Annotated in this window: 105 protein-coding genes and 1 riboswitch (2 of these 106 running past the window's edge); of the genes, 54 read left to right on the top strand and 51 right to left on the bottom strand. The window is 72.0% G+C overall.

The annotated features are described in order from the left end of the window. The 4 genes from HW837_RS50455 to HW837_RS31540 form a co-directional block, all read right to left on the bottom strand. Nucleotides 1-30: the 5' end (the start) of a peptidase inhibitor family I36 protein gene (locus HW837_RS50455; RefSeq protein ID WP_371271434.1), read on the bottom strand. 258 nt of this gene lie to the left of the window's left edge; the window shows 30 of its 288 coding nt (coding positions 1-30); the start codon lies at nt 28-30; the stop codon falls past the left edge of the window. Between the two features lie 157 nt (nt 31-187). After that, nucleotides 188-1,114 carry a 1-phosphofructokinase gene (locus tag HW837_RS31550; RefSeq protein ID WP_193381495.1) on the bottom strand — a complete coding sequence of 309 codons (927 nt, stop codon included), beginning with the start codon at nt 1,112-1,114 and terminating at the stop codon, nt 188-190. A 161-nt stretch (nt 1,115-1,275) separates the two neighbouring features. Next, nucleotides 1,276-2,520: an N-acetylglucosamine-6-phosphate deacetylase gene (gene nagA, locus HW837_RS31545; protein WP_045555998.1), complete on the bottom strand. Its 1,245-nt coding sequence runs from the start codon at nt 2,518-2,520 to the stop codon at nt 1,276-1,278. Then, a complete protein-coding gene (locus tag HW837_RS31540) occupies nt 2,520-3,524 on the bottom strand; it encodes an ROK family protein (protein ID WP_045555999.1) in 1,005 nt (334 codons plus the stop codon). Before HW837_RS31540 ends, nagA begins: the two co-directional genes overlap by 1 nt. A 262-nt stretch (nt 3,525-3,786) precedes the next feature. Here HW837_RS31540 and HW837_RS31535 point away from each other — a divergent pair, with 262 nt between their 5' ends. From HW837_RS31535 to otsB, 3 genes are all read left to right on the top strand, one after another. Beyond that, nucleotides 3,787-5,013 (top strand): ABC transporter substrate-binding protein, encoded by a 1,227-nt coding sequence (locus HW837_RS31535; protein WP_193382464.1) that lies wholly within the window; start codon nt 3,787-3,789, stop codon nt 5,011-5,013. A gap of 291 nt (nt 5,014-5,304) precedes the next feature. Next, the gene (locus HW837_RS31530; RefSeq protein WP_045556000.1) at nt 5,305-5,532 is read left to right on the top strand and encodes a DUF3263 domain-containing protein; all 228 of its coding nucleotides are present in this window, start codon (nt 5,305-5,307) and stop codon (nt 5,530-5,532) included. A gap of 17 nt (nt 5,533-5,549) precedes the next feature. Further along, complete coding sequence (gene otsB, locus HW837_RS31525) at nt 5,550-6,410, top strand: trehalose-phosphatase (RefSeq protein ID WP_093789857.1); 861 nt, start codon at nt 5,550-5,552, stop codon at nt 6,408-6,410. A gap of 96 nt (nt 6,411-6,506) precedes the next feature. Here the strand turns inward: otsB and HW837_RS31520 are convergent, their stop codons facing one another. After that, nucleotides 6,507-7,919, bottom strand: coding sequence for an alpha,alpha-trehalose-phosphate synthase (UDP-forming) (locus HW837_RS31520; RefSeq protein WP_193381497.1), 1,413 nt, complete (start codon nt 7,917-7,919; stop codon nt 6,507-6,509). Nucleotides 7,920-8,233: 314 nt separating this feature from the next. Next, complete coding sequence (locus HW837_RS31515) at nt 8,234-9,178, bottom strand: glucosyl-3-phosphoglycerate synthase (RefSeq protein WP_045556003.1); 945 nt, start codon at nt 9,176-9,178, stop codon at nt 8,234-8,236. A gap of 131 nt (nt 9,179-9,309) precedes the next feature. Then, nucleotides 9,310-9,466, top strand: a riboswitch (SAM riboswitch). 17 nt (nt 9,467-9,483) lie between these two features. Between HW837_RS31515 and thrC the strand changes: the two genes are divergently transcribed. The 7 genes from thrC (at nt 9,484) to HW837_RS31480 (ending at nt 17,750) form a co-directional block, all read left to right on the top strand. Then, the gene (gene thrC, locus HW837_RS31510; RefSeq protein ID WP_045556004.1) at nt 9,484-10,776 is read left to right on the top strand and encodes a threonine synthase; all 1,293 of its coding nucleotides are present in this window, start codon (nt 9,484-9,486) and stop codon (nt 10,774-10,776) included. A gap of 120 nt (nt 10,777-10,896) precedes the next feature. Then, complete coding sequence (locus HW837_RS31505) at nt 10,897-11,172, top strand: ubiquitin-like small modifier protein 1 (protein ID WP_045556005.1); 276 nt, start codon at nt 10,897-10,899, stop codon at nt 11,170-11,172. Nucleotides 11,173-11,634: 462 nt separating this feature from the next. Further along, on the top strand, nt 11,635-11,841 hold the full coding sequence (locus HW837_RS31500) for a cold-shock protein (RefSeq protein ID WP_005486335.1): 207 nt from the start codon (nt 11,635-11,637) through the stop codon (nt 11,839-11,841). Nucleotides 11,842-12,195: 354 nt separating this feature from the next. Beyond that, on the top strand, nt 12,196-13,818 hold the full coding sequence (gene groL / locus HW837_RS31495) for a chaperonin GroEL (RefSeq protein WP_045556006.1): 1,623 nt from the start codon (nt 12,196-12,198) through the stop codon (nt 13,816-13,818). 228 nt (nt 13,819-14,046) lie between these two features. Beyond that, a complete protein-coding gene (locus HW837_RS31490; RefSeq protein ID WP_045556007.1) occupies nt 14,047-15,174 on the top strand; it encodes an NADH:flavin oxidoreductase in 1,128 nt (375 codons plus the stop codon). A gap of 242 nt (nt 15,175-15,416) precedes the next feature. After that, entirely contained in the window at nt 15,417-16,070 is a 654-nt protein-coding gene (locus tag HW837_RS31485; protein ID WP_052682826.1) for a superoxide dismutase family protein, read from the top strand. Between the two features lie 108 nt (nt 16,071-16,178). Continuing rightward, the gene (locus HW837_RS31480; RefSeq protein WP_193381498.1) at nt 16,179-17,750 is read left to right on the top strand and encodes a carboxylesterase/lipase family protein; all 1,572 of its coding nucleotides are present in this window, start codon (nt 16,179-16,181) and stop codon (nt 17,748-17,750) included. Nucleotides 17,751-17,777: 27 nt separating this feature from the next. Here the strand turns inward: HW837_RS31480 and HW837_RS31475 are convergent, their stop codons facing one another. The 5 genes from HW837_RS31475 to HW837_RS31455 form a co-directional block, all read right to left on the bottom strand. Beyond that, a complete protein-coding gene (locus HW837_RS31475) occupies nt 17,778-18,458 on the bottom strand; it encodes a Uma2 family endonuclease (RefSeq protein ID WP_234442435.1) in 681 nt (226 codons plus the stop codon). A 59-nt stretch (nt 18,459-18,517) separates the two neighbouring features. Then, a complete protein-coding gene (locus HW837_RS31470; RefSeq protein WP_045556009.1) occupies nt 18,518-19,366 on the bottom strand; it encodes a hypothetical protein in 849 nt (282 codons plus the stop codon). Nucleotides 19,367-19,673: 307 nt separating this feature from the next. Continuing rightward, nucleotides 19,674-20,219, bottom strand: coding sequence for a DinB family protein (locus HW837_RS31465; protein WP_193381499.1), 546 nt, complete (start codon nt 20,217-20,219; stop codon nt 19,674-19,676). A gap of 48 nt (nt 20,220-20,267) precedes the next feature. After that, nucleotides 20,268-20,483, bottom strand: coding sequence for a DUF397 domain-containing protein (locus HW837_RS31460; protein ID WP_193381500.1), 216 nt, complete (start codon nt 20,481-20,483; stop codon nt 20,268-20,270). Next, the gene (locus HW837_RS31455) at nt 20,467-21,306 is read right to left on the bottom strand and encodes a helix-turn-helix domain-containing protein (RefSeq protein WP_045556012.1); all 840 of its coding nucleotides are present in this window, start codon (nt 21,304-21,306) and stop codon (nt 20,467-20,469) included. Before HW837_RS31455 ends, HW837_RS31460 begins: the two co-directional genes overlap by 17 nt. A gap of 116 nt (nt 21,307-21,422) precedes the next feature. On the opposite strand from HW837_RS31455, the gene HW837_RS31450 reads away from it, so the two are divergent. Then, a complete protein-coding gene (locus HW837_RS31450) occupies nt 21,423-21,662 on the top strand; it encodes a hypothetical protein (RefSeq protein ID WP_177261860.1) in 240 nt (79 codons plus the stop codon). Then, a complete protein-coding gene (locus tag HW837_RS31445) occupies nt 21,659-21,877 on the top strand; it encodes a hypothetical protein (RefSeq protein ID WP_045556013.1) in 219 nt (72 codons plus the stop codon). The genes HW837_RS31450 and HW837_RS31445 overlap by 4 nt, the downstream gene beginning before the upstream one ends. A 27-nt stretch (nt 21,878-21,904) precedes the next feature. Here HW837_RS31445 and HW837_RS31440 read toward each other — a convergent pair whose 3' ends face one another. Beyond that, the gene (locus HW837_RS31440; protein ID WP_045556014.1) at nt 21,905-22,483 is read right to left on the bottom strand and encodes a hypothetical protein; all 579 of its coding nucleotides are present in this window, start codon (nt 22,481-22,483) and stop codon (nt 21,905-21,907) included. Nucleotides 22,484-22,666: 183 nt separating this feature from the next. On the opposite strand from HW837_RS31440, the gene HW837_RS31435 reads away from it, so the two are divergent. Next, entirely contained in the window at nt 22,667-22,891 is a 225-nt protein-coding gene (locus HW837_RS31435) for a type II toxin-antitoxin system VapB family antitoxin (RefSeq protein WP_045556015.1), read from the top strand. After that, nucleotides 22,888-23,304: a PIN domain-containing protein gene (locus HW837_RS31430; RefSeq protein WP_045556016.1), complete on the top strand. Its 417-nt coding sequence runs from the start codon at nt 22,888-22,890 to the stop codon at nt 23,302-23,304. Before HW837_RS31435 ends, HW837_RS31430 begins: the two co-directional genes overlap by 4 nt. A 29-nt stretch (nt 23,305-23,333) precedes the next feature. On the opposite strand, the gene murQ is transcribed toward HW837_RS31430, so the two are convergent. Next, nucleotides 23,334-24,329 (bottom strand): N-acetylmuramic acid 6-phosphate etherase, encoded by a 996-nt coding sequence (gene murQ, locus HW837_RS31425; RefSeq protein WP_045556017.1) that lies wholly within the window; start codon nt 24,327-24,329, stop codon nt 23,334-23,336. A 107-nt stretch (nt 24,330-24,436) separates the two neighbouring features. Next, on the bottom strand, nt 24,437-25,372 hold the full coding sequence (locus tag HW837_RS31420) for a MurR/RpiR family transcriptional regulator (protein WP_045556018.1): 936 nt from the start codon (nt 25,370-25,372) through the stop codon (nt 24,437-24,439). Between the two features lie 55 nt (nt 25,373-25,427). On the opposite strand from HW837_RS31420, the gene HW837_RS31415 reads away from it, so the two are divergent. Both HW837_RS31415 and HW837_RS31410 read left to right on the top strand, forming a co-directional pair. Beyond that, entirely contained in the window at nt 25,428-25,811 is a 384-nt protein-coding gene (locus HW837_RS31415; RefSeq protein ID WP_045556019.1) for a hypothetical protein, read from the top strand. Then, nucleotides 25,808-26,086, top strand: coding sequence for a DUF4031 domain-containing protein (locus HW837_RS31410; RefSeq protein WP_192332299.1), 279 nt, complete (start codon nt 25,808-25,810; stop codon nt 26,084-26,086). The genes HW837_RS31415 and HW837_RS31410 overlap by 4 nt, the downstream gene beginning before the upstream one ends. Before the next feature lie 10 nt (nt 26,087-26,096). On the opposite strand, the gene HW837_RS31405 is transcribed toward HW837_RS31410, so the two are convergent. The 4 genes from HW837_RS31405 to HW837_RS31390 form a co-directional block, all read right to left on the bottom strand. Beyond that, nucleotides 26,097-26,969: a hypothetical protein gene (locus tag HW837_RS31405; protein WP_159040870.1), complete on the bottom strand. Its 873-nt coding sequence runs from the start codon at nt 26,967-26,969 to the stop codon at nt 26,097-26,099. A gap of 168 nt (nt 26,970-27,137) precedes the next feature. Next, entirely contained in the window at nt 27,138-28,247 is a 1,110-nt protein-coding gene (locus HW837_RS31400; RefSeq protein WP_193381513.1) for a GNAT family N-acetyltransferase, read from the bottom strand. Between the two features lie 29 nt (nt 28,248-28,276). Continuing rightward, on the bottom strand, nt 28,277-29,506 hold the full coding sequence (locus HW837_RS31395) for a Cmx/CmrA family chloramphenicol efflux MFS transporter (protein ID WP_193381514.1): 1,230 nt from the start codon (nt 29,504-29,506) through the stop codon (nt 28,277-28,279). Nucleotides 29,507-29,757: 251 nt separating this feature from the next. Beyond that, nucleotides 29,758-30,441: an HD domain-containing protein gene (locus tag HW837_RS31390; protein WP_093789847.1), complete on the bottom strand. Its 684-nt coding sequence runs from the start codon at nt 30,439-30,441 to the stop codon at nt 29,758-29,760. A gap of 57 nt (nt 30,442-30,498) precedes the next feature. Here HW837_RS31390 and HW837_RS31385 point away from each other — a divergent pair, with 57 nt between their 5' ends. Continuing rightward, the gene (locus HW837_RS31385) at nt 30,499-31,176 is read left to right on the top strand and encodes a maleylpyruvate isomerase family mycothiol-dependent enzyme (protein WP_045556024.1); all 678 of its coding nucleotides are present in this window, start codon (nt 30,499-30,501) and stop codon (nt 31,174-31,176) included. Between the two features lie 23 nt (nt 31,177-31,199). Here HW837_RS31385 and HW837_RS31380 read toward each other — a convergent pair whose 3' ends face one another. Beyond that, nucleotides 31,200-32,000 carry an SGNH/GDSL hydrolase family protein gene (locus HW837_RS31380; protein WP_193381501.1) on the bottom strand — a complete coding sequence of 267 codons (801 nt, stop codon included), beginning with the start codon at nt 31,998-32,000 and terminating at the stop codon, nt 31,200-31,202. A gap of 224 nt (nt 32,001-32,224) precedes the next feature. Here HW837_RS31380 and HW837_RS31375 point away from each other — a divergent pair, with 224 nt between their 5' ends. Then, nucleotides 32,225-32,602, top strand: a complete 378-nt coding sequence (locus HW837_RS31375; RefSeq protein ID WP_093789844.1) for a beta/gamma crystallin domain-containing protein — start codon at nt 32,225-32,227, stop codon at nt 32,600-32,602. Here the strand turns inward: HW837_RS31375 and HW837_RS31370 are convergent. Both HW837_RS31370 and HW837_RS31365 read right to left on the bottom strand, forming a co-directional pair. Continuing rightward, the gene (locus HW837_RS31370; protein ID WP_193381502.1) at nt 32,596-32,808 is read right to left on the bottom strand and encodes a DUF397 domain-containing protein; all 213 of its coding nucleotides are present in this window, start codon (nt 32,806-32,808) and stop codon (nt 32,596-32,598) included. The genes HW837_RS31375 and HW837_RS31370 overlap by 7 nt on opposite strands. Continuing rightward, nucleotides 32,768-33,631: a helix-turn-helix domain-containing protein gene (locus HW837_RS31365; RefSeq protein ID WP_060887677.1), complete on the bottom strand. Its 864-nt coding sequence runs from the start codon at nt 33,629-33,631 to the stop codon at nt 32,768-32,770. Before HW837_RS31365 ends, HW837_RS31370 begins: the two co-directional genes overlap by 41 nt. A 170-nt stretch (nt 33,632-33,801) precedes the next feature. Here HW837_RS31365 and HW837_RS31360 point away from each other — a divergent pair, with 170 nt between their 5' ends. Further along, complete coding sequence (locus HW837_RS31360; protein WP_193381503.1) at nt 33,802-34,518, top strand: copper homeostasis protein CutC; 717 nt, start codon at nt 33,802-33,804, stop codon at nt 34,516-34,518. 172 nt (nt 34,519-34,690) lie between these two features. Here HW837_RS31360 and HW837_RS31355 read toward each other — a convergent pair whose 3' ends face one another. Then, nucleotides 34,691-35,476 carry an NPP1 family protein gene (locus HW837_RS31355; protein ID WP_078853311.1) on the bottom strand — a complete coding sequence of 262 codons (786 nt, stop codon included), beginning with the start codon at nt 35,474-35,476 and terminating at the stop codon, nt 34,691-34,693. A gap of 328 nt (nt 35,477-35,804) precedes the next feature. Here HW837_RS31355 and HW837_RS31350 point away from each other — a divergent pair, with 328 nt between their 5' ends. The 3 genes from HW837_RS31350 to HW837_RS31340 all read left to right on the top strand — a co-directional run bounded on the left by HW837_RS31350 (nt 35,805) and on the right by HW837_RS31340 (nt 37,997). Beyond that, on the top strand, nt 35,805-37,061 hold the full coding sequence (locus tag HW837_RS31350) for a trypsin-like serine peptidase (protein WP_045556029.1): 1,257 nt from the start codon (nt 35,805-35,807) through the stop codon (nt 37,059-37,061). Between the two features lie 76 nt (nt 37,062-37,137). Continuing rightward, entirely contained in the window at nt 37,138-37,683 is a 546-nt protein-coding gene (locus HW837_RS31345; RefSeq protein ID WP_193381504.1) for a hypothetical protein, read from the top strand. After that, nucleotides 37,680-37,997, top strand: coding sequence for a CPCC family cysteine-rich protein (locus HW837_RS31340; protein WP_193381505.1), 318 nt, complete (start codon nt 37,680-37,682; stop codon nt 37,995-37,997). The genes HW837_RS31345 and HW837_RS31340 overlap by 4 nt, the downstream gene beginning before the upstream one ends. Here the strand turns inward: HW837_RS31340 and HW837_RS31335 are convergent. Next, on the bottom strand, nt 37,994-40,063 hold the full coding sequence (locus HW837_RS31335; RefSeq protein WP_193381506.1) for a HelD family protein: 2,070 nt from the start codon (nt 40,061-40,063) through the stop codon (nt 37,994-37,996). The two genes, HW837_RS31340 and HW837_RS31335, sit on opposite strands and share 4 nt — an antisense overlap. Nucleotides 40,064-40,355: 292 nt before the next feature. Here HW837_RS31335 and HW837_RS31330 point away from each other — a divergent pair, with 292 nt between their 5' ends. After that, nucleotides 40,356-40,553 carry a hypothetical protein gene (locus HW837_RS31330; protein ID WP_045556031.1) on the top strand — a complete coding sequence of 66 codons (198 nt, stop codon included), beginning with the start codon at nt 40,356-40,358 and terminating at the stop codon, nt 40,551-40,553. Between the two features lie 204 nt (nt 40,554-40,757). On the opposite strand, the gene HW837_RS31325 is transcribed toward HW837_RS31330, so the two are convergent. Further along, nucleotides 40,758-42,401 carry a DNA repair helicase XPB gene (locus tag HW837_RS31325; RefSeq protein WP_045556032.1) on the bottom strand — a complete coding sequence of 548 codons (1,644 nt, stop codon included), beginning with the start codon at nt 42,399-42,401 and terminating at the stop codon, nt 40,758-40,760. Between the two features lie 142 nt (nt 42,402-42,543). Between HW837_RS31325 and istB the strand changes: the two genes are divergently transcribed. After that, the gene (gene istB / locus HW837_RS31320) at nt 42,544-43,986 is read left to right on the top strand and encodes an IS21-like element helper ATPase IstB (RefSeq protein WP_390623580.1); all 1,443 of its coding nucleotides are present in this window, start codon (nt 42,544-42,546) and stop codon (nt 43,984-43,986) included. Here istB and HW837_RS31315 read toward each other — a convergent pair. Together HW837_RS31315 and HW837_RS31310 are read right to left on the bottom strand one after the other, a co-directional pair. Continuing rightward, a complete protein-coding gene (locus tag HW837_RS31315) occupies nt 43,970-44,155 on the bottom strand; it encodes a hypothetical protein (protein ID WP_045556034.1) in 186 nt (61 codons plus the stop codon). The two genes, istB and HW837_RS31315, sit on opposite strands and share 17 nt — an antisense overlap. A 225-nt stretch (nt 44,156-44,380) precedes the next feature. Beyond that, entirely contained in the window at nt 44,381-47,071 is a 2,691-nt protein-coding gene (locus tag HW837_RS31310) for a helicase C-terminal domain-containing protein (RefSeq protein ID WP_045556035.1), read from the bottom strand. A 273-nt stretch (nt 47,072-47,344) separates the two neighbouring features. Here HW837_RS31310 and HW837_RS31305 point away from each other — a divergent pair, with 273 nt between their 5' ends. Further along, nucleotides 47,345-48,451 (top strand): hypothetical protein, encoded by a 1,107-nt coding sequence (locus HW837_RS31305; protein WP_193382463.1) that lies wholly within the window; start codon nt 47,345-47,347, stop codon nt 48,449-48,451. Nucleotides 48,452-48,648: 197 nt separating this feature from the next. Beyond that, nucleotides 48,649-49,272 carry an HAD family hydrolase gene (locus tag HW837_RS31300; protein ID WP_193382462.1) on the top strand — a complete coding sequence of 208 codons (624 nt, stop codon included), beginning with the start codon at nt 48,649-48,651 and terminating at the stop codon, nt 49,270-49,272. Nucleotides 49,273-49,296: 24 nt separating this feature from the next. On the opposite strand, the gene HW837_RS31295 is transcribed toward HW837_RS31300, so the two are convergent. After that, on the bottom strand, nt 49,297-49,548 hold the full coding sequence (locus HW837_RS31295) for a hypothetical protein (protein ID WP_045556038.1): 252 nt from the start codon (nt 49,546-49,548) through the stop codon (nt 49,297-49,299). Nucleotides 49,549-49,773: 225 nt separating this feature from the next. On the opposite strand from HW837_RS31295, the gene HW837_RS49695 reads away from it, so the two are divergent. After that, nucleotides 49,774-50,157 carry a cold-shock protein gene (locus HW837_RS49695; protein ID WP_045556039.1) on the top strand — a complete coding sequence of 128 codons (384 nt, stop codon included), beginning with the start codon at nt 49,774-49,776 and terminating at the stop codon, nt 50,155-50,157. A gap of 21 nt (nt 50,158-50,178) precedes the next feature. On the opposite strand, the gene HW837_RS31285 is transcribed toward HW837_RS49695, so the two are convergent. The 4 genes from HW837_RS31285 to HW837_RS31270 all read right to left on the bottom strand — a co-directional run bounded on the left by HW837_RS31285 (nt 50,179) and on the right by HW837_RS31270 (nt 53,785). Beyond that, nucleotides 50,179-51,042, bottom strand: coding sequence for a 1,4-dihydroxy-6-naphtoate synthase (locus HW837_RS31285; RefSeq protein WP_193382470.1), 864 nt, complete (start codon nt 51,040-51,042; stop codon nt 50,179-50,181). Between the two features lie 49 nt (nt 51,043-51,091). Next, nucleotides 51,092-51,853 carry a futalosine hydrolase gene (locus HW837_RS31280; protein WP_193382461.1) on the bottom strand — a complete coding sequence of 254 codons (762 nt, stop codon included), beginning with the start codon at nt 51,851-51,853 and terminating at the stop codon, nt 51,092-51,094. 16 nt (nt 51,854-51,869) lie between these two features. Continuing rightward, nucleotides 51,870-52,364 (bottom strand): hypothetical protein, encoded by a 495-nt coding sequence (locus HW837_RS31275; protein WP_045556041.1) that lies wholly within the window; start codon nt 52,362-52,364, stop codon nt 51,870-51,872. A 74-nt stretch (nt 52,365-52,438) separates the two neighbouring features. After that, nucleotides 52,439-53,785 carry an MFS transporter gene (locus HW837_RS31270; RefSeq protein ID WP_045556042.1) on the bottom strand — a complete coding sequence of 449 codons (1,347 nt, stop codon included), beginning with the start codon at nt 53,783-53,785 and terminating at the stop codon, nt 52,439-52,441. A gap of 638 nt (nt 53,786-54,423) precedes the next feature. Here HW837_RS31270 and HW837_RS31265 point away from each other — a divergent pair. From HW837_RS31265 to HW837_RS31245, 5 genes are all read left to right on the top strand, one after another. After that, complete coding sequence (locus HW837_RS31265; protein WP_045556043.1) at nt 54,424-55,353, top strand: DUF3027 domain-containing protein; 930 nt, start codon at nt 54,424-54,426, stop codon at nt 55,351-55,353. 349 nt (nt 55,354-55,702) lie between these two features. After that, entirely contained in the window at nt 55,703-58,852 is a 3,150-nt protein-coding gene (locus HW837_RS31260; protein ID WP_045556044.1) for a sacsin N-terminal ATP-binding-like domain-containing protein, read from the top strand. 181 nt (nt 58,853-59,033) lie between these two features. Continuing rightward, nucleotides 59,034-59,822: a DUF5707 domain-containing protein gene (locus HW837_RS31255; protein WP_196789338.1), complete on the top strand. Its 789-nt coding sequence runs from the start codon at nt 59,034-59,036 to the stop codon at nt 59,820-59,822. A 176-nt stretch (nt 59,823-59,998) separates the two neighbouring features. Continuing rightward, nucleotides 59,999-60,922, top strand: a complete 924-nt coding sequence (locus tag HW837_RS31250; protein WP_045556046.1) for a hypothetical protein — start codon at nt 59,999-60,001, stop codon at nt 60,920-60,922. Between the two features lie 188 nt (nt 60,923-61,110). Beyond that, nucleotides 61,111-61,959, top strand: a complete 849-nt coding sequence (locus HW837_RS31245) for a hypothetical protein (protein WP_045556047.1) — start codon at nt 61,111-61,113, stop codon at nt 61,957-61,959. Nucleotides 61,960-62,045: 86 nt separating this feature from the next. Here HW837_RS31245 and HW837_RS31240 read toward each other — a convergent pair whose 3' ends face one another. From HW837_RS31240 to HW837_RS31230, 3 genes are all read right to left on the bottom strand, one after another. Next, nucleotides 62,046-62,600, bottom strand: a complete 555-nt coding sequence (locus HW837_RS31240) for a hypothetical protein (protein ID WP_045556048.1) — start codon at nt 62,598-62,600, stop codon at nt 62,046-62,048. 78 nt (nt 62,601-62,678) lie between these two features. Then, nucleotides 62,679-65,087 carry an HAD-IC family P-type ATPase gene (locus tag HW837_RS31235; protein ID WP_193380407.1) on the bottom strand — a complete coding sequence of 803 codons (2,409 nt, stop codon included), beginning with the start codon at nt 65,085-65,087 and terminating at the stop codon, nt 62,679-62,681. A 164-nt stretch (nt 65,088-65,251) separates the two neighbouring features. Further along, entirely contained in the window at nt 65,252-65,593 is a 342-nt protein-coding gene (locus tag HW837_RS31230) for a DUF2530 domain-containing protein (RefSeq protein WP_193382460.1), read from the bottom strand. A 156-nt stretch (nt 65,594-65,749) separates the two neighbouring features. Here HW837_RS31230 and HW837_RS31225 point away from each other — a divergent pair, with 156 nt between their 5' ends. Continuing rightward, entirely contained in the window at nt 65,750-67,165 is a 1,416-nt protein-coding gene (locus HW837_RS31225) for an NCS2 family permease (protein WP_060884251.1), read from the top strand. Here HW837_RS31225 and HW837_RS31220 read toward each other — a convergent pair. Further along, nucleotides 67,158-67,340, bottom strand: coding sequence for a hypothetical protein (locus HW837_RS31220; RefSeq protein ID WP_045556385.1), 183 nt, complete (start codon nt 67,338-67,340; stop codon nt 67,158-67,160). The genes HW837_RS31225 and HW837_RS31220 overlap by 8 nt on opposite strands. A 165-nt stretch (nt 67,341-67,505) precedes the next feature. Here HW837_RS31220 and HW837_RS31215 point away from each other — a divergent pair, with 165 nt between their 5' ends. The 3 genes from HW837_RS31215 (at nt 67,506) to thpR (ending at nt 70,879) form a co-directional block, all read left to right on the top strand. Continuing rightward, nucleotides 67,506-67,943 carry a MarR family winged helix-turn-helix transcriptional regulator gene (locus HW837_RS31215; protein WP_045556052.1) on the top strand — a complete coding sequence of 146 codons (438 nt, stop codon included), beginning with the start codon at nt 67,506-67,508 and terminating at the stop codon, nt 67,941-67,943. Between the two features lie 831 nt (nt 67,944-68,774). Next, a complete protein-coding gene (locus tag HW837_RS31210; protein ID WP_193382469.1) occupies nt 68,775-70,067 on the top strand; it encodes an MFS transporter in 1,293 nt (430 codons plus the stop codon). Nucleotides 70,068-70,306: 239 nt separating this feature from the next. Beyond that, entirely contained in the window at nt 70,307-70,879 is a 573-nt protein-coding gene (thpR, locus tag HW837_RS31205; protein WP_045556387.1) for an RNA 2',3'-cyclic phosphodiesterase, read from the top strand. A 284-nt stretch (nt 70,880-71,163) separates the two neighbouring features. On the opposite strand, the gene HW837_RS31200 is transcribed toward thpR, so the two are convergent. From HW837_RS31200 to HW837_RS31190, 3 genes are all read right to left on the bottom strand, one after another. Beyond that, nucleotides 71,164-72,156 carry an aldo/keto reductase gene (locus HW837_RS31200; protein WP_045556053.1) on the bottom strand — a complete coding sequence of 331 codons (993 nt, stop codon included), beginning with the start codon at nt 72,154-72,156 and terminating at the stop codon, nt 71,164-71,166. Between the two features lie 88 nt (nt 72,157-72,244). Continuing rightward, nucleotides 72,245-73,576: an MFS transporter gene (locus HW837_RS31195; RefSeq protein WP_045556054.1), complete on the bottom strand. Its 1,332-nt coding sequence runs from the start codon at nt 73,574-73,576 to the stop codon at nt 72,245-72,247. Between the two features lie 95 nt (nt 73,577-73,671). Further along, entirely contained in the window at nt 73,672-74,361 is a 690-nt protein-coding gene (locus HW837_RS31190) for an SGNH/GDSL hydrolase family protein (RefSeq protein WP_045556055.1), read from the bottom strand. Nucleotides 74,362-74,588: 227 nt separating this feature from the next. Here HW837_RS31190 and HW837_RS31185 point away from each other — a divergent pair, with 227 nt between their 5' ends. Beyond that, on the top strand, nt 74,589-75,647 hold the full coding sequence (locus tag HW837_RS31185) for a WD40 repeat domain-containing protein (protein ID WP_237270455.1): 1,059 nt from the start codon (nt 74,589-74,591) through the stop codon (nt 75,645-75,647). Nucleotides 75,648-75,756: 109 nt separating this feature from the next. Here HW837_RS31185 and HW837_RS31180 read toward each other — a convergent pair whose 3' ends face one another. Continuing rightward, on the bottom strand, nt 75,757-76,581 hold the full coding sequence (locus HW837_RS31180) for a TetR/AcrR family transcriptional regulator (RefSeq protein WP_093789832.1): 825 nt from the start codon (nt 76,579-76,581) through the stop codon (nt 75,757-75,759). A gap of 100 nt (nt 76,582-76,681) precedes the next feature. On the opposite strand from HW837_RS31180, the gene HW837_RS31175 reads away from it, so the two are divergent. The 4 genes from HW837_RS31175 to HW837_RS31160 all read left to right on the top strand — a co-directional run bounded on the left by HW837_RS31175 (nt 76,682) and on the right by HW837_RS31160 (nt 82,100). After that, nucleotides 76,682-77,662 carry a daunorubicin resistance protein DrrA family ABC transporter ATP-binding protein gene (locus HW837_RS31175; RefSeq protein ID WP_045556057.1) on the top strand — a complete coding sequence of 327 codons (981 nt, stop codon included), beginning with the start codon at nt 76,682-76,684 and terminating at the stop codon, nt 77,660-77,662. Continuing rightward, nucleotides 77,659-78,525, top strand: a complete 867-nt coding sequence (locus HW837_RS31170; RefSeq protein WP_045556058.1) for an ABC transporter permease — start codon at nt 77,659-77,661, stop codon at nt 78,523-78,525. The genes HW837_RS31175 and HW837_RS31170 overlap by 4 nt, the downstream gene beginning before the upstream one ends. 158 nt (nt 78,526-78,683) lie before the next feature. Beyond that, entirely contained in the window at nt 78,684-80,255 is a 1,572-nt protein-coding gene (locus HW837_RS31165; RefSeq protein ID WP_093789831.1) for a cellulase family glycosylhydrolase, read from the top strand. A gap of 225 nt (nt 80,256-80,480) precedes the next feature. Further along, nucleotides 80,481-82,100, top strand: a complete 1,620-nt coding sequence (locus HW837_RS31160; RefSeq protein ID WP_045556060.1) for an alpha/beta hydrolase — start codon at nt 80,481-80,483, stop codon at nt 82,098-82,100. 87 nt (nt 82,101-82,187) lie between these two features. On the opposite strand, the gene serC is transcribed toward HW837_RS31160, so the two are convergent. From serC to HW837_RS31135, 5 genes are all read right to left on the bottom strand, one after another. Continuing rightward, the gene (gene serC / locus HW837_RS31155; protein WP_045556061.1) at nt 82,188-83,306 is read right to left on the bottom strand and encodes a phosphoserine transaminase; all 1,119 of its coding nucleotides are present in this window, start codon (nt 83,304-83,306) and stop codon (nt 82,188-82,190) included. A 315-nt stretch (nt 83,307-83,621) separates the two neighbouring features. Further along, nucleotides 83,622-84,851 (bottom strand): cytochrome P450, encoded by a 1,230-nt coding sequence (locus HW837_RS31150; protein WP_093789830.1) that lies wholly within the window; start codon nt 84,849-84,851, stop codon nt 83,622-83,624. A 31-nt stretch (nt 84,852-84,882) separates the two neighbouring features. Then, nucleotides 84,883-85,230, bottom strand: a complete 348-nt coding sequence (locus HW837_RS31145; RefSeq protein ID WP_045556063.1) for a DUF742 domain-containing protein — start codon at nt 85,228-85,230, stop codon at nt 84,883-84,885. Then, the gene (locus HW837_RS31140; protein ID WP_045556064.1) at nt 85,227-85,715 is read right to left on the bottom strand and encodes a roadblock/LC7 domain-containing protein; all 489 of its coding nucleotides are present in this window, start codon (nt 85,713-85,715) and stop codon (nt 85,227-85,229) included. The genes HW837_RS31145 and HW837_RS31140 overlap by 4 nt, the downstream gene beginning before the upstream one ends. Continuing rightward, nucleotides 85,712-88,636, bottom strand: a complete 2,925-nt coding sequence (locus HW837_RS31135) for a sensor histidine kinase (RefSeq protein ID WP_237270454.1) — start codon at nt 88,634-88,636, stop codon at nt 85,712-85,714. The genes HW837_RS31140 and HW837_RS31135 overlap by 4 nt, the downstream gene beginning before the upstream one ends. Nucleotides 88,637-88,906: 270 nt before the next feature. Between HW837_RS31135 and HW837_RS31130 the strand changes: the two genes are divergently transcribed. Further along, nucleotides 88,907-92,323, top strand: coding sequence for an FAD-binding and (Fe-S)-binding domain-containing protein (locus HW837_RS31130; protein ID WP_390623581.1), 3,417 nt, complete (start codon nt 88,907-88,909; stop codon nt 92,321-92,323). 46 nt (nt 92,324-92,369) lie between these two features. Here the strand turns inward: HW837_RS31130 and HW837_RS31125 are convergent, their stop codons facing one another. Then, a complete protein-coding gene (locus HW837_RS31125; RefSeq protein WP_045556390.1) occupies nt 92,370-92,738 on the bottom strand; it encodes a DUF952 domain-containing protein in 369 nt (122 codons plus the stop codon). A gap of 261 nt (nt 92,739-92,999) precedes the next feature. Between HW837_RS31125 and HW837_RS31120 the strand changes: the two genes are divergently transcribed. The 3 genes from HW837_RS31120 to HW837_RS31110 all read left to right on the top strand — a co-directional run bounded on the left by HW837_RS31120 (nt 93,000) and on the right by HW837_RS31110 (nt 95,309). Continuing rightward, nucleotides 93,000-94,130, top strand: coding sequence for a pentapeptide repeat-containing protein (locus HW837_RS31120; protein ID WP_237270453.1), 1,131 nt, complete (start codon nt 93,000-93,002; stop codon nt 94,128-94,130). A 44-nt stretch (nt 94,131-94,174) separates the two neighbouring features. Then, a complete protein-coding gene (locus tag HW837_RS31115) occupies nt 94,175-94,714 on the top strand; it encodes a UTRA domain-containing protein (RefSeq protein ID WP_093789828.1) in 540 nt (179 codons plus the stop codon). Between the two features lie 178 nt (nt 94,715-94,892). Beyond that, nucleotides 94,893-95,309, top strand: a complete 417-nt coding sequence (locus HW837_RS31110) for a hypothetical protein (protein ID WP_177261858.1) — start codon at nt 94,893-94,895, stop codon at nt 95,307-95,309. Here HW837_RS31110 and HW837_RS31105 read toward each other — a convergent pair. After that, entirely contained in the window at nt 95,242-96,195 is a 954-nt protein-coding gene (locus HW837_RS31105; RefSeq protein WP_193380402.1) for an EamA family transporter, read from the bottom strand. The two genes, HW837_RS31110 and HW837_RS31105, sit on opposite strands and share 68 nt — an antisense overlap. A gap of 210 nt (nt 96,196-96,405) precedes the next feature. Between HW837_RS31105 and HW837_RS31100 the strand changes: the two genes are divergently transcribed. From HW837_RS31100 to HW837_RS31065, 8 genes are all read left to right on the top strand, one after another. Further along, nucleotides 96,406-97,203 (top strand): TIGR03084 family metal-binding protein, encoded by a 798-nt coding sequence (locus tag HW837_RS31100; protein WP_045556068.1) that lies wholly within the window; start codon nt 96,406-96,408, stop codon nt 97,201-97,203. A gap of 59 nt (nt 97,204-97,262) precedes the next feature. Beyond that, entirely contained in the window at nt 97,263-98,900 is a 1,638-nt protein-coding gene (locus HW837_RS31095; protein WP_237270467.1) for an acyclic terpene utilization AtuA family protein, read from the top strand. 58 nt (nt 98,901-98,958) lie between these two features. Then, nucleotides 98,959-100,557 carry an acyl-CoA carboxylase subunit beta gene (locus HW837_RS31090; RefSeq protein ID WP_193380400.1) on the top strand — a complete coding sequence of 533 codons (1,599 nt, stop codon included), beginning with the start codon at nt 98,959-98,961 and terminating at the stop codon, nt 100,555-100,557. An 8-nt stretch (nt 100,558-100,565) separates the two neighbouring features. Beyond that, nucleotides 100,566-102,416: an acetyl/propionyl/methylcrotonyl-CoA carboxylase subunit alpha gene (locus tag HW837_RS31085; protein WP_193380399.1), complete on the top strand. Its 1,851-nt coding sequence runs from the start codon at nt 100,566-100,568 to the stop codon at nt 102,414-102,416. An 83-nt stretch (nt 102,417-102,499) separates the two neighbouring features. Next, the gene (locus HW837_RS31080; RefSeq protein ID WP_045556072.1) at nt 102,500-103,678 is read left to right on the top strand and encodes an acyl-CoA dehydrogenase family protein; all 1,179 of its coding nucleotides are present in this window, start codon (nt 102,500-102,502) and stop codon (nt 103,676-103,678) included. A gap of 118 nt (nt 103,679-103,796) precedes the next feature. After that, nucleotides 103,797-105,365, top strand: a complete 1,569-nt coding sequence (locus HW837_RS31075) for a 4-coumarate--CoA ligase family protein (RefSeq protein WP_045556073.1) — start codon at nt 103,797-103,799, stop codon at nt 105,363-105,365. Continuing rightward, nucleotides 105,362-106,138, top strand: coding sequence for an enoyl-CoA hydratase family protein (locus tag HW837_RS31070; RefSeq protein WP_045556074.1), 777 nt, complete (start codon nt 105,362-105,364; stop codon nt 106,136-106,138). The genes HW837_RS31075 and HW837_RS31070 overlap by 4 nt, the downstream gene beginning before the upstream one ends. Then, nucleotides 106,126-106,743, top strand: a complete 618-nt coding sequence (locus tag HW837_RS31065; RefSeq protein ID WP_045556075.1) for a TetR/AcrR family transcriptional regulator — start codon at nt 106,126-106,128, stop codon at nt 106,741-106,743. The genes HW837_RS31070 and HW837_RS31065 overlap by 13 nt, the downstream gene beginning before the upstream one ends. A 29-nt stretch (nt 106,744-106,772) precedes the next feature. Here the strand turns inward: HW837_RS31065 and pdxH are convergent, their stop codons facing one another. Continuing rightward, on the bottom strand, nt 106,773-107,402 hold the full coding sequence (gene pdxH / locus HW837_RS31060) for a pyridoxamine 5'-phosphate oxidase (RefSeq protein WP_045556394.1): 630 nt from the start codon (nt 107,400-107,402) through the stop codon (nt 106,773-106,775). A gap of 162 nt (nt 107,403-107,564) precedes the next feature. Here pdxH and HW837_RS31055 point away from each other — a divergent pair, with 162 nt between their 5' ends. Next, nucleotides 107,565-108,668 (top strand): citrate synthase 2, encoded by a 1,104-nt coding sequence (locus HW837_RS31055; protein ID WP_045556076.1) that lies wholly within the window; start codon nt 107,565-107,567, stop codon nt 108,666-108,668. Between the two features lie 16 nt (nt 108,669-108,684). Here HW837_RS31055 and HW837_RS31050 read toward each other — a convergent pair whose 3' ends face one another. The 4 genes from HW837_RS31050 to HW837_RS31035 form a co-directional block, all read right to left on the bottom strand. Then, nucleotides 108,685-109,713 carry an isopenicillin N synthase family dioxygenase gene (locus HW837_RS31050; protein WP_045556077.1) on the bottom strand — a complete coding sequence of 343 codons (1,029 nt, stop codon included), beginning with the start codon at nt 109,711-109,713 and terminating at the stop codon, nt 108,685-108,687. Nucleotides 109,714-110,154: 441 nt separating this feature from the next. Further along, nucleotides 110,155-110,796 (bottom strand): maltokinase N-terminal cap-like domain-containing protein, encoded by a 642-nt coding sequence (locus tag HW837_RS31045; RefSeq protein WP_193380397.1) that lies wholly within the window; start codon nt 110,794-110,796, stop codon nt 110,155-110,157. Nucleotides 110,797-110,866: 70 nt separating this feature from the next. Then, entirely contained in the window at nt 110,867-112,348 is a 1,482-nt protein-coding gene (locus HW837_RS31040; protein ID WP_045556395.1) for a PAS domain-containing protein, read from the bottom strand. Between the two features lie 189 nt (nt 112,349-112,537). Further along, on the bottom strand, nt 112,538-112,875 hold the end of the coding sequence (locus HW837_RS31035) for an SIS domain-containing protein (RefSeq protein WP_193380425.1). The gene runs 424 nt beyond the window's last position; 338 of the gene's 762 nt are visible here — the last part of the coding sequence; its start codon lies off the right edge, out of view; it ends in the stop codon at nt 112,538-112,540.

Genomic DNA, 112,875 nt, shown 5'->3' with positions numbered 1-112,875 from the left:
CTGGGCGGTCGTGAGCGGCAGGATGGCCATCACAGTGGCTCCGACTAGGGCAAGCAGGCGCGGCTTCATCAAAAGCTCTTCTCTTTCTTGATCGAGGTTGGTCGATCAAGATGATTCCGCACGCGTGTTCGAAAAAGCGATAGGGAATTGCGCCACACGACTTGCTTGGATCGCGGGTGGGTAGCCGTTAGGCCGCCGTGACCTCCCCCGTCACCGCCACCTGCCCCACCAGTTCCTCGTACGTCTGACGGTCGAACTCGCCCGCCACCGGGGCCCGTACGGTCGCCGCCGACAGGGCGACGGCGCGGGCCAGGCGGTCGGGCCAGGGGAGGCGGTCGACCAGGCCCGACAGCAGGCCCGCCACCGCCGAGTCGCCCGCCCCGGTCGGGTTGCCGCGCAGCCGGCGCGGCGGGGTCGCGCGCCACTGGCCCTCGGGGGTGTGGGCGAGGAGACCGTCCGGGCCGAGGGAGGCGACGACCGCCTGCGCGCCCCGGCGGCGGGCGTCCCGGGTCGCGCGGGACGGCTCGTGGGAACCGGTGAGTTCGGCCAGTTCGTCGGCGTTCGGCTTCACCAGGTCGGGGCGGGCCGCCACGCCGCGACGCAGCGGCTCACCGCCGGTGTCCAGCAGGACCGGCACGGACAGCGTGCGGGCCGTACGGACCAGACCGGCGTACGCCCCCACCGGAACCCCCGGCGGCAGGCTGCCGCACAGGGCCACCACCGAGGCGGAGCGCAGCAGATCGACGTACGCCTCCTGGAAGGCGGACCACTCGGCGGGTGTGATGAGCGGGCCCGGTTCGTTGAGCTGAGTCGTGTCACCGCTCGCGTCGGCCACGGCGATCGTCCGGCGCGTGGCACCCTCCACCGGCAGCAGCGCGTCCACCACACCCGGGGTGTGCGTGAGCCGGTCCTGCACGGCCCGGCCGGTCGCGCCGCCGACGAAACCGGTGACCGTCACCTCGTGGCCGAGCGCCGCCAGTACCCGGGCCACGTTCAGGCCCTTGCCGCCGGGCCGTTCGGTCACATCGGTCACCCGGTGCGTGGCGTGGGGCCTGAGGTCTCGTACGCGGTAGGTGATGTCGAGAGCGGTGTTCAGTGTGACCGTGAGGATCACCTGGCCTACCCCCTTGGTGCTTGTGAGCGCGCCTGCCGAGTAACAGAGTGCGCTCGTCCGGACGCGATTGCGGAGGCCTGATCATGCCAAAAGAGCGGCGGTCGGCCCAGCCCTCCGGGACAACCACCGCACTCTTCGCTCTCTATCAACAACCGGGCCGATCAGCTCAGTTGGGGATCGACCACCCATTCGCCCTTGCGCAGCACGCCCTTGACGTCGAAGTCCGCGTCGAGGAGGACGAGGTCGGCGTCCTTGCCGGGCTCCAGGGAGCCGACGCGGTCGTAGAGGCCGAGGAGTTTCGCCGGGTTGGCGGACAGGGCGGCGACGGCGTCCTCGACGGGGATGCGGTCGACGGTGACGGACCGTTTGAGGGCGCGGTCCTGGGTGAGGGTCGAGCCCGCGATCGAGCCGCCCTCCACCAGGCGGGCCACACCGTCCACGACCTCGACCGCCAGCGGGCCCAGCGTGTAGAGGCCGTCGCCGAAGCCGGCGGCGTCCATCGCGTCGGTGATGAACGCGACCCGGCCGGCACCCGCGTGACGGAACGCCAGCTGGAGGGCGGCGGGGTGGAGGTGGGTGCCGTCGTTGATCAGCTCGACGGTGATCCGTTCGTCCTCCAGGAGCGCGGCGATCGGGCCGGGGTCGCGGTGGCCGAGCGGCGGCATCGCGTTGAAGAGGTGGGTGGCCACGGTCGCGCCCGCCTCGATGGCCTGAACCGTCTGCTCGTACGTCGCGTCCGTGTGCCCGATGGCCGCGATGACGCCGTGTTCGGCGAGGAGGCGTACGGAGTCCAGGCCGCCGGGGAGTTCGGTGGCGAGGGTGACCATCGCGGCCCGGCCGCGCGCCGCGTCGATCAGCTTGCGGACCTCCGCCGGGTCGGGGTCGCGGAGCAACTCCTCCGAGTGGGCGCCCTTGCGGCAGGGGGAGATGAAGGGGCCCTCGAAGTGGATGCCGGCGATGTCGCCCTGTTCGGCGAGTTCGGACAGGAGGCCGGCGCGGTGGGCGAGGCCGTCCATGTCGCCGGTGACCGTGGAGGCGACGAGGGTGGTGGTGCCGTGGAGGCGGTGGGTGCGGATGCCGGTCAGTACGTCGTCGACGGTGCCTGAGGTGAAGGAGGCTCCGCCGCCGCCGTGGTTGTGCAGGTCGACGAAGCCGGGGACCACCCAGTGGCCGCGGACGTCGATGGTGTGGGCGTTCTCGGGGGAGTGGGCGGTGATCTTGGTGCCGTCGATGGTGAGACGGGCGTTCTCGACGGTGCCGGTGGGGAGGACGACGTTGGCGCCTTCGAGGACGTACGGATGCGCTGGGTTCGGCGACTGCGGGTGGGTGGGGGCTGGTCGCGCAGTTCCCCGCGCCCCTGATGGGGCGTTGCTGTCGGACCCGGTGTCGGAAAAGGCGGGGGCCATCAGGGGGTTACCTCCGAAGGGTCCGTGGGGGTCGTGGGGGGCGTAGGGGTGGTGGGGGTGATCAGGTCCCAGGCCATCAGGCCCGCGCCCAGGCTGCCTGCTGTGTCGCCCAGGGCCGCCGGGACGATCGTGGGGACCTTCTGGAAGGTCACCCGGTGTTCCACGGCGGCGCGCAGCGGGGCGAACAGGGTGTCGCCGGCCTCCGCGAGGCCGCCGCCGATGATGAGGGTGCGCGGGTCGAGGAGGGTGAGGGCGGTGACCAGGCCGTCGGCGAGGGCGTCGACGGCGTGCTGCCAGACGGCGCTCGCGCGCGGGTCGCCCGACTCGACGGCCTTGGCGCAGTCCGCCGCGTCGGCCTCGGGGTCCCCGCAGGCCTCGGCCCAGGCCTGGCTGACGGCCGCCGCGGAGGCGTACCGCTCCAGACAGCCGTACTGGCCGCAGGGGCACGGGATGCCCCCGGGGCGTACGACGATGTGGCCGATCTCGCCCGCGAAGCCGTGGGCGCCCGCCTCCACCCGGCCGTCGACGCCGATCGCGCCGGCGATCCCGGTGCCGAGCGCCACGAAGAGATAGCGGTCCGCGCCCCGGCCCGCGCCGACGCGTCCCTCCGCGAGCCCTCCGGTGCGCACGTCGTGGCCGAGGGCGACCGGGACGCCGCCGAGGCGCTCGGTGAGGAGCGCGCGCAGCGGGACGTCGCGCCAGCCGAGGTTGGCGGCGTAGACGGCGGTGCCCCGCTCGGCGTCGACGATGCCGGGCACGGCGACGCCGGCGGCGACCGCGGGTTCGCCGAAGTGACGTTCACCGTAGGCGCGCAGCTCGGCGGCGAAGTCGAGGATCGACGCGACGACGGCCTCCGGCCCGCGCTCGCGGCCGGTCGCCAGGCGCGCCTGGTGCAGCAGGACCGGGGCGCCGGGGGGTGTGTCCCCGGAGGGCGCGGTGCCGGCCCCGACCAGTGCGGCCTTCATCCCGGTGCCGCCCACATCGAGGGCGATGACATGTCTCACGGAGGACAGTGTGGCCCTTCGACCCGTGAGAGGTCTAGTCCACTCACGTGGTCTAGACCTCTAGGGGGAGAGTGGTGTAGACCTTATGGAGAGTTCGAGAAGTTGAGTGATCAACGGCCTTGGGTGCCGAGCCGGTGACTCAGGCTGGTCCACGCGGGGCAAGTGCGATGTGTTTGGGGCAGTACGAGTGCGACAGCGGCAGAGGCGGACGAAGACCGGCGTCAGGAACAGCGGAACCGCGGCCCTGGCCGTGCTGGGGCTGATGGCGACGCTTGCGGGCTGCGGCGCCTCGGCGGCCGACGGCCCCGGCGTCACCCTGAAGCTGGTCGCCGCCGACTACGGCGACTCCGAGGCCAACAGCTCCCGGAAGTACTGGGACGCGGTCGTGAAGGCGTACGAGAAGAAGACGCCGGGCGTCACGGTCGACGTCACCGTCCACTCCTGGAACGACGTCGACCGCAAGGTCAGGGAGATGGTCGCCGCCGGTGACGCGCCCGACCTGGCGCAGGCCGGCACCTACGCGGACTACGCCTCCGCCGACCGGCTCTACGAGGTGGACGACCTGCTCTCCATCCCCGTCCAGGCCGGTTTCCTGCCCCAGCTCGCCGACGCGGGCAAGGTGCGGCGGGTGGCCTACGGGATGCCGTTCGCCGCGTCCACCCGCGTCCTCTTCTACAACAAGAAGCTCTTCGCCGAGGCGGGCCTCGACGGCGCCCCGCGCAGCTGGAACGAGCTGGCGGCCGACGCCGCGGCCCTCGACGACGCGGGCGTCGAGACCCCGTACGCGCTGCCGCTCGGGCCCGAGGAGGCCCAGGCCGAGACCATGCAGTGGCTGCTCAGCGGCGGGGCGGGATACGTCGACGCCGTCGGCACCTACCGGCTCGACTCCGAGGAGAACGTCCGGACCTTCACCTGGCTCAAGGACGAGCTGGTCGACAAGGGGCTCACCGGGCCGACCACGCCGGCGGAGCTCGACCGGGCCGACGCGTTCGCGGCGTTCGCGCGGGGGGAGGTGGGGATGCTCAACGGGCATCCCAGCCTGATGCGGATGGCCGCCGACAAGGGGGTCGACTACGGGACGGCGGTCATGCCGGGGTACGACGGGCGCAAACACGCGACGATGGGGGTCGCCGACTGGATGATGGCCTTCAAGCAGAACGGCCACGGGGAGGAGATCGGTGACTTCCTCGACTTCGTGTACAGCGACGAGAACGTGCTCGACTTCTCGCGGGAGTACGACCTGCTGCCGGTGACCGCGTCCGCGTCGGAGGAGATGGCGGCGGGCACGGACGACGACGACGCGGACCTCGGGCCGTTCCTCGACGCGCTTCCCGACGCCGCGTTGCCGCCCGTGGGCAAGACGTCCTGGGCGGATGTCAGCGCGGCGGTCAAGGAACGGATCGGGCGGGCGGTGCGGCCGGGGGTGGAGCCGGGGGTTGTGCTGGAGGAGTTGCAGCAGACGGCGAGTGCGGCGGATCGGGAGGATTAGGGCGCGGCCGGGGGCGGGTGCCTGATAGCTCGGGGGTGCGGGTTCGTCGGCGACTGCCGGCCCGGTGGGGCTTCTCGCGCAGTTCCCCGCGCCCCTGAAAAGCAGGGGCTGCGCCCCGTGCTTTTCACCCCGCAGCCCCGCAGCCCCGCTGCCTTTCAGGCCCGCAGGGGCCTGATGTCTTTAGGGGCGCGGGGAACTGCGCGAGCAACCCCATGCACCCGCAGTCGCCGTCGCACCCGTTACTCCCGAGCTACTGGGCGCCCTGTCACACCCTTCCGTTACCGTCGTCGCATGGACGCGCTAGAGGCTCGTGAACAGGCCATCCTCGCTGTGGAGCGGCAGGGGTGGGAGGGGCCGGGGGCCAAGGAGCGGGCCATACGGGAGCGGCTCGGGATCGCGCCCGTGCGGTACTACCAGCTGCTCAACGCCCTGCTCGACGACCCACGCGCCCTCGCCCACGACCCCGTCACCGTCAACCGGCTGCGAAGGGTCAGAGAGGCCCGCCGGGAGGAGAGATGACGGATAGGGTCGACGCCATGGGCAGCCACAAGGACGCAGAGAACCCCCAGGCCACCTTGCCGACACCCGTCACCCCCGCCGGGCGGGCCGCGCTGGAGGCGATCCTCGAACGACCCGGCCGTACGGTGATCGCCCTCGACTTCGACGGCACCCTCGCCCCCATCGTCCCCGACCCCGAACAGGCCCGCGCCCACCCCGACGCGGTCGCCGCCCTCGCCGCGCTCGCCCCCAAGGTCGCCTCCGTCGCCGTGGTGACCGGCCGCCCCGCGAGCGTCGCCGTCCGCCACGGCGGCTTCGCCGGCGTCCCCGGGCTGGAGCACCTCGTGGTCCTCGGCCACTACGGCGCCGAACGCTGGGACGCCGTCACCGGCACCGTCAGCGCCCCCGCCCCGCACCCCGGTGTCGCCGCGGTCCGCGCGGAGCTGCCCGGTGTGCTGGACGGCGTCGGCGCCGGGCAGGGCACCTGGATCGAGGAGAAGGGCCGCGCGGTCGCCGTCCACACGCGTCGCGCCACCGACCCCCAGGCCGCCTTCGAAGCCCTGCGCGCCCCGCTGGCCGACCTCGCCCACCACCACGGCCTCATCGTCGAACCCGGCCGCCTCGTCCTCGAACTCCGCCCCCCGGGCATGGACAAGGGCGTCGCCCTGCGCGACCACCTCACGCGGACCGACGCCGAGTCCGTCCTGTACGCCGGCGACGACCTCGGCGATCTCCCCGCCTTCGCCGCCGTCGAGAAACTCCGCACCGAGGGCACCCCGGGCCTGCTGGTGTGCAGCGGCAGCGCGGAGGTCACGGAACTGTCGGAGAGGGCGGACCTGGTGGTGGACGGCCCGGCAGGCGTCGTAGGCCTCCTCGCGGCCATCGCCGAGCAGGTGTAGGGGCAGAGGGCGCAGCCCCTGCCCCTACAGGGGCGCGGGGAACTGCGCGATCAACCACGACGGACCCGCACTCGCCGACGAACCCGAGCCCCCGAGCTACTGGGTGCCCTCCAACGCCTCCAACTGGTCCAGGAACCACCGCGTGGGCGGCAACGCCGTCGCCGCCCCGGCGAGCCGCTTCGTCCGTTCCGCCCGCTCCGCCACCGGCAGGGACAACGCCTCGTGCAGGGCGGCCGCCGTACCCACGACGTCGTACGGGTTCACCACGAACGAGTCGTCCCGCAGCTCCTCGTACGCCCCGGCCTCCCGCGACAGCACGAGCGCGCACCCCTCGTCGGAGACGACCGGCACCTCCTTCGCGACGAGGTTCATGCCGTCGCGGATGGGGTTCACCAGGGCCACGTCGGCGAGCCGGTACGCCGCCAGCGAGCGGGCGAAGTCGTCCTTGAGGTGGAGGACGACCGGGGTCCAGTCCGGCGTCCCGTACCGCTCGTTGATGTCGTCCGCGACCCGCTGGACCTCGGTCATGTAGTCCCGGTACACCGCCAGGTCCTGCCGTGACGGGTAGGCGAGGGCGATGTGCACGACGCGCTCGCGCCAGGCCGGCCGGTCGTCGAGGAGCTGCCGGAAGGCGTGCAGGCCGCGCACGATGTTCTTGGAGAGTTCCGTGCGGTCGACGCGGACGATCGCACGGCGCGGGGCGCCGTCCGGAGCCGTACCGATCTGCTCCCGCAGCGCGACCATGCGGTCGTCGACGTCCGCCTGGTGGGCGCGGGCCCGCAGGAAGTCCGCGTCGGCGCCCAGGCCGTGCACGCCGATGCGGGTGCCGGACGTGGCATCGGGGCCGAGGACGGCGCGGGCGCACTCGGTGAACGCGTCGGCCCACCGCCGGGTGAGGAACGCGGCCCGGTCGGCGCCGAGGATGCCGTCGAGTACCTTCGCGGCGATGTCGTCGGGCAGCAGCCGGAAGTAGTCGACGGGCGCCCACGGGGTGTGGGAGAAGTGGCCGATCCGCAGGTCGGGGCGGAGTTCGCGGAGCATCCGGGGGACCAGGGTCAGGTGGTAGTCCTGGACGAGCACGGACGCGCCGTCCGCCGCCTCCTGCGCGAGCGCCTCGGCGAAGGCACGGTTGTACGTCTCGTACGACGCCCACTGGCGCCGGAACTCCGCGTCGAAGGACGGCTCCAGCGGGGTCTGGTAGAGCATGTGGTTCACGAACCAGAGCGTGGAGTTGGCGACGCCGTTGTACGCGTCGTGGTGCACGTCGGCGGGGATGTCGAGCATGCGGACGCCGGGCTCGCCGACACCGCGGCGTACGGCCTCGCGGTCGCCGTCGCCGAGGGCGGAGCACACCCAGACGGCGCCCGCCTCCGAGTCGATCGCGGAGAGCCCCGAGACGAGGCCGCCGCCGCCGCGCTTCGCTGTGAGGGCGCCGGATTCGTCCTCGGTGTACGAGATGGGGCCGCGGTTGGAGGCGACGAGGATCCGCGCGCTGTGCGTCGATGCCATACGGCACAACCTAGCCACGGGCTCCGCCGGTCAAACGTGGGGTGCGGCCGTATACAGGAGCGCCTGATGGGGTGGGGGGTGAGTGTTGTGGGGCTACCGCGGGCCCGGTGGGGCTTCTCGCGCAGTTCCCCGCGCCCCTAAAAGCATCAGGCCCCTGCGGGCCTGAAAGACCACGGCCCTGCGGGCCTGAAGGGCGACGGGGCTGCGGGGTGAAAAGCACGGGGCGCAGCCCCTGCTTTTCAGGGGCGCGGGGAACTGCGCGACCAGCCCCCACTCACCCGCACCCGGCGACGAAACAGGCCCCCCCCGCCCCCTCACGCGGCCCGTCGCTCCACGTACTCCCCGATCTGCGCCATCGGCGGCCGTTCCTCCAGGTCCACCGAATACGTGCGCGGCTCGAAACCCTCCCGACCCCGCTCGAACTGCGTCAGCACCGGCCGGATCAGATGCCCCCGCGCCAGCCGCAGCTGAGCCGTGCGGTAGATCGCCGCGGACATACGGCCCAGCGCCGCCCCGTCCTGGTGGCGGTGTTTGCGGACCCCCACGTCGACCTGCGCGAGCGCGTCGAGGCCGACCAGGTGCAGCGCGTCGACCAGCATGCCCAGCTCGACGCCGTACCCCACGGGGAACGGCAGCCGCTCCAGGAGCGAGCGCCGGGCCGCGTACTCGCCGCCGAGCGGCTGGACGAAGCCGGCCAGCTGCGGCCAGTGCATGTTGAGCAGCGGCCGGGCCATGAGTTCCGTCACACGGCCCCCCTGCCCGGCGGCCGAGCCCAGGGGGCGGTCGTACATCGCCTTGACGAGGTCGACACCGGGGTCGGTGAGCAGCGGGCCGACGATCCCGGAGACGAAGTCCGACGAGAACTCCCTGAGGTCCGCGTCGATGAAGCAGACGATGTCGCCGGACGTCACCATCAGCGACCGCCACAGCACCTCACCCTTGCCGGGCACGGCCGGGATGCGGGGCAGGATGGCGTCGCGGTGCACGACCGTCGCCCCGGCCGCCGCCGCGACCTGGGACGTCCGGTCGGTGGAGCCGGAGTCGACGACCACGATCTCGTCCACGAGCGGCACCTGCCGCATCAGGTCGTGGCGGATGATCGCGACGATGTCGCCGACCGTCTCCTCCTCGTTCAGGGCGGGCAGGACGACGCTGACCGTCTGTCCCGTGGCCCGTTTCGCGGCCATGATCCGGTGGAGCGGCCGGTCGGCCATGGACCAGGAGCGGGTGTTCAGCCAGCGCTCGACTTCCTTCAGCACAGTGCGCGGCTCCTCTGCGTTCATCTCGCGGTTCGGACGGCTCTCTCAACTGTCCTGGCCTTCGGTTACAGTCTTGGACAACGCTGGTGACCATCGCATGTCGCTGCTCGTCGGCGTATACAACCAAATACCGCTCATCCAGAGGGGCAGAGGGATACGGCCCGATGAAGCCCCGGCAACCCTCCAGCCGGTCTCGTAGTGATCACTGTCGATCGCGTCGCGAGGCTCCCGGCTAGGGAAGGTGCCAAATCCGTCTCACGGCGAAGTGCGTCGTGAGGAAGATGAGGAGAAAGGGCCTCGCCTCCATGGCTGCGCAGACTGTTGCAAGCACCACCGACTCCACCTCCACAGTAGACCTCGGGCCCGCCTCGGCCCTGAGCTGTCGGGAATGCGGTCACCGCGTACCCCTCGGGCCGGTCTTCGCCTGCGAGGAGTGTTTCGGGCCCCTGGAGATCGCGTACGACTACTCCGCCTACGAGACGGAGGAGCTGCGGAAGACGATCGAGTCCGGGCCCGCGAACATCTGGCGTTACGCGCCCCTGCTGCCTGTTCCGGCTGACGTCGCCGACAAGCCGAACATCAACCCCGGCTGGACCCAGCTCGTCAAGGCCGACAACCTGGCCGCCGCGCTCGGTGTCGACGCCGGCAAGCTGTTCATCAAGGACGACTCCGGCAACCCGACGCACTCCTTCAAGGACCGTGTCGTCGCCCAGGCCCTGGAAGCGGCCCGCGCCTTCGGCTTCACCACCCTCTCCTGCTCCTCCACGGGCAACCTGGCCGGTGCCGTCGGCGCCGCCGCCGCCCGCGCCGGCTTCCGGTCCTGTGTGTTCATCCCGCACGACCTGGAGCAGGGCAAGGTCGTCATGGCCGCGGTCTACGGCGGCGAGCTCGTCGGCATCGAGGGCAACTACGACGACGTGAACCGCTTCTGCTCCGAGCTGATCGGCGACCCGGCCGGCGAGGGCTGGGGCTTCGTCAACGTCAACCTGCGGCCGTACTACGCCGAGGGCTCCAAGACGCTCGCGTACGAGATCTGCGAGCAGCTCGGCTGGCGGCTCCCCGACCAGCTGGTCGTGCCGATCGCCTCCGGGTCGCAGCTCACGAAGATCGACAAGGGGCTCCAGGAGCTGATCAAGCTCGGGCTCGTCGAGGACAAGCCGTACAAGATCTTCGGCGCGCAGGCCGAGGGGTGCTCGCCGGTGTCGGTGGCCTTCAAGGCCGGACACGACGTGGTGCGCCCGCAGAAGCCGAACACCATCGCCAAGTCGCTCGCGATCGGCAACCCGGCGGACGGGCCGTACGTGCTGGACATCGCGCGGCGGACCGGCGGTGCCGTGGAGGACGTGACGGACGAGCAGGTCGTCGACGCGATCAAGCTGCTGGCGCGGACCGAGGGGATCTTCGCGGAGACCGCCGGTGGGGTGACCGTGGGCGTGACGAAGAAGCTGATCGAGGACGGCCTCCTCGACCCGACGCTGACCACGGTCGTGCTCAACACGGGCGATGGTCTGAAGACGTTGGACGCGGTGGCCGGTACCGGGCTGACCGCGACCATTCGGCCCAGCCTTGATTCATTCCGAGAGGCCGGGCTTGTGTAAGGCCTGGTAGTCGTTCGTCTGCGGGTCTGTGGGGCTTCTCGCGCCCACGCGGCGGCAGCCGCATGTCGAGTACAGCCCCGCGCCCCTAGCTCTGCTGCACGCATCCGGAGGTCACAAGTCATGAGCGTCAACGTCCGCATCCCCACCATCCTTCGCACCTACACCGGTGGGCAGGCCGAGGTCCAGGCCGAGGGGGCGACTCTCGGCGAGGTCATCGCCGATCTGGAGAAGAACCACAACGGGATCGCCGCCCGGGTTCTGGACGACCAGGGCAAGCTGCGGCGGTTCGTGAATGTGTACGTGAATGACGACGATGTCCGGTTCGAGCAGGGGCTGGAGACGGCCACGCCGGACGGCGCGGGTGTGTCGATCATTCCCGCCGTCGCCGGTGGCTGACCGACGCTCCGTACCCGCTGGTAGTAACCGTCGGTAACTTTGATTACCGAGAGTTCATCGAATTGCCCCCACCGTGAGAGAAGCGGAGGGGGCAATTCTCTATGGTTGAGCACTGTAGAGTTGGGGAACCCGGTCCGATCACCGTAGTGATTCCTTGCCGGGCGCATATGTGATCGAGCCGCACGCCCTATATGAAGTAGCCAAAGTGTGCAGGCCATTTGCGCAATTCGTTCCTTTTGTGGGGCCCGACTTGCCCTGAATTCGGGTGAATTGTTCGTACATTCCCGACCGGTCGTGTCCAGAATTCTCGTCCGATTGACCTGTTGCAGAGGGCAGTTGGACAGATACATTCGGCCGCGGTCGACGCGTTCCGGCGCACACCCCCAACCGTTGGGGGGTGAGGTCTGACCCGGATCCGCGAAGTGTGGATCTGTGCAAGGGCCAGTAATAGGGGAGTTAGGCATGGCTCAGGGCACCGTCAAGTGGTTCAACGCGGAGAAGGGGTACGGCTTCATCGCGGTCGACGGTGGTGCGGATGTTTTCGTCCACTACAGCGCGATCCAGATGGACGGTTACCGCACCCTGGAAGAGGGCCAGCGGGTCGAGTTCGAGATCTCGCAGGGTCAGAAGGGGCCGCAGGCGGACATGGTCCGACTGGCGGCCGGCTGAAGTAACGCGCCGGGTTCAACGCAGCGACGTTCTTCGTTCTTCATAGGAGGGCTCGCACCCCGCACCGGGGTGCGAGCCCTCTCGTGTGCCCGGCCGTGCCCGGCCCGGGGGCGCCGCCGACGGGGCGCGCGGGGGTGCGTTCACCTGCGGATCATCGAGAGCCGCTTGCACTCGACCATGCCGAGTGCTAATCATTGGCGTTAGCACTCTGAAGGTGAGAGTGACAACGAAGGACCGGGTCGGTGAGGCCCGCAGGCCAGGTGGGGCAAGGAACCACGAGGCAGGCGAGCCGTCCGTCGCGGGCGCGGGCGCGGTCCGAAGGAATCACCCCCAGTCCTGGAGGGACCACTTCACATGGCCAAGATCATCGCGTTCGACGAGGAGGCGCGGCGCGGCCTCGAGCGCGGCATGAACCAGCTCGCGGACGCCGTCAAGGTGACGCTCGGCCCCAAGGGCCGGAACGTCGTCCTCGAGAAGAAGTGGGGCGCCCCCACGATCACCAACGATGGTGTCTCCATCGCCAAGGAGATCGAGCTCGAGGACCCGTACGAGAAGATCGGCGCCGAGCTGGTCAAGGAAGTCGCCAAGAAGACGGACGACGTCGCCGGTGACGGTACGACCACCGCGACCGTTCTCGCCCAGGCCCTGGTCAGGGAAGGCCTGCGCAACGTAGCCGCCGGCGCCAACCCGATGGCCCTCAAGCGCGGCATCGAGAAGGCCGTCGAGGCCGTCTCCGGTGCGCTGCTCGACCAGGCCAAGGAGGTCGAGACCAAGGAGCAGATCGCCTCCACGGCCTCCATCTCCGCCGCCGACACCCAGATCGGCGAGCTCATCGCCGAGGCCATGGACAAGGTCGGCAAGGAAGGCGTCATCACCGTCGAGGAGTCGCAGACCTTCGGTCTGGAGCTTGAGCTCACCGAGGGCATGCGCTTCGACAAGGGCTACATCTCGGCGTACTTCGCGACCGACATGGAGCGCATGGAGGCGGTCCTGGAGGACCCCTACATCCTCATCGCCAACTCCAAGGTCACCAACGTCAAGGACCTGCTCCCGCTCCTGGAGAAGGTCATGCAGGGCGGCAAGCCGCTGCTGATCATCGCCGAGGACGTCGAGGGCGAGGCCCTGTCGACCCTGGTCGTCAACAAGATCCGTGGCACCTTCAAGTCCGTCGCCGTCAAGGCCCCGGGCTTCGGTGACCGCCGCAAGGCCATGCTCGGCGACATCGCCATCCTCACGGGCGGCGAGGTCATCTCCGAGGAGGTCGGCCTCAAGCTGGAGAACGCGACCCTGGACCTCCTGGGCCGCGCCCGCAAGGTCGTCATCACCAAGGACGAGACGACGATCGTCGACGGCGCCGGTGACACCGACCAGGTCCAGGGCCGGGTCAACCAGATCCGCGCCGAGATCGAGAACAGCGACTCGGACTACGACCGCGAGAAGCTCCAGGAGCGCCTGGCGAAGCTCGCGGGCGGCGTGGCCGTCATCAAGGCCGGCGCCGCGACCGAGGTCGAGCTCAAGGAGCGCAAGCACCGCATCGAGGACGCCGTTCGCAACGCGAAGGCGGCCGTCGAGGAGGGCATCGTCGCCGGTGGTGGCGTGGCCCTGCTCCAGGCTTCCACGGTCTTCGAGAAGCTGGACCTGGAGGGTGACGAGGCGACCGGCGCCAACGCCGTGAAGCTCGCCCTGGAGGCCCCGCTCAAGCAGATCGCCGTCAACGGCGGCCTCGAGGGTGGTGTCATCGTCGAGAAGGTGCGCAACCTGCCCGTCGGCCACGGTCTGAACGCCGCGACCGGTGAGTACGTCGACATGATCGCCGAAGGCATCATCGACCCGGCGAAGGTGACCCGCTCTGCCCTGCAGAACGCCGCCTCCATCGCCGCGCTCTTCCTCACCACCGAGGCCGTCATCGCCGACAAGCCGGAGAAGGCCTCCGCGCCGGCCGGCGGCGGCATGCCGGGCGGTGACATGGACTTCTGATCGACCCCGGGCCCGGCCCGTTCGGGCCCGGTCGATCACCGTCCTTCAGTACCGAGGGCGGCACCCCCTGGACGCGGGGGGTGCCGCCCTCGGGCGTGTCCGGGGTCACAGCGGACGGGGGTGCGGGGGCGGAATTCCGGGGCGGGAGAGGTGGTTGTGCGGGAGGCGCCGCTATATGCGTGCGCATGGAATGCATCCGCTCTCGTCTCCCCGTCAAGGAGCCCCCACGTGACCACCGCCTCCACCGCCTCCTCCCGTGCCGCCGAGATCCTGTCCCGGCCCGTGACGATCAATGGGCTGACCGTGCCGAACCGGATCGTGATGGCGCCGATGACGCGGACGTTCTCGCCCGGTGGGGTGCCCGGGGCGGACGTGGCCTCGTACTACGGGCGCCGGGCCGCCGCGGGCGTCGGGCTGATCGTGACCGAGGGGACGTACGTCGGGCACGAGACGGCGGGGGACTCCGACCGGGTGCCCCGGTTCGCCGGGGAGGAGCAGCTCGCGGGGTGGGCGAAGGTCGCGGAGGCCGTGCACGCCGGGGGCGGCACCATCGTGCCGCAGCTGTGGCACATCGGGACCGTCCGGCAGCAGGGCAAGCTCTTCCCGGAGGCGCCCGTGTTCGGCCCGTCCGGGCTGCGGCTCGACGGCACCCCGGCCGAGGGCGGCCGGGCCATGACCCAGGCCGACATCGACGAGGTCATCGCGGCCTTCGCCAAGTCCGCCGCCGAGGCCGAGCGCATCGGCATGGACGGCGTCGAGATCCACGGTGCCCACGGCTATCTCGTCGACCAGTTCCTCTGGGAGGGCACGAACCGTCGTACGGACGCCTACGGCGGTGACCTCGTCGCCCGTACGAAGTTCGCGGCGGAGATCGTGGCGGCCGTACGGGACTCGGTGTCGGCCGACTTCCCCGTCATCTTCCGGTACTCGCAGTGGAAGCAGGAAGCGTACGACGCGCGCCTCGCCGAGACGCCCGAGGAGCTGGAGGCGGTGCTGAGCCCGCTGGTCGCGGCCGGTGTCGACGCCTTCCACGCGTCCACGCGCCGTTACTGGCAGGCGGAGTTCGAGGGCTCCGAGCTGAACCTCGCGGGCTGGACGAAGAAGCTCACCGGCAAGCCCACCATCACGGTCGGCTCGGTCGGCCTGGACGGGGAGTTCCTCGCCGCGTTCGCCGGCGAGAACGCGTCGACGAAGGCGATCGACGATCTGCTGGACGGGCTGGAGGCCGAGGAGTTCGACCTCGTCGCCGTGGGCCGTGCGCTGCTCCAGGACCCCCAGTGGGCGGCGAAGGTGCTCGACGGCCGCTTCGGGGAGCTGAAGGCGTTCGAGCCGTCGGCGCTGGGTTCGCTCAGCTGAGTCGCCGCCACGGGAGTCGCCGCCACGGGAGTCACCGGCACGCCGGGGGCCACGCCGGGGATCTTTCGCCAAGTCTCCCCAGTACCCGGCGGTAGTGAGCCAATTCCGCCATAAGTGTCGTTGTAGTGTCGTGGCACAGCGCCGTCGGCGCCCCAACTCCGTTGATAACACCGGTAGTTGGGGCGCCGATGTGCTGATCATCCCATGATGGTCCCCTTCCCCCACGAATCGGACGAGATCCCATGGCACGACACAAGCTCACCCTCAAGCACAAGCGGTTCATCGCGGCCGGTGCCGCCGTCGCGGCGATCGCCGGCGGCCTCGGCGTCGCCGCGAACGCGGGCGCCAGCGAGACGGTCGAGAAGACGACGGCCGAGAAGACGACGGTCGAGAAGAAGGCGCCGGTGGCGAAGGTCGTCGTGAAGACGGTGTTCGCCCCGGCGGCTACCGCCGACGTGGCGCCCGCCGTCACCTACGACACCGCGCTGGTGCCGGTCGCGGGCCGGGTGCAGGTCAAGGAGGAGCTGCGGCGCGACGGCGGTACGCGGATCGAGCTGCGGCTGCGGGACCTCGCCGCGAACCGTGCCTACGGCGCGCACGTCCACACCAAGCCGTGCGGCGAACTGCCCGCCGACGCCGGGCCGCACTACCAGGACGAGCTGGACCCGAAGCAGCCGTCCGTCGACCCCGCGTACGCCAACCCCGAGAACGAGGTGTGGCTGGACGTGCGGACGAACGAGGACGGCTCGGCGCGCTCGATCGCCGCCGTCGACTGGCGCTTCCGGGACGGCGGAGCCCGTTCGGTGGTCCTGCACACGGCGGCCACCTCCACCCACGCGGGCCACGCGGGCACGGCCGGAGCACGACTCGCCTGCGTGAACGTGCCCTTCGAGTAGGAGTCCGCCGGGGAACTCACGGGTGCGGACGTCAGTTGGTTGATCTAGGCAAGCTTGTGGTCCGAGTGAGCCGGGGCAACCGCTTCCGCACCCGTGAGGAGTCGACGCATGACGTCAGCCGATGGACTTGTCGTACACACCGTGGCCGGAGCCGTGCGCGGGCGGGAGGAGGGCGGGCTCACCGTCTTCCGGGGTATCCCGTTCGCCGAACCGCCGGTGGGGGAGGCCCGGTTCGGCGCGCCCCGGCCCGCGTCGGCCTGGGAGGGGACCCGGGAGGCGTACGCCTTCGGTCCGCCGCCCCCGCAGGAGTCGGGCTTCCAGGGCCGTACGGGGACGCTGGACGTGCCCACGGGCGCGGCGGGCGACGACTGGCTGACCGTCAACGTGTGGACACCGGAGGCGGATCCGGCCGCACGTCGACCGGTGATGGTGTGGATCTACGGGGGTGCCTACAAGCTCGGCCACTCCGGCAGCCCCGGTTACGACGCGCGGCACCTCGCGCGCGCCGGCGACCTGGTCGTCGTCACCTTCAACTACCGCGTCGGCATCGAGGGCTTCACGAGCATCGCCGGGGCGCCCGCGAACCGGGGTCTGCTGGACCAGGTCGCCGCGCTGGAGTGGGTGCGGGACAACATCACGGCGTTCGGCGGGGACCCCGGGCAGGTCACGGTCTTCGGGGAGTCGGCGGGCGCGGGGTCCGTCGCCTCCCTGCTGGCCATGCCGCGTGCCCGGGGTCTGTTCCGGCGGGCCGTCGCGCAGAGCGTGCCCGGCCCCTTCTTCTCCGACGAACTCGCCCGGGACATCGCGGCCGAGATAGCCGAGGAGGCGGGCCTGCCGCCGACGGCCGCCGCCCTGTCCACCGTCGACCCGCGTCAACTCACCTCGGCCGGTGAGGCGTTGGGGGCACGGATGACGAAGTACGAGGACCGGTGGGGCCAGGCGGCGCCCACCGTCACGCCCTTCTCGCCGGTCGTCGACGGCGAGATACTGCCGTGCACGCCCTGGGAGGCGCTGGCGGCGGGCGCGGCCCGGGACGTGGAGCTGATGGTCGGGCACAACCGGGACGAGTATCAGCTGTTCCTCGTCCTCGCCGGTCAGCTCGACCAGATCGGCGAGGACCGGGCGGACTGGGCGCTGCGCACGTTCGCGCCGGGCCCGGACGGCGCGCGCGCCTATCGCGCGGCCTACCCGCACGCCACGCCGAGCGAGCTCTACGTCCGGGTGCAGACGGACTGGCTGTTCAGCATGCCCACCCTCCGGCTGGCCGAGGCGCAGATCGCCGGTGGCGGCCGGGCGCACGTCTACGAGCTGACCTGGCCGGCCCCCGGCTACGGGGGCGTGCTCGGCGCGTGCCACGGCCTGGACATCCCGTTGCTCTTCGGCACGTACGAGGCGGACCTCGGCCAGTTGCTGTTCGCGGGCAGCGGGGTCCCGCCGGAGGCCAGGGCGCTGACCGACCGTTTCCAGACGTCATGGACGGCGTTCGCGCGGACGGGGGAGCCGGGCTGGCCGGCGTACGAGGTCCCGGGTGCCGGTCGGGGCGGGGACGGCGGGGACGGCGGGAGCGGCGGTCGGCTGACGCAGGTGCTGGATGTGGAGCCGGAGGTGAGGCCGTACCCGGAGGAGGTCTCGCGACGGCTGTGGGAGGGACACGAGTTCACGGCGCTGCCGCTGCTGTGATGAGCGTGCGGGGTCGGGGTGCGGCGGTCAGTCGGCGTAGTCCTTGAGCTTCTCGGTGTCGAGCGTGATGCTCACGGGCGCCGGGATCTCGACGGTCACGCCCCACGCGTGGGTCTCGGTCTGCCGGTACCGGCCGTCCTTCGGCTCGCTGAACACGGTGACGGTGTTGTGGTCGCGATCGATGAGGAGGTAGATCGGGATGCCGGCCGCCGCGTAGCCGAGGGGCTTGTCGACGCGGTCGCGTCGGTCGGTGTCGCGGTCGTGGGAGGTGATTTCGACGGCCATGAGGGCGCCGTCGGGGCTGGACCACTCGCCGTCTCCCCGGAAGTGATCCACCGGCACGAGGGTCCCGTCGGTGCGTGCACGACCCTTGCGATATGCCTCCGCCTTCACTCCGGATTCGGGCACCAGATCCAGGTCGGGACGGTGTTGCATGCACTGGCGCAGCAGCCACATGAAGATGGAGCGGTGGTTGCCGTCCGGCATGGCCTTGACCTCTACTTCTCCGTTGATGTACTCAAGCCGCACGGTTTCGGGAGCCACGGCGGCCAGCTCCTCGAACTCGTCGACGTCGAGCGGGCCGTGCCGGACGCACAGCCTCCCGCCGAGGAACTCCAGCCGGTTCCGCAGCTCCCTGGGGGCCCTGCGGACGAGTTCCTCGAAGTCCTCGACGGACATCTGCGGGTGCTCAGCGGTGTCAGGGGTCATGGTGTTTCCTCCTTCCTCCCATCGTGCCCCGGCGTGGTGTCGTCGGACCGTAGGGACGGTCATACGGGTGTCCCTTCTCGTGGCTGCTGTGACATCGCCGCACGGATCTGGGCCGCGTGGGTGTGGACCGCGGCGGCGGACAGGGGCGCCTTGGGGTGGGCGGGGGCGCGTTCGCCTCGGCACGCGCCGCAGACGCCGCCCGTCAAGGCTTCCGGGCGGCCTGGGGCGCGGCAGTGGGCGCATTCCAGCATGCGGAGGGGAGGGGGTGCGGGTGCCGGTTCGGGGGTCGGTACCGGCTCTGGGGGGAGTTTGTCGCGTAGGCGGGTGCGGATGAGGGCGGCCGGGCTGTGGACGGGGGTGGGGAGGCCGCTGGTGAGGGCCCGGCGTACGGACTCGTCGGTGGCGCCGCGCTCGAACCACGGGGTGAGGAGCGGGGCCAGGGCCGCGCAGTCGGCCTGGGAGAGGGACAGGGCCGGCGCCGTACGGCCGAGGGCGGCGAGGAGGATGTGGGCGCGGGAGCGGGTGGAGGAGCGGGTGGGGCGGGCTCGGTCCGGTTCCTCTTCCGGTACGTCACCCCGCGTGAACCTCGCCCACCAGGTGTCGTCGCGCGCGGTACGGGAGAACCACGTTCGGGTGATCCACTGCGCCGTACCCGACTTGGTCGTCAGGTGTTCGCGGCCCCGGCGCAAGTGACCCGCCTCCTGGATCCTGTTGAGGGCCGTGCGCAGGGCGCATTGGCCGTACGGCAACTCCTTGGCCAGCGTCTTCACGCTGATGTCGGCGCCGTCGGGGAGGCGGTCGATGTACGCGGCGATCGCTGCTTCGCGGGGCGGGAGGGCGGCGAAGTCGTGGGCCGAGCGGCGGTGTTGGCCGGGGGTGGCGCGCTTGCCGTAGCCCGGGGAGGCCATGGGATGGGGGCGCGGAGGGTGCGGGTCCGCGTGCGCGGGCAGAGGGGCAGCACTAGAGTTGGCAGCAGCCATGGGGATCGAACTCTCAGCTCTCGATCTCGCAGGTCAAGCCCCCGCAGGGTGTTGGTAGCACCTGGCGGGGGCTGTTTCGTCTGCGGGCACCGTATCAGCACCGTCACGGTGCGTGGCAACTCGATCGCGTGCCGTCAACTTGCCGGGTGGGAGGGTGGGTTGAGGCCCATTCCCGTTCCGAAAAAGAGCGCTCGGGGCTGGTGGCTTGAGCTTCGGGGCCGGGTCCCGCCGGGCGTCAGCCCATGCTCTTCGCGCCGTCCAGGGACTCCCGGATGATGTCCGCGTGACCGGCGTGCTGCGCGGTCTCGGCGGCGATGTGTAGCAGCACCCTGCGGGCCGACCAGCTCGCCTCCCCCTCGAACCACGGGGCCTTCGGCAGCGGGTGCGACACGTTCAGGTCGGGCAGCGTGGCCACGAGTTCGTCGGTCCGGTCGGCCACCTCGGCGTACTCCGCGAGCACGTCGGTCAGCGTGTCGCCGGGCAGCATGCGGAACTCGTCGGCGCGCTTGGCCCAGTCGGCCTCGGTCATGGCGGTGAAGTCGGGCATCGCCGAGGTGCCTTCGACGATGAACCCTGCCCAGATCCGTTCCACCGACGTGACGTGTTTGATCAGGCCGCCGAGACAGAGTTCGCTGGCCGTGGTGCGCTGTCCGGCCTGCTCGTCGGTGAGGTCGCGGGTGGTGAAGCGGAGGAAGTGGCGCTGCTTGGCGAGGCTTTCCAGCAGGTCGGCGCGCTCGCCGGTGGGCAGGGTGGGGGCGGGGGTGTTCGTCGTGGTGTTCATGGCTTCACAGTAGGAGCCATGTAGGTCAGATCCTGACCTCTTGGCGGGTCAGTCGCGCTTCAGATTCTCGATGAAGAGGGACCAACTCGCCGCCCGGAACACGAGCTTCGGGCCGAGGGGGGTCTTGGAGTCCCGCACGGGGATGAGGGGGGAGGGGGAGGGGTGGGCGAGGTGGACTTCGAGGCAGTTGCCGCCGCCGCCTTCGCTGTAGCTCGACTTGTGCCATATGGCGGCGCCCAGCTCGGGGTCAGAGATGTTCCTCATGGGCATAATCCTGCGCCAATGCTTCGACCATGGCCAGGGACTTCTCAGGCGGGAGCGCGGAGGCCGCGAGGAGTTCGAAGGTGAGCTTGAGCTGGGCGACGAGGGCGGGGTCGTCCTCCAGGCGTCCGACGCGGGGACCCTCGAAGTAGACCAGGGACGGGGCGTCGTCGAAGTCCATCAGCTTCAGCGAACCGCCCATAGCCGTGTGGGCGCCCGCGCTGAACGGCAGCACCTGCACGATGACTCGGTTCCTGCGGGCCAGGTCGGCGACGTGGGTGAGGGCTTCCGCCATCACGGCCCGGCCGCCGGTCTCGCGGCGCAGTCCAGCTTCGTCAAGAACCACCCACAGCATCGGTTTTGTTGGATCATCGAGTAGGCGGGCGCGGGCAATCCGGCCGTCCACCCACTCGTCGATGGTCTCCTCCGGTGCCGTAGGGGCGAAGCCGCGGTTCACGGCCCGTGCGTATGCGGGCGTTTGGATCAGGCCGGGAATCAGGGTCGGGGCGTACTCCCTGATCGCAGTGGCCTCCGCCTCCGCCTCCGCAGCTGCTGCGAAGTGCTCGGGATAGCGGGACTTGGCCATGGCCAGGCAGTTGCGCGAGAAGAAGTCGTCCGTGTCGAGCGCGACATCGATCAGGCGGGCGATCTCGGGCTGCATACGCCGTACCGCCGCCTCCAACTGCCCCACGAACGAGCCGCTCACGAACAACCGCAGGCCCAGCTCCTCCTGGCTGAGCCCCGCCCGTTCCCGCGCGTGGCGCAGTTCCGCTCCCAGCATTGCTCGGGGTGACGACGACGGGTCCAGATCCTTCGGTCCGGGCATGGCCCCAGCTCCCTGTCCAGCAGTTCCCCTGTTGGGGGGTCGTATCTGGTCAGGCTAGATGGCGATCGGACACGCTGTGTGTCGAATCGGGAACCCAGCGTGGAGGAACGGGCGACGTGAAGAACAGAGCGGTCAGCGGACGGCGGCGGCGGCGCAACTCCGCGTTCTCGACGGAGGACGCCGTGGAGCAGCTCGACCAGGCGTTGCGCGGGGTCGGGATCATCCTGCCGTCCCTGCGCGTCGATCCGGTCACCGGTGCCAGTGAACTGCCCTATCCGCTGGTGGAGTTGGGGCGCTGCAACCTCCAGGTCGCCGCCAAGCTCGCCGGCGTGCTGCGCAAGGCGGCCGAGACGTGACCGCCCCGCAGGGCTCGCGGTCGTACGCCGTGGACGTACGGGACGGGCGGCTCGGTGAGGTGATGGGGCGCGAGGGCGGTTATGTGCAGTTGCGGCCGGTCGGGGGCGGGCGGGAGTGGGACTGTCCGCCGGGGTCGCTGCGCGAGGCCACGCCGGGGGAGGTGCTGCGGGCCCGGGTGCGGCGGGTCAACGCGGAGGGGCGGCTGCCGTGCTGAGCGTGGCTCCCGGGTGACCGAGGTCGCTCACATGTTCCCCAGCGGTTCGATGTCCACGCGGACCGGCTCGCCCCAGATGCGGGTCACGTCGTAGTCGGTGAACTCCTGGACCAGGCGGTAGGCGAGGGCGGGGCGGGGGCCGCGGCGCTGGGCGGCGAGGTACAGCTCGGCCTCGCGGCGGTCGCGGCGGGGGGTGCCGCAGAGCTGCCAGACCTGGCCGTTCCACGCTTCCGGGAGCCAGCGCTGCTGGGGCTCGGGGCGGTCGTCCCGTACGCCGTAGCGGGAGGGGGCCGGGGTGGTGGGGCCGGTGGGGCGGGGCTGGCCGTAGCTGTCGTTCAGCTGGGTGCGGCGGGCGGCGCGACGGCGGGTCTCGCAGAGCAGGCAGCGGTCGGGGGCCTCCTCGTCCACCGGGCCGCTGGGGTGCTCGGCGCAGCGGGTGGTGGGGGCGGCCCTCGTAACCGTCTCGTCCAGCAGCTCCAGGGCTCGCTTGAGGTCGGCCTTGACCTCGTGGAGGCGGGCGTCGGGGGTCTCGGCGGTCAGTGCCTCACCGTGCTCCCCGAGGACCCGCAGGGCACGGCCGAGGGCGGTGAGCTGGGCGTGGTTCATGGTGGTGGTCTCACCCCGGGTGGTGTGCGCGCGGACGGTCTGCTGACTTCTGACCTATGCAGGGTGCCATGCGGCACCGACAACCCCCCGATCCCCCTGGCGGCTCGGCCGTCCCGGCCGCTGAGGTCTATGTACACTCGATGAGCGGGTGGATGGGAAACATGTACATGGATGGAGGGTGGCATGTCTCTGACGCACATCGACATCGACGACGAGGCGCTGGAGACCGCGAAGCGTCTGGGTGGGCACCGGACGAAGACGGCCGCGGTCGCGAAGGCGCTGGAGGAGTACAACCTGCGGCTGCTGCGTGCCACCGCCCATGACAAGTACTTCGAGCTCGCCCAGGAGTGGGACATCGAGGGCGCGGAGGCCGCGCACCGCGCGGACAAGGAGGCCCACCGCACGTGAGCGGTTACCTGCTGGACTCGTCCGCCCTGTGGCGCCTGCTCCGGGATCGGCAGCTGCACGAGGCCTGGCGCCCGATCGTCATGGACGGCGACATCCGGTCGTGCTACCCGCAGCGGGCGGAGTTCCTCCGGTCGGCGCGCGGCCTCAAGGAGTACGAGGCCTACAGCGCGATGTTCGCGGAGCTCTACGACGACATCTCCGTCCCGAAGAACGCGCACCACTGGATCGGCGGTCTCCAGCTGAGGGCCGCCGAACGAGGGGAGCACCAGGCGCTGTCCGCGGTCGATCTCCAGATCTGTGCCACCGCCGCTCACCACGGTCTGGTCGTCCTGCACGACGACAGGGACTTCGTGACAGCTGCTCGCCTCGCGGTCGAACTGCGGCAGCTCAACGTGCACCAGGGGCCGCTGTAGGGCTGCGCCGAGAGCGTCTCAGCGGTGTCTCAGCGTGACATCGCCACCGCCAGGGCTGCCCTGAGGTGGCCCTCGTTCTCTGTCAGGAGGCGGGTGGCCGTGGGCGCGTCGACGCCGCTCAGGATGGTGAGGATGGCGTTCTTGACCTGGCCGTTCGACGCGGTGAGGGCTTTTTCGATCTCGTCGTCCGGCGCGCCGGTGGCGAGGGCGACGATGCGGTGGGAGCGGGCGCGGAGCTTGTCGTTGGTGGCCCGGACGTCGACCATCAGGTTTCCGTAGGTCTTGCCCAGGCGGATCATGGTGATCGTCGAGAACATGTTGAGGACGAGCTTCTGGGCCGTGCCCGCCTTGAGGCGGGTGGAGCCGGTGACCAGCTCGGGCCCGACGACGATCTCGATGCCGTGGTCGGCCGCCGCGGCGAGGGCGCTGGCCGCGTTGCAGGACAGGCCGACGGTGAGCGCGCCGGCCGCGCGGGCGTGCTCCACGGCGCCCACCGCGTACGGGGTGCGGCCCGAGGCCGAGACGCCGACCACCGTGTCGTCGGGCGTCAGGGCGAGGGCGTCGAGGTCGGTGCGGGCCAGGTCCGCCGAGTCCTCCGCGCCCTCGATGGAGGTGACCATGGCGTCCCGGCCGCCCGCGATCAGGCCCACGACCTGCGTCGGGGCCGTGTTGAACGTGGGCGGGCACTCGGACGCGTCCAGCACGCCCAGGCGGCCCGCCGTCCCCGCGCCCGCGTAGATCAGCCGGCCGCCGCGGCCCATCCGCTCCGCGATCGCGTCGATCGCCGCCGCGATCAGCGGCAGCTGCGCGGCCACGGCCGTCGGCACCGCCGCGTCCTCGGTGTTCATCAGCTTCGCGATGTCGAGCGTCGGAAGCTGATCGATGTCGGCGAGCTCCGGCCGGAACGCCTCGGTCGTCAACGACTCCAACTCGGCACGGACGGCGAGGTGGTTGGGGAGGGAGGAGGGGGCGGGAAGGCCGGTGGGGCCGGGAAGGGCGGAGGTCTCCCGGGAGGTGGGGGGCATGGCGACTCATTCCGTGCGGTGGAGCGACTGTGCCTTCGGGGTGGACGCCTTCGTGGTCCGGGTGCACGCCTTGGTGAGGGGTGCGGAGCCCGTGGGCGTCGGCCCCGCTACCGCGAGGGGCCCCCGATCCGGTGCCGGTGGGCCAGCGCCTCGTACGACGCCGACAGCGCCGGCGCGGCCGACTCGTACGTCCGTTGCGCCACGCCGACGAACAGGCAGTCCACGACCAGCAGTTGACTCGTCCGGGACGACATCGCCGCCGGCCGCAGCTCGCTCTCCCGTGCCGTGGACGTCGTCAGGACGTGGTCGGCGTACTGGGAGACCGGACCGTCCGGGCGGCCGGTGATCGCGACCGTCGTGGCCCCGTGGTCGAAGGCGACCCGCAGCGGTTCGATCACGTCACCCGTGGAGCCGGAGTGGGTGATCGCCACGGCCACGTCCTTCGCGCGGAGCTGCACCGCGTTGGTGACGGCGAGGTGCGGATCGCTGTGCGCCTGGGCTATCAGCCCTATGCGGAGCAGTTTCTGTGTGAGGTCCTGGGCGACCAGCCCGGACGCCCCCACCCCGTACACATCGATGCGCCGGGCCCCGGCGAGAGCTCCGACCGCCGCGTCGAGCTGGCCCATGTCGAGTCCGGCCGCCGTGTCCGCGAGGGTCTGCTGCTCGTCGTACGCGAGCTTGGCCACCACGTCGGGCAGCGGGTCGTCCACCGCGATGTCGGCCGTGACCGAGGGCGCGCGGCCCGACTGCTGGTGGGCGGCGAGACCGGCGAGGGCGAGGCGCAGGTCGCGGTAGCCGGGGTAGCCGAGGATGCGGGCGGTGCGGACCACCGTCGCCTCGCTGGTGCCGGTGAGTTCGGCGAGGCCGGTGACCGTGAGCGCCGCGCACGCGGCCGGGTCGTTCGCCACGGCCTCCGCGACGCGCTGCATGGAGCGGGTCATGGAGGGCGCCAGCGTCCGCACCTTCGCCGCGAGGGCGGCGGGGGCGGGCGGCGCGGCCGTGGTGGACGCCGGTGAGAAAATTTCCTTCACGTCATCGCTCACATCTTGAAAGATATTTTCTGCCGGGGTGGATGGTCAAGGGCCGCACAATGGACGCATGAGTACCGGCAGTGACCCCGTGAGCACCCTCGAACAGACGCTGCACGCCGCCCGCGCCCTCGTCCTCGCCGATCTGGTGTCCGGGCAGGTCGCCGAGGCGGACATCGTCTCGATGGTCGAGGAGTCCGTCGCACAGCGCCGCTGGTGGGTCGAGCAGTGGCCGGACGGCGCGGAGTACGTCGCCGGGCTCGTCGCCCAGGACGTCCAGGACGCCCTGCTCGAACGGTACGGCCGCTGGCCCCTGTGCCCGGTCTGCGACGACGGCGACCCGCACGCGCTCGACGTGGAGCCGGAGCTCGGGCCCGATCCGCAGTGGGTGTGCCACAAGGCGGGGGTACGGGTCGCGGCGCTGGGCGCGCTGGGCGGGGCGGCGTCCTCGTGACCCTCTACATCGACCCGCCCACCTGGCCGGGGCACGGGCGGATGTGGTCCCACCTCGTGAGCGACGTGTCCTTCGACGAGCTGCACGCCTTCGCCCGGGAGGCGGGCATCCCCGAGCGCGCCTTCGAGCGCGACCACTACGACATCCCGTCACACCGGTACGCGGAGGTCGTGCGGGCGGGCGCCGTGGAGGTGGGCTCGAAGGAGCTGCTGCGCAGGCTGACGGCAGCGGGGCTGCGCCGGCCGAAGCGGCGGGGGACGCCGGCTTCGCCCTGAGGAGTGCGCGTCAGTCGACGAAGACCGGCTCCAGCCCCTGCCACCAGGTGATCAGGGTCCTCGGGTCGCCTCCCATCACCTGGAAGACGGCGTTCCGGTCGTAGTAGGTGCAGACGATCACGTACTGGGTGCCGTTCGGCGTGTAGCAGGACATGTCGCCGGTGGGATCACCGGATTCCGACTCGTACCAGGAGCCGCGCACGTTCCACATCTGTGAGCAGTCGCCCTCCTGGAGGGTGCCGCCGTAGGCCAGGTAGACCTCCTGCTGTTTGCTCCGGGACGGGTACACGGCGACGCTCGCCTTCGTCGTGACCTCGCCCATGGTGACGCTCTCCGTGGTCACCGTGCAGGTCACGGCGGCGTCGGAGCCCGGCGCGATCTCGCTCACACAGCTCTCGCGCGTCCACTGGCTGTCGTTGAGCGAGTCGCGCAGATCGCGCTCGGCGGTGGTGAGGCCGTCGTCGCCGCCGCTCCCGCCGCTGCTGTCGTCGTCGCCCCCGCTGCTGTCGTCGCCGCCGCTGTCGGCGCCGGTGTCCGTGCCGCCGGAGTCCGTCCCGCTCGTGTCCGTGCCGCCGGCGGTCGCGCCCGCCGTGCCGCCGGAGTCGGTGCCTTCCGTGTCGCCGCCCGCCGAACCGCCGTCCGTCCCGCTCGTCCCGCTCGTCCCGCCGTCCGTACCGCCCGTCGTCGTGGTGCTGCCGGAGGTCGTGCCGCCGTTCGTATCGCCGCCGCCCCTGTCCGACGTCGTCGCCGTCACCACGAAGCCGATCACCGTGAGCACGCTGCTGACGACCAGGCTGATCATGGCGATACGGACGCTCCGGCGGCCGTGATCGCCGTCCGGGCCCGGCACCGGAGGCCCCGGCGGCGGTGTGGGCTGACTCATCGCGATCCCCCGATCCCCCGACGCGCGCCCCCGACGCGCGCGAGCGCGCACGACGCTTTCGCGCCGCGATGACGGCATTCGCGCCGCCGTGACCGAATTATCGGGACTGTGACAGGGCCCCGGACAGGGGAAACGGCAAGAAACCGGAGCGGTTGGGCCCGGCGTACGTCAGGCGCGCAGACGGAGTTCGTACGCGAACTGCGCCCCGTCCTCCCCGTCACCCCAGTCGTCGCTCACCTTGTCGAATCCGGCGCGCGAAACCACGTTCTGCGAAGGGGTGTTGGCCTTCTCGACGACCGCGAACAGCGACCGTACGTCCCCCTGTTCCCGGCTCCGCCCCCGCGCCCAGGCGGTCAGCGCGCCCACCGCCTCGGTCATGTAACCGCGCCCGCGCGCCCCCTCCACCAGGTCGTACCCGATCTCGACGCGGCCCTCCTCGTCCGGCGCCCCGTGGTAGCCGAGCGCGCCGACGGCCAGCCCGTCCTCCTTGCGCACGAGCACGAACATGCCCCACTCCGGCCGGTGCACCCCCGCCTCGTACGCCTGGAACACCAGGCCCGCGCCGGTCCGGGTCCCGTCGACCGGGCCGCCCACGATCCAGTTGAAGCCGCCGGTGCCGCCCTCGGCGAGATCGGCCGCGGCGGCCGGGTGCACGCCCTGGAGGACGAGCCGCTCGGCGTCGATGTGCAGCGGGTTGCTCCACTTCCACTCCGTGACGGGCGCCCGGCCCGGCAGATCGCCCCGGCCGGTGGCCCACAGCAGCGTCGCCCAGGGGTCGTCACCGGGCCTGACGTGCGGGAAGAGGCGGGCGAGCACGGTCTCCGGCAGTCCGAGCCCGGCGGGCGGCACGGCCGCGGACACCGGGAGCCCGAGGCCCTCGATGATGTCGTGCGTGTGCAGCAGCACCTCGGCGACGCCCATCGCCGCGAAGCCCTCGCGGTCGGCGGCGCGGAACGGGTACGGGTGGAAGGCGCGGACCGAACGTGGGGTGGTCCGGACGACGGCGGTGAGCATCGTGCCGGTCGTCCGGATCACCTCCAGCAGGTCGGCGTTGTTCTCGCACTCCGTCATGTCGATCTCGAACGGTGCCCAGCGGGTCGTCGGCCGCCCCGCCAACTGCCCCGCGTACGCGATCAGGTCGGACGCGATGTGCTCGGCGGTCCCCCAACAGTTCCAGTCCAGCCGCCCGGCCTTGACGCCCTTCCAGTCCCGGTCTGCCACCGCCCCCAGCACCGCCAGGCTGTGTTCGACGGCTTCCCGCACCTGTTCCCCACCCATGTGTCGCATGGCGGCGAGGATAGGCGGGCTCAGGCCTTCGTACGTACCGGATTTACGGCGCCCCCGCCCGCGCCGGCGCTGTCACTGCTCCCGGCCACCCGGCGTGAGGCCCGCGTACGCCGGTGCAGGCGGAGCGAGACGGCGGTCGTGCCGATGGCGGCCGCGGTGATGGCGCCGCCCGCCCAGGCCGTGGCGGCGAAGCCCTGGCCCGCGTCGATGACGACCCCGCCGATCCAGGGGCCACCGGTGTTGCCGAGGTTGAACGCGGCGGTCGTGGTGGCACCGGCCAGGGTCGGGGCGGCGCCGGCGACGTTGAAGAGGCGGGCGTTGAGCGCCGGGGCGGTGTAGAAGGCGGACACCCCGAGGAGGAAGGAGAGGAGCACCGCGGCGGCGGCGTACTGGGCGAGCAGCGCCAGGGCGACGAGCAGGACCGTGGAGGCGGCGGTCCCGCTGAGCAGCACCCCGAAGAGGTGCGCGTCCGCGAACCGGCCCCCGACCGCCGTGCCGATCAGCGCCCCGATCCCGAACAGCGCGAGCACCGTCGGCACCCAGCCTGCGTCCAGGCCGGAGACCTCCGTGAGCAGCGGCGCGAGATAGCTGAACGCGCAGAAGACGCCACCGGCGGCGAGCGCCACGACGGCGATGGAGAGCCAGACCTGTCCGTCCCGGTAGATCCGGGCCTCCTGGGCGAGCCGGGGCCGCTCGTCGGGCAGCGGGATGGCCGGGACGAGCGTGACGACGCCGACCAGCGCGATCGCCGAGGCCACCGCCACCGCCCAGAACGCCGACCGCCAGCCGAAGTGCTCCCCGAGGAACGCGCCCGCCGGTACGCCCAGCACGTTCGCGATCGACAAGCCGCCGATCATGATGGCCAGGGCGCGGGCACGGGCGTTGACAGGCACCATGGCGACGGCCACGGCCGCCCCAACCGCCCAGAACCCCGCGCAGGCGAGTGCGCTCACGATCCGGGAGGCGAAGAGGACGGCGTAGGTGGGGGCGAGGGCGCCGGCGATCTGGCCGAGGCCGAAGACCGTGATCAGGGCGACGAGGGTCGTGCGGCGCGGCAGCCGCAGGGTCGCCACGGCCAGCAGGGGCGCCCCGACGACCATCCCGATCGCGAACGCCGAGATCAGCAGTCCCGCCCGGGGAATGGACACGTCCATGTCCTCGGCGATGGGCGGCAACAGCCCCGAGAGCATGAACTCGCTGGTCCCGAGCGCGAAGACGGCGAGACCGAGGACGTAGACGGACAGGGGTATGCGGAATCGGGCGGCGGGGTCAGGAGCGGCGGCGGAAGAGGGCATATCCATGGGCAACCGACGGCCTCGGGACCGCATTCCCCCACGTGCCGGCCGTCCCACCGACCGAGACGGCCGAGGTGGTGAGGCGTTACGGGCCCCCGCCGCCCCTACCCATCCCCAGGGGCTGCGCCCCTTCGACCCCCAGACGTCCGCCCGGTGGGGCTTCTCGCGCAGTTCCCCGCGCCCCTGAAGGGGCGACGGCGTGGTCGTCAGTCGTCCGCTTCCGGTCGCCCTGTCTGCTCTGTCAGGGCCGCCAGCTCCGCCCGCAGGTTCTCCCGGGCCCGGTCCTCCCACTCCCGCTGTCCGTACGGCGTCCTGAACAGCCTTGGCAGGTCGAGGAGTTGACGCAGCACCGCCGCGCGGCCCGTGCGGAACGCGTCGTCCGGGACGAAGCCGTACTCCTCCCGTACGGCGGCGGCGTACGCGGCGTACGCCTCCGGCGGTGACGCGAGGATCGCGAGGTCCGCGTCGCACAGCACCTGCCCGTTCGGGTCGTCGTCGGCCGGATCGTGCGTGACGGTGAGCCGCACCAGCCGAGCCACCTCCGCCGTCCGCTCCTCCGGCACCCCCGCCTCCCGCAGCGCCCGCTCCGCGAGCCGTGCCGACCGCTCCTCGTTCTCCGACCGCTCCGGCAGATACACCGCGTCGTGGAACCAGGCGGCCAGCCGGACGAGGTCCGGGTCCGCCGCGTGGTCCTCCAGCACCTCGATACGGTCCAGCACCGCCGTGAGGTGGTCGAGGGTGTGGTACTTCCGCTGCGGCTCGGCCCACCGCGCGATCAGGGCGTCGGCGTACGGGAGAGGCGCGGGATCGCAGGCCCCGTCCCGCGCCGACAGCAGCGCGGGCAGCCAGCGGTGGCGGAGGGTTTCCCTGGAGGACTGGGAGTCGGGCATGCACGCATTGTGCCGTGGTCGTGCACGCGGACTCCCTCTCCCCCTAGCGTGGGTCGCATGACGACTGTGGCTGATACGCACGATGTACGGGACCCCGAGCTCCCCGCGCGGCTGCTGGCCGGGGAGCGGGACGCGCTGGTACCGCTGTTGCGGGCGCGGCCGGAGGGGGACTTCGGGGCGGCGACCTGCTGTCCCGGGTGGAGTGTGCGGGACGTGCTGGCGCACTGTTCCGCAGTGTTGTCGCGGGTGGTCGAGGGCCGCTTGGAGAAGGGCGTCTTCAGCCCGGAGTCGAACGACCGGGACATCGCCGAGCGGCACGAGTGGCCCGTCGCGCGGATCGTGGACGAGCTGGAGCGGGGCATGACCGACGCGGGCCCGGTCATCGCCGACGCCGGTGGCGTCCTGGACGGCGTCGCCTTCGGCGAGTGGGTGCACGCCGGTGACGTACGCGAGGCGTGGAGTCTGCCGGGTGCGTACGAAGGTCCCCAACTGGGCCTGGCAGTCGAGCTGTTGACCCACCTCACCCGGGCGCACGGCACCCGCCCGCTGCACGCCGACCTCGACGACACCGACACGCCCGTGCTGCTCGGCGCCCCGAGCGGCGACGCCCCGCCCGCCCGCTACATCGGCGACGCCCCCACCCTCGTACGCCTCTACTCGGGCCGCCGACCGCCCGCCGGGACGTCGTACGAACTGGCCGGCGCGACCGAGGCCGAGCTCATCCTCTATCCCTGAGCCCGGCCACGGTCACCGGCCGGTCAGCCCCAGAGGGACTTGAACTTGGCCGCGTAGCCCTTGTCCTGGCCCGCCGCGTTCGGGTGGAAGGTCGCGGCCGATTCGCTGAGGTTCAGTCCGTGGATCCACGGGTCCGTGCCGCACGCCCCGTGGCCGGTGAACTGCCCCCGCATGTCGACGAAGTGGACACCCGCGTCGACCGCCGCCTTCCGCCCACCCTCCGCGAGCGCGTCGGCCAGGCCGTTCATCCCGGCGCGCTTCTTGGCGCTCAGCTCGATCGGGGAGCACGCACCGGTCGTGGACAGCGCCTGCGGGTAGCCGAAGACGAGGACCAGGGCCTTCGGCGACCGGGCCTTGATGTCCTTGTAGAGGCTGGTCAGTTCACCCACCAGCTGGCCCTTGGCGTACGCGGACATCCACCCGGTGGCGAGGGCGCAGGCGTTCTCGTCGTCGGTGAGACAGGTCTGCACGACCGTCGAGAACTGGGCGTCGTTCCCGCCCACGGTCAGGGTGACCAGGTTGGTGTTCGCGCTCAGCGCGGACAGTTGCTCCGCCCGCACGTCCGCGATGGTCGCGCCGCTGCACGTGGCGTCCTTCAGCGCGTACTTCGGGTTGGCCGCCGCCCACAGATGGGGGTAGTTCAGCGTGCTCCGCTTGCAGTCGCCGCTCGCCGGGTCGTACGAGCCCGCGCCGACACCGGACGCGTACGAGTCGCCGAGCGCGACGTACTCGGCGGCCCCCGCCGCCTGGGCCGGGGCTCCGGCCGCGACCAGTCCCGCGAACGTCATCAGACTGGCGGCGACAGCCGCTGTGATTTTGCGCATGACTTCCCTCTGCGTCGATTTCTGAAGCGTTAAGCCGGAATCGATCGCAGAGCGTACAGCCGGAAATGGGCGCCGCAATTCACTGTGCACGGGAGGGCAACTTCCTCTGCCCTCAAGGGCATTCGTGCGACGAGTTTGCCGTCGCCGAGCAACCTGACGGGTCTTCCGTCCCTCTCACTCGCCGAATACCCGTCAGTCAGTCGTGAGAGTCAGAGGGGTCCTGGATGAACCGTTCGCTCGCGCGTCGCGCGCTCCGCTTCGCCGGCGTCACCGGCGCGGCACTGGCGGCCACCGTCGCCACCGCCCTGCCCGCTCACGCCATCAACCGCGTGGACTGCGGGGACAGGAGCGACTTCCTCTACTTCGAGGTCAACGGCCTGAACCCCTGCTTCGCCAACGCGGGCACCATCGATGTCGCCATCTACGGCGTGGGCTGGATGAACACCGGCAACAACGAGGTGAGCTTCAAGTACCGCACGGTTCAGGGCGGCCCTCAGTGGGACTCGGGCCGCCTCCCGAAGTGGTACGCCTTCCACCTCGGCCTCGCCTCCGGTTCCCCCAGCGGCACGGTCCACAAGATCGAGCAGATCACCATTTACTGAGCCACGCGAATTTCCCGAGCCGCCGCCACGAAACACGACCAGGCGGCGGCTTGGAATACGACGACATTGCCGGTGGGGTTTTTACTGTCGCGGACGGGGACGAGGCCGGGGAGGGCGTCGGCGACTTCCAGGCATTCGTCTCCGGCGCCATCGCTGTAGCTGCTCTTACGCCAGGTCGCGGTCCTCAGATCGGGTGCGGTCCGCATCCTTGTACTCCTTGGCCGCCTGCTCGATCAGAGCGAGGGACGCGTCAGGCGACAACGCCGCGGCCCCCAACAAATCGTAGGTCAGCGCAGAGCGGGCGAATACAGCTGGATCGTCCAACAAGCGTCCGGATTCGGACCCTTGGCAGTACACCATCGGCGGAGCGTCGTTGAAGGTCATCAGCTTGAAGATGCCGGCGTTCCCTGCGTGCACTCCCGCGCTGATGGGCAGCACCTGGACGATGATCCGGTTGCTTCGGATCATGCTCGTGATGTGGAGCAGCTGCTCGGCCATCACCGCTGGGCTGCCCGCCTGACGTCGTACGATCAGCTCGTCGAGGATCGCCCAGTACAGGGGCGGTGTTGGGCTGTCGAAGATGTGGGCTCGGGCCTTCCGGAACGCGATTCGCTCCTCGACGACCTCTTCCGAGACGAGCGGGTCGTACGCGCGGATCACGGCTCGGTTGTACGACGGGGTCTGAATGAGGCCAGGCACGGAGGACGGCGCCCAGTCCTTGATCGTGCAGGCGATGCCCTCCAGCTCCACCACATCCGCGAAGTGGGCCCGGTAGGGCGACAGCCGCGCCGCCTCCAGGTTCCGCACGAAGAACCCGTCCGTCTTCAGGATCTCGTCCACCGACTTCGCGTACTCCAGTCGCATTCGTCGGACGCCCGCTTCCAGCTGGCCCACGAACGAACCGCTGACGAACATCGCCGCCCCCAGCTCCTCCTGGGACATTCCCGCCCGCTCCCGCCGATGTCGCAGCTCCGCGCCGTACATCGCCCGGGTCGACTCGGACGGGTCGAGAGTCTTCGGCTTCGGCATGAACAACTCCCTCTCGCACAGCCGGTCTTGTTGAACGGCGCCCCATTGAGGGTAGATGCGGACGGTGGTCGGACGCGTGCTGAACGTGACGATCGCATCCAACAGTGCCGGTTGTTGGTAAATTGGACTAGACCTGTTGTCGTCACGCCAAGCCCGACGGAAGGGGCCCCATGACCACGCGCGCGCTTCTGGAGGTGATCGCCCTCGACGCCGAGGACGCCGTCGCCGCCCAGGCCGGAGGTGCCGACCGGCTGGAGCTGGTGGCGGACATGGCGGCCGACGGGCTCAGCCCGACGGTCGCGACGTTCGTCGAGGTGCAGGCGGCCGTCGACATCCCCGTACGGGTCATGCTGCGGCTCGCGGACGGGTTCGCGGCGGGGCGGGTGGACGCGCTGGTGCGGATCGCGTGCGACATGCGGGCCGCCGGGGCGGAGGAGTTCGTGCTGGGGTTCCTCGGGGAGGACGGTGGGCCGGACCTGGACGCCGTGGAGCGGGTGGTCGCCGAGCTGGACGGGCGGCCGTGGACGTTCCACCGGGCGATCGACCGTGCCGCCGACCGGGACGCCCTGCGCAAGCAGCTCGCGGACCTGCCGGGGCTGGACACGTATCTGACGGCGGGGTCGGCGCGGGGCGTGGACGACGGCCTGCCGGTCCTGCTGGCGGAGGCCGTGAGACGCGGGGACCCCGGCTACACGCAACGCCTCATGATCGGCGGCGGCCTCCGCCTCAGCCACCTCTCCCGGCTGCGCGCCGCCCGGATCGACGCCTTCCACATCGGTGGCGCGGCCCGTCCCGGGGGCTGGGCCGCGCCGGTCGAGGCCGAGGCCGTACGCGCCTGGCGTACGGCCCTGGACGTGCGCATCGGCCGGGCTACCGCTTCGCGCTGAGCGGGGGCGCGTTGTCGGGTGCGGGTGTGTGGGGCTCCTGGATGAAACGCACGGGGCGCAGCCCCTGCTTTTCAGGGGCTGCGCCCGGAACTGCGCGAGAAGCCCCACCGGACCCGCACCCGACTACGCACCCCGAGGCCGCCCCACCCCCCGGCCAAGCCCCCGGCAGGGGTCACGCGTTGGGGTCGAAGGTGATCCCCGCCGGCATGGCCTTGGTGAGGTTCGAGGCGAAACTGCCGTCCTTCAGGCCGAAGTTGGCGCTGCCGAAGTCGTAGGAGACGAGGATGTCGCGGATGCCGGCGGGGTAGCCGTTCCAGCCGACGAGCGGCGGGTACTGCCAGGTGCCCTCGTGGTTCTCCGGCGGCTCGTCGCCCGAGCCCGCGAGGCGGAAGCAGTGCGTCCGGATGCCGTCCTTGTGGTAGACGATCTTCGGGTGGGTGCCGTCCCAGCGGACCGCGGACGCGGCGTGCACGGAGAAGCCGCCGTGGGCGGAGGTCGACACGTACTGGGCGGTGCCGTTCTGCACCCAGACCACGACGTGCTCCCAGTCGTGCCGGTGGCCGCCGATGCTGCTGCCCGCGACCGCCTGGTCCTTCTCGAAGTAGAGGTCGTACATGATCGCGCACCAGCCGTTGTTGCACTTGTAGCGCGAGTAGCCGTTGGTGTTGTCCAGGTCGGACTGGTCGCGGCAGTCGCCCCTCAGTGAACCGGTCGGCTTCAGGCCGCCGTTGACCGTGCCGGTCGGGCCGATCGCCGGTGTCGAGTAACAGCCGTCCGTGTCGTAGTCGTACGCCGGCTGCCAAGTCGTCTCCAGCGCCTCGGCGTTGGCGGGCAGCGCGGCGGGCGGAGCCGCGAACGCGCTGCCGGCGACGCCGACCACCAGGGTGACGGTGGCGCCGAGTACCACGGCGGATCTGCGGAAACGACGCGAAGTGCGCGTGCGTGAACCTGTCTTCACTGCGACCTCCTGAGCCTGCCGCGAGGGATGGCGAGCGCCATGGCATGCGCAGGTCAGATTGGCGCTACTCGCGGGTAATGCACAAGAGGCCGGAGGTGTCGGAGTGATGACGAATCAATCATTGTGAAGAACCTGTGCGTTGGGCCCGGCCTCGTCCGATGGATGCGGACCCGCCACATCACAGGTAGATATCCGCCACGTAGTTGTTGTGTGCGAAGTCGCCGTGAAGGGCCTCCCGGCGATCATCAGGCGCTCGCGCGCGTGCATAGTGGTCTCCGCCCCAGCCAAGCGGGGGCATGACAAGTTTCATCACACGGGGACGGGCTCCATGCCATTCATACGCCGCCGCGGCCTCACGGCCGCTGCCGCCGTGATCGCCGCGGTCATGGTCACAACCACCGCCTGCAGCAAGACCGAGGAGAGCGGGGCCAAGGCCTCCGACTCCACGACCGCCCAGGCGGACGCGGGCGACAACATCGACACCGGCGAGAACGAGGGCGGCGGTGACACGACCATCGGCGGCTTCAAGCTCCCCGAGGGCGTGCCGACCGAACTGTCCGGTGACGCACTGAAGCAGTGGAAGGACGGTGGCTGGCAGGACTTCAGCGGCGACTGGGCCTCCAAGGCGGAGGACTTCGCCAACCCGTACATCGAGAACTTCTGGACGCCGGAGCGCATCGCCGAGGCCAAGGAGAACCTGCCCGACCTGCCGGCGGTCGCCGAGGCCGGCAACACCGCCACCGGGTCGAGCAAGACCACGCAGGTCTGGCTGCCCGACGGCAAGGTCAAGAAGCAGCAGGCCAGCCGAGTCAAGGCGACCTACCACAAGTACGCGCCCCCGGTCGGCAAGCTCTTCTTCACCACGCCCCAGGGGTCCAGCGTCTGCTCCGCCGCGGTCGTGAAGGACCCGGCGCACCCGGGCAAGTCCAACCTCGTGTGGACCGCCGGACACTGCGTGCACGCGGGCAAGGGCGGCGGCTGGTACCGCAACATCGCCTTCGTCCCGTCCTTCAACAACACGGGCAAGCTGAACATCAGCCAGGCGTCGGCCAACTACCGCGCGAGCAACGTCTCCCCGTACGGCATCGCCTGGGCCGACTGGGCCACCACCTCCGGCACCTGGATCAAGGGCGGCGCCGCGAGCCAGGGCACCGTGGCCGCCGCGTACGACTACGCGGTGCTGCACGTGAAGCCGGAGAAGGGCGCCAAGTCCCTTGAGGAGCGCATCGGTTCGGCGCTGCCGGTGTGGTTCAACGCCCCCGCCGCCAACAAGGTCAAGAACATGAAGGTGCGCGGCTACCCGGCCGAGGCCCCGTACGACGGCTCCAAGATGTACCACTGCCAGGGCGCCACCAAGCGCTTCGTCCTCGGCTACAGCTACCCGAGCGACTACCCGGCCCAGTACATGGTCGGCTGCACCATGAACGGCGGCGCCTCCGGCGGCCCCTGGTTCATGTCCTACAAGGGCCGCACCTACCTGGTCTCCAACAACTCCCTCAGCGACCGCTCCACGTTCATCACCGGGCCACGCCTCGGCAAGAACGCGAAGCAGGTCTACCTGGCGACCAGCAACAAGTTCAAGTAGCCCCACCCCAAGCCTGACCGGCCCCCGGCGACCTCGGTCGCCGGGGGCCCTCGCGTGTCCTCGTACCTTTGGCGTCATGAACGCGTCGAACACATCCGAGTGGTGGGAACGGCTGCCCGCCGGCATCCGTGAACAGGTCGACGGCTACGTCCTCCAGGACGCCGGCTTCCAGGCGATCCGCGTCGTCTTCACCGCCGGCCGGGCCCACGGCCTGGGGCTCGTCGAGGCCCAGCAGGTCGTCAACGACCGCTACCTCCACCACAAAGACCGCGTGGCCCGCACCCCCGACAGCCCCCTCGACCCGGACTCCCTGGCCGCCCTCGCCGCCGGCTGCCCCGGCCGCGTCACCGCGATCGAGGCGGTCTGGGACGGCGACACGTTCCACGACTGGTTCGTGGAGCTGCTGGCCCTCACCGCCGACCCGGCGGGCGAACACCGGTTGGCCACCCTCTACCGGGCGACGGCCGAGCGGTACCTCGGGGAGGAGAAGGACCGGGTCATGGGCCACCCGTCGGCCGTGGCCGCCGGCCGCTGCGGCCGAGCCCTGGCCGCCCGTCTCTCGGTCCCCTTCCGCTTCGCCTCCCCGCACACCCCGGACGACCGGGCCAGGTGGGTGGGTTGACGGGCGCGGAGCGCGGGCCAGGCCCATTCCCGTGCCCCTGCTGCTTCCAGCCCACCCTGGAGGAGCGTGCCAACTTCGAGATCTGCCCGGAGTGCGGCTGGGAGGACGACGGGCAGGACGACACCGACGCTCATGTCGTCCGGGGCGGCCCCAACGGCTCGCTGAGCCTGACCCAGGCTCGGGCGGAATACGCGGAGGCGCTGACCGAGGACCAGCACGACGAGTCCATGACGCGCGACGGCGCGGGAATATGGCTGGTGGAGGCACGACGTCAGCTGGGTGCCCTGCCCGGTGACCTGGAGGGCCTGCTCTAGGCCAACTGCGGCGGCAGCGGGGCCGCGTGGGTGACGATCAGGCCTGACACCGCTCGGGTGAGGGTCACGTACAGGCGGCGCAGGCCGGTCCGTTCGTCGGGCTCCCCGGCGACGACGGCCTGCGGTTCGTCCAGTACCACGTAGTCGTACTCGAGGCCCTTGGCGAGTGAGGCCGGGACCAGGGTGAGGCGGGTCTCGTGCGTCGTCTCCTCACCCGGGGCCAGATAGGCGATGCCCGCCGCCGTCAGCGCCTCGGCGAGCGCGGGGACACGGGGGTCGGCGACGATGAGGCCGACCGACCCCTCGTTGCCGAGCAACTCCTCGCAGGCCGCGACCACGTCGAGGTCGCCGGCGCTCGGCCGTACGTCGAAGAAGCCCGGGTTCTCCCGGACCGACGCCACCGGCGTCAGGCCGGGCGCGATGTGCGGCAGCAGCCGGGAGGCGTACGTGATCACGTCGGTCGGGACGCGGAAACCGGCCGTCAGCTCCTCCACATGGGCCTCCGCCTTGCCCAGATGGGCCAGCGCCTCCTCCCAACTCCGCGTCGCCCAGGGCGTCGTGCCCTGCGCCAGGTCACCGAGGACCGTCGCCGAGCCGGTGGTGCAGCGGCGGCCCACCGCCCGGTACTGCATCGGGGAGAGGTCCTGCGCCTCGTCGAGGACCACATGCCCCAGTGAATGCGTCCGCTGCACCAGGTCCGTGGCCTCGTCGACCAGCACCGCGTCGGCGGCCGACCACTTCACCGACTTCACGCTCCGCGCCGGCTTCGCCCACAGGATGGTCTTCCGCTCCTCCTCGCTCAGGATCCCGTCCGCGTGCTCGGCCAGGAAGTCCGCGTCGGAGAGCAGACGCATGACGAGCTTCGCGGGGTCGACGGGCGGCCAGACCGCCTTGACGGCCGCCTTCACGGCCGTGTTGCGCGCCACCGCGTCCTGCACCCGGTCGTCGGGCGCCTCACCGGACCGCTCCATCTGCACCAGCACGGCGTGCGCGATCCGCTGCGGCAGGGCGTCCCGCGCGGCCCCGTAGCGGATGTCCCGGTCCAGCAACTCCCGCACGATCTCTTCGAGTTCGTACGCCGGCACCCGCCAGCGACGCGAACCCCGGACGACCACCACCGGCTCGGTGGGCAGCGTGACGTGCGCGCGTACGGCCCGCCGCAGCACCTCGGCCATGCGGGCGTCGCCCTTGACGACGGCCGCCGCCGCGTCGTCCGTGCCCCGCACCTCGACATGTGCGACGAGGTCGTCGACCGTCGCCTGCCTGACCTCCAGCTCGCCCAGCGCGGGCAGCACCTGCTCGATGTAGTGCAGGAAGGAGCGGTTCGGCCCGATCACGAGGGTGCCGGTGCGGGACAGGCGCTCGCGGTGGGCGTAGAGGAGGTAGGCGACCCGGTGCAGGCCGACGGCGGTCTTCCCGGTGCCGGGACCGCCCTGCACACAGAGGCTGCCGGAGAGGTCCGAGCGGACGATCTCGTCCTGCTCCGGCTGGATCGTCGCCACGATGTCCCGCATCGGGCCGACACGCGGACGCTCGATCTCCTGCTGGAGCAGCTTGCTGGTGGCCGCCGCCTCGGCGGGGTCGGACAGGTGCTCGTCCTCGTACGCGGTGAGGTCGCCGCCGGTGTACCCGAAGCGGCGCCGCAGGCCGACGTCCAGGGGGTCGGTCTTCGACGCCCGGTAGAACGGCTGCGAGACGGGGGCACGCCAGTCGATGACCATCGGATCGCCGTCCGCGTCGTGCACATGCCGGCGCCCGATGTAGAACCTCTCCCCCTCCGCGCCCTCCGCCCGGTCCGCGCCCGGGGCGTGCAGATAGTCGAGGCGGCCGAAGAAGAGCGGGGTGTGGCTGAGGTCCGCGAGGGCCTTGATCCGCTCCTCGATCTGGCGGGACAACACCTCCGCGTTCACCCAGTTCGCGGTGACGTCCTTGATGTCCAGCGCCTCCACGTCCTCCCGCATGGCCCGCAGCGCGGCACGGGAGGCGGCGAGATGGGAGCGCTCGCGGGAGAGGGGGTCGGTGGGGGCGGCGGGCGCGGCGGGGTCGGCGGTGGGCTGCGCGGACAAGGGGGTGCCTCCGGGGGCCTGCGGGAGCTGGGGTACGCCTGACGGCGGTGACCGGCCGGTTTCCGTCCGGGCGGCGGCGCTCCACGGACGGGAGGCGGGCAAGAGCGGAGAGTGTAGGTGAGGGGAGGGGGCGGAGGCCAACGGATTTTTTTCGGCGATGCCCGCCGTACCCCTAGGGGGTTCGTACGTCGCCGGTATTACGGGAGGGCTGGACCTGAGAGGGAGCCGGGGGCACAGCGCATTCACTCCGGAGACCGACGCGTTCCCCAGGCGGGCGTTCCACCATGGAGACATGAGTGCAGCGACCTTCATCCCAGCCTCGGCCTCCGGCCGACCCGGTCCGCCGCCCGGCGCGACCGGCCTCGACGACCACCACAACCGTCACCGAATCGCCGATGCCCTGCGCGCCGTCAAGGTCTTCGCGAGCGCCGCCTTCAACGTCGTCGTCCTCGGCGAGTACGCGGAGGAAGCGGGCGTACGCCGCCGGTGATCCCCCGGGTCCCCGCGCGTGACCCGCTGATCACCCCTGCTCCGACGCCTCAACCGCCCTGCACCGCCCGCCCCCAGGGCCCGACGACGTGGTTCCCGCTGCCCGCACTCAAGGCGGCCTCCGTCCTCGGCGCCCCTGCCTGGACCGGTGACCGGCAGCGGTCACCAGTCACCGGTCACCAGTCACCGGTCACCGGCCCCGCCCTCAGCCCTCCGACAGGAGTTCGTCCGCGTCCATGATCCGGTAGGCGTAGCCCTGTTCGGCGAGGAAGCGCTGGCGGTGGGCGGCGAAGTCCTGGTCGATGGTGTCGCGGGCGACCACGGAGTAGAAGTGGGCCTGGTGGCCGTCGGCCTTGGGGCGCAGGACACGGCCGAGGCGCTGGGCCTCCTCCTGACGGGAGCCGAAGGTGCCGGAGACCTGGATGGCGACCGTGGCCTCCGGCAGGTCGATGGAGAAGTTCGCGACCTTCGACACCACCAGGACGTTGATCTCGCCCTGCCGGAACGCGTCGAAGAGCTTCTCGCGCTGCGCGTTGCTGGTCTCGCCCTTGATCACCGGCGCGTCCAGGTGGGCGCCCAACTCGTCGAGCTGGTCGATGTACTGGCCGATGACGAGGATCTGCTGACCCGCGAAACGGCGGACGATCGCCTCGGCCACCTTCCGCTTGGTCGCGGTGGTGGAACAGAAGCGGTACTTCTCCTCCTGCTCGGCGGTGGCGTAGGCGAGCCGCTCGGAGTCGGTCAGGTTCACCCGGACCTCGACGCAGTCGGCGGGCGCGATGTAGCCCTGCGCCTCGATCTCCTTCCAGGGCGCGTCGAACCGCTTGGGCCCGATCAGCGAGAACACGTCCGACTCGCGCCCGTCCTCCCGGACGAGCGTGGCCGTCAGCCCCAGCCGGCGGCGGGCCTGGAGGTCGGCGGTGAACTTGAAGACGGGCGCGGGCAGCAGGTGCACCTCGTCGTAGACGATGAGGCCCCAGTCACGGGAGTCGAACAGCTCCAGGTGCGGGTAGACGCCCTTCCGCCGGGTCGTCAGCACCTGGTAGGTGGCGATGGTGACCGGCCGGATCTCCTTCCGGGTCCCGCTGTACTCCCCGATCTCCTCCTCGGTCAGCGAGGTCCGCTTCACCAGCTCGTGCTTCCACTGCCGCGCGGAGACGGTGTTGGTGACGAGGATGAGGGTCGTCGACTTGGCCTGGGCCATGGAGCCGGCGCCGACCAGTGTCTTCCCGGCCCCGCAGGGGAGGACGACGACACCGCTGCCGCCGTGCCAGAAGTTCTCCACGGCCTGCTTCTGGTAGGGCCGCAGCGCCCAGCCGTCCTCGGCGAGGTCGATCGGGTGCGCCTCGCCGTCCACGTACCCGGCGAGGTCCTCGGCGGGCCAGCCCAGCTTCAGCAGCGTCTGCTTGATCTGCCCGCGCTCGGAGGGGTGCACGGCGACGGTGTCGGGGTCGATGCGGGCCCCGACGAGCGGGGCGACCTTCTTCGACCGCAGGATCTCCTCCAGCACCGGCCGGTCGGTGGTGGTCAGGACGAGACCGTGCGTCGGGTGCTTGGAGAGGGTGAGGCGGCCGTAGCGGTCCATCGTCTCGGCGACGTCCACCAGCAGCGCGTGCGGCACCGGGTAGCGGCTGTACTGCACCAGCGCGTCCACGACCTGCTCGGCGTCGTGCCCGGCGGCCCGCGCGTTCCACAGCCCGAGCGGCGTCACCCGGTAGGTGTGGATGTGCTCCGGCGCCCGCTCCAGCTCGGCGAAGGGCGCGATGGCCCGACGGCACTCGTCCGCCTGCTCGTGGTCGACTTCCAGGAGCAGTGTCTTGTCGGACTGGACGATGAGGGGACCGTTCACGCGCGACACCTTTCGATTCGGCCAAACGTCCAGTGTGCCTGATCGTTCCCCCTGACAGGCCTCCAGTCCTATTGGATGTCTATTCATTCCGATGAGTGGCTGGAATTCAGATTTGCGGCAACGGTTCCGAAGAATGCGAACCGTGCACCCACCCACCCCGGCCGACGGCGCCGACCCGGTCACCCCGTCCGTCTCCCCGCAGGGCACCACGCTCGGCTACGCCCTGTTCGCTACGCGCTGGCTCCAGGCGCCGCTGTACTTCGGTCTGGTGGCGGCACAGGGGGTGTACGTCTACAAGTTCTTCAACGAGCTGTGGACGTTAATCGTCCGGTGCGTGAGCGGCAGCGCCACCGAGACCTATGTGATGCTCGCGGTGCTCAAACTGGTCGACGTCGTCATGATCGCCAATCTGCTGATCATGACGATCGTCGGGGGCTATGAGACCTTCGTCTCCCGCATCGGTCTCCAGGGCCACCGCGACCAGCCCGAATGGCTCTCGCACGTCAACTCCAACGTACTGAAGGTCAAGCTCGCCACCGCCATCGTGGGCATCTCCTCCGTGCATCTGCTCCAGATGTTCGTGGACGTCCACCACACCTCCCACCACGCGCTGCTGTGGGGCACGGTGATCCACATGGCCTTCATCGCCTCGGCGGTGCTGCTGGCGTACATGTCGGGGCCGATGCTGCGCGAGGACAAGGGCCACGGCTCCCACCACGGCCCGTCCCCCGCCCCGAAGCCGCCGCAGGGCACGCGCGGGCCGGACCGGCCGACGGACCACGGCGAGCCGACGCCGGCCCCCGCGACGCTCCGGCCGCCGCCGCTGCCGATCCCGGCCCAGGCCACGTCGTACGAGAACCACGAGCGGCTCGACGGCCGCGAGAGGCGGGAGACCCGCTTCACCCGGGGCGGGACACGGCTGGTGCCGTACGAGGCCCGGCGGGCGCCGCACATGACCGCGACCGGAGTCGTCGGCGGAGTCGGAGCCGGGGCCGACACGGCAGCCGGGGCCGGGGGCGAGGCGCGGGTGCGGGCGGCCGGGTTCCCGGCGCGGAAGCTGCTGGAGGAGTTCGACGAGGGGCACCCGCGCGCGTTCGACCGCCGGCTGCTGGCCCGGCTGACCACGCTGGACTTCGTCGGCACCGGGCGGAACGTGGTGTTCGTCGGCGCCCCCGGCACCGGCAAGACGCATCTGGCGATCGGGCTCGGCGTACGGGCCTGCCAGGCCGGACACCGGGTGCTCTTCGCGACGGCGTCGGAGTGGGCCGCACGGCTGGCCGGGGCACGGGACGAGGGCAGGCTCGCCGAGGAACTGTCCGCGCTCGACGCCTGCCCCCTGCTGATCGTCGACGAGGTCGGCTACCTCCCCTTCGACACGGACGCCGCCCGGCTCCTCTTCCGGCTGATCGCGCACCGCTACGAGCGGGCCTCGCTGATCGTGACCAGCGACCGCCCGCTCGACCGCTGGGAGGAGATCTTCGGCGGGGTCGCCCCGGCGATGACCGACCGTCTCGCGCACCACGCCGAGACCGTCCACCTCGAAGGCGACAGCTACCGCCTGCGCAGGGCTACTTCAACAGGCTGACGTTCTGGATCAGGGGGCCCTCCACGCCGATGCCCTCGCCCACGAGGGTGCCGAGTTCGGGGAGGGGCAGGGGCGGGTTCGCGGCGGCCGGGGTGGCGAGGGCGCTCACCAGGACGACGGCGACGGTGGCGACGGCGGCTGCGGAGAGCAGTGCGGAGAGAGGGCGCATGCGTACGGGGAGCCTTTCGAGCGCAGGGGTCGATCTCGATCGGACACAGGGTGGCTGCCCCGCGTCAGGGGAGTCGATGCGCCGGAGGGCCCGCGCTCGCCCGTGCGGGGGAAAACGGGGCGTGGCCTGCATGAAAGCCGACATACGCCCGAACGGGTGATCTCCGGGAGGCGGCTTGATCTCCGGGAGGCGGTTTGATCAACGGCGTCGCCCGGACCCGGTGGGTCAGGTCGAGTCGTCCGCCAGTTCCGCGACGCCCGTGATCCGGTGGAGCGGGAAGGTGCGGACCTCGTCCGCCGTGTGGTCGTACGCCGTCACGAAGCCGCCCTCGACGCGGACCGGGGCGATGACCCGCTGGCTCGCGGAGCCCTCGGCGTTGACGTAGCCGATCCAGAGGGCCTCGCCGGTGAGGACGGCGGCCTGCATCGTCGCCAGGGTCTCGGCGGAGCCGGTACGGGGCAGCGCACCCGGCGCGGCGGCCGGACCGCCGGACGGCCGGCGGGGCGTGGTGGAGGCGAGGTCACCGGCGCGGATGGCGCGGATCGCGGCGCCCAGCAGGGTGTCGTCCGGGGCCGGGGGACCGTCCGGGACCGGCTCCGGGGCCGTACGGGGCGGGGTGCGGCGGGCGTGCGCCCGGGTGATCAGCACATCGCCCTCCGCCGACTCGGCAGCCGGCGCGTACCCCATCGCCCGCAGCCCGTCGAGGAGCGCCGCCGGGTCGGTCTGCGCGGCGAGGACGGTCGGCGCGAGTCTCCGCAGCCCGAGCCCCTGCGAGCGCTTGTCGGCGAGGATCTCGCTGAGCATCGCGTCGTCGTCGCAGCGGACGTACGCCGACGCCGCGCCGATCCGTAGATGACCATGGCGCCGGGCCACGTCGTCGATCAGATACGCGAGCGGCTGCGGGACCGGCGTACGGGAGTGCGCGGTCAGGAAGTCGTGCAGGTCGGAGGCGCTGCGGCCCGCGTCGAGGGCCCGGCGTACGGACCCCGGCGTGAACCGGTACACCGTCGCGCCACCCTTCGACTCCACGTCCGCCAGCACCCCCAGCATGTCCGCCAGCGGACGCTTCAGCGGGCCGGGCGCGACGGCCGTCAGGTCCGCCTGGAGCAGGACGTGGTCCAGCGGCTCGGGAAGCAGCGGCGCGAGCAGCCGGGCGGCCCGGGCCGCCGCCGCGGCCCGCTCGGCGACGGCGTCGGGGGCGGGGGCGGACGCGGGAGGGTGCGGCAGGGGCACGTGGTGGGCCGGCAGCTTGTCGCCAGGGGTCTCCGGCAGTTCGGCCGGGGCGTGGGCCCCGTCGGGGAGCCCGAGGAGCGCGCGGCCGTGCGAGGACAGCGCGCCGCGCCCGGTGATCCCGAGCGACTCCGCCTCGGACAGGGTCCACCGGGCGATCCGGGCCCGCAGATCCTCGCCCTGCCGCGACCGGGCGGCCGGTTGCTGGGACGCCGGGGAGGCCGGCGCTGCTTGCGATGCCTGGGACTGCGGGGGCTGTTGCGCCGGCGAGGACTGCGCCGGGGCCTGGTGGGGGTGCTGGCCGCCGCGCGTGGGGCGCTCCCAGTGGAGGCGGGCCAGGACGGAGTCGGGGGTGGCCGAGGTGCCCTCGGGGAGCGCGGCGAGCAGGGCGAGGACCCGGTGGCGCACCTCGGGCGCGGCCGACCGGTCCAGCCCCGGGCCGAGCGCCGACAGCGTACGGTCCTTGGCGTCCCGCTCCCCGATCACGCCCGGCGTACGGGTCGCCGTCAGCCAGGCCGTGGCGAGCCGTGTCCAGCGGTCGGCGGGGGGCAGCTCCAGCCACTCGTCGTACGCGGGTGTCGCGGCGTACCGCTCGTCGGCCTCGCCGTCGGAGGCCAACAGCCCGGCGGCGTAGGCGAGTTCGACCCAGAAGGCGGCGACCGGCTCGGGCAGGTCGAGGGCCACCGCCGTCCGTTTCAGGTCCCGCACGCTGAGCCCGCCGGCGCGCAGGACACCGGGACCGCCCTCGTCCCAGTCCTTCAGCAGCTCCTCCACGGTCGCCAGCGCGGTGTACGCCTGCCCGGCCGCCGTCGCGTCCACCACCTGTGGACGGTGCGTGCCCGACGCCTCGACGGGCGGCGGCACCGGCTGGACGTCCCGGTGCGCCCGGCCCGACCGCAGATGCAGGGCGACCTCGCGGGGGATGACGACGGTGCCGGGGGCGGTCGGCAGGAGCAGCCCCCGGTCCAGCAGCCAGCGCAGATGCGGCGCAGGGTTGGCGGTCACCTGGCCGTACGGCGGCCCCCACACCAGCCGGGTCAGGACGTCGAGGGACTCCGCGGGCGCGGTGGCGAGGAGCGCGGCCATCCGGCGGCGGTCGGTGAAGAGCGCCGCGAGGGAGGTGACCGCCGAGACCGAGTCATGGGTGCTCGCCAGGCCGACCGCCGCCACGATCTCCTGGACCCGCCCCGGCGACATGCCCGCCGTGGCCTCCGCGACGGTCGGGCCGAGGCCGGTGGGGGAGGGGTGCTGCGGCGAGGGCGCGAGCAGCTCACGGGCCGTGCGGACCAGACGCAGCCGGTGCTCGGGGCCCCACACGAGGGCCTGGTCGCGCAGGGCGCCGAGGGCGTGGGGCAGCGCGGCGGTGACGGCGGGGTCCGCGTCGTCACCGGCCAGCAGGGAGGCCAGTTCGTCGTACGACGCCGGGTCCGCCGCCACGGCCAGGGCCTGGGCGGTCTGGAGAGCGAACCGGTCCAGCCGCTCCAGGGCCCGGACGACCGACGCGCGGGTACCGGCGCGGGTCGCCAGCTGGGTCAGGTCGGTGGGCACGGGCGTGATGAGGTCCGGACGCGCCCGGAGCAGCACGGCGAGCGAGCGGTCGTCCCGCCCGCGCAGGGCTTCCGCCAGCGAACGGGGGGCGCCACCGGCGGGCGCCGCCTCCGTGGGGAACTGCTCCTCGGTGCTCATCCGGCCAACGGTAGCGGCTGCGTCGGGCGGGGGCGCCTCTTGGCTTGGGGTGCCGCACGGCTGGGGGCGCCTGATGGCTCGGGGCGCATGTTTCGTCGGCGGGTGCGGGTCGGTGGGGGTTGCTCGCGCCCGCGCGGCGGAGCCGCATATCGACACAGCCCCGCGCCCCTGACGAGCAGGGGCTGCGCCCCTTGCTTGTCTGCGGGCCCGAGGGCCCTCCCCGGAAGCGATACCGTCGGGAGGAAGTACGCGCGCCAACCCCGGAGGGGCTTCGTGGGGATTGAGAGCGACCAGGTCGTCTACGAGTATCTGAGCCGGGTCGGTGACCTGGCCCAGCAGCGGCAGTTGCCGTCGTCGACGCGGATGCGGCTGGTGTCGGGGCTGCGGGACGAGATCGACCGGCGGCGGGCGAAGGCGCCGGTCGACAGCCCGGCCGCCGTGCGCCGCATCATCGCCCGCCTGGGTACGCCGGACGAGATCGTCGAGGCGGCGGGCGCGCCCGGTGACGTACCGGAACCGCCGGCCGCCGCCGTGCCCGTGCAGCGGGTGACCGGCGGGGACGCGGCCGACCAGGACACCGGGGACACCGGGGAGCGGACCAAGGGGCTGTCCAGGGGGCTGCGGCGGGTCGTGCCGCGACCGCGTTCCTCCGATGCCGTGCCACCGCCGGTGGCCGGGGGCGCCGCTCCACCGCATCTCGCTCCGCTGCACGAGCTGGGGGAGGGGGACGCCCAGCCCGACTGGTGGCGGGTCGGTGGGGGCGGGGGGCCCGGCGGCGACATCGGGTTCGGACTCGGTGACTCCGTACCGGGGTTCGTCGGAGGCGTGGAGATCCCCGAGCTGCTGAAGCCGCCTCCGGTGAAGGCGGACGCGGACGAGGCCGGGGTGCGGGCGAAGGGCGGGGAGCGCGGGGCGGTCGTCGAGAAGGGGGCGGCGGCTTCGGCGGCTTCGGCGGCTTCGGCGGGTGAGGCGGAGGAGGGGGCCGCGGTTCGGGCCCCGGCTCGGCGGCGGGTGCCGTTGCCCCGGTTGCGTTCCGCGGGTGCGGGGTGGAGCAATCCGCTGCTGTTGCTGGCGGCCGTGCTGTTGGTCGCGGGGGCGGTGATGGGGAGTCTGGTGCCGCTGGGGCTGGGGTGGTTGATCGCCTACCTCTCGCGGAGGCTGACGCCCTCGGAGTCGAAGTGGGCGGTGATGGGGGTTCCCGGTGTCGTGGCCGCCGGGGGTGTGGTGTGGCTGTGGGGACGCGGTGACGGGCGCTGGGGGGATCCGATCGCCCAGGGGCAGATGAGCGGGGCGTTGGCGGAGACGTGGCCGTGGGTGCTGCGGGTCGCGGCCGTGTCGTCCGCGCTCTATCTGTTCTGGCGGTCGCAGCGGCCTCGGTGAGGTTTCGTGGGCGGGTGCGGGTGGGTGGGGGTTGCTCGCGCAGTTCCCCGCGCCCCTGAAAGCCCAGGCCCTGCGGGCCTGAAAAGCAGGGGGCGCAGCCCCTGCTTTTCAGGGGCGCGGGGAACTGCGCGAGAAGCCCCACCGGACCCGCACCCAACCACGCACCCCACCCCACCCCACCCCACCCCGCCCCCACAATGGACCGCATGAGTTCTCGCATGCTGACCGTCGGGTTCGATCTCGATATGACGTTGATCGACTCGCGGCCGGGGATCCACGCCTGTTACGTGGCGCTGGCCGCGCGGACGGGGGCGTACATAGACGCCGATCTCGCGATCACCCGGCTGGGACCACCCCTCGCGGACGAGCTGGCGCACTGGTTCCCGGCCGCCGAGATCCCGGCCATGGCCGACCTCTACCGGGCGATGTACCCGTCGATCGCGATCGCCGCGACCCCCGCGATGCCCGGCGCGCCGGAGGCGATCGCGGCGGTCCGGGCCGCCGAGGGCCGGGCGATCGTGGTCACCGCCAAGTACGAGCCGAACGCGAAGCTGCACCTGGAGCACCTCGGCATCGAGCCCGACGTGCTGGTCGGCGACCTGTGGGCGGAGGCCAAGGCGGACGCGCTGCGGGAGTACGGCGCGAGCGTGTACGTCGGCGACCACACCGGCGACGTACGGGGCGCGCGCACGGCCGAGGCGTACTCGGTCGCCGTCGCCACCGGCCCCTGCGACGAGCGCGAGCTGCGCGAGGCGGGCGCCGACGTCGTCCTCGCGGACCTCACGGCCTTCCCCGCGTGGCTCGCCGCGCACCGAGGCTAGAAACGTGCCCTGCGGGGCCCTTCGCTAGAAGCGCGCCTCGCGGGCCTTTCGGCGCCCCGCCGCGACGGACTGGAGGACTCCCGCGCCGGCGATGAGGAATCCGACCCCCATGAGCATGCTCAGAACGAACATGTAGGTGGGGAACGGCGTCGTTCCGAGGAGGAGCGGGGCCACGGTGACGAGTGTGGCCACGGCGCCGATGATGAAGACGATGCCGCCGACACGGATCAGTCGGTCACCGGGTTCGGCGGAATTCGGTTGGGTTTTGTCACGCACCCGACCAGGGTAGTTCCCAGCGCGAGGGAACAGTCGGCCGACGTCTTGTCACCCGCCCCCGGACCAATAGGCTGGGGACCGGCGGGTCCGACGACCCGCTGTAGTGCTGTCCAGAGCAGTTTGCGCACACCGAGAACACGTTCAGAACACACTCGAAGCACACTCAGAACACCTTCGAACACCTTTCAGACGCAGTTTCCGACGAGTACGAGGACGAGGACAGACGTGCCTACCGGCAAGGTCAAATGGTTCAACAGTGAGAAGGGCTTCGGCTTTCTCTCCCGCGACGACGGCGGTGACGTCTTCGTCCACTCCTCCGTACTGCCCGCCGGTGTCGACACCTTGAAGCCGGGCCAGAAGGTCGAGTTCGGCGTCGTCGCCGGTCAGCGCGGTGACCAGGCGCTTTCCGTGACGATCCTGGAGCCCGCGCCCTCGGTCGCCGCCGCCCAGCGCAAGAAGCCCGACGAGCTGGCCTCGATCGTGCAGGACCTGACCACACTGCTGGAGAACATCACGCCGATGCTGGAGCGGGGCCGCTATCCCGACCGTGCCGCCGGCAAGAAGATCGCGGGTCTGCTGCGCGCCGTGGCCGACCAGTTGGACGTGTGATCCCGCGGACTCCCGTCCCTCTCAAGGGAATTCGAGCGCGCCTGGGCCGAGGGGCGGCAGCAGTCCCTCGGCCGCAGCGCGGGTGAGCAGCCCCCTGACCGCCGCATAGCCGTCCTCGCCGAGGTCGGCGGTGAACTCGTTGACGTACAGCCCGATGTGCTGGTCGGCGACGGCCGGATCCATCTCCTGGGAGTGTGCCAGGACGTACGGGCGGGAGGCCTCGGGGTCGTCCCAGGCCGCGCGGACGGAGGCCCGGATCGTGTCCGCGAGCGTCGTCAGGGTCTGACGCCCCAGTGAGCGCTTCGCGATGATCGCGCCGAGCGGGATCGGCAGCCCCGTCGTGTCCTCCCAGTGTTCGCCCATGTCGGCGAGCTTGTGGAGGCCGTAGTTCTGGTACGTGAAGCGGGCCTCGTGGATGACGAGTCCGGCGTCGACCTTCCCGTCCCGCACGGCCGGCATGATCTCGTGGAACGGCATCACCACGATCCCGCCGACCCCGCCGGGCAGGGTGTCCGCCGCCCAGAGACGGAAGAGCAGATAGGCGGTCGAGCGCTCGCTCGGCACGGCCACCGTACGGCCGGTGAGGTCCGCGCCCGGCTCCCGCGTCAGCACCAGCGGACCGCAGCCCCGCCCGAGCGCCCCGCCGCACGGCAGCAGCGCGTACTCGTCGAGGACGTACGGCAGGACGGCGTACGACACCTTCAGTACGTCGAGGTCGCCGCGTTCGGCCATCCCGTTGGTGATGTCGATGTCCGCGAACGTCACGTCGAGCGCGGGCGCGCCCGGGATCCGGCCGTGCGCCCAGGCGTCGAAGACGAAGGTGTCGTTGGGACAGGGGGAGTACGCCATCCGCAGCGCGCCGCCGGCCGCCTCGGGGGCGCTCATGGCCGGGTCGGGGGCGCTCGCGGCGCTCGTGTCAGGGCTCATGCTCGTATCAGGGCTCATATGGGTCCCAACTCTCCAGTACGGGCGTCAGCTTCCCGAAGGCCGTGGTGAGCGCGGTCAGGGCGTCGCCGACCCGCCAGGCGGCGCGGTCGCGCGGGCCCACGGGGTTGGAGACGGCCCGCAGTTCCAGGACGGGCGTGGTGTGCGCGGCGGCGGCCTCGGCGACCCCGAAGCCCTCCATCGCCTCGGCCAGCGCGTGGGGGTGGCGGGCGCGCAGGGTGGCCGCGCGTTCGGCGCTGCCGGTGACCGTGGAGACGGTGAGCACGGTGCCGGTACGGGCGCCGGTGGCGGTCGCGGCGGCGCGTACGAGGTCCCGCGGGGGGCGGTGGGTGACGGTACCGAAGCCCAGGTCGGTGACCGGGAGGAAGCCGTCCGGTGTCTCGGCGCCGAGATCGGCGGCGGTGATCTCGTCGGCGAGGACGAGCGAGCCGAGCGGGGCATCGGGCAGGAACCCGCCCGCGATCCCGGCGGAGACGACCAGCCCGTACGGCCTGCCCTCCAGCACGGCGGCGGTCAGCGCGCCGGCGGTGGAGGCGGCGGCGAGCGCGGGGCCCACCCCGGCGGCGAGGAGGTCGTACTCCGGGCCGGTGGCGAGGGTGCCCTCGGTCGGGGGCGTGTCCGGTCCGTGGGCCGTGACGCGGTGGCGGTGCAGGGTGCCGGCCGGGAGGCGGGTCTCGGTCGCCGGGCCCGGAAGCGCTCGTGCCACCGCGTCCCGTTCGGCCGGGACGGCGGTGGCTACGAGGATGCGCATGGGTGTCGGCGGTGGATCAGGCGTCCGGGTTCTCCAGCTTGAAGTTCCACACGCCCTCGATCTTGGAGCCCTCGGCGTTCTGCTGGACGACGCTGATGGTCAGCGACTTCGGGGCGGTCTGCCCGGGCTGGGTCGCGAAGAGGCCGGGGTTGGGGAACGCCTTGTACGTCTTGTCGAACGTCTCGTTGACGACCGGCCGCCCGTCGATCCACAGGGTCCAACCCGCGTCCGCGACCTCCGGGTCGACGCCGATGCGAAGGGTCTCGTCATCGGGCAGCTCGACGGACTTGGAGGGCTTCTCCTGCGCGCACTCCACGGCCTGCTCGGCGGTGAGGGTCCGGTAGCACGCGGCCTCGGAGCTGATCGAGTCGGTACCGATCGTGACGGTGGCCATCGGCGTCGGCTCGTCGCAGGCCGACAGGACGAGAAGTCCGGCGGAGACAGCGCCGAGAGTGGCTGCGGCGCGACGGCTGTGTCGACGAGCGGCTCCGCCGCGGGGCTGGAAGGTCATGGGCGAAGGCTATCTGGCCCGTCCAGGCGTGCCCCTACGTGGGGTACGGCGTGCCGGATCGGCCGGGCGCACGGTCAGGCGATCCGGGCGCGGGGCGCACCGCCGTGCCGGGCGGAGGAAAGCAGTCCGCGGACCGTGGTGAGCCAGCCGGCGGCGACGATCGCGGCGGCCACGGCCATCCCCAGGGTGCCGTTGAGCGGCAGGGCGATACCGATGGCGCCGCCGACCACCCAGGCCATCTGGAGCAGGGTCTCGGAGCGGGCGAAGGCGGAGGTCCGCACGAGTTCGGGGACGTCCCGCTGGATCAGGGCGTCCAGCGACAGCTTGGACAGGGCCTGCGAGAACCCGGCGACGGCGGCGAGCGCGGCGATGAAGAACGTGCCGAAGAACAGCGCCGCCATGATCGCCACGGCGAGTTCCACGGCGACGACGGTCACGATGATCCGCTCCGGCGAGCGCTGCTTCACCCAGGCGCCGACGGCGGTGCCCAGCGCGTTTCCGGTGCCGGCGGCGACGGCCACCATGCCCAGCGACAGGGCCGCGCTCTGCCCGTGCAGCGGGTGGATGCGCAGCAGGAACGCCAGGTAGAAGATCAGGAAGCCGGAGAGGCCGCGCAGGGCGGCGTTGGCGCCGAGCGCGTGGGTGACCGCCGGGCCGACCGTCCGCAGGCCCGGCCGTTTGAGGGTGCTGCTGCGGTGCGGGCCGTGCAGATGCTCGGCGTCCGCCGCGAGCAGGGCCCGGTCCTCGCCCTTCGCCGAGTCGACCTTCGCGGGCAGCGTGAAGGAGAGGAACGTACCCGCCACGAAGATCAGGAAGGCGCCGTAGAGCGGCCAGCGGGGGCCGAGGGCCTGGAGTCCGGCGCCGATGGGCGCGGCGACGCCGGTGGCGAGCAGACCGCAGAGGGTGACCCGGGAGTTGGCCTTCACCAGGGAGAACCGGGGTGGCAGGAGGCGGGGGACGACCGCGCTTCTGACGACGCCGTACGCCTTGGACGCGACGAGGACGCCCAGGGCGGCGGGGTACATCTCGATCCGGCCGGTCTCGACGGCGCCGACCAGGATCAGGGCGAGGAACGCCCTGGTCAGCATGGCGCCGGCCATGGCGGCGCGGCGGCCGTGCGGGAGACGGTCCAGGAGGGGGCCGACGACGGGGGCGAGGAGGGCGAAGGGGGCGAGGGTGATGGCGAGGTAGAGCGCGACGCGGCCGCGGGCCTCGTCGGTGGGGACGGAGAAGAAGACGGTGGAGGCGAGGGAGACGGTGATCATCACGTCGCCGGCGCCGTTCACTCCGTGGAGTTCGATGAGTTTGCCGAGGCCGGACTCGCCGGCGCCGTGGGCGTGGGTGGCCTTGCGGATGCCTCGGGCGGGGCCGGTGAACGGGAGGTGCAGGGCGCGGCCCACCGAGCGGACCACGCCGGTCATCCGACCCGATCCGCGCGCTCCGCTCCGCTCGGCGCCGGTCACCTCGTCATAGTGCCCCGAGATGGCGGGGCGTAGTGCGGTTACCGCTCGTATGGCCGTGGGAGGTGTCGGGGGCGCGTCGGGGGTGGGGGTGCCTGGTTCGTCGGCGGGTGCGGGTGCGTGGGGCTTCTCGCGCAGTTCCCCGCGCCCCTGAAAAGCCGGGGCTGCGCCCCGTGCTTTTCGACCCGCCCCCCTCGCCTTTCGGGCCTGCCGGGGCCGTGGTCTTTCAGGCCCGCAGGGCCTGGATCTTTTAGGGGCGCGGGGAACTGCGCGAGACGCCCCACCGGGCCCGCAGACGCCCGACAACCCGCGCCCCCGAGCTCATAGGCACCCCGTTCAAGCCAACCCCGGCCCAACCCCAGCGGAGCGGAACCGTACGTCGGTGTGGGCGTGGAGCCCGGGAGAAGGTAGCGTGCATAGCGCGCCTGCGGCGGTTGTTCTCGGCCGCGCGCCTCTCGTTCATCCCGCAGAATGGATGACATAGGTGCGCCCGAGTGCGATCGGGCGCGGACGTCGACGCGGCCCCCTGGTCCGCTCCGTCCGCACCCCCCGCCGAGGGAGGCGCACTCGTGAGACGGCGTAGGAGAGAAGCGATACCTGTGAGCGCAGCGACAACGCGAAGCCGCACCCCCGACCGCCTGTGCGCCGAGGCCGTCGACCTCGCCCGCTCCGCAGCCGAGGAGGCCGCCGCCCCCGGTGTGGTGGGCGAACACGCGGGCCTCGTCTCCGAGGGCGACCGGGTCGTGACGCACTTCTTCGAGTGCAAGGAGATGGGCTACCGCGGCTGGCGCTGGGCCGTCACCGTCGCCCGCGCCTCCCGCGCGAAGTTCGTGACGCTGGACGAGGTCGTGCTGCTGCCCGGCCCGGACGCGCTGCTCGCGCCGGAGTGGGTGCCGTGGAGCGAGCGGCTGCGGCCCGGCGACATGGGCCCCGGCGACCTGCTGCCGACCGATGCCGAGGATCTCCGGCTGGAGCCCGGGTACTCCGGCGAGGACGAGCCGCTGCCCAACTCGCCGGTCTCGCACGACATGGCCGAGCTGGTGGAGGCGGAGGACGCCGAGGTCACCGGCGGGGTGCCGGCGAATCTGCCGCTCGCGCCGAGCCGTGGGTCGATCGCCGCGGTCGCCGAGGAGCTGGGGATGCGCCGGGCGCGCGTCCTGTCCCGGTACGGGCTGCACACGGCGGCGGACCGGTGGGAGGAGGGCTTCGGGGCCAAGACCGCGATGGCCCAGGCCGCGCCCGCCTCGTGTGTGAGCTGTGGATTCCTCGTGCCGATCGGGGGGTCGCTCGGGCAGGCCTTCGGCGTGTGCGCGAACGAGTTCGCGCCGGCGGACGGGCGGATGGTGTCCCTGACGTACGGGTGCGGGGGGCACTCGGAGGCGGCGGTCATGCCGAAGCCGCCGCGGCCGGCTCCGCCGCGGCTCGACGAGACGCGGGTGGATCCCTTCCCGCTGCGGCCGGCGCCGGATTCCGGGTCGGTGCCGGTGTCCGAGGAGGCCGAGTCCGAGGCGGATCTGGGGCATTCGTAGGGTCGCCGGTTCAGTGATTGGGTTCGCCTGAGAGCTCGGGGGTGCGGGTTCGTCGGCGGGTGCGGCTCCGGTGGGGCTTCTCGCGCAGTTCCCCGCGCCCCTAAAAGCATCAGGCCCCCGCGGGCCTGGAAGCGCGGGCCCCGCGGGCCTGAAAGCTCACGGTTCTGCGGGCCTGAAAAGTACGGGGCGCAGCCCCTGCTTTGCAGGGGCGCGGGGAACTGCGCGCGCAACCACGAACCACCCGCACCCTCGGACATACCAGCTACCCCCCACCCCCCTGGACACACGGCCAAGCCGGCGCAGCGACCCGGTACCTTCGTGGTCACCAGGCGACAGGGAGAAGTGAACCGTGAGCAAGTTCGTGCGGCCGGCAGCCGAGGGTGCGGACCCGTTCGGGACGGCGCGACTGCGGCGGGGCGTGCTGGACGCCTGGGCGACCAGTCCCGCCCGGTTCCGCGAGGACGCCAACGCCGAGGAGGACCTCGTCCTCGGCGGGTACCGGGACCGCCTCGTCGTGGAACTGGCGCAGAACGCCGCAGACGCGGCGGCCAGGGCGAAGGTCCCCGGGCGGCTGCGGCTGACCCTCCGGGACGGTGTCCTCGCCGCCGCCAACACGGGCGCCCCGTTGGACGCGGGTGGTGTGGAGTCGCTGTCCACGCTCCGCGCGTCCGCGAAGCGCGACACCCCGGCCGGCGGCCACGAGGGCGCGGTGGGCCGGTTCGGTGTCGGCTTCGCCGCTGTCCTCGCCGTCACCGACGAGCCCGCCGTCGTCGGGCGGCACGGCGGTATCCGCTTCTCGCTCGCCGAGGCCCGGCTGCTCGCCGCCGACACCGCCCGGCACAGCCCGGGACTGGGCGACGAGATCCGCCGCCGGGACGGTCATGTGCCGCTGCTGCGGCTGCCGTTCGCGGCCGAGGGGTCCGCTCCGGAGTCGTACGACACCGTCGTGATCCTGCCGCTGCGCGACACCGCCGCCGCCGATCTCGCCGAGCGGCTGCTGCACGCCGTCGACGACGCCCTGCTGCTGGCCCTGCCCGGCCTCGACGAGGTCGTCATCGAGGTCGGCGCCGACGAGGCGCGGACGCTGCGACGGCGCGTGGAGGGGGCGTACGTCGTCGTGGAGGACTCGCGGGACGGGGTCACGCGCTGGCGCACCGTCGCCGAGCACGGGGCGATCGAGGCCACGCTGCTCGCCGACCGGCCCGTCGAGGAGCGGCTGCGGCCGCACTGGTCCGTCACCTGGGCGGTGCCGACCGCTCCCGACGGCGCGCCGGTCCGCCCGCGCACCAGCCCCGTCGTGCACGCGCCCACCCCCAGCGACGAGGCCCTCGGGGTCCCCGCGCTGCTCATCGCCTCCTTCCCGCTCGACACGACCCGGCGGCACGCCGCGCCCGGGCCGCTCACCGACTTCCTCGTGCAGCGCGCGGCGGACGCGTACGCCGCGCTCCTCGCCGCCTGGGAGCCGGTGGGCGAGGGCGTCATCGACCTCGTGCCCGGCCCGCTGGGCAAGGGCGAGCTGGACGGGGCGCTGCGGCAGGCGATCCTGGAGCGGCTGCCGCGGACCGCGTTCCTGCCGCGTGCCGTGATGCCCGAACCCGACGACGAGCTGGACGAGTTGTCCGCCGCGCTGCGTCCGCGTGACGCCGAGGTCGTGGAGGGGGCCGGCGCGGAGACCGTCGAGGTGCTCGCGGACGTCCTGCCCAGCCTGCTGCCCGCCGGGCTCGAACGGCGCGCGGAGTTGCGGACGCTGGGTGTCGCGCGCCTGCCGCTGGGGGACGCGATCGACCGGCTCGCGGGGCTGGAGAAGGCCCCCGACTGGTGGCGGCGGCTGTACGACAGCCTCGCCGGGGTCGATCCGGACCGGCTGTCCGGTCTGCCGGTGCCGCTGGCGGACGGACGGACCACCATCGGGCCCCGGCAGATCCTCCTGCCGTCCCCCGACGGCCCGCAGGCGGCGCGTCCCGACACCCTCGCCCGTCTCGGGCTGAAGGTGGCGCACCCGGACGCCGCGCATCCGCTCCTGGAGAAGCTGGGCGCGCTGCCGGCGACCCCGCGTGCCGTGCTCACCACCCCGCAGGTACGGGCCGCCGTGGCCGCCTCCCTGGACGACGACGGCGGGGTCTGGGACGAGGAGGACGGCCGGCCGGACGCCGACGAGCTGGCCGACCTCGTCCTCGCCCTGGTCCGTGACGCGGGTCTGGAACCCGGCGACGAACCCTGGCTCGGTGCCCTCGCCCTGACCGACGAGGACGGCGAGCCGGCCCCCGCCGGTGAGCTGGTCCTGCCCGGCAGCCCGTTCGCCCAGGTCATGCGCGAGGACGAACTCGCCTTCGTCGACGCCGAACTGGCCGAGCGCTGGGGCGAACAGCCCTTGGCGGCCTGTGGAGTTCTGGCGAACTTCGCCCTGGTCCGTGCCACCGACGTCGTCCTCGACCCCGACGAACTGGAGCCGCGCGACGGGGACTTCGCCGAGCCCGACGACGCCGGGCTGCTGGACGCGGTGGACGTGTGGGCGGAGGACATCCTCGACCGGTTCCCGGACAGTCCGGTGCCGCCGGTCGCGACGGAGCTCGTGGCCGTGCGGGACCTGGACCTCGTCGACGAGGACCGCTGGCCGGAGGCGCTCGCGCTGCTGGCCCGCCCGCCGCTGCGCGACGCGCTGGTGCAGCCGGTGCGCATCCTGCTCCCGGACGGAACGCACGAGACCGTCCGCCCCTACACCGCCTGGTGGCTGCGCGGTAACCCCGTCCTCGACGGCCGTCGCCCGGCGGGCCTGCTCGCGGCCGGCGGCGACCCGCTGCTGCGCGGTCTGTACGACGAGGCCGACGCCACCGGCTTCGACGACGAGCAGGTCCTGCGGGCGCTGGGCGTGCGCACCTCGGTGGCCGCGCTGCTGGACGAGCCGGGCGGCGCCGCCGAGCTGCTGGACCGCCTGGCCGACCCGGACCTGCCGGTGACCGCCGCGCAACTGCACGGCCTGTACGGCGCGTTGGCCGACCTCGACCCCGAACAGGTCACCCTGCCGGACGAGTTGCGCGCGGTGGTGGACGGTGAGGTGACCGTCGTGGACGCGGCCGACACCATGGTCGTCGACTCGCCCGACCTGCTGCCCTTCACCTCCGGTGTGCCGCTGCTTCCCGTACGGCCGTCGCGGGCCGCCGAGTTGGCCGAGCTGTTCCAGGTGCGGCGGCTGAGTGAGTCGGTGACCGGGGAGGTCGACTCGGAGGGCACGGAACACGAGGTGCCCGACTCCGTGCGCGTCCTGCTCGGACCGGCCACCCCCGCGTCGTACGTCGAGCACGAGGAACTCGTCGTCGACGGCGTGGAGTTGGACTGGCGCCGCACCCGGGACGGCGTGCTGCACGCCGCCACGCTGGAGGGTGTCGCGGCCGGCCTTGCCTGGGCGGCGGGCCAGTGGCCCCGCCGCTTCGAGGTGGCCGCGCTGCTCGAAGACCCGTCCAGGACCGAGGAGTTGGCCCGGGACCGCTGGTTCGACTGACCAAACCTCCGCGATGTGATCTGCGCAACATTCGCAAAGGTTGTTCACAACTCGTACAACCATTCCCAGGGGCCCCGAGTCTGGTCTGGTGAGCCACCCGGCTCTCCAGACACTCGGGCCCCGCGTGCAAGCACTTCGTGCGTCATCATCGCCGCGGGTCCCCTTCAACGTGGGGAACACATTGCACAAGCGTGCCATCGTGGGTGCCGTCACCGGCGCCCTGGCCCTGACCGCCTTCGTCGCCCCGGCCGCGCAGGCCGCTCCGACCGCCGGGGACACGAAGATCTCCAACGTCGTGGTCAACGGCGGTAAGCCGGTCGTCGTCGGCGTCGGCAAGAAGACCTTCTCGGTCTCCTTCAACGCCTCGGACAACTCGGGCATCAGCCTGAAGGACGTCACCGTGGTCCTGTACCACGGCGCGAGCCTGGACACGGCGGACAGCGGTGCCGTCGCCAACGGCAACGACGAGAGCCTCGCCACCTGCAAGAAGGTCAACGCGACCACGGCCTCCTGCAAGGCGAGCTTCACCGTCGAGACGCAGGCGAACCTGATCAACTCCGTGGCCGGCACCTGGAAGGTCTGGGCGCTCGCCGCGGCCAAGGACTTCGACTACGTCGAGAAGGACCCGGCCAAGACCTTCAAGATCCAGCGCCAGACCAAGCTCGCCGGCGCGAACGCCTCTCCGGAGCCGGTCAAGAAGGGCGCGACCATCACGGTCACCAGCAGCCTGACCCGCGCGAACTGGGACACCGAGAAGTTCCCGGCGTACGGCGGTCAGGCCGCGAAGCTGCAGTTCAAGAAGGCGGGCACGTCCGCGTACAAGGACGTCAAGACGGTCAAGTCGTCCTCCACGGGCGCCCTGAAGACCACCGTCAAGGCGACCGCCGACGGCTCCTACCGCTACGTCTTCGCGGGCAGCTCCGGCACGGCGGCCGTGACGTCGGCCGGCGACGCCATCGACGTGAAGTAAGCGACGAGCCCCTGGCTCACCCTCCCGCCCGGCAGTGGTCCGCGGCGGGAGACAGGGGACGCGCCGGACCCACCGGCGCGTCCCCTGCCGCACAGACCACGCGGGTCGACAGAACCGCCATCGCCGGGGCCCGTACGACGATCATCGTCGGGCCCCACCTTCCACCGGGGGAACACATGCGTGTCCGAACCACCGCGGTCGCCGTTTCCGGCGTTCTCGCGCTCTCCGCCTTCGCCGCCCCGACCGTGTACGCCGCGGACGACTCGTCGAACGGCATCGCCACCTCGCCGCAGTGGGCGGCGGTCACCGCCGGCGCCGGGCCGTCCGCGTTCGGCGCGGCCACCACCGCCGACGCGACGGCGGGCCCCGACGTCTCCTTCTCCGGCATGAAGGTGAACGGCGGCAAGCCGATCGTCGTCGGCGCCAGCAAGAAGCGCTCGGTGTCGGTCACCTACAAGCTCACGCACGCCGCGGACGTGGACATCGCCGACGGGGACTTCGCCAACGGGCCTTTCCTCTACCTCAAGTCGGTGCCCGCCTCGGTGGAAGACACACTGAACAACCCGGTGCTCTTCGGCGACGAGGCGGCGTCCTGCACGGCCACGTCCGCGACCACCGCCGACTGCAAGGCGCTCATCGACATCAGGCCGGCCGACGGTGAACTCGTCAACACGTACGCCAAGACCTGGAAGGCCGGCGGCCTGGCCATCCAGTTCGACGAGAACTCCGCGGACATGGGCGAGACCTGGCAGGGCGGCCTCGGCACCGTCAAGCTGCAGCGCGAGGCGCGGCTCACCGGCGCCAACGCGGCCCCCGAGCCTGTCAAGAAGGGCAAGACCCTCACGGTCACCAGCAAGCTGACCCGCGCCAACTGGGAGACCAACAAGTTCCCGGCGTACGGCGGTCAGGCCGTGAAGCTCCAGTTCAAGAAGAAGGGCACGTCCGTCTACAAGGACGTCAAGACGGTCAAGTCGTCCTCCACGGGCGCCCTGAAGACCACCGTCAAGGCGACCGTCGACGGCACGTACCGCTATGTCTTCGCGGGCACCTCGACCACGGCGGCCGTGACGTCGGCGGCCGACGCCGTCGATGTGAAGTAGGCCGCGGGCGGCGGTAGGACGTGTGGGCGCCGGCCCCGGGGTTGCCCCGGGGCCGGCGCTCTTTGCGTAAGGCCGGAGTCGGACTTTCGTAAGAAGTGGACGAAGAGTCCCGTATGTGGTGGGAACGCATGTTCAGATCAGGCGGGCCGACTGGCCCCACGATCAACTCTTCTCCACTTGGGGAACACATGCGCACAAAAGCCACTGTGGCCGCCGTTGTCGGCGCCCTGGCCTGTTCCGCCCTCGGGATGCCCGCCGCACAGGCGGCCGACGCGGCAGCGACGAGCGGTACGCCGTACACGCTGAACGTCAGCTTCTCGAACTTCAAGATCGCCAAGTCTGTCAAGGTCGGCGTCGGCGGCACCGTCAGCACCCCGGTGTCGTTCACGCTGACGCACGGGTCGGACGTCAAGGTCACCGCCGGGGACTTCTTCGCCGAACCCTTCCTCTACCACGGCACCTTCGGCGACGACAGCACCCCGCAGCTCTTCGGCGACGACTTCGCCACCTGCAAGGTCACCACCACGACCACCGAGAGCTGTACGGGCACCATCGAGATCCGGCCGGGCGAGGGCGACCTGCTCAACTCGCAGGCCGGGACCTGGAAGGCGGGCGCCGACGCCATCGCCTTCAACGGCCAGGACCCCACCGGCGGCCAGATCGACTACGGCAAGGTCGGCTACAAGGAGCAGGGCGGGCTGGCCTCCACCCTCGTCCAGCGCCTCGCGAAGCTGACCGTGAACGCCGGGCCGGAGCCCGTCACCAAGGGCCGGACCGTCACCGCGACCGGCAAGCTCACCCGCGCCGACTGGCAGAGCCACACCTACAAGGCCTTCGCCAAGCAGCCGGTGAAGCTCCAGTTCCGCAAGGCGGGCACCAGCACGTACACCACGGTCAAGACGGTCTACTCGGACGCCTACGGCAATGTGAAGGCCACCGGCACCGCCACGTACGACGGTTACTGGCGCTTCAGCTACGCCGGCGTCACCACGACGGCCCCGGTCAACGCGACGGGCGACTACGTCGACGTGAAGTAGTACGGGAGGCGTGGCTCTGGTGAGGGGTGTCGTGGTCGGTCGTCGGCCCCGGCACCCTCACCGCCGTGGCACCCCTCGCCGCACGGTCAGAGCGCCGGGAAGAGCAGGGCGAAGAACAGGCACAGCAGGACGGCCCAGAAGAGCGCGGCCGCCAGCGACACGAGCAGGGAACTGCGCCACCTCAGCACCAGGAACGGGAAGAGCACCAGCGCCGCCCAGTGGCCGGCCACGTCGATGGAGATCCGGGCCGCGTCGCCGAGGGTGCCCGCGCGGCCGGTGGCGATGTGGCGCAGCAGCCGCTGCGAGGCGAAGCCGTACAGGCCGAAGACGACCGGGAAGAACCACAGCGGGGTGATCGAGACCAGCTCGGACTCGGAGAACTCGTCGAACATGACCAGGTAGACGAGCCCGGCGGCGAGGAGACCCCCGATCAGCGTGGTCACGTAGAGGGCGGTCAGCGCGGGCGGCTCGGCGGTGCCGGCCGGGACGGGCACCGGCGAGGCGTAGGGGACGTCGGGCGAGGGCACCCGGGTCACCCGGTGACAGTGGGGGCAGCGGACGTCCTGCCCGACGCGATCGGCCGGGGCCGCGATCAGATGCCCGCACGGGGCGTGGAACTCCACCGGCTGATCCGGGTTCATGTGGCGCGTCTCCCCTTCGCGACGAGGTCGGTCAGAGGCGAGGACGCCGGGCGGCCGGGTCCGGTTTCCCGTCTGGCCCTACGCGGGGAAGCGCCGGTCCACCCACCGCCACAGGAACTCCAGGACGGCCCCGGCCCCGGCCGCGACGGCGACCGCCGTCCACGGCATCGTCGTGCCGACCAGGCGCAGCGCGAAGAAGTCCTGGAGCCAGGGGACGACGAGGACCAGCAGGAAGGAGGCGCCCATCGCGGCGACCAGGCCGAGGCGCCACCAGGTGTAGGGGCGGGCGATGATGGCCAGCACCCACATGGAGATCAGGAAGAGCGTGAGGGTGGCGGCGCTGGTCTCCGCCTCCAGCGCGCCGTCGCCCGTGTAGTGGTGGCGGGCGAGCAGATAGGTGGCGAAGGTCGCCACGGCGGCCAGGACGCCGCCCGGGATGGCGTAGCGCATCACCCGGCGGACGAAGTGGGGTTTCGCCCGTTCCTTGTTGGGGGCGAGGGCGAGGAAGAAGGCCGGGACGCCGATCGTCAGGGTGGAGAGCAGCGTCAGATGGCGGGGGAGGAAGGGGTACTCCACCTGCCAGCAGACGACCAGGACGGCGAGCAGCACCGAGTAGACCGTCTTGACCAGGAAGAGCGTCGCCACGCGGGTGATGTTGCCGATCACCCGGCGGCCCTCCGCGACCACCGACGGCAGTGTCGCGAAGCTGTTGTTCAGGAGGACGATCTGGGCCACCGCCTTCGTCGCCTCCGACCCCGAGCCCATCGCCACCCCGATGTCGGCGTCCTTGAGCGCCAGGACGTCGTTCACCCCGTCGCCGGTCATCGCGACCGTGTGGCCGTGCGACTGGAGCGCGCCGACCATGTCCCGCTTCTGCTGGGGGGTCACCCGGCCGAAGACGGTGCCCGAGTCGAGGGCCGTCGCCATCTCCGCGTGCTCGGCGGGCAGCCGGCGGGCGTCGACCACCTCGCCGGCCAGGCCGAGCTTTCCGGCGACCGCGCCGACTGACACCGCGTTGTCGCCGGAGATGACCTTCGCCCGGACGTCCTGCTCCTCGAAGTAGCGCAGGGTGTCGGCGGCGTCCGGGCGCAGCCGCTGTTCGAGGACGACGAGGGCGGTGGGGTGCGCGCCGGTCGCGACGTCGGGGTCGTCCAGTTCCCTGGTCACCCGGGCCAGCAGCAGGACCCGTAGCCCGTCCTCGTTCAGCCGTTCGGTCTCGGTGAGGGCCGGGTCGTCGTCGGGGAGCAGGACGTCGGGGGCGCCCAGCAGCCAGGTGCTGGACGCGCCGTCGCTCTCGCCGAAGGCCGCGCCGCTGTACTTGCGGGCCGAGGAAAAGGGCAGCGCCTGGGTGCAGCGCCAGTCGTCGCCGTCCGGGCAGGCGTCGATGATCGCCTGGAGCGAGGCGTTCGGCCGGGGGTCCGATCCGCCGAGGGCGCCCAGCACGCGGCGTACGTACGCCTCGTCCGCGCCGCCCAGGGGGCGCAGTTCGGTGACGTCCATGCCGCCCTCGGTGAGCGTGCCCGTCTTGTCCAGGCAGACGGTGTCGACGCGGGCGAGGCCCTCGATGGCCGGCAGTTCCTGCACCAGGCACTGCTTGCGGCCGAGACGGATCACGCCGATGGCGAAGGCGACGGAGGTGAGGAGGACGAGGCCCTCGGGGACCATCGGGACGATGCCGCCGACCGTGCGGGCGACGGAGTCCTTGAAGTCGTTCTCCTTCACGATCAGCTGGCTGATGATCAGACCGATCGCGGTCGGGACCATCATCCAGGTGACGTACTTGAGGATGGTGGAGATGCCGGAGCGCAGTTCGGAGTGGACGAGGGTGAAGCGGCTCGCCTCCTCCGCCAGCTGGGCCGCGTAGGCCTCCCGGCCGACCTTGGTCGCGGTGAACGCGCCGCCGCCCGCGACCACGAAACTGCCCGACATCACCTGGTCGCCGGGTTGTTTGACGACCGGGTCGGCCTCACCGGTGAGCAGTGACTCGTCGATCTCCAGGCCGTCGGTCTCGGCGCACTCCCCGTCGACGACGATCTTGTCGCCGGGCCCGATCTCGATCAGGTCCCCGAGGACGATCTCGGAGGTGCCGACCGGCGCGGCGACGCCGTCCCGCCGGACCGTCGGCCTCGCCTCGCCGATCACCGCGAGGGAGTCGAGGGTCTTCTTCGCCCGCCACTCCTGGACGATGCCGATGCCCGTGTTGGCCAGGATGACGAAGCCGAAGAGGCTGTCCTGGATGGGTGCGACGAAGAGCATGATCACCCAGAGGACGCCGATGATCGCGTTGAACCGGGTGAAGACGTTCGCCCGGACGATGTCCACCGTGGAGCGGCTGCTCCGTACGGGTACGTCGTTCACCTCGCCGCGGGCCACCCGCTCGGCCACCTCGGCGGCCGTCAGACCGCGCGCCCGCCTCGTGTCCGCAGGGGCCGGGGCGGTGGTGGGGTGCACAGGATCGAGGTCGGTGCCCGCGTCGATGTGCGTCATGCATTCGACGTTACGTGCGGATTTGGGGGTTCACCCACCGAGTGCGCGAAAGATCCGACCTGGGGAGGACGGGGAGGGGCGTGGTGTGGTGCCGTGGTCGTACGGGAGCGTCCGGCCTGCCGGACGACCGGGTGGGGGGCGGCTGTTCGGCGAGTGGAGGGCGTCTACTCGGCGGGTGCCGTGCCGGCGGCTTCGGTGTCCTCCCCGGTGGCCGCGCCGTCCTTGGCGGCCGCGTTCTCCTTGGCGGCCGCGTCCCGCTTGATGGCCGCGTCCCGCTTGATGGCCGCGTCCCGCTTGCGCACGAACCAGATGCCGTAGAGGCCGAGCCCGCCGCCCGCGAGGCAGGTCCAGATCCACCAGGTGCGCCCGTGGTCCTCGAACCAGCCGTAGAACGGGAGCTGGACGACGAAGAGAACGAACCACAGGATCGTGCCGCCGGTGATGGTCGCGACCACGGGCCCCTCCAGGGGCTCCGGCGCCTCGTGCTTGGGGGTCCACTTCGCCATGGGCACAGCTTACGAGGCGCGCGGGTCTACGCGCGGAGATGGCATTCGCCGGAATGTATGTTCATACTGAAACGGTTTCTGGCTGGCCACTTCTGTTCGTAGAAAACTCCAACAACGCCCCGGGCCCCGGGTGGTCTGTTGGGGATGAGGTCTCGCATGTCCCCGCAGGGCACCCTTGCCACCCTCGACCGCCATTTCCGGATCACGGAGCGCGGCAGCACGCTGTCGCGCGAGATCCGGGGCGGGTTCGCCACCTTCTTCGCGATGGCGTACATCATCGTGCTCAACCCGATCATCCTGAGCAGCGCGAAGGACATGTACGGGCACCAGCTGGACTACGGCCAGCTGGTCACCGCCACCGCGGTCACCGCCGCCTTCACCACTCTTCTCATGGGTGTCATCGGCAATGTGCCGATCGCGCTGGCGGCGGGGCTCGGTGTGAACACGGTCGTCGCCCTCCAGCTCGCGCCGCGCATGTCGTGGCCGGACGCGATGGGCATGGTGGTGCTGGCCGGTTTCGTCGTGATGCTGCTGGTCGCGACGGGACTGCGGGAACGCGTCATGAACGCCGTGCCACTGGGCCTGCGCAAGGGCATCTCCATCGGCATCGGCCTGTTCATCATGCTGATCGGGCTGGTCGACGCCGGCTTCGTCACCCGGATCCCGGACGCCGCGCACACGACCGTGCCGCTCCAGCTCGGCGCGGACGGGCATCTCAACGGCTGGCCGGTGCTCGTCTTCGTCCTCGGCGCGCTGCTGACGCTCGCGCTGATCGTGCGCAAGGTGCCGGGCGCGATCCTCATCTCGATCGTCGCGATGACGCTGCTCGCGGTGGTCGTCGAGGCCGTCGCCAAGCTGCCGGCCGGGTCCTGGGGTCTGACCACCCCGAAGTGGCCCGGCAACCCGGTCGCGACCCCCGACTTCGGGCTGCTCGGCGAGGTCAGTCTCTTCGGCGGCTTCGGCAAGGTGGGCCTGCTGACGGGCGTCCTCTTCGTCTTCACGGTGCTGCTGTCGTGCTTCTTCGACGCGATGGGCACGATCATGGGCGTCGGCGACGAGGCCAAGCTGACCGACGCGGACGGTCAGCTGCCGGGCATCAACAAGGTGCTCTTCGTCGACGGCATCGCCGTCGCGGCCGGTGGTGCCAGCTCCTCGTCCGCCACGACCTGCTTCGTGGAGTCCACGGCGGGTGTGGGCGAGGGGGCGCGCACCGGGTTCGCGAACGTGGTGACCGGCGCGCTGTTCGCGGTCGCGCTGTTCCTCACCCCGGTCGCCACGATGGTCCCCTCCCAGGCGGCCACTCCGGCGCTGCTCGCGGTCGGGTTCCTGATCCTCGCGAACTCCGTCCGCGAGATCGACTGGGCCGACTACACGATCGCGGTCCCGGCCTTCGTGACGATGGTGATGATGCCGTTCACCTACTCGATCACCAACGGCATCGGGATGGGCGTTATCACCTTCGTCGTGCTGCGCCTGGCCGCGGGGCGGGGTCGCGGGGTGCCGGTCGCGATGTACGTGGTGTCGGCGGTCTTCCTCTTCTACTACCTGATGCCGGCGCTGGGGCTCACGTGACCCCGTAGAACTTCTCCGTCTCGTCGACGGCGGTCTGGAACCGCTCGTCGAAGTCGTCCCGGATGAGCGTCCCGATCACGTAGTCCTGGACGCTCATTCCCCTTTTCGCCGCGTGGGTCCGGAGCCGGTCGAGCAGCTCCCCGTCTATCCGCAGGCTGAGCACAGTGGTCCCCATGTGTACGAGGGTCAGGCGCACTCTGGCCTGTCGTGTCATGTTCTGCGTACTAGTCACTCAAATGAGTGATCCAAGGGGCTGGACCGGCATGAGTGGCGGGGCTCACGGGCACGGCTGTGGCGTTCCGGTGGTCTTTAGGGAGGGTAATGAGTTAGGCTAAAGAACATGCCTGACCTGAACCATGGCGACGACGAGGCCGCTGTGAACGCCCTCCGTTCCGCCGTGATGCGCCTGTCCCGTCGGCTCAAGCATCAGCGGGTCGACGAGTCGCTGAGCCCGACCGAGATGTCGGTGCTCGGCACGCTCGCCCGCTGCGGTACGGCCACCCCCGGTGAGCTGGCCCGCAAGGAGCATGTGCAGCCGCCGTCGATGACCCGCATCGTCGCCCTGCTGGAGAGCAAGGGGCTGGTGAAGCTGGAGCCGCATCCGGAGGACCGGCGGCAGAAGGTGGTCACCCAGACCGAGCGGGCCGAGGCGATGTTGGAGGAGAGCCGGCGCAAGCGCAACGCGTTCCTCACGTCGCTGGTGGAGGGCCTCGACGAGGAGGAGTGGGCCGCGCTGCGGACCGCCGCGCCGGTGCTGGAGAAGCTCGCGCACCTCTGACCCGGGGCCCGGCCGCCGGGTGCGCCGCCGCCGTGGCGGCACGCCGGTCCGGCCGCCGGTGCGCCCCGGCATACAGCCTGTGCGCCGCCAGGGGGCGGGCATGGGTCGACCCGAAAACCAGCAGACAGAACAGGAGCGGTGAGGCTCACGCAACCCCAGGACGTACACGCGTTTCGCGCAAGGAGGCGAACCCCTTTGAGTACGGGCCCCGGAACACCTTCCGTCCCCGCACCCCCGCCCACCCACGAGCCCCCGCCCACCCCCACCGCCCCCAAGGCCCCACCGGATACCGCCGGCCCCCAGCACAGGAGCGAGCCGGCTCCGCCGGACATGGCCGGCCGAGAGACCGAGGTGTCGGCTTGCCTGCCGGTCACCACCGGCAGCCTGGACATGAGCGTCGCGGCGCTGAAGGTGGGCGTCGGCCGACCCGACGAGGGGGCGGCCGACCTGCCGGTCGGCGGCGGCCGAGCGGCCGAGGGGGCGACGGCCCGGTCGGACACCGACGGTCGGGCGCGTGTGCGGGAGCCCGGCGGTTCCGCGGCGGACACTCGCGAGCCGGGCGGTTCTTCCGCACCAGCACCGGCACCCGTACCGGCACCCGTCGCGTCCGGCGCTCCTGCCGCGGACGCTCCCGAGCACATCGGCGGCTCGGCGGCCGTTCCCGGGCCTCGTGGTTCTGGGGCGCAGGACCCCGCGGTCGGCGGTGCTCCGGTACAAGAGCCCGCGTCCGGTGGTTCTCCGGAGCGGATCCCCGCTTCCAGCGACGCTTCGGCGCAGGTGGCTGGACCCGGTGGGGCGGCGGCCGTGGGGGACGGTGGGGCCCGGGTCTCCATGTTCCGGTCGTTGCGGGTGCGGAACTACCGGCTGTTCTTCGTCGGGCAGGTCGTGTCGAACATCGGCACCTGGATGCAGCGGATCGCCCAGGACTGGCTGGTGCTGAGCCTGACCGGGTCGTCCACGGCCGTCGGTGTGACCATGGCGCTCCAGTTCCTGCCGATGCTGCTGTTCGGGCTCTACGGCGGTGTGCTCGTCGACCGGTTCCCCAAGCGGCGCCTGCTGTTCGTGACGCAGACGTCGATGGCGGTGACGGGCCTGGCGCTCGCCGCGCTGACGATCTCGGACCAGGTGCAGGTGTGGCACGTGTACGTGGCCGCCTTCGCCGTGGGCATGGCCACGGTCGTCGACAACCCGGCCCGGCAGTCGTTCGTCTCCGAGATGGTCGGCCCGGACCAGCTGCAGAACGCGGTCAGCCTCAATTCGGCGAACTTCCAGTCGGCCCGTCTCGTCGGCCCCGCCGTCGCCGGTGTGCTGATCACCACCGTCGGCACGGGCTGGGCCTTCCTCTACAACGGCCTCTCCTTCGTCGCCCCCATCGTCGGCCTGCTGCTGATGCGGACCCGCGAGCTGCACCCCGTCCGCACCGCCCCCCGCGCCAAGGGCCAGCTCCGCGAGGGCCTGCGCTATGTGGCCGGGCGCCCCGAGCTGCTGTGGCCCATCGTGCTCGTCGGCTTCATCGGCACCTTCGGCTTCAACTTCCCCGTCTGGCTCTCGGCCTACGCGGACGACGTGTTCCACGCGGACGCCGGCTCGTACAGCCTCTTCAACACGCTGATGGCGGTCGGCTCCGTCGCCGGCGCCCTGCTCGCGGCCCGCCGCGGCACCGCCCGGCTGCACGTCCTGATCGGCGGCGCGCTCGCCTTCGGCCTGCTGGAGATCGTGGCGGCGCTGGCCCCCGCGTACTGGATCTTCGCCCTGCTGATGGTGCCGATAGGGATGTTCGGCCTGACGGTGAACGTCACCGCCAACACGGCGATCCAGATGAACACCGACCCCGCGATGCGCGGCCGGGTCATGGCCCTCTACATGATGGTCTTCCTGGGCGGTACGCCGCTGGGCGCGCCGATCGCCGGCTGGGTCACCGACGCGTACGGCCCCCGGCTCGGCTTCGTCGCCGGCGGTGTCGTCGCCACGGTCGCCACGGTCGTCGTGGGTCTGGTCCTGCTCAGGGCCGGTGGGATGCGGCTGTCGGTGCGGTGGCACCACGGGCATCCCCGGCTCGGCTTCGTCCCCCGGCCGCGAGCCGCCGCGGACCAGGCGGATGTCGCCGTGACGCGGGCGGCCTAGGGCCCTTCTGATGGATCTCCGCGGCGTCGCGGCGTTCGGCACGCACGCTCGCCGCACGCCGCGAAGGGCCAGGTGGCTCCGCCACAAGACCCTCCACGCCGCACGCCGAGCGCACGCTCCCCCACTCTCGGCTCCGCTCGAGCGGGAGGGACCCCCACGACGCCGCTCCTTCTCCCACGGAGATCCATCAGAAGGGCCCTAGGGCTGGAAGGGTGGCGGCCATGAGTACGACGAGTACCGTGCGGCTTTTCGCCGCGGTGTTGCCGCCCCCTGAGGTCGTCGAGGAACTCGGCCTGGTGGTCGGGGAGTTGAAGCGGCTGGCCGACGCGGACCGGTTGCGGTGGACCGCGCCGCCCGGCTGGCACTTCACGCTCGCCTTCTACGGGGAGGTCGAGGAGGACGTCGTACCGGAGCTGTCGCGGCGGCTGGAGCGGGCCGCGGGCCGGAGCGAGCCGTTCCGGCTGGCGGTGCGCGGCGGCGGGCGGTTCGGGCGCGGGCGGGCCCTGTGGGCGGGAGCCGAGGGGGACGTCCGCGCGCTGCGGATGCTGGCCGACCGGGCGGAGGCGGCGGGGCGGAAGGCCGGGGTGCCGATGGGGGAGCACCGCCGGTACACGCCCCATCTGACGGTGGCCCGCAGCCGGGCGGACATCGACGTACGGCCGCACGTCGCCGTGCTCGACGCCTTCGCGGGGAGTTCGTGGACGGTGTCCGACCTGGCGTTGGTGCGCAGCCGTCTGCCGGCCTCCGGGGTGGCGGGCGAGCAGCCGCGGTACGAGGCGGTGGCGCGGTGGGGGCTCGGGGCGGCCGGATGACCGTTCGGGCCGCCGGTTAGGCTCGGGGTGTGGACCCGAAGACCCGTAACCGGATCATGGCCGGTGTGCTCGTGCTGATGTTCGCGGTGGTGGCTGTCGCGGCGGCGCTCGGCAGGTGACCGTCGCGTCCCGGCGTGCGTGCGCGTCCGGGAGCCGTCGCGGAGCCGTCCGAAGCCCTCCGGGAGCCGTCGGGGAACCGCCGACCGGGCCGGCGTGCGGCACGGTGGAGCTGGTCGCGCGGTTCCCCGTGCCCCTGGTGCTCAGTGCTCAGGGGCGGCCGGCGGTCACCAGGCGAAGGCCTCCGGGGACGGGCCCGGACCCGGGAAGATCTCGTCCAGGGCGGTCAGGAGCTCCTCGCTCAGGGTCAGCTCGGACGCGCGGATCGCGGAGTCGAGCTGCTGGGCCGTACGGGGGCCGACGATCGGGCCGGTGACCCCGGGGCGGGTGAGGAGCCAGGCGAGGGCGGCCTCGCCCGGTTCGACGCCGTGCTTGTCGAGCAGGTCCTCGTACGCCTGGATCTGGGCGCGTACGGCGCTGTCGGCGAGGGCGTCGGCGGCCCGGCCGGAGGAGCGGCGACCGCCCTCGGCCTCCTTCCTGATCACGCCGCCGAGCAGCCCGCCGTGCAGCGGTGACCAGGGGATGACGCCGAGGCCGTACTCCTGCGCGGCCGGGATGACCTCCATCTCGGCGCGGCGCTCGGCGAGGTTGTAGAGGCACTGCTCGCTGACGAGGCCGATGGTGCCGCCGTGTCGGGCGGCGATCTCGTTGGCCTGGGCGATCTTGTAGCCGGGGAAGTTGGACGAGCCGGCGTACAGGATCTTGCCCTGCCGCACGAGTACGTCGACGGCCTGCCAGATCTCCTCGAAGGGCGTGGCGCGGTCGATGTGGTGGAACTGGTAGACGTCGATGTAGTCGGTCCGCAGCCGCTTCAGACTGGCGTCGACCGCCCGCCGGATGTTCAGCGCGGAGAGCTTGTCGTGGTTGGGCCAGGAGTCGGCCGAGGCCGCCATGTTGCCGTACACCTTGGTCGCGAGGACGACCTTGTCGCGGCGGTCGCCGCCCTGCGCGAACCAGTTCCCGATGATGCTCTCGGTACGGCCCTTGTTCTCGCCCCAGCCGTAGACGTTCGCCGTGTCGAAGAAGTTGATGCCCGCGTCCAGCGCCGCGTCCATGATCGCGTGGCTGTCGGCTTCGTCCGTCTGCGGACCGAAGTTCATCGTGCCGAGGACCAGTCGGCTGACCTTGAGGCCTGTGCGTCCGAGCTGTGTGTACTTCATGACTGTCCAGCCAAAACGGTGGAGTGCGCTCTAGGCAAGCGGGAGAGATGCCGACGCGCACGCTTGTCGCCCGACGGGCTCCGCGGTGTCAGCGGGGATCCGGGGCGCGAGGGCTCTCGGTCGCGGCGCTCCGTGAGGCGGGGGCGTCCGCGCGAGGCGTGCGGAGGAGCAACGGGGTCGTCAGGAGGAGCAGGCCCGCCGCGGCGATCGCGGTGCGGGGGGTGGTGGCGGCCGCGAGGAGGCCCCACAGGGCCGTCAGGGCGGCGATGGTGAGCTTGCCGGTGACGGACCAGGCGGTGAGGGTGCGGGCGACGCGGTCCGCCGGGGTCCGGGTGAGGCGCTCGGCGGCCAGCACGGGGTTGAAGACCGCGATGCAGGTGATCAGTCCGAACTCGACGACCATGACGAGCGCGAGGCCGGCCGGGCCCGCGCCGATGAACGCCAGCCCCAGCGGCCAGCACACCCGCAGCGTGCCGGCGACCCGGATCACCTTGTCCTGGCCGTGCCGGGCGACCAGACGGCGCGAGAGGCGCGAGCCGATCAGGCCGCCGACGCACGGGACGGCGAAGGCGAGGCCGTACTGCCAGGGCGCGAAGCCGAGTTGACCCACCATGAGGATCACCAGCAGCGGCGCCGGGGCCATGATCAGGGCGTTGACCAGGACGGAGTTGAGGAAGAGGGGGCGCAGGGACCGGTCGCGGAGGATGTACCGCCAGCCGTCGAGGAGATCCCCCGCGCGGAGGCGGGGTGTGATGCCCGTGGTCGGCGTCGGGGCCGGCGTCGTGGTCGGCTTCGTGACGGGGTCCGGTTGCGTCGAGCGGGTCGGACGGGTCGGGTGTGGCTCCTTGTCGCCGATCGCTCGGATGCCGATGGCCGAGAGGACGTAGCTGCCGGCGTCGACCAGCACGGTGACGACCGGGCCGAAGAGGCCCATCGCGGCGCCGCCGAGGGGCGGGCCGAGCATGGTCGTGGTCCAGGTCGTGGCCTCGAAGCGGCCGTTGGCGTCCACGAGGTGCTCCTGGGGGACCAGGAACTTCAGATACGCGCCGCTCGCCGCGGTGAAGGTGATGTCGGCCACCGCGACGACCATGGAGACCAGGAGGAGTTGGGGGAAGGTGAGCAGGTCGAGGGCGTAGGCGACGGGTACGGACAGCAGGGTCGCGCAGCGGACCAGGTCCATCGTGATCATCACCGGACGCTTGCGGCGGAACTCCACCCAGGGGCCGAGCGGTACGGCCACGGCCGCGCCCACCGCGAGCCCGGTGGCCGCCAGCGCCGAGACCTCCGTGGGGCCGACGTGCAGGACCAGCACCGCGATCAGGGGGAGCGCGTCGAACGACAGCCGGGTCCCGAACGCGCTGACCGTGTACGCCGCCCACAGCCACCGGAACTCCCGCGCCAGCCCCTCGCCCCGCGTCATCCGCCCCGCCCCGCATCCCTCGCCGCCGCGTCCGACCGGGACATCCAAGCGAGCGCGGGGCGACGGATCAAGCGGGGGTGCCGGAGTACGACGGCTCAGGAGTACGGCAGTTCGTACGGTCCTCCCAGGTCCCATGCCTCGTGCATCGCGTTCGTGAAGGTCGCCGCGATCTTGTGTTCGCCGGAGGCGTTGGGGTGGGTGCCGTCGTAGGTGTCCCGGTGGATGTCGTACGACGGGGGCGGGGACGCCAGCAGGAGGGGTGAGCGGGGTTCGTCGAGGTCGGCGGCCGTCTTGGCGAGGAGTTCGTTGAAGCGGGCGACCTCGGCGGCGAACGGGGCGTCGGACTCGGCGCGGACGTTCGGGGTGACCGGCAGGAGGACCATGCGGATGTGCGGGGCTGCCTCGCGGGCGGCCTCGACGAAGCGGCGGGTGTTCTCGGCGGTCTGCTCGGCGTTGGTGTAGAAGCCCAGGTCGATGAGGCCGAGGGAGACGAGGAGGACGTCGGCCCGGTGGGTGCGGACCGCGTCGGCGATCAGCGGGGCCATGTGGAGCCAGCCCTCGCCCCAGCCCGCGAGGTGGGCGCGGGGGAAACGCGGGTCGGTGTCGGCGTACTCGTACGACGTCGGGGCGTCCGTCGCCTTGTCGTAGAGCGTCTCGCGCGGCCCGACGATCCCGAAGGGGCCGTCGTACGTCGCGCGCAGGTGCTGCCAGAAGCGGTAGCGCCATGTGTGTTCGCCGGCGCTGCCGATCGTCATGGAGTCGCCTACGGGCATGAACCTGAGCATCCGCTCATCATGAACGATGGCTACCGACGGGTACGACCTCTGGCGAAGAACAACCCTGTGAACCCCGCCACGTGGCCCCTGGAGGATCAAGGGGCGCAGCCCCGGCTCCTCCAGGGGCGCGGGGAACTGCGCGAGAAGCCCCACCGGGCCCGCACCCGACAACGCACCCGTCCCCCCACGACGCTCCCCCACCCCACCCAGCGGAGCGAGATGGCAGGCTTGGCCCCATGCGCCGTCGCCCCCTCAACCGCCCGCACCCCCTCCGCCGGGTCCGCCCGTTCCGCCGGTTCCTCGCGGCCCGCACCGGTCTCGCGGGTCTCGCCGCGCTCCTGCTCGCCGCCCTCCCGGCCGCGCCCGCGGTCGCCGACGACGACGGGTTCACGATGCAGGACTCGCGGATCACCGAGTCGAGCGGTCTCGCCGCGTCCCGGCAGCACCCGGGGGTCTACTGGACCCACAACGACAGCGACGACGGGGCGTTCCTCTACGCCGTCGACAGCAGGACGGGCAAGACGGTCGCCACGGTCACGATGACGGGCGTCGGCACCCCGAGGGACGTCGAGGCGATCTCGATGGGCCCCGGCGACAAGCTCTACGTCGGTGACATCGGTGACAACCTCGGCGGCACCTGGGCGTATGTGTGGATCTACGAGCTGCCGGAGCCGAAGGAGCTGAAGGACCAGACGCTCAAGGCCACGCAGTACGTCGTGAAGTACGAGGACGGGGCGCGGGACGCGGAGGCGCTGATGGTGCATCCGAAGACCGGGCGGGTCTACATCGCCGACAAGAACGAGGCGGGCGGATCGCTGTACGAGGGCCCGGCGGAGCTGTCGTCCTCCGGCACCAATGTGTTCAAGAAGGTCGCGTCCGTCCCCGATCTGGAGGTCACGGACGGCGCGTTCTCGCCGGACGGCAAGCAGCTCGCCCTGCGCGCGTACTTCGGCGGCATCCTCTACGACTGGAACGGCGGCAAGATCAAGAAGGTCGAGCGGCTGAGCGTGCCCCTGCAACGGCAGGGGGAGTCGGTGACCTTCCGTACCGACGGCTCGAAGATCATGTACGGCAGTGAGGGGTCCGGCAGCTCGGTCGTCGCGCGGGACGTGCCCGGCGGCGGCTCCGGGAGCGACGGCTCCGGCTCGTCCTCCTCCGACGGGGGCGGTTCCGGCACGACCACCGCCGACGGCGAGGGCGACGGCTCGACCCTGAAGGTCGGCGCGCTCGCCGTGGCCGGCGCGGTCGCCGTCGTATGGGGCTTCCGCCGCCTGCTCCGCCGCCCGTCGTCCTGAGCGACGACCATCGGCGGCCGTGACGTTCGTATCCGCCCGCCGCCCGCCGCCCGCCGGCCGCCGCCTCCTGTCCTCTATCCGCGCAACGCTGCCCGCCCGTCGCCCGTCGCTAGTCGCGAGCCTGCGTCGCCGCCTCCTCGCGTCGCCGCGTGACGAACGCCTCCAGCCCGTCCAGGAGGCGCTGTAGCCCGAACTCGAAGTGGTCGAAGTCCGAGGAGAAGGTGTCCTCGGAGAGGCCCGCGAGGACGGGGTAGCGGCCGGAGAGCATCAGCTCTTCGAGGACGGGTGCCTGGGCCTGCCAGAACTCCGCGTCGGTGAGGCCGGTGCGGTGTTCCGCCTCCTGCGCGTACAGCTGGGTGCGGGCGGCGCCGACGACATAGCCGTCCACGGCGGCGATCGCGGAGACCAGTTCGGGGTCGGTCAGCCCCGTGGAATTGATGCGGGCGAGCACCTTCTCCATGCCGTCCAGCGCGCTCGGCCCGAGGACCGGGCGGGACTGGTTGACCTGGAGCAGCCAGGGATGGCGGCGGTACAGGGCCAGGGTGGCGCGGCCCATGGCCTCCAGGGCCGAGCGCCAGCTGCCGTCGCCGAGGTCGGCGGGGTTCTCCGAAGGCCGCTGGACGCGGTCGAGCATCAGGTCGAGCAGTTCGCCCTTGCCGGGGAGGTAGCGGTACAGGGACATGGTCCCGGTGCCGAGTTCGGTGGCGACCCGGCGCATGGAGAGGGCGTGCAGCCCCTCCGTGTCGGCGACCCGCACGGCCGCCTCCACGATCCGGTCCAGCGTGAGCCCCGGCTTGGGGCCGCGGCTGGGGCGCGGGCCGGTGTCCCAGAGCAGTTGCTGGGTGCGGACGATGTCGCCGCTGCCGCTGGTCTCCGTACCGCCCGCGGTGCTGCCGGCCGCACCGCCCGCCGTACCGCTCTTGCCCCTTGTCATGCGCCCGAGTTTAGGTCCTCGCGAAAAAACTGGGTACGTCGTACGCGAAATCGGGTACGGTGTACCCAGTTCTTGACGGAAGTCTGTTGAGGGGGACTCGATGAGTGACGGATACGCGGTCCGGGCCGAGGGCCTGGAGAAGCGGTACGGGGAGAAACGCGCGCTGGACGGCTTCGACCTCACCGTCCGTGAGGGCACGGTGCACGGCCTGCTCGGCCCGAACGGCGCGGGCAAGACCACCGCCGTGCGCATCCTCTCCACGCTGCTGCGCCTGGACGGCGGCCGGGCGACGGTGGCCGGCCTCGACGTGGCGCGCGACCCGCGCGAGGTGCGGGCCCGGATCGGCCTGACGGGTCAGTACGCCGCCGTGGACGAGGTGCTGACCGGCCGTCAGAACCTGGAGATGTTCGGCCGGCTGTTCCACCTCGGCGGGAAGCGGGCGAAGCTGCGCGCGGTCGAGCTGCTCGACCGGTTCGACCTCACCGACGCCGCCGACAAGGGCGTCGGCAAGTACAGCGGCGGCATGCGGCGCCGGCTCGACCTCGCCGCGTCGATGATCCTCGCCCCGGCCGTCCTCTTCCTCGACGAGCCGACGACCGGCCTCGACCCGCGCAGCCGGGGCGAAGTCTGGGAATCCGTAAGGGCGTTGGTGGCGAGCGGTACGACCGTGCTGCTCACCACGCAGTATCTGGAGGAGGCCGACCGCCTCGCCTCGCGCATCACCGTCATCGACCAGGGCCGGGCCATCGCGGACGACACCCCGGACGGGCTGAAGAGCACGGTCGGCGGCGACCGCATCGAGGTCGTCGTCGCCGAGCGCGCCGACATCCCGCGCGCGGTGAAGGTCGTCGCCCGGGTCTCGGACGGTGAACCGGAGTCGGACGAGACGGAGTTGCGGGTCCACGCGCGCGTGACCGACCGTGTCGCGGCCCTCACCGAGGTGGCCCGCACCCTCCAGGACGAGGGCGTACGGGTCGAGGACATCGGCCTGCGCAGGCCCAGCCTGGACGACGTGTTCCTGCGCCTGACCGGCCACCGCACGGAGAAGACCGACGAGAAGGCCGAGGGGGCCGCCGCATGACCACCGTCGACCCGAACGCCGTCGCCGCCAGGAGCGTCGCCACGAGCGCCGTCGACCTGGACGTGTCGAGCGGGCACGGCCGTACGTACTGGGTGCTGGCCGACGTCTGGAACATCGTCCGCCGCGGCCTCACCCACTACCGGCGCCAACCGGTCAACATCGCCTGGCAGTTGGGCTTCCCGATCCTCTCCGTCCTCCTCTACGGCTATGTCTTCGGCAGCGCCATGCAGGTGCCCGGCGGCGGGGACTACCGGGACTTCCTGATGCCGGGGATGTTCGTCATGACGATGGCCTTCGGGTTCATCAACACGGCGACCCTCGTGGTCTACGACTCCACCAAGGGCGTCATCGACCGGTTCCGCTCCATGCCGATGACGCCGTCGGCGGTGGTCGCGGGGCGCGGTGTCACCGATCTCCTCGTCGCCTGTGCCGAGTTGGCCATCATGATGCTGACGGCTCTCGCGATGGGCTGGCGTCCGGACGCGGGCCTCGGCTTCCTGGCCGCGTTCGGCCTGCTGCTCTGGCTGCGCTTCGCGCTCATCTGGATCGGCGTCTGGCTGGGGCTGCTGGTGCCCAACCCGGAGGCGGCGGGCGGTCTCTTCGCGGTCGCCTTCCCGCTGACCATGATCTCCAGCATCTTCGTCGCCCCGCAGCTCATGCCGGACTGGCTGGGCTGGATCGCCGCCTGGAACCCGATCTCCTCCACGGCAGCCGCGACCCGCGACCTGTTCGGCACACCGGTCGGCGGCGGTGACTCCTGGATCGAGGAGAACGCGCTGCTGATGGCCGGGGTGTGGCCGGTGGTGCTGACGCTGGTCTTCCTGCCGCTGGCGGTGCGGAGGTTCCAGAAGCTGAGCCGGTGAGCCGGTGAGCCGGTGAGCACGCTCAGGGGCGTCCGGTGTATCAGGTGACGCCGGACGCCTTGACGTGTTCATGCGATCTGTCTTCCATGGGAGGTGCGGGGAGTGGGAGCGCTCCCACTCTGTTCCGGCCCCGCGCCTCCCGAGGAGGAAGCAGCGCTATGTTCCGCAGCTTACGGAGAACCCTGGGCGCCCTGTGCGCGGCCGCCGCCGTGCTCACGCTGCCCCTGGCCGGCGGCGCGCACGCGGCGGCCGGTGTGACTGGTGCGGCCGAGAAGGCCGCCGTGGCCGAGGCCGGTGCCGGTTACTGGCGCACCAGCGGCCGGCAGATCCTGGACGCGAACGGTCAGTCCGTCCGTATCGCCGGTGTCAACTGGTTCGGCTTCGAGACCGCCAACCACGTCACCCACGGCCTCTGGTCCCGCGACTACAAGAGCATGATCGACCAGATGAAGTCGCTGGGCTACAACACCATCCGGATGCCCTACAGCGACGACATCCTCAAGCCCGGCACCCTGCCCGACAGCATCAACCACTCCGACGGCAAGAACGCCGATCTCCAGGGCCTGACCTCGCTCCAGGTGCTGGACAAGATCGTCGCGTACGCCGGTCAGAGCGGCCTGAAGATCATCCTCGACCGGCACCGCCCGGACGCGGCGGGCCAGTCGGCCCTCTGGTACACCTCGGCCGTCCCCGAGACGACGTGGATCACCAACCTCAAGGCGCTGGCCACCCGTTACAAGGGCAACCCGACCGTCGTCGGCATCGACCTGCACAACGAGCCCCACGATCCCGCCTGCTGGGGCTGCGGCGACACGGCCAGGGACTGGCGGCTGGCCGCCCAGCGCGCCGGGAACGCGGTCCTGTCCGTCAACCCCGAACTGCTGATCCTCGTCGAGGGCGTCCAGTCGTTCAACGGAGTCTCGGGCTGGTGGGGCGGCAATCTGATGGGCGTGGCCCAGTACCCCGTCCAGCTGGACGTGCCCAACCGGGTGGTGTACTCGGCCCACGACTACGCCACGAGCGTCGCCCAGCAGAGCTGGTTCAGCGATCCGTCCTTCCCGGCCAACATGCCGGGCGTCTGGGACAGGTACTGGGGCTACATCTTCAAGCAGAACATCGCGCCGGTGTGGCTCGGTGAGTTCGGCACGACCCTCCAGTCCACCGTCGACCAGCGCTGGCTGGCGGCGCTGGTGACCTATCTGCGCTCGACCTCCGCCAACGGCGCGGACTCCTTCCACTGGACCTTCTGGTCCTGGAACCCCAACTCCGGTGACACCGGCGGCATCCTGAAGGACGACTGGCAGACCGTGGACACGGTCAAGGACGGCTACCTGGCGAGCATCAAGGCCCCCGGCTTCCCGCCCGGCGGGGGCACCGGTCCCGGCGACCCGGAGGATCCCGGTGACCCCGGTGACCCGGGCGGCGGGACGCCCGCCTGCACCGCCGCCTACACCGTCAGCAGCGACTGGGGCAGTGGCTTCAACGCCGAGGTGAAGGTCACCAACACCTCCGCGACCGCGATCGGTTCCTGGAAGGTGACCTGGACCTGGCCCGGCTCCCAGCGGGTGACGAACATGTGGAACGCCTCCCACACCCAGAGCGGGGCGACGGTCACGGCGACCAACGCGGCCCACAACGGGGCGCTCGCGGCGGGCGCTTCGGCGAGCTTCGGCTTCGGGGGCGCGCCCGGGGGCGGAGGTGTGCCGAGCGTGAGCTGCGCGGCGGCCTGAGAGGGGTGTGCCGGGAGCGCGTCCTGAGGCTCCCCGTGCTGTGAGGGGCGTGTCCAGGATGGGGGTAACTGCCCCTTTCTGTGAAGCAGTTGAGAGTAAGCAATGACTCAATTCGGTCAAGTCTTGGTCGAATGAGTTCTTGCGGGGTGTGGTCTTCGGGAACCATGCCGCACGGGCCGCGTACCCGCGGCCCGTGAACCCCCCTCACCGTTGCGAGAGAACTCCATGAGAAGAAGCGCAGCCGTGCTGTGCGGCGCCGGTGTCGTCCTGGCCGGGACGCTCAGCGCCGTGCCCGCCAACGCGAGCGGGTCGCCCGCCGCGAACACCGTCCAGGCCGCCGCGGCGAAGGTCGCCTGGAAGAAGTGCGCCACGGACAACTACCCGACGCTGCAGTGCGCGTCGGTGAAGGTGCCGCTCGACTACGCGAAGCCGAGCGGGAAGAAGATCACGCTGGCGCTGTCCCGCGTGCCGCACACCTCGAAGACGTACCAGGGCCCGCTCCTGGTCAACCCGGGCGGCCCCGGCGGCAGCGGTCTGACGCTGGCCGGATTCGTCGCCTCCTCGCTGCCGAAGAAGGTCGCGTCCCAGTACGACGTCATCGGCTTCGACCCGCGTGGTGTGGGCGCCAGCAAGCCCGCCCTCAACTGCAAGCCCGGGTACTTCAACCCGGTGCGCCCGGACTCCGTGCCCAGCACGGCCGCGATAGAGAAGGCGAACATCGAGCGCGCCCGGTCCTTCGCCAAGGCCTGCGGCACGAAGCACAAGGACGTTCTGCCGTACATCAACACGGTCAGCGCCGTGAAGGACCTGGACTCGATCCGCAAGGCCCTCGGCGCCAAGAAGATCAACTACTTCGGCTACTCGTACGGCACCTACCTCGGCGCGGTCTACGCGAAGCTCTACCCCGAGCGTGTACGCCGCCTGGTGCTCGACTCGATCGTCGACCCGACCGGCGTCTGGTACGAGGACAACCTCGACCAGGACTACGCCTTCGACAAGCGCCACAAGGCGTTCATGAAGTGGGTCGCCAAGTACAACTCCACGTACAAGCTCGGCACCGACCCGAAGAAGGTCGAGGCCAAGTGGTACGCCATGCGGGCCGAGCTGGCCAAGAAGCCGGTCGGCGGCAAGGTGAAGGTGGGCGCCTCCGAGCTGGAGGACACCTTCCTCCCCGGCGGCTACTACAACGGCTACTGGCCCTTCCTCGCCGAGGCGTTCGCGGCCTACGTGGGCGACAAGAACGGTGACCCGCTGGTCGAGGCGTACCAGAACTTCGCCGCCGTCGACTCCTCCGGCGACAACGGCTACAGCGTCTACACCTCGGTGCAGTGCCGTGACGCGTCCTGGCCGCGCGACTGGAAGAAGTGGCAGAAGGACAACTGGGCCGTCTACAAGAAGGCGCCCTTCATGACCTGGAACAACGCCTGGTACAACGCGCCGTGCGCGTTCTGGCCGACCAAGTCGCTGAAGCCGGTGAACGTCGCCAACAGCAAGCTCCCGGCGACGCTGCTCTTCCAGGCCACGGACGACGCGGCCACCCCGTACCAGGGCGGTGTCACCGTCCACAAGCTGCTCAAGAACTCCAGCCTGGTCGTCGAGCAGGGCGGCGGCAACCACGGCATCACGCTGAGCGGCAACAGCTGCCTCGACAAGTACCTGGCCACCTACCTCACCAACGGCAAGGTGCCGCACGGCAAGGGCAAGGTCGACGCCACCTGCAAGAAGCTGGCCGACCCGAAGCCCGCGGCCCCGCAGGAGGCTTCCGCCCAGTCGACGCTGAGCACGCAGGGGCCGGCCGCGACCGGCGGTGAGACCCTGCACGACATCCTCGGCTACCGCGGCTGAGCGTCACCGTCACGCTGAAGAACGCGAAGGGCGCCCGGCAGCACGTGCTGCCGGGCGCCCTTCGGTGTCATACGGGAGTGATCGTGGTCAGAGCTTCTCGATCACGTAGTCGACGCACTTGGTGAGGGCCTCGACGTCCGCCGGGTCGATCGCCGGGAACATGGCGACACGGAGCTGGTTGCGGCCGAGCTTGCGGTAGGGCTCGGTGTCGACGATGCCGTTGGCGCGCAGGACCTTGGCGACGGCGGCGGCGTCGATCTCGTCAGAGAAGTCGATCGTGCCGATGACCTGGGAGCGCTTGGCCGCGTCCGTGACGAACGGGCTCGCGTACTTGCTCTCCTCCGCCCAGGTGTACAGCCGGGTCGAGGAGTCCTTCGTCCGGGCCGTCGACCAGCTCAGACCGCCCTGGCCGTTGATCCACTCCAGCTGCTGGTTCAGCAGGAAGAGGGTGGCGAGCGCCGGGGTGTTGTACGTCTGGTTCTTGCGGGAGTTGTCGATCGCCGTCGGCAGGCTGAAGAACTCCGGGACGTGCCGGCCGGAGGCGTGGATCCGCTCGGCGCGCTCGATGGCGGCCGGGGAGAAGACGCCGATCCAGAGGCCGCCGTCGGAGGCGAAGGACTTCTGCGGGGCGAAGTAGTAGACGTCGGTCTCGGTGATGTCGACGGGCAGGCCGCCGGCGCCGGACGTGGCGTCGACCAGGACGAGGGCGCCCTCGTCGGCGCCGGACACGCGCTTGATGGGGGCGGCGACACCGGTCGAGGTCTCGTTGTGGGTGAAGGCGTAGACGTCGACGCCCGCCTCGGCCTGCGGCTCGGGGTGCGTGCCGGGGTCGGAGGAGACGACCGTCGGCTCGGCGAGCCAGGGGGCGAGCTTCGCGGCCTTGGCGAACTTCGAGCTGAACTCGCCGAAGGTCAGGTGCTGGCTCTTGTTCTCGATCAGGCCGTGCGTCGCGACGTCCCAGAACGCGGTGGAGCCGCCGTTGCCGAGGACGACCTCGTAGCCCTCGGGGAGGGAGAACAGCTCGCTGATGCCCGCGCGGACCTGGCCGACCAGGTTCTTCACCGGGGCCTGGCGGTGGGAGGTGCCGAGCAGAGAGGTACCGGTCGCGGCCAGGGCGTCCAGCGCCTCCGTCCGCACCTTGGAGGGGCCCGCGCCGAAACGTCCGTCGGCGGGCTTGATGTCAGCGGGGATCTGGATATCAGCCACGACCGCGAGCCTATCCGCTCCGCGAAACGGGGGCGAAACGTCGTCCGTCGGATGAGACGGGGCCGGGGTGCCTAGTAGCTCGGGGGTGCGGGTTTCGTCGGCGGGTGCGGGTGGGTGGGGGCTTCTCGCGCAGTTCCCCGCGCCCCTGAGGGCCTACGGCCCTTTCGGGCCGAAAAAAGCCGGGGCGCAGCCCCGCTTTTTTCAGGGGCGCGGGGAACTGCGCGACCAGCCCCCACCGGACGGACGCTGGGGGTCAAAGGGGCGCAGCCCCTGGGATGGGACGGGTAGGGGCGGCGGGGGCGAGAAACGCCGCGCTCAACCCCCACGCACCGGCCCCGGTGAGAACCGCACCGGCAGCTCCACCAACCCTCGTAGCCACGGCGACGCCCGACGCGTCAGCGAGGCCGCCGGTACCGCCAGGTCCAGGTCCGGGAGGCGGTCCAGCAGCACCTCGATACCCGTCCGCGCGATGACCTCCGCGGTCTCCTGCGCCGGGAACGGACACCGGTGCTCCCCGTGCCCGAACGAGAAGTGCGCGTTGTTGCCACCGGTCAGGGCGGAGCCGTCCGTGCGTACCCGCGGATCCGAGTTCGCCCCCTGAAGACCCAGCAGCACCAGGTCACCCGCACGGAGGACGCGGCCGCCGAGACGCGTGTCCCGGGTGGCCCAGCGCCCGGCCGCGTTCTGGATCGGCGCGTCCTCCCACAGCACCTCGTTCATGGCCTCGGCCACACTGCTGCGCCCACCGAACAGCGACGCCGCGAACCGCTCGTCCGTCAGCATCAGCCGCAGCGAGTTGCCGATCCAGTCCGCCGTCGGCTGGTGCCCCACCGCCAGCATCACCATCACATCGTGCGTGACCTCCTCCACCGTCACCTCGTACGCCCGCGCGTTCGCCAGCAGCCGCGACACCACGTCGTCCCCGGGCCGCTGCCGACGCTCCGCCACCAGCCGCCCCATCGCCGACCGCAGATACCCCTCGGCCGCCACCGCCCGGCCCTGCCCGTCGAGGATGTCGTTCAGCGCCGCCACCAGCCCCGGCCCGTGCTCCTCGCGGAAGCCGAACAGGAACGCCAGCACCCGCGCGGGCAGCGGCGCCGCGAACTGCCCCACCAGATCCGCCGCGCCCACCCCGCACACCACGTCGATCAACTCATCGGCGAACCGCTCGACATGACCGCGCAGCTCCAGCGGGTCGACCGCCTCCCACGCCTCCTCGATCAGCGCGGCGCGCTGCCGATGCCGCTCGCCGACCGTGCCGAGGACCGACGGCTGCTCCCGGCTGATCACGGGCAGCAGCGGCCAGTCGGCCGGGATGTTCGGCCACTGGTTCCACAGCTCGGAGTCCCGGCTGAACAGCTCGGGATCGCTCGTCACCTGGTGCAGCTCGCGGTAGCCGAGCACCAGCCACGCCGGTACGCCCCCGTCCAGCAGCACGGGCACGACCTCCCCGTGCTTCCACCGCAACTCCCGGTACAGGGAGGCGGGTTCACCCTGGAACCGCGCGCCGAAGAGCGGTACGGGTACGGGCACGGCATCGGGCACGGCACCGGATACGGAGTGGCCGTCGCCGTTCTCAGAGGTTGCGAAGTCCAACTAACACCTGCTCCAGAATGTCCATGTCGACCAGCGTGGCCCGGTTCGGATGCCGGGCGCTGACCCGGCCGGCCGCGAGGAGGTCGGTGAGCAGCACCTTGGTGATGCTCACCGGCAGCCGCAGTTCGGCGGCGATCTCCACCACCGCCGTCGGCCGTTCCGTCAGCCGCAGGATCGTCACGTGCTCCGACTGCATGCCCGGCACCGGCTGGCTCTCCGCGACCACCAGGGTCACCAGGTCGAGCGGTGCTCCGGGCGCGGACCGGATCCGTCCCCCGGTGAGCGTGTACAGCCGGTCGGGCAGGTCGTCCCTGCCGGGCCGGCTCATGACGTACGGGGCGCCAGAGCCGTGGCCGTGGCCACGGTCGTCGTCGTACCCGTGGTGCCACCGGCGGCCGTACCCGTCGGGTGGCGGGGCCGCGCGCTCAGGTGCTCGCCCAGCTGTTCGACCAGCTCGCTCATGTTGTGCCCGACGAGCCCGGCGTCCGCCTCCTCCTCCGTCACCACGGCCAGATGCGCGCCCTCGCCCGCCTCCACGATGAACAGGACCCCGCCGTAGAACTCCGCCATCGCCGACCGCACGCCCCCGCTGCCGTCGCCGAACTGGATGGACGCCCCGTGGGACAGCGACTGGATGCCGGCGGCGATCGCGGCCAGCTGGTCGGCCTGGTCGACGGAGAGCTCGGGCGTACGGCACAGTTTCAGGCCGTCCCGGGAGAGGACGAGCGCGTGCCGGGCGCCCGGAGTGCGTTCCAGCAACCCCTCCATGAGCCAGGTGAGCCTGTCGTCGGCGGTGGAGCCGGTGCCGGTCATGGGGTGTGGTCGCCTTCCGGGTGGGGGTGCGTGCGGGGGGCTGGGGCCGGTGCCGAGGCCCGGGGCGGCTCGCCGCCCGGACCGGGGGCCGGCCGATCCGCGGACGGCTCGGACCGCGCGTACGGGGGGTACGGGGCGTACGGGTTGTACGGGGCGCGGGCCTGGTCCCGGTCGGTGGCCTGATCCGGGTCTGGATCTGGATCAGGATTTGATTCAAGATCCGGATCAGTCGTCGGGGCCGCGTACGGGGCTGGATTCGCGTACGGGGACGGGGGCGGGGCCGAGTCCGGGTACGACGCTCGGAGCGCGTACGGGGATGAGTCCAGGCCAGGGGGGAAGCCCGACGCCGAGCCCGCGTTCGGCTCCGTGTCCGTGTCCGCGTCCGCGTTCGTGCCGAGGTCCGAGTCCGGGTTCGTGTCCGGGACCGCGTAGGCGGAGAACGGGGCCGGGCCCGCGGTGGGGGCGGTGTGCTCGTCCGGGGCGGGGCGGGTGTCCCGTACGGGCTCCCAGGCCGGCTCGCGTACCGGGTCGAGTTCCCACTTCGCCTCTCCCGCGGGGTCCGGTGCCCACGGCAGTTCCGCGGCGGCCTCCGCCTCCCACACCGCCTGCTTCGCCGCCTCCGGCTGCCACGCGAGTCCGCGCGCGGGCTCGGGCTCCCATTCCGTCTCCGGCAGGGGCCCGGGTGCCCAGCCGGTCTCCTGGACGGGCTCGGGTTCCGGTCCGGGTTCCCACGCGGCTCCCCCTACGGCCCCCCACTGCGGCTCCCGTACGGGCTCCAGCTCGGCCTGCCCTACGGTCTCGGCGGGCGGGGCGGCCTCCCGTACGGGTTCCAGGGCGGCCTCCGGTGCGGGAGGTCCGGCAGGGGGCACGTACCGGTCGACGGAGGCGGCCGGGTTCGGGTGCTGGTCCACGGCGGAGGCCGGGTCCGACGGTGTCGAGGGGACCGGCGTCGCCGTCGAGCCTTCGTCGCCCGTGGCCGTGCCCTGGACGAATGCCTGGTCCAGTCCGCCCGTGCCCCGCACCGCGCGCCGGAAGCTGCTGAAGCGGACCGCGCCGGTGCCGGCGTCCGCGGCGGGCCGGGAGGCGCGCTCCGGACGGGACGCGGTGTCGGCGGCCTGCGCCCTGGTGCGGGCCTCCGCGTCCGCGAGGGACTGGCCGCGCCGGCGCCTGGGGAGGGCGTCGGAAGGGGCGGTGCCGGTGGTGTCGTCGCCGGCCTCGCCGGGGGTGGCAGGGGAGCCGGACCCGGTGTCGGAGTGCGCCCCGGGCTCGGAGGCGTACGCGCCGGCGGACCCGGAGTCGAACGCCGGCCTGCCCGAGCCGAATTCCGAGCCGAATTCCGAGCCGAATTCCGAGCTGAACGACGAGGTGAACGGGGAGGTGTACGGGGCGCCGTACCCCGGAGAGCCCATCGGTGCGTTGCCCGTTGCGTTGCCCGTTGCGTTGCCCGGCGTGTCCGTCGGTGGAGCCGGAGGGGTGCGCCGGTAGCCGGACAGGGAGTCGATCAGCGCGTCGGCCACGGGGTCGGCGACCGGCGGGGCGGGGCGCTCCGGCGGGAACTCGTGCATGGGCGTCGGCTCGGCGTCCAGGTCGTGCGGGGCGCGCACGCCCGCGTACGGCGGCGGGACGGGCGTGGACCCCGCGCCGGACCCCCACGTGGGCGAGGCAGGCGCGGGCGAGGCGGTCGTGTGAGACGTGGTGGGGGACGCCGTCGTGTGAGACGTGGTGGGGGACGCCGTCGTGGGGATCGTGCTGGCCAGGACGTCCTGCGGGATGAGCATCAGGACGCCCGTACCGCCGCGCGCGGACGGCCGGAAGGAGATCTTCAGCCCGTGCTTGCGGGCGAGGCGGCCGACGACGGCGAGTCCGAGACGCGTGCCGGACAGACTCGCGAGGTCGGCCGTCTCGCCCGACACGGCGCGTTCGGCGCGACGGAGCTGGATGTCGCTCATGACCAGCCCCGAGTCCTCGACGGAGACGATCGCGCCGGCCGGGACCTCCTCGACGTACACATGGACCTCGGCGGTCGGCGGCGAGAAGTTGGCCGCGTTGTCGAGGAGTTCGGCGAGCGCGTGCATGACGCCCTCGGCGGCGTGGCCGGCGACGGCGGCCTCGCTGGAGGAGTGCAGCCGCACCCGGCGGTAGGCGCCGATCCGGCCCATCGCGCCCCGCAGGATCGACTCCATGGGGATCGGCCGTGCCCAGCGGCGGCCCGAGCGAGCGCCCGCGAGGACGGCGACGGAGTCGGCGAGCCGGCCCGCCTGGGCGGTGCGGTGGTCGAGGTGGAGGAGGTCGGCGAGGACGTCCTCGTCGGCGTGACGTTCCTCCATGGCCCGCAGATCGGCGAGGGTGCCGGTGGCGAGGGCCTGCATCCGGCCGGCCACGTTGGCGGTCACGGCGAGGAGCGCGGTGCGGTCGGTCTCGGCCCGTTCGGCGCGTTCGGCGAGCAGGGACCGCTCCTGGGCGGTCTCCCGCGCCGCACGGTCGCGTTCGTCGGACAGCCGTTCGCGCTCGCGCTCGGCCTCCGTGGTCAGCCGTGCCCGTTCCCGGGCGAACTCGGCCGCGATCCGCGCCCGTTCCTGGACGAACTCCTCGGTCAGCCGGCCGCGTTCCTGGGTGTGCTCCTCGGCCGTCCTGGCCCGTTCCTGGAGCAGCAGACCGGTTTCCCGGGAGACCGCGGTCAGCCGCTCGCGCAGCAGCCGCACCGACACGCGCGCGTGCACGGCGACCGCGACGGTCAGTGTCAGCAGCAGCGCGGCCACGCCCGCGCCGGCCGCGAGGGGGATGCGTACGTCCGGCGGCGCCGGCGCGACGACCGCGCCGACGGCGGTCGCGGAGAGCACGGCGGTCACCAGGGGTAGCGGAAGGACTGAGCGCGGTGCGGGGCGTTCGCCCGGCGGGCGAGGGGGGCTGGGCGCGGTCATCGGCTGGTGTCCTCGGTCGGTTCTGGACTCGGTAACGCAGTCGGTTCCTGGAGGCGGTAACTCGGTCGGTCCCTGAACGAGAAGCGACGTCTGGTGCTCAATTGGGCGTCACTATATGGGAGTTCGTGACGGTGGTTGGCCGGTTTCGGGTTAGCTCCGCGGAATCCGGCCAACGTGCCCGGTGAGCGGCGCGCCGCCTGTCCACGGAGCGGACGATCACCTGGGGGTCGTACGCCGTCACTGTCAGTGGTCGGGTGCATCCTGGAACGCATGACGGACTTCGGGGGTACGGCGGGCCGTGCGACGGGCCGTGGTGCCGCGCCCGCGCGGGGCACGGCGGGGGACGCGGACACGGGTGAGGCGGCCGCGCGCGAGGCGGACACGGCGGGGACGCGGCGCGCGCTGTCGGCCGCGCTGCGGGCGGCGGGCGTACGCGGCCAGGCCGCGTTCGACGCGACCGCACGCGCGCTGACGACGATGGACGCGTCCAACTACCGCCGGGTGCCGCTGGGCGTGGTCGCGCCCCGGGACGCGGACGACGTCGCGGCCGTCCTGTCCGTGTGCCGCGAGCACGGCGTCCCGGTCGTCGCACGCGGCGGCGGCACGTCGATCGCCGGGCAGGCCACGGGCACCGGCGTCGTCCTGGACTTCACCCGCCATCTGAACCGGCTGGTCTCCCTCGACCCCGAGGCGCGCACGGCGGTCGTCCAGCCCGGCCTGGTCCTGGACCGCCTCCAGGAGGCCGCCGCCCCGCACGGCCTGCGCTTCGGCCCCGACCCCTCCACCCACAGCCGCTGCACCCTCGGCGGCATGATCGGCAACAACTCGTGCGGCTCGCACTCGGTCGCCTGGGGCACCACGGCCGACAGCGTGCGCGAGCTGTCGGTGATCGGGGCACGCGGCGACGCACGGCGCCTGGCCCAGGGCTGGTCCGGCGCCCCGGACGGCCTCCGCCCGCTGGTGGAGCGGGAGTTGGCCCGCCTGCGCACCGGCTTCCCCGACCTCCCCCGCCGGATCTCCGGGTACGCCCTCGACGCCCTCCTCCCGGAGAACGGCGCGGACGTCGCCCGCTCCTTCTGCGGCTCCGAGGGCACGCTCGGTGTGCTCACGGAAGCGGTCGTACGGCTCGTCGAGGCCCCCCGCGCGCGTGCCCTCGCCGTCCTGGCGTACGCCGACGAGAGCGCGGCGGCCGAGGCCGCCCCCGGCCTGCTGCCGCTTGGCCCGCTCACGGTGGAGGGCATGGCGGCGGACCTCGTCCCACCGGGGGCGACCGGCCTCCCGGCGGGCGGGGCCTGGCTGTTCGTGGAGACGGGCGGCGACACCCCCGCCGAGGCACGGGCCCGCGCCGACGCCCTGGTCCGCGCGGCCGACGCCGCCGACGCCCTCGTGGTCACGGACCCCGCCGCGCAGCGCGCCCTCTGGCGCATCCGCGAGGACGCCAGCGGTACGGCCACCCGCATGCCCGACGGCACCGAGGCCTGGCCCGGCTGGGAGGACTGCGCCGTGCCACCGGCCCGACTCGGCGCGTACCTGCGGGACTTCCGGGGCCTGCTGCGCGCCCACGACCTGCGCGGCACGCCCTACGGCCACTTCGGCGACGGCTGCATCCACGTCCGTATCGACTTCGACCTCCTGACCCCGCCCGGCATCGCCCGCTTCCGCCGCTTCTCCGAGGAACTGGCCGCACTGGTCACCTCCCACGGCGGCTCCCTCTCCGGCGAACACGGCGACGGCCAGGCCCGCGCCGAACTCCTGCCGACGATGTACGGCACCGAGATGGTCCGGCTGTTCGAGCAGGTCAAGGGCGTCTGGGACCCCGACGACCTCCTGAACCCCGGCATGCTCGTCCGCCCCGCCCCCCTGGACACCAACCTCCGCTTCGCGGTCCTCCCCCGCACACCCGTGCCGGTGGAGTTCGCCTACCCGGACGACGGCGGCGACTTCTCCGCGGCGGTACGACGCTGTGTGGGCGTCGCGAAGTGCCGTACGACCGAGGTGAGTCCGGCCTCCGGAGCCGTCATGTGCCCCTCCTTCCGCGCCACCGGGGAGGAGGAGCACTCCACCCGGGGCCGCGCCCGCCTGCTGCACGAGATGCTGGCCGGGGAGGTGATCACCGACGGCTGGCGCTCGCCCGAGGTGCGCGACGCCCTCGACCTCTGCCTCTCCTGCAAGGGCTGCCGCTCCGACTGCCCGGTCGGCGTCGACATGGCCACGTACAAGGCGGAGTTCCTCCACCACCACTACGCGGGGCGCCGCCGCCCGGCCGCCCACTACGCGATGGGGTGGCTGCCGCTGTGGCTCCGCCTGGTCGCCCGTACGCGCACGGCCGGCCTCGTCGGCCTCCTCGCCGGGGTGCGCCCCCTGGCCGCGCTCGCGAAGCGGCTGGGCGGGATCGCGGCGGAGAGGGAGCTGCCCCGGCCGGCGAAGGTGCCGTTCGTGCGGTGGTACCGGCGGATGCTCAGGGAGGGGGCGGGGGCGGACGAGGTGGTTGCGGCGGGGGCCGCGCAGCCGCCGGGGGAGGAGCCGGTCGTCGAGGGTCCCTTCGGTGGTCCGGGTGCCCGGGGGCGGCGGACGTGGGGTCCGAGGCGCCGAGCCCTCGGCCCGGAGGAACTGGCGGACGTGCTCGCCGAGTTGGGCGCCGACGTGGACTTCGAGCCCGCCGACGACATCGAGGAGGACGGCTGCTCCGAGGGCGCCGAGGGCCTCGACGGCGGCGGGGGCGGTGCCGGTGGCGAGCCGGCGACGACGGTGTTGCTGTGGACGGACACGTTCACGGAGTACCTCTCGCCGTCCGTGGGGCGGGCGGCGCTGAAGGTGCTGGAGGCGGCCGGCCTGCGGGTGATCGTGCCGCCCACGCTGCGGGCGCGCCGCAGGCCCCCCTGGGCGCGGAGGGCGCGGAGGGCGGAGGCGGGCGGGGAGGCCGCCCTCACCGGTCCGCGACTCGCCCGCACCCTGTTCCCGCTGCGGCAGGGCCGGGTCTGCTGCGGACTGACGTACATCTCGACGGGCCAGCTCGACCGGGCCCGCGCGGTCCTGCGCCGCACGCTCGACCTGCTCGCAGTGTTCCTGAACCCCCCTGTTCCCCAGTGGATGTGGGACCAGGACCCGGACCAGGAGCAGGACTTCGCCCCCCGCCCCCTCCCCGTCGTCGTCCTCGAACCGAGCTGCGCGGCGACACTCCGCTCCGACCTCCCCGAACTCCTCCCCGACGACCCCCGGGCCCACCGACTCGCCGCCTCCGTCGTCACGTTCGCGGAGGCGCTGGAACGGCACGCCCCGCACTGGACGCCACCCGCCATCGACCGCCCGGTCGTCGGCCAGACCCACTGCCACCAGCACGCGGTCCTGGGCGACGCCCCCGACCGCCGCCTCCGCGCGGCCGCCGGCCTCACCGGCACCCTCAGCGGCGGCTGCTGCGGCCTCGCCGGCAACTTCGGCTTCGAGAAGGACCACTACGACGTCTCCGTGGCCTGCGCCGAGGAGCAACTCCTCCCGGCGGTACGGGACGCGGCCGACGACGCGCTCGTCCTGGCGGACGGCTTCTCCTGCCGCACCCAGCTGGAGCACCTCGCGGGGAGACGGGGGCTGCATCTGGCGGAGGTGCTGGCGGAAGGCCTGGCAGCGGCAGAGGAGCGGGCCGAGGATCGGGTGGAGCAGCGCAAGGAGGGCGGCGACCGGGACCGGTGAACCGGCGCCCGGCGGTCGGTGGCGTAGGGGCTCCTAGCCCGCGCCCCTAGGAGCCATGGTGCTCCGCCAGCCCCACCGCGCGGCCGTCCTCGTCCCACCGGATCTCCAGGATCCGTACGACGGCCTCACGGTCGAGGGGCCCGAACACATGGGGGAACAGCACCTCCCCGCCGACACCCGGCGGCGGGGCGGGCGCGGCGGCCTCGAACTCCACCCGGGCGCTCAGCCGTTCCTCGTCGAGGACGAGCACGTGCAACGGCTCCGGCGCGACCCGGTAGAAGGCGTTCACGACGGCCAGCGTGGTCGCCTCGTCCGGCGAACAGTGCACGAAACCGTCCTCCGGCAGCGACGCGGGGGCGTACGGCTGATCGGGTCGGGCGTTCCAGACGGCCAGGGATACGACGTGGTAGATCACGGGCCGGTTATACAGCAGCATCCGCCCCGCCCCACGCCCGCCCGCTCGCCCGCCACGCCCGCCCGCTCGCCCGCCACGCCCGCCCGCCCGCTCGCCCGCTCGCCCGCTCGCCCGCCCCGAGCCCGCCCGCTCGCCCGCCCCCATCGACCACCGACCTTGATCGATTCAGCGGCCCTCGCCTAAGCTCCCGTGCCCATGGAGTTCGGGGGGACGCACGGTCGGCGGCCTTGGCGGGACCGACTGGCCGGGAGAGGACGGAGGTTGGGCGTCGCCGTCACCGGCGTGGCGGGCCTTGTCGCCGTGGGCGCGGTGCTCGTCCTCCTGCCGGGCGCGATCGTCGACCACGATCTCGCCGGCGCGAGCGTGGACGCGCGGGACAGGCTCAAGGCCGTGAGCGACGTCCGTACGACGCTGCTCCAGGCCGTCGGCGGCCTGGTCGTCCTCTTCGGCGCGTACGCCACCTGGCGCCAGCTCCGGGTGAGCCAGGACGGTCTGCGCGCCACGCAGGAAGGTCACGTCACCGACCGGTTCAGCCGGGCGGTCGACCAGCTCGGCAGCGACAAGGTGGACGTACGCATCGGCGGACTGCACGCGCTGTGGCGGATCGCGGAGCATTCGGCGCGGGACCGCGAGGCGATCCTCTCCATCCTGGCGGCCTATCTGCGGACACATCTGCCGTGGCCGCCGCCCACCGGCCCGGACGACCCGGCCGCCCTGGTCGCTCCGGCGGTCCCGTCGGCGGAGACGCCGATCAATGACGTCGCGCCCCTGGAGGTAAGGGCGGCCGACGCCCAGGTGGCGCTGACCGGACTCGGCGTATTGCTGCTGCATCCCCGGGAGCAGTCCTGGCTCAACCTGAGCGTCACCGATCTGCGGCGGGCCGACTGCGACGGGCTGTGGCTCACCGAGGTCAACCTCGACCGGTCCTGCATGGAAGCGGCGGGTCTTTACCACGCCAACCTGACCCAGGCCTCCCTCGTCTCCACCAACCTGCGGCACGCCGACCTCACGACCGCCGTCCTGCGCCGGACCCGTCTCGCCCTCGCCGACCTGCGGGGCGCGCGTCTGGTCGCGACGGATCTGCGGGACGCCGACTTCACCGAGGCCGACCTGCGCGAGGCGAACCTCCGCAAGGCCGACGCCTCCGGCGCCGTCCTGCACCGCGCCGACCTCCGCCTGGCCGATCTGCGCGGCAGCGACCTGAGCACCGCCGACCTCACCGGGGCCCGCCTCACCGGAGCCCTCGCCAGCTCCCGGACCCGCTGGCCCGCCGGCTTCGACCCCGCCGGCGCCGGTCTCGTCCTCACCGAGGACCCGGGGCCCGAGCCTCCGCCCCTCCTCCAGCCTCCGGGCATCACGACCGAGCATCCGCCGCTGCGCTCGATGCGGTGACCCGGCAGCCGACGTACGGTCGGTCGTGGAGATGGGGAGGCAGCGTGCGCGCCAACAGCTGGGTCAGTACCTCGATGCCGTATCTGACGCCGAGGGAGAACGGGCGGGGCGACGCCTGGGCCGAGGAGGCCGCGGCGCGGGGGCGCCGGGGCACGCAGCGGATCCTGTACGCCGGTGAGGCGGCGGCGCCCGCCGAGGTCGCGGCGCTGCTGGGGTCGGCCGAGGGCGAGCCGGTCGTCGTACGCCGCCGGCTGATCCTCCTCGACGACCGGCCGACCGAACTGACCGACACCTTCTACCCCGTGGACATCGCCCGCGGCACCCCGCTCGCCGGCACCGCCAAGATCCCCGGCGGAGCGGTGACACTGCTCGCACGGCTGGGCCATGTCGGCGCCCGCGCCCGCGAGGACGTCACGGCCGACACCCCGGACGACGACGAGCGCGAGACCCTGCGCACGGCACCCGGAGAACCGGTGCTGCGCCTGACCAGAGTCACCCTCGACCGCGACGACCGCCCCCTCCAGGTCGACCGCATGGTGATGCCGGCGTTGCGTCAACGCCTGCGCTACGAGATCGAGATCTAGGTCGAGATCGAGGTCGAGGTCGACGCCTGAGCCCGGATCCGACGCCGTCGTGTGTCGATCTCGTGGGTGAAGTGCGGAGGGGTTCCCTCGGCGTTGCCTACTGGCCGGTCGTGATCTAGGCAGGGGGCCAGGAACTTCAGATCTCAAGTAACGCAAGTGAAGGGACGGCCTCCGCCTCATGAAACCCCCCACCCCGAGGCCCAGGAACCTCCTCCGTGGCGCGCTCGGCGCCGTCGCCGCCGCGCTAGCCCTCGTGGTCCCGCTCGCGGGTACCGCAACCGCCGCCGCCACGCCGCTCACCGGCAAGGCGCAGCGGACCGTCACCACCGCCGACGGCGACACCTTCCGGCTGCGGCTGAAGGCCGGCCCCGTCGTGCTTCCGGCCCCCGGCGGCACCGTCCACGTCAAGGGCGCCGGATACAACCGCGCGCAGGGCGTCTTCCTCGCCTTCTGCGTGATCCCGGACGGCGTCCGGGTCGGCGATCCCACGACGCAGGCCAAGGAACCCGTCGGCCAGGGAGGGCGGCTCATCCCGGCAGATCCGGCTTCCCCCGCCCCACCTGCGTCCGCACCGCCCCCATGCTCGCCCCGATGACCAGGGCGATCGCCAGTGCCTCGACGGTGGTGAGGGCCTGGTCGAGGATGAGGAAGCCGGCCGTGGCGGCGATCGCGGGTTCCAGGCTCATGAGGATCGCGAAGGTGGAGGCGGGCAGGCGGCGCAGCGCGACGAGTTCGAGGGTGTACGGGAGGACGGAGGAGAGCACGGCCACGGCGGCGCCCAGGGCGAGCGTCGTCGGCTCGACGAGCCGGCCCCCCGATTCGACGATCCCCAGCGGCAGGAACAGCACCGCCGCGACGGCCATGGCCAGCGCCAGCCCGTCGGCCTGCGGGAACCGCCGCCCCGTACGCGCGCTGAAGACGATGTACAGGGCCCACGCCAACCCGGCGGCGAGGGCGAAGGCGATGCCCAGCGGGTCGAGGCCGCCGACCCCTCCGCCCTTCCCGAGCAGGAAGACACCGCAGAGGGCCAGCCCGGCCCACACCCCGTTCAGCGCCCGCCGGGACGCGAGGACGGAGAGCGTCAGCGGGCCGAGCACCTCCAGGGTGACGGCGAGGCCGAGGGGGATGCGGGCGAGGGCCTGGTAGAAGAGGCCGTTCATGGCGGCCATGGTGACGCCGAAGGCGATCACCGTCCCCCAGTCGGTGCGTGAGTGTCCGCGCAGCCGGGGCCGGCAGATCACCAGCATCACCAGCGCGGCGACCGCGAGCCGGAGCGTCACCACCCCGAGCGCCCCGGCGCGCGGCATCAGCGTCACCGCCAGCGCCCCGCCGAACTGCACCGATATCCCACCGGCCAGCACCAGCCCCACGGGCCCGAGGGAACCCAGGCCGCGTGCGCGACGGGATCCGCCGGGGGCGGGTGCGGCCGGGGGTACGGCCGTCGCGGCGGGCGCGGACTGTTCGGTGCGGGGGAGTGTCACGGGGACCGTCCAGAAGAGCGGGGAGAGGGAGGTCGGCGGGGGCGACGAAGGGATGTCGTTCAGTATGAAGGACTTGATAGTGCAAAGCAATGGACTAAGTCAGGCTCATAGCGTGTTTTGCAGCTTACTTTGACGGCTCAGGGGCCCCGACTGCTCCCTGAAAATACAAGCACGCTTGCTTGTTTCTGGCTCCGCTGCCATGCTCCCCCCATGGCCGACCCAACGCCCGTGATCGACGACCTGCGTGCCGAGAGCGAGGAACTCGACCTCCTCGTGGCCGAGTTGAGCCCGAAGGAGTGGGCGCTCGGGACGCCCGCGCCCGGCTGGACCGTCGCCCACCAGATCGCGCACCTCGCCTGGACGGACCACTCCTCCGTACTGGCGGTGACCGACCAGGCCGCCTTCGCCCGCGAGGTCGAGAGCGCGCTGACCGCGCCCGGGGACTTCGTGGACAGGGGCGCCGAGGAAGGGGCCGCGAAGCCGCCCGCCGAGCTGCTCGCGGACTGGCGGGCCGGTCGCGAGGCCCTGGACGCGTCCCTGCGCGCGGCACCCGAGGGCGCGCGCTTCCCCTGGTACGGCCCGCCCATGTCCACCGCCTCCATGGCGACCGCCCGCCTCATGGAGACCTGGGCCCACGGCCTGGACATCGCCGACGCGCTGGGCGTCCCCCGGATCGCCCCCGGCGACCGCCTCCGGCACATCACCCGACTCGGCATCCGCACCCGCGACTTCGCCTTCGGGGTGCACGGCCTGACCCCGCCCTTCGAGGAGTTCCGCGTCGAACTCACCAGCCCGGCGGGGGAGTTGTGGACGTACGGCCCGGAGGACGCGACCGACCGCGTCACCGGACCCGCCCTCGACCTCTGTCTCCTGGTCACCCAGCGCGCCCACCGCGCCGACCTCGCCCTGCGCGCCGAAGGCTCCGATGCCGACCGCTGGCTGGACATCGCCCAGGCCTTCGCGGGCCCGCCGGGCGCCGGGCGCGCCGCGAAGGGAACCACCCCGTGACGGCGGCCCCGCTGCGCATAGGCAACGCCTCCGGGTTCTACGGCGACCGCTTCGACGCCATGCGCGAGATGCTCACCGGCGGCGAACTCGACGTCCTCACCGGCGACTATCTGGCCGAGCTGACCATGCTCATCCTCGGCCGGGACCGCCTGAAGGACCCGGCCGGCGGGTACGCCCGCACCTTCCTGCGCCAGCTGGAGGAGTGCCTGGGGCTCGCGCACGAGCGCGGGGTGCGGATCGTCGCCAACGCCGGCGGCCTCAACCCCGCCGGACTCGCCGACGCCGTACGGGAGTTGGCGGGCCGGCTCGGTATCCCCGTCCGGGTCGCGCACGTCGAGGGCGACGACCTGACCGTCGACCGCCCCGGCAGCCTCGCCGCCCACGCCTACCTCGGCGGCTTCGGCATCGCGGCCTGTCTGCGGGAGGGCGCCGGCATCGTGGTCACCGGCCGGGTGACGGACGCGGCCCTGGTGACGGGGCCCGCCGCCGCGCACTTCGGCTGGGGGCCGGGGGAGTACGACCGCCTCGCGGGCGCCGTCGTCGCCGGGCACGTGCTGGAGTGCGGGGCGCAGGCCACCGGCGGCAACTACGCCTTCTTCCACGAGTCCGCCCAGGCCGCCCTGCGTCACCCCGGCTTCCCCCTCGCCGAACTCCACGCCGACGGCACGGCCGTGATCACCAAACACCCCGGCACCGGCGGCCTCGTCGACGTCGGCACGGTCACCGCGCAGCTCCTCTACGAGACGGGCGGCGCCCGGTACGCGGGCCCCGACGTCACCGCCCGCCTCGACACGATCACACTCACCCAGGACGGCCCCGACCGTGTCCGGGTCCACGGCGTACGCGGCGAGGCCCCGCCCCCGACCCTCAAGGTCGGCCTCAACCGGCTCGGCGGCTTCCGCAACGAGGTCACCTTCGTCCTGACCGGCCTGGACATCGAACGCAAGGCCGCCCTCGTCCGCGACCAGCTGGAGACCGCGCTCGCCGCCGCAAAGTCCCGTCCGGCGCAGGTGGACTGGGAGCTGGCGCGCACCGACCACCCCGACGCCCGTACCGAGGAGACCGCCAGCGCCCTCCTCCGTCTCGTCGTCCGCGACCCGGACCAGACCGCCGTCGGCCGGGCCCTCAGCGGAGCCGCCGTCGAGCTGGCCCTCGCGAGCTACCCCGGCTTCCACGTCCTGGCCCCACCCGGAAAGGGCGCCCCCTACGGGGTGTTCGAGGCGGCCCATGTCGCCCGGGACACCGTGCGGCAGGTGGCCGTCCTCCACGACGGCCGCCGGCTGCCCGTGCCGCAGGGCGACGACACGCTCCCCCTGCGGCCGGTCGACGAGCCCGCCCTCCCCGAGCCCCTGCCACCCGGGCTCCCCACCCGCCGCGCGCCCCTCGGCCTCGTCGCCGGAGCCCGCAGCGGCGACAAGGGCGGCAACGCCAACATCGGCCTCTGGGCCCGTACGGACGACGCGTGGCGGTGGCTGGCCCACACCCTCACCATCGAGCGGCTCCGCGCGCTCCTGCCGGAGACGGCCGACCTGCCGGTCACCCGGCACACCCTGCCCAACCTGCGCGCCCTCAACTTCGAGATCGCCGGCATCCTCGGCCAGGGCGTCGCCTCGCAGGCCCGCTTCGACCCCCAGGCCAAGGCCCTCGGCGAATGGCTCCGCTCCCGCCACCTGGACGTACCGGAGGTCCTCCTTTGACAGCCCGCCACCCGGAGCCCGTGACAGCCCGCCGCCCGGAGCCTTCGGAGGTGCCCCGGTGACCGTCCTCGCCTCCGCCCTCGACCCGCACGCCCCCGACCACACCGCGAACCGCGCGGCCATGCTCGCGCGGCTCACCGAACTCGACGCCGAGCACGCGAAGGCCCTCGCGGGAGGCGGCGAGAAATACGTCGCCCGGCACCGGGGACGCGGCAAGCTCCTCGCCCGCGAGCGCATCGAACTGCTGCTGGACCCCGACACACCCTTCCTGGAACTGTCGCCGCTCGCCGCCTGGGGCAGCGAGTACACCGTCGGCGCCTCACTCGTCACCGGCATCGGGGTCGTCGAGGGCGTCGAGTGCCTGATCACCGCCAACGACCCGACCGTACGCGGCGGCGCGAGCAACCCGTGGAGCCTGAAGAAGGCCCTCCGCGCGAACGACATCGCCCTCGCCAACCGGCTGCCCTGCATCAGCCTGGTGGAGTCCGGCGGAGCCGATCTCCCCTCCCAGAAGGAGATCTTCATCCCCGGCGGCGCGATCTTCCGCGACCTCACCCGGCTCTCCGCCGCCGGCATCCCCACCATCGCCGTCGTCTTCGGCAACTCCACCGCCGGCGGGGCCTACGTCCCCGGCATGTCCGACCACGTGATCATGGTCAAGGAACGCGCGAAGGTGTTCCTCGGCGGCCCTCCCCTGGTCAAGATGGCCACCGGCGAGGAGAGCGACGACGAGTCCCTCGGCGGCGCCGAGATGCACGCGCGCGTGTCGGGCCTCGCGGACCACTTCGCCGTCGACGAACCGGACGCCCTGCGCCAGGCCCGCCGCGTCGTCGCCCGCCTCAACCACCGCAAGGCGTACGCCGATCCGGCCCCCGCCGCGCCACCGAAGTACGACCCGGAGGAACTCCTCGGCATCGTCCCCGGCGATCTGAAGGCGCCCTTCGACCCCCGCGAGGTCATCGCCCGGATCGTCGACGCCTCCGACTTCGACGAGTTCAAGCCCCTCTACGGCACCAGCCTCACCACCGGCTGGGCCGCCCTCCACGGCTACCCGGTCGGCATCCTCGCCAATGCCCGAGGGGTCCTGTTCAGCGAGGAGTCCCAGAAGGCCGCCCAGTTCATCCAGCTCGCCAACCAGCGCGACATCCCGCTGCTCTTCCTGCACAACACCACCGGGTACATGGTCGGCAAGGAGTACGAGCAGGGCGGCATCATCAAGCACGGCGCGATGATGATCAACGCCGTGAGCAACAGCCGGGTCCCGCACCTGTCCGTCCTCCTCGGCGCCTCGTACGGCGCCGGTCACTACGGCATGTGCGGCCGCGCCTACGACCCCCGCTTCCTCTTCGCCTGGCCCAGCGCCAAGTCGGCCGTGATGGGCCCGCAACAACTGGCGGGCGTCCTGTCGATCGTGGCCCGCCAGTCGGCGGCGGCGCGCGGACTGCCGTACGACGAAGAGGGCGACGCCGCCCTGCGCGCGATGGTGGAGCAGCAGATCGAGTCCGAGTCGCTCCCGATGTTCCTGTCCGGACGGCTGTACGACGACGGGGTCATCGACCCCCGCGACACCCGCACCGTCCTCGGCCTGTGCCTGTCCGCGATCCACACGGCGCCCTACGAGGGCGCGCGCGGTGGCTTCGGCGTCTTCCGGATGTGAGGGAACCAGTGATCACCTCTGTGCTCGTCGCCAACCGGGGCGAGATAGCCTGCCGGATCTTCCGCACCTGCGCCGACCTGGGCATCCATACCGTCGCCGTGCACTCCGACGCCGACGCGGGCGCCCTCCACACGCGCGTCGCCGACACGGCCGTACGGCTGCCGGGCGCGGCCCCCGCGGACACCTATCTGCGCGGCGATCTGATCGTGAAGGCCGCCCTGGCCGCCGGCGCCGACGCGGTCCACCCCGGCTACGGCTTCCTCTCCGAGAACCCGGACTTCGCCCGGGCCGTCCGGGACGCGGGCCTCGTCTGGATCGGCCCGCCCCCCGAGGCGATCGAGGCCATGGCCTCCAAGACCCGCGCCAAGGAACTCATGGGCCTGCCGCCCCTCGGCGAGGTCACCGAGGACGACCTCCCGGTCCTGGTGAAGGCGGCGGCGGGCGGCGGCGGACGCGGCATGCGCGTCGTACGCCGCCTCGACGACCTGGACGACGCCCTGGAGAGCGCCCGCGCCGAGGCCGCGAGCGCCTTCGGCGACGGCGAGGTCTTCGTCGAGCCGTACCTGGAGAACGGCCGCCACGTCGAGGTCCAGATCCTCGCCGACACCCACGGCACCGTCTGGCCGCTCGGCACCCGCGACTGCTCCCTCCAGCGCCGCCACCAGAAGGTGATCGAGGAGGCCCCGGCCCCCGCCCTCCCCGACGACCTCACGGCGGAGCTGCACACCCTGGCCGTCCGCGCCGCCCGCGCCGTCGACTACGTCGGCGCCGGCACCGTCGAGTTCCTCGTCTCCGGCGGCCGGGCCCACTTCCTGGAGATGAACACCCGCCTCCAGGTCGAACACCCGGTGACCGAGGCCGTCTTCGGCCTCGACCTGGTCGCCGAACAGATCCGCGTCGCCGAGGGCCACGCCCTGCCCGCCGACCCGCCCGGCGCGCGGGGCCACGCGGTCGAGGCCCGCCTGTACGCCGAGGACCCGGCCCACGACTGGACCCCGCAGACGGGCACCCTGCACCGGCTGGCCGTCCCCGAGGGCGTCCGCCTGGACACCGGTCATACGGACGGCGACACCATCGGCGTCCACTACGACCCCCTGCTCGCCAAGCTGATCGCCCACGCCCCCACCCGCGCGGAGGCGATCCGCAGACTGGCGGGCGCCCTGGAACGGGCGACCCTCCACGGCCCGACCACGAACCGGGCCCTGCTGGTGAACTCCCTGCGCCACGAGGAGTTCACGTCCGCCCGCATGGACACGGGCTTCTACGACCGCCACCTGACTGCCCTCACCACCCCCGCCCCCGACCCGTACGCCCCGCTGGCCGCCGCCCTGGCCGAGGCCACCGAGGGCGACCCCCGCTTCGGCGGCTTCCGCAACGTGCCCTCTCAGCCACAGGTCAGGCGGTACACCGCGGCGGGGGAGGAGCACGAGGTCCGCTACCGGCACACCAGGAACGGCCTGGAGGCGGACGGCGTCCGGGTCGTCCACGCCGACGCCCGCCGTGTCGTCCTCGACGTGGACGGCGTCCAGCGGAAGTTCGACGTCACCCGCCACGGCGACCGGATCCACGTCGACACCACCACCCTCACCGCCGTCCCCCGCTTCCCCGACCCCACCACCCAACAGGCCCCCGGCTCCCTCCTGGCCCCCATGCCGGGCACGGTCGTCCGCGTGGCGGAGAACGTGAAAGAGGGCACGCCCGTACAGGCGGGCCAACCCCTCCTCTGGCTGGAGGCGATGAAGATGGAACACAAGATCACAGCCCCGACGACAGGCACCCTGACGGCCCTGCACGCGGCAGTGGGCCAACAGGTTGAAATGGGCGCCCTTCTGGCCGTGGTTCAAGGGCAGCCCACCTAAGGGGCGCGGGGAACTGCGCGACAAGCCCCCACAGACCCGCACCCTCCTCCCAACGACTGGACCCTCCCCCTTAGGAGCCCTCGATGTCCCCGGCCCTCGAATCCGAAGAACACAAAGCCCTACGAGCCGCAGTCTCCGCCCTGGGAAACCGCTACGGCCGCGACTACATAGCCACGATCAACAAAGAGAACCGCCACCCCGACGAACTCTGGTCCGAGGCAGCCAAGCTCGGCTATCTGGGCGTCAACCTCCCCCAGGCCTACGGAGGCGGAGGCGGCGGCATCACCGAACTCTCCATCGTCCTGGAAGAACTCGGCACGGCGGGCTGCCCCCTCCTCATGCTGATCGTCTCCCCGGCGATCTGCGGCACGGTGATCGCCCGCTTCGGCACGGACGCCCAGAAACAATCCTGGCTCCCCGGACTCGCCGACGGCTCACGCCTCATGGCCTTCGGCATCACCGAACCAGACGCCGGCTCCAACAGCCACCGCATCACCACCACAGCCCGCCGATCCGCCGGAGGCGACTGGCTGCTCACCGGCCGCAAGGTCTTCATCTCCGGCGTCGACCGGGCGGACGCCGTCCTGATCGTCGGCCGCACCGAGACCGTGTCCCCCAAGGAGGGCCGCCCCGGCACCCTCAAGCCCTGCCTCTTCATCGTCCCCAGGGACACCCCCGGCTTCGAGTACCGCCCGATCGACATGGAACTCCGCGCCGCCGAGAAGCAGTTCGAGCTGACCTTCGACGACATCCGGCTCCCCGCCGACGCCCTGGTCGGCGACGAGAACGCCGGTCTCCTCCAGCTGTTCGCCGGCCTCAACCCCGAGCGGATCATGACGGCCGCGTTCGCCATAGGGATGGCCAGGTACGCCCTCGGCAAGGCCGTCGAGTACGCCCGCGACCGCACGGTCTGGGGGCAGCCCATCGGCGCCCACCAGGCGATCGCGCACCCCCTCGCCCAGTCCCACATCGAACTCGAACTGGCCCGCCTGATGATGCAGAAGGCGGCCCACCTCTACGACGCCGGCGACGACACGGCGGCGGGCGAGGCCGCCAACATGGCCAAGTACGCGGCGGGCGAGGCCTGCGTGCGGGCCGTCGACCAGGCCGTGCACACCCTCGGCGGCAACGGCCTCACCCACGAGTTCGGCCTCGCCTCGCTGATAACGGCCGCGCGTGTGTCTCGTATCGCGCCGGTGAGCCGGGAGATGATTCTCAACTACGTCTCCCACCAGACCCTGGGCCTGCCGAAGTCGTACTGAGCCGCCACGCGTCGCCGAGGCACGGTCGTACGCCGGAACGCGGCCGTCGGCGCCGAAGCACGGCCGCAGAACCGGAGCGGAGCGCCGCCGCAGGCGTCGGAGCGCACGAGGAGGAACCATGTTCCGCAGTGAGTACGCAGACGTCCCACCCCTCGAACTCCCCATTCACGACGCCGTCCTGGGCCGGGCCGCCGAGTTCGGCGACCTGCCCGCGCTGATCGACGGCGTCGACGGCACGACCCTCACCTACGAACAGGTGGACCGCTTCCACCGGCGGCTCGCGGCCGCGTTCGCCGACGCGGGCGTCCGCAAGGGCGACGTCCTCGCCCTGCACAGCCCCAACACGATCGCCTACCCGACGGCGTTCTACGCCGCCACCCGCGCGGGCGCCACCGTCACCACCGTGCACCCGCTGGCCACCCCGGGCGAGCTGGCCAAACAGCTCCAGGACTCCGGGGCGAGCTGGATCGTCACGGTCTCACCGCTCCTGGAGACCGCCCGCGCCGCCGCCGAACGCGTCGGCGGCGTACGGGAGATCTTCGTCTGCGACAGCGCCCCCGGCCACCGTTCGCTGATCGACATGCTCGCCTCCGCCGCGCCCGAACCGGCCGTCGACATCGACCCGGTGACGGACCTCGCGGCCCTGCCGTACTCCTCCGGCACGACCGGCGTCCCCAAGGGCGTCATGCTCACCCACCGGTCGATCGCCACCAACCTCGCCCAGCTCGAACCGGTCATGCCGGCCGGCCCAGGCGACCGCATCCTCGCCGTACTCCCGTTTTTTCATATCTATGGGCTCACCGCCCTGATGAACGCCCCGCTGCGGCTCGGCGCCGCCGTCGTCGTCCTGCCCCGCTTCGACCTGGAGGGCTACCTCGCGGCGATCGCCGAACACCGCATCACCCACCTCTACGTGGCCCCGCCGATCGTGCTCGCCCTCGCCAAACACCCGGCCGCCGAGCGCTACGACCTCTCCACGGTCCAGCACATCCTCTCGGCCGCCGCACCCCTCGACGCACGCCTCGCCGCCGCCTGCTCCGCCCGCCTCTCCCTGCCGCCCGTCGTGCAGGGCTACGGCATGACCGAACTCTCGCCCTGCTCCCACCTGGTCCCCCTCACCCAGGCCGCCGCCGCACCGCCCGGCACCGTCGGCAAACTCATCGCCGGCACCGAGATGCGGATCGTCTCCCTCGACGACCCCGGCAAGGAGGTCGGCGTCGGCGAACCCGGCGAGATCGTCATCCGGGGCCCCCAGGTCATGAAGGGCTACCTGGGCCGCCCCCAGGCCACCGCCGACATGATCGACGCCGACGGCTGGCTCGCCACCGGCGACATCGGACACGTCGACGCCGACGGCTGGCTGTACGTCGTCGACCGCGTCAAGGAACTCATCAAGTACAAGGGTTTCCAGGTCGCCCCCGCCGAACTCGAAGCCCTCCTCGTCACCCACCCCGGCATCGCCGACGCCGCCGTCATCGGCCACTACGACGACGACGGCAACGAGGTCCCGCACGCCTTCGTCGTCCGCCGGCCCACCGCGCACGAGCTCACCGAGGGCGAGGTGATGATGTACGTCGCCGAACGCGTCGCCCCCTACAAACGCGTCCGCCACGTCACCTTCATCGCCGACGTGCCCCGCGCGGCCTCCGGGAAGATCCTCCGCCGCGAACTCAGGGAACGCCTATGACCGACACCGACACCGACACCGACACCGGCACCGACACCGATCCCCTCGTACGGGCCGCCCACCACCGGGGCGTCACCACGCTCACGCTCGACTCCCCGGCCAACCGCAACGCGCTCTCCGCGGCGCTGCTGCGGGACCTCTCGGACGCGCTCACCCGGTGCGGTGAGGACGACGACGTACGCGCCGTCGTCCTCACCCACACCGGCAACACGTTCTGCGCCGGCGCAGACCTGCGCGACCCGCCCGACCCGAAGGCCATGGTCGCGCTGCTCCGCCAGATCCTCGAACTGCCCCGGCCCGTCGTCGCCCGCGTCACCGGCCAGGTCCGCGCGGGCGGCCTCGGCCTGCTCGCCGCCTGCGACATCGCCGCCGCCGGCCCGGACGCCGGTTTCGCCCTCACCGAGGTCCGCATCGGCGTCGCGCCCGCCGTCATCTCCCTCACCCTCCGCCCCCGCACCGACCCCCGCGCACTCGCCCGCTACTACCTCACCGGCGAGAGGTTCGACTCCGCCGAAGCCGCCCGCGTCGGCGTGCTCACCCTGGCCGGCGCCGACGTCGACGACCTGCTCGAACCCGTCCTCGACGGACTGCGCAGGGCCGCACCGAAGGCCCTGGCGGAGACGAAACGCCTGCTCACGACTAAGGTGCTGAAGAACTTCGACGCGGACGCGGGTGAACTGACCAGCCTCTCGTCCCGGCTGTTCGCCTCCGCCGACGCCCGCGAGGGCATGACGGCGTTCCTAGAAAGACGGGACCCGGGATGGGTGTTGTGAGCATGACGGAAACAGAGCCGGTCGTGGAGCGCGGCCCCAAGCAGGACCGCAGCCGCGTCACCCGTCAGCGCCTCCTGGAAGCCGCCGTCGCCTGCCTCGCCGAACACGGCTGGGCAGGCTCCACGGTCTCCGTCGTCGCCGAACGCGCCGGCGTCTCCCGGGGCGCCGCCCAGCACCACTTCCGCACCCGCGAGGACCTGTTCACCGCCGCCGTCGAATACGTCGCCGAGGAGCGCTCCCTCGCCCTGCGCGCCCTCTTCCCCGAGGGCACCGCCGACCGCCGCGCCGTCGTCGCCGCCGTCGTCGACCTCTTCACCGGCCCCCTCTTCCGCGCCGCCCTCCACCTCTGGGTCGCCGCCTCCAACGAGGACCAGCTCCGCTCCCGCGTCACCGAACTCGAAGCCCGCGTCGGCCGCGAGACCCACCGCATCGCCGTCGAACTCCTCCGCGCCGACGAGACCGTCCCCGGCGTCCGCGAGACCGTCCAGGGCCTCCTCGACATGGCCCGCGGCCTCGGCCTCGCCAACCTCCTCACCGACGACACCGGCCGCCGCGACAAGGTCGTGGCCCAGTGGGCGGCCCTGCTCGACGAGAAACTCGGCTGAGCCGCCCACGGGACATCAAGGGCTCGACTTCACGGACTCAGCCGCTCCACCCGCCACGACCCGCCCGGCTCCGCCACGTACCGCAGCCGGTCGTGCAGCCGGTTCCACCGCCCCTGCCAGAACTCCACACTCCGCGGCACCACCCGGAAACCACCCCAGTGCGGCGGCACCGGCACCTGCTCCCCCTCCGGATAGCGCGCGAGCAACTCCGCGTACGCGACGTCAAGTTCGGCCCGCGAGGAGATCACCGAGGACTGCGCGCTGGCCCACGCGCCCAGCTGCGAACCGTGCGGCCGGGTCCGGAAGTACGCCGCCGTCTCGTCCCGCCCGGTCCGCACCGCCGTACCCGTCACGATCACCTGGCGGGCCAGCGCGTGCCAGGGGAAGAGCAGCGAGACGTACGGGTTCTCCGCCAGGTCACGGGCCTTGCGGGAGTCGTAGTTCGTGTAGAAGACGAAGCCGTCCGCGTCGTACGCCTTCATCAGCACCGTACGAGAAGAGGGGTGCCCCTCGGCATCGGCCGTCGACACCACCATCGCGTTCGGCTCGAACACCGCCCCCTCCTGCGCGGCCTGGAGGAACCACCGCCCGAACTGCTCCATCGGACCGGCGGCCAGCTCGCTCTCGTCGAGCCCGTCGGCACGGTACTGCTTGCGCATGAGAGCGGGATCGTGATCGTTCACATCGTCATCCTGCCGTACGAACGACGGACGGGACGAGAAGTGGCACTGAGTGCCGCTGACACTCCCCAAAAGTGGCACTCAGGCGTATGGTGCTGGAACCGCCTGTCCCCTGTCGTCCACATCAAGAGGAGCCGCCTGATGTCCGACTTCGTACCCGGGCTCGAAGGAGTCGTCGCGTTCGAGACGGAGATCGCCGAACCGGACAAGGAAGGCGGCGCCCTCCGCTACCGGGGTGTCGACATCGAGGACCTGGTCGGCCATGTCTCCTTCGGCAACGTCTGGGGCCTCCTCGTCGACGGCGCCTTCCGCCCCGGCCTCCCGCCCGCCGAGCCGTTCCCCATCCCCGTCCACTCCGGTGACATCCGCGTCGACGTCCAGTCCGCGCTCGCCATGCTCGCCCCGGTCTGGGGCCTCAAACCCCTCCTCGACATCGACGAGGAACAGGCCCGCGCCGACCTCGCCCGCGCCGCCGTCATGGCCCTCTCCTACGTCGCCCAGTCCGCGCGCGGCCAGGGCCTGCCCATGGTCCCGCAGCGCGAGATCGACAAGGCCCAGTCCGTCGTCGAACGCTTCATGATCCGCTGGCGCGGCGAGCCCGACCCCAAGCACGTGGCCGCCGTCGACGCCTACTGGACCAGCGCCGCCGAGCACGGCATGAACGCCTCCACCTTCACGGCGAGGGTCATTGCGTCGACGGGCGCGGACGTGGCGGCGGCCCTCTCCGGCGCCGTCGGAGCCATGTCCGGCCCCCTCCACGGCGGCGCCCCCTCCCGCGTCCTCGGCATGATCGAGGAGATCGAACGCACCGGCGACGCCGACGCCTACGTCAAACAGGCCCTCGACAAGGGCGAACGCCTCATGGGCTTCGGCCACCGCGTCTACCGCGCCGAGGACCCCCGCGCCCGCGTCCTGCGCCGCACCGCCCGCGACCTCGGCGCCCCCCGCTTCGAGGTCGCCGAGGCCCTGGAGAAGGCCGCCCTGGCCGAACTCCACGCCCGCCGCCCCGACCGCGTCCTGGCCACCAACGTCGAGTTCTGGGCGGCCATCGTCCTCGACTTCGCCGAGGTCCCGGCCCATATGTTCACGTCCATGTTCACCTGCGCCCGCACGGCCGGCTGGTCGGCGCACATCCTCGAACAGAAGCGCACGGGACGACTGGTGCGCCCCTCCGCACGCTACGTCGGCCCCGGCACACGCAGCCCCCAGGAGATCGAGGGCTACGCGGACATCGCCGCGCACTAGAGGACGGACCGTACCGTCACGCGGGGCTCAGCAGTCCCGCGTGATGCCGCTCGGCGACCAGCGGATGCGCCCGCAGCTTCCCCTTCAGCTCGTTGAACCCGTACTCGGCGAAGAGCGGATTCCCCGGATCGTCGGTCACCCCGGGCGCCGTGGCGGCGTACGGGAACACCAGCGGCTCGACCCGCGCGTCGAGCCGCGGGTTGTAGAAGAAGGGCACGGAGAACCGCTCGGTCGCCCCGGGCGGGCTCACGACCCGGTGATGGGTGGCCAGCAGATATCCGTTCGTCGCCACCTCCAGCAACTCCCCGAGATTCACCACGAACGCCCCCGGGATCGGCGGCACGTCGTGGAACAGCCCGTCCGCCCGCTCCACCTGGAGCCCTCCGACCTGGTCCTGCAACAACAGGGTCAGGAACCCGTAGTCCTTGTGGGCCCCGACCCCCTGATCGGCCCCGTCCCCCGCACTGCCCGGATACCGCACCAGCTTCAGATGCGGATGGGCCCGCTCCCCGAAGACCGGATCGTAGAAACCGGCGGGCGCCCCGATGGAGACCAGCAGCTCCCGCAGCAGCCGCTGCGCCACGGAACTGAGCCGGTCGATCCACGCCAGCGCGGTGGTCCGCAGCTCCGGCAGGGAGGCGGGCCACTGATTGGGACCCTGGAGCCACCAGTACGCCGGCTCCCCGGGACCGGGACGCCGAACGGCCCGCTCGGCACCGATGTCCAACTGGTCCCGCCAGTCCCGACTCCCACCCGTCCGCTCGTCCCCGGTCCGCGTATAGCCCCGGAAATGCGGCGAGTTGACGTTGTCGAGGGCGAGCCGCTCGGCCTCCGGCAGCGCGAAGAAGGCCCGCATGGCCGCGTCGAGCCGCCCGATCTCCTCCTCGGAGATCCCGTGCCCGACGAGCTGGAAGAACCCCACGTCATGCGCGGCACTGTGCAACTGCGCGTGCAGCAGCGCCCGCGCCTCGGGTCCGCGATCGGCGGCGGAGAGATCGATGATGGGCAGCTGGAGATACGACGATGATGTCGCCGAGTACGTCATGGCATGCGTCCGAGAGTGAGAGAGGGGGCTGGGGCCGGGGCCGGGTTAGACGGAGGCCCGACAGCCCATGCTCGTGACGCGCACGAAGTCCACGTGCCGGCGTCGAACGAGTATCGGAAGCATGGTGAAAGCATACTGCGCCCTACGAAACGCAGACGACCCGCAGGCTCTGGGTCCCTCCGGCCCCTGAGGACCGAAGAAGCCGGCCGGACGTACCGGCGAGCCTGCGGGTCGGGTGACTGCTTGAGATTGGGCCGGCTGCACGCTCAACACGCGCTGGTCCGGCACCGCACTGTGTGTGGTGCAGGGCCGCTAGCCCGCAGCCACCTCACGCGTCCGGTTGCAATACATCTGCCGAACCACCTCCTCTCTCGTGTACCGCACACCTTAAGAAGCGCCCCGAGGACGCTCAAGTGATTTTCCGAGGGGATTGCCGAGGAATTACCGCAGGACGGCGAAGATCCCCCGCACCCGGGTGTCGTCCGGCAGCGTCCAGTGGCCTGTGAGCTGGCCCTTTGTCTGAGTCGGCAGGTCCAGGGCGTCCGGGTGGAGGACTCGGTTCAGGTGCAGGGTGGTGGCGCCGGAGGTGAGGGGGAGTTCGGTGGCGTCCGGGGTGTCGGTGGCGGGGGAGGCGGTCGTGGGCAGAGGGCCGTCGCCCTCGTAGGCGTGGGTGATCTCGTGGTCCGGGGTGTCGGTGAGGCTCTGGGCCTGGGGTTCCGCCCTGCCTTCGAGGAGGGCCAGGAGCTGGGCGACCAGGACCGGGTCGTGGGCGCCGTCGTAGACCCAGCGGGTGCCCAGGATGCCGTGCTCCGTGGTGCCGACGAGGGCGTGCTCCGCGCCGGGGAGAGGGGCGCCCCGGTAGGTGAGGGGGACCAGGTAGTGGACCGGGACCGCGCCGGAGGTGTCGGTGGCGACCATGAACTCGATGCCGACCTCGCCCTCCGGGTCGTCGAGTCGGAAGCCGCCTGCCTTGGCCAGTTCCGGCGCCGCCGGACCGCCGGCGTACCAGGGGCGGGTCGGCAGCCAGGTGGCCAGCAGTTCGAGCTTGGTGGGCGTGATCGTGGTGCGGTGGATGATCGCCATGCGGCGATTCTGCGCCGCACGGCCGGGTGGCCGCGAGGTGTTTCCCGCGCGGCCGCGCTCGCCTGTGTGCCTACTCCGACGACCTCTCCAGCGCCTCCAGGTCCAGGGCCGCGGCGATGTGTATGGCGATGTCCTCCGCGTACACGGCGTCCGAACGTTCGAAGGGCGTGCGGCCGGCGGTGCGGAGGAAGGTGACGACGCCGAGGGTGCGGCCGCGGCTGCGGAGCACCGCGCAGAGGGCGTGCACGGTCTCCGGGGGCCACTGGCGCCCGGTGGCCCATTCGCGGGCCGTCTCCGGCGCGGCCGTACCGGCGCTGGCGCGGACCGACCCGGCGCGCTCCACGCACTGCAGGGCGGGGTGGCCGGGGCCGTAGCGGACGGGGATGCCGGCGTGGCCGGCGAGATGGCTGGGGCCGGGCCGGCCGGAGGGTGTGGCGGCGGCCCGTACGAGCCGGGCGGGTCCTTCGCCGTCGGCCATGGACCCGCCGGCCACCCGGTCGATGAGGGCGTGGTCGGCGAAGCCGGCGAGGGCGAAGTCGAGGTGGACGGTGGCGGCCTCGCCGGGGTCCTCGCACTCGGCGGCGGCGCGCGCGGCCCGGTGGAGCTGGTTGACGCGGAAGCGGAGCTGCGCGGCCTCCTGCTCGGTCTGTTTGGACTCGGTGATGTCCTGGAAGAGCCAGCCGACGCCGAGCGGCACCGGTTCCTCGGCGAGGGGCGAGGCGAGGCGGAGGAATCCGCTGCGCCAGCACCGGCGTTTCTCGCCGTCGGGGGTGCGGAGGCCGACCCAGATCTCGGCGGGCGCGGGGGGCGCGCCCTCGGCGAGGACGTGGGTGAGGGCGCTCTCGAGTTCCTCGGCGCCCTGGGCGAGGAGTTCGCCGAGGGGGCGCCCGAGGACCGCCGTGCGGCCGACGCCGAGGGAGCGGGCGGCGTGGGCGTTGACGACGGCGGGGCGCAGGTCGGCGTCGACGAGGACGACGCCCCAGGAGGCGTCCTCGAAGAGGGCCTCGCTGAGCGCGATGGACCGCTCCAGGTCGATCTGGGCGTGGACCTCGCTGAAGGCGCAGTAGAGGCCGGCGGGCTTGCCGTCGGGTCCGCGTACGGCGGCGGACTGGGTGCGGACGAGGACACGGCCGCCGTCCTTGGTGACCAGGGCGAACTCGTGCACCTGCCGGCCGCTGGCGTGCATGGCGGCCATCAGCCGCCCCTCGACCTCCTCGGCGTCGGCGGACCGGACGGCCCACCCGGCGAAGCCGCGGCGGCCCACCGCTTCCTCGGCGCTCCAGCCGAGGATGCGTTCGGCCTCGCGGTTCCAGTGGGTGACGACGCCGTCGGCGTCGAAGGCGCAGAGGGCGGCGTCCATCCCGTCGAGGAGGGCGGCGAGGAGATCCGAGCCACCGGAGTCCGTGGATTCCATGGAGCCCTCGGTGCCTTCGGTGTCCTCGGTGTTCACCGTGTCCTCGATGTCCTCGGTGTCCTCGTTCGTCGGGCCGTTGCGCTCGGGCTTGTCGGGCCCGAGTTCGTCGGTGGCCCCACTACGCCGGGAAGCACTCACCTGAACCCCCTGCAGGCTGCGTTGCGTCCGCATGTACGGCTGGTACGGCGCGTCGGTTCGCTCACTCGCCATCATTCAACTCGAACGTGACCCAGCCCACATCTGCTTCACGCAAGATGTGGACGAAATCGTTGTACGCCGGATTTCCTCCTCACCCTTCTCAGCGTTCCCACGAATCCGGGGTCGCAGTCAGCGGAGGTAGAAGATCCGATCTCCGTACTCGCGCATGACCTGGTCGTTCCAGTCGAGTCCGCCGTCGACGTTCCCGGAGCGCAGCAGGGGCGGTTCGACGCCCCGGTCCGCGAGGGAGGCGGCGGCGGTGGCCATGACGGACTGCAGGATCGCCGAGGTGACGACGGTGGAGGCCGGGGCGAAGGGGGCGGGGATGGTGTCGAGGGTGAGTTCGGCGTCGCCGACCGCGATCTTCGAGTCGAGGACGAGGTCGCAGTGGTCCTTGAGGAAGGTGGCGGAGGAGTGGCGGGAGGTGGTCTCGGTGGCGTACGCGACGGAGGTGAGGCCGATGACCT

Source organism: Streptomyces caniscabiei, from assembly GCF_014930365.1.
In the GTDB taxonomy this organism is placed as follows: Bacteria; Actinomycetota; Actinomycetes; order Streptomycetales; family Streptomycetaceae; genus Streptomyces; species Streptomyces caniscabiei.
Note: the sequence above shows the minus strand (reverse complement) of the source record. Positions and strands in the feature narration are given on the sequence as shown.

Coding starts and splice junctions, on each gene's coding strand:
- nagA (WP_045555998.1), bottom strand. CDS start 2,520: ATGGCCCCCGCCTTTTCCGACACCGGGTCCGACAGCAACGCCCCATCA.
- HW837_RS31535 (WP_193382464.1), top strand. CDS start 3,787: ATGGCGACGCTTGCGGGCTGCGGCGCCTCGGCGGCCGACGGCCCCGGC.
- HW837_RS31530 (WP_045556000.1), top strand. CDS start 5,305: ATGGACGCGCTAGAGGCTCGTGAACAGGCCATCCTCGCTGTGGAGCGG.
- otsB (WP_093789857.1), top strand. CDS start 5,550: ATGGGCAGCCACAAGGACGCAGAGAACCCCCAGGCCACCTTGCCGACA.
- HW837_RS31520 (WP_193381497.1), bottom strand. CDS start 7,919: ATGGCATCGACGCACAGCGCGCGGATCCTCGTCGCCTCCAACCGCGGC.
- thrC (WP_045556004.1), top strand. CDS start 9,484: ATGGCTGCGCAGACTGTTGCAAGCACCACCGACTCCACCTCCACAGTA.
- HW837_RS31505 (WP_045556005.1), top strand. CDS start 10,897: ATGAGCGTCAACGTCCGCATCCCCACCATCCTTCGCACCTACACCGGT.
- HW837_RS31500 (WP_005486335.1), top strand. CDS start 11,635: ATGGCTCAGGGCACCGTCAAGTGGTTCAACGCGGAGAAGGGGTACGGC.
- groL (WP_045556006.1), top strand. CDS start 12,196: ATGGCCAAGATCATCGCGTTCGACGAGGAGGCGCGGCGCGGCCTCGAG.
- HW837_RS31485 (WP_052682826.1), top strand. CDS start 15,417: ATGGCACGACACAAGCTCACCCTCAAGCACAAGCGGTTCATCGCGGCC.
- HW837_RS31480 (WP_193381498.1), top strand. CDS start 16,179: ATGACGTCAGCCGATGGACTTGTCGTACACACCGTGGCCGGAGCCGTG.
- HW837_RS31475 (WP_234442435.1), bottom strand. CDS start 18,458: ATGACCCCTGACACCGCTGAGCACCCGCAGATGTCCGTCGAGGACTTC.
- HW837_RS31470 (WP_045556009.1), bottom strand. CDS start 19,366: ATGGCCTCCCCGGGCTACGGCAAGCGCGCCACCCCCGGCCAACACCGC.
- HW837_RS31465 (WP_193381499.1), bottom strand. CDS start 20,219: ATGAACACCACGACGAACACCCCCGCCCCCACCCTGCCCACCGGCGAG.
- HW837_RS31460 (WP_193381500.1), bottom strand. CDS start 20,483: ATGAGGAACATCTCTGACCCCGAGCTGGGCGCCGCCATATGGCACAAG.
- HW837_RS31455 (WP_045556012.1), bottom strand. CDS start 21,306: ATGCCCGGACCGAAGGATCTGGACCCGTCGTCGTCACCCCGAGCAATG.
- HW837_RS31440 (WP_045556014.1), bottom strand. CDS start 22,483: ATGAACCACGCCCAGCTCACCGCCCTCGGCCGTGCCCTGCGGGTCCTC.
- HW837_RS31435 (WP_045556015.1), top strand. CDS start 22,667: ATGTCTCTGACGCACATCGACATCGACGACGAGGCGCTGGAGACCGCG.
- murQ (WP_045556017.1), bottom strand. CDS start 24,329: ATGCCCCCCACCTCCCGGGAGACCTCCGCCCTTCCCGGCCCCACCGGC.
- HW837_RS31415 (WP_045556019.1), top strand. CDS start 25,428: ATGAGTACCGGCAGTGACCCCGTGAGCACCCTCGAACAGACGCTGCAC.
- HW837_RS31405 (WP_159040870.1), bottom strand. CDS start 26,969: ATGAGTCAGCCCACACCGCCGCCGGGGCCTCCGGTGCCGGGCCCGGAC.
- HW837_RS31400 (WP_193381513.1), bottom strand. CDS start 28,247: ATGGGTGGGGAACAGGTGCGGGAAGCCGTCGAACACAGCCTGGCGGTG.
- HW837_RS31390 (WP_093789847.1), bottom strand. CDS start 30,441: ATGCCCGACTCCCAGTCCTCCAGGGAAACCCTCCGCCACCGCTGGCTG.
- HW837_RS31385 (WP_045556024.1), top strand. CDS start 30,499: ATGACGACTGTGGCTGATACGCACGATGTACGGGACCCCGAGCTCCCC.
- HW837_RS31380 (WP_193381501.1), bottom strand. CDS start 32,000: ATGCGCAAAATCACAGCGGCTGTCGCCGCCAGTCTGATGACGTTCGCG.
- HW837_RS31375 (WP_093789844.1), top strand. CDS start 32,225: ATGAACCGTTCGCTCGCGCGTCGCGCGCTCCGCTTCGCCGGCGTCACC.
- HW837_RS31370 (WP_193381502.1), bottom strand. CDS start 32,808: ATGCGGACCGCACCCGATCTGAGGACCGCGACCTGGCGTAAGAGCAGC.
- HW837_RS31365 (WP_060887677.1), bottom strand. CDS start 33,631: ATGCCGAAGCCGAAGACTCTCGACCCGTCCGAGTCGACCCGGGCGATG.
- HW837_RS31360 (WP_193381503.1), top strand. CDS start 33,802: ATGACCACGCGCGCGCTTCTGGAGGTGATCGCCCTCGACGCCGAGGAC.
- HW837_RS31350 (WP_045556029.1), top strand. CDS start 35,805: ATGCCATTCATACGCCGCCGCGGCCTCACGGCCGCTGCCGCCGTGATC.
- HW837_RS31345 (WP_193381504.1), top strand. CDS start 37,138: ATGAACGCGTCGAACACATCCGAGTGGTGGGAACGGCTGCCCGCCGGC.
- HW837_RS31330 (WP_045556031.1), top strand. CDS start 40,356: ATGAGTGCAGCGACCTTCATCCCAGCCTCGGCCTCCGGCCGACCCGGT.
- HW837_RS31315 (WP_045556034.1), bottom strand. CDS start 44,155: ATGCGCCCTCTCTCCGCACTGCTCTCCGCAGCCGCCGTCGCCACCGTC.
- HW837_RS31310 (WP_045556035.1), bottom strand. CDS start 47,071: ATGAGCACCGAGGAGCAGTTCCCCACGGAGGCGGCGCCCGCCGGTGGC.
- HW837_RS31300 (WP_193382462.1), top strand. CDS start 48,649: ATGGACCGCATGAGTTCTCGCATGCTGACCGTCGGGTTCGATCTCGAT.
- HW837_RS31285 (WP_193382470.1), bottom strand. CDS start 51,042: ATGAGCGCCCCCGAGGCGGCCGGCGGCGCGCTGCGGATGGCGTACTCC.
- HW837_RS31280 (WP_193382461.1), bottom strand. CDS start 51,853: ATGCGCATCCTCGTAGCCACCGCCGTCCCGGCCGAACGGGACGCGGTG.
- HW837_RS31275 (WP_045556041.1), bottom strand. CDS start 52,364: ATGACCTTCCAGCCCCGCGGCGGAGCCGCTCGTCGACACAGCCGTCGC.
- HW837_RS31270 (WP_045556042.1), bottom strand. CDS start 53,785: ATGACCGGCGTGGTCCGCTCGGTGGGCCGCGCCCTGCACCTCCCGTTC.
- HW837_RS31250 (WP_045556046.1), top strand. CDS start 59,999: ATGCGTGTCCGAACCACCGCGGTCGCCGTTTCCGGCGTTCTCGCGCTC.
- HW837_RS31245 (WP_045556047.1), top strand. CDS start 61,111: ATGCGCACAAAAGCCACTGTGGCCGCCGTTGTCGGCGCCCTGGCCTGT.
- HW837_RS31240 (WP_045556048.1), bottom strand. CDS start 62,600: ATGAACCCGGATCAGCCGGTGGAGTTCCACGCCCCGTGCGGGCATCTG.
- HW837_RS31235 (WP_193380407.1), bottom strand. CDS start 65,087: ATGACGCACATCGACGCGGGCACCGACCTCGATCCTGTGCACCCCACC.
- HW837_RS31230 (WP_193382460.1), bottom strand. CDS start 65,593: ATGGCGAAGTGGACCCCCAAGCACGAGGCGCCGGAGCCCCTGGAGGGG.
- HW837_RS31225 (WP_060884251.1), top strand. CDS start 65,750: ATGTCCCCGCAGGGCACCCTTGCCACCCTCGACCGCCATTTCCGGATC.
- HW837_RS31220 (WP_045556385.1), bottom strand. CDS start 67,340: ATGGGGACCACTGTGCTCAGCCTGCGGATAGACGGGGAGCTGCTCGAC.
- HW837_RS31215 (WP_045556052.1), top strand. CDS start 67,506: ATGCCTGACCTGAACCATGGCGACGACGAGGCCGCTGTGAACGCCCTC.
- HW837_RS31210 (WP_193382469.1), top strand. CDS start 68,775: ATGTTCCGGTCGTTGCGGGTGCGGAACTACCGGCTGTTCTTCGTCGGG.
- HW837_RS31200 (WP_045556053.1), bottom strand. CDS start 72,156: ATGAAGTACACACAGCTCGGACGCACAGGCCTCAAGGTCAGCCGACTG.
- HW837_RS31195 (WP_045556054.1), bottom strand. CDS start 73,576: ATGACGCGGGGCGAGGGGCTGGCGCGGGAGTTCCGGTGGCTGTGGGCG.
- HW837_RS31190 (WP_045556055.1), bottom strand. CDS start 74,361: ATGCTCAGGTTCATGCCCGTAGGCGACTCCATGACGATCGGCAGCGCC.
- HW837_RS31185 (WP_237270455.1), top strand. CDS start 74,589: ATGCGCCGTCGCCCCCTCAACCGCCCGCACCCCCTCCGCCGGGTCCGC.
- HW837_RS31180 (WP_093789832.1), bottom strand. CDS start 76,581: ATGACAAGGGGCAAGAGCGGTACGGCGGGCGGTGCGGCCGGCAGCACC.
- HW837_RS31175 (WP_045556057.1), top strand. CDS start 76,682: ATGAGTGACGGATACGCGGTCCGGGCCGAGGGCCTGGAGAAGCGGTAC.
- HW837_RS31170 (WP_045556058.1), top strand. CDS start 77,659: ATGACCACCGTCGACCCGAACGCCGTCGCCGCCAGGAGCGTCGCCACG.
- HW837_RS31165 (WP_093789831.1), top strand. CDS start 78,684: ATGTTCCGCAGCTTACGGAGAACCCTGGGCGCCCTGTGCGCGGCCGCC.
- HW837_RS31160 (WP_045556060.1), top strand. CDS start 80,481: ATGAGAAGAAGCGCAGCCGTGCTGTGCGGCGCCGGTGTCGTCCTGGCC.
- HW837_RS31145 (WP_045556063.1), bottom strand. CDS start 85,230: ATGAGCCGGCCCGGCAGGGACGACCTGCCCGACCGGCTGTACACGCTC.
- HW837_RS31140 (WP_045556064.1), bottom strand. CDS start 85,715: ATGACCGGCACCGGCTCCACCGCCGACGACAGGCTCACCTGGCTCATG.
- HW837_RS31135 (WP_237270454.1), bottom strand. CDS start 88,636: ATGACCGCGCCCAGCCCCCCTCGCCCGCCGGGCGAACGCCCCGCACCG.
- HW837_RS31130 (WP_390623581.1), top strand. CDS start 88,907: ATGACGGACTTCGGGGGTACGGCGGGCCGTGCGACGGGCCGTGGTGCC.
- HW837_RS31110 (WP_177261858.1), top strand. CDS start 94,893: ATGAAACCCCCCACCCCGAGGCCCAGGAACCTCCTCCGTGGCGCGCTC.
- HW837_RS31100 (WP_045556068.1), top strand. CDS start 96,406: ATGGCCGACCCAACGCCCGTGATCGACGACCTGCGTGCCGAGAGCGAG.
- HW837_RS31095 (WP_237270467.1), top strand. CDS start 97,263: ATGCGCGAGATGCTCACCGGCGGCGAACTCGACGTCCTCACCGGCGAC.
- HW837_RS31080 (WP_045556072.1), top strand. CDS start 102,500: ATGTCCCCGGCCCTCGAATCCGAAGAACACAAAGCCCTACGAGCCGCA.
- HW837_RS31075 (WP_045556073.1), top strand. CDS start 103,797: ATGTTCCGCAGTGAGTACGCAGACGTCCCACCCCTCGAACTCCCCATT.
- HW837_RS31070 (WP_045556074.1), top strand. CDS start 105,362: ATGACCGACACCGACACCGACACCGACACCGGCACCGACACCGATCCC.
- HW837_RS31065 (WP_045556075.1), top strand. CDS start 106,126: ATGGGTGTTGTGAGCATGACGGAAACAGAGCCGGTCGTGGAGCGCGGC.
- pdxH (WP_045556394.1), bottom strand. CDS start 107,402: ATGCGCAAGCAGTACCGTGCCGACGGGCTCGACGAGAGCGAGCTGGCC.
- HW837_RS31055 (WP_045556076.1), top strand. CDS start 107,565: ATGTCCGACTTCGTACCCGGGCTCGAAGGAGTCGTCGCGTTCGAGACG.
- HW837_RS31050 (WP_045556077.1), bottom strand. CDS start 109,713: ATGACGTACTCGGCGACATCATCGTCGTATCTCCAGCTGCCCATCATC.
- HW837_RS31045 (WP_193380397.1), bottom strand. CDS start 110,796: ATGGCGATCATCCACCGCACCACGATCACGCCCACCAAGCTCGAACTG.